The organism is Salinimonas chungwhensis DSM 16280, from assembly GCF_000378185.1.
GTDB lineage: Bacteria > Pseudomonadota > Gammaproteobacteria > Enterobacterales > Alteromonadaceae > Alteromonas > Alteromonas chungwhensis.
This window is the reverse complement of sequence record NZ_KB899379.1, coordinates 1-104,899: the sequence shown is the minus strand read 5'-3', so window position 1 is coordinate 104,899 and position 104,899 is coordinate 1. Positions and strand designations below refer to the sequence as shown.

96 protein-coding genes, 5 tRNA genes and 1 rRNA gene are annotated in these 104,899 nt (G+C 47.7%); 70 read left to right on the top strand and 32 right to left on the bottom strand.

The features are described 5' to 3' along the window. Positions 1-370 precede the first annotated feature (370 nt). Complete coding sequence (gene xseA, locus F458_RS0108800; protein ID WP_018983037.1) at positions 371-1,723, bottom strand: exodeoxyribonuclease VII large subunit; 1,353 nt, start codon at positions 1,721-1,723, stop codon at positions 371-373. A 102-nt stretch (positions 1,724-1,825) separates the two neighbouring features. Between xseA and guaB the strand changes: the two genes are divergently transcribed. From guaB to F458_RS0108775, 5 genes are all read left to right on the top strand, one after another. Next, the gene (guaB, locus tag F458_RS0108795) at positions 1,826-3,295 is read left to right on the top strand and encodes an IMP dehydrogenase (RefSeq protein ID WP_018983036.1); all 1,470 of its coding nucleotides are present in this window, start codon (positions 1,826-1,828) and stop codon (positions 3,293-3,295) included. Positions 3,296-3,360: 65 nt separating this feature from the next. Continuing rightward, positions 3,361-4,938, top strand: coding sequence for a glutamine-hydrolyzing GMP synthase (gene guaA / locus F458_RS0108790; protein ID WP_018983035.1), 1,578 nt, complete (start codon positions 3,361-3,363; stop codon positions 4,936-4,938). A 130-nt stretch (positions 4,939-5,068) separates the two neighbouring features. Beyond that, on the top strand, positions 5,069-6,097 hold the full coding sequence (locus F458_RS0108785; protein WP_018983034.1) for a zinc-binding alcohol dehydrogenase family protein: 1,029 nt from the start codon (positions 5,069-5,071) through the stop codon (positions 6,095-6,097). Positions 6,098-6,235: 138 nt separating this feature from the next. Further along, complete coding sequence (locus F458_RS0108780; RefSeq protein WP_018983033.1) at positions 6,236-7,855, top strand: methyl-accepting chemotaxis protein; 1,620 nt, start codon at positions 6,236-6,238, stop codon at positions 7,853-7,855. Between the two features lie 50 nt (positions 7,856-7,905). Further along, complete coding sequence (locus F458_RS0108775; protein ID WP_018983032.1) at positions 7,906-8,814, top strand: histone deacetylase family protein; 909 nt, start codon at positions 7,906-7,908, stop codon at positions 8,812-8,814. A 10-nt stretch (positions 8,815-8,824) separates the two neighbouring features. On the opposite strand, the gene F458_RS0108770 is transcribed toward F458_RS0108775, so the two are convergent. From F458_RS0108770 to tsaA, 4 genes are all read right to left on the bottom strand, one after another. Then, positions 8,825-9,748, bottom strand: a complete 924-nt coding sequence (locus tag F458_RS0108770; RefSeq protein WP_018983031.1) for a phospholipase A — start codon at positions 9,746-9,748, stop codon at positions 8,825-8,827. 18 nt (positions 9,749-9,766) lie between these two features. After that, a complete protein-coding gene (locus tag F458_RS0108765; RefSeq protein WP_018983030.1) occupies positions 9,767-10,606 on the bottom strand; it encodes an MBL fold metallo-hydrolase in 840 nt (279 codons plus the stop codon). Between the two features lie 62 nt (positions 10,607-10,668). Then, positions 10,669-12,375, bottom strand: coding sequence for a proline--tRNA ligase (locus tag F458_RS0108760; protein WP_018983029.1), 1,707 nt, complete (start codon positions 12,373-12,375; stop codon positions 10,669-10,671). A 91-nt stretch (positions 12,376-12,466) separates the two neighbouring features. Continuing rightward, positions 12,467-13,171 (bottom strand): tRNA (N6-threonylcarbamoyladenosine(37)-N6)-methyltransferase TrmO, encoded by a 705-nt coding sequence (gene tsaA / locus F458_RS0108755; RefSeq protein ID WP_018983028.1) that lies wholly within the window; start codon positions 13,169-13,171, stop codon positions 12,467-12,469. 257 nt (positions 13,172-13,428) lie between these two features. Here tsaA and F458_RS0108750 point away from each other — a divergent pair, with 257 nt between their 5' ends. From F458_RS0108750 to F458_RS0108735, 4 genes are read left to right on the top strand one after another with little or no spacing between them, the layout of a single operon-like run. After that, complete coding sequence (locus F458_RS0108750; protein ID WP_018983027.1) at positions 13,429-14,340, top strand: ABC transporter ATP-binding protein; 912 nt, start codon at positions 13,429-13,431, stop codon at positions 14,338-14,340. 9 nt (positions 14,341-14,349) lie between these two features. Further along, positions 14,350-15,084 carry an ABC transporter permease subunit gene (locus tag F458_RS0108745; RefSeq protein WP_018983026.1) on the top strand — a complete coding sequence of 245 codons (735 nt, stop codon included), beginning with the start codon at positions 14,350-14,352 and terminating at the stop codon, positions 15,082-15,084. A gap of 4 nt (positions 15,085-15,088) precedes the next feature. After that, the gene (locus F458_RS0108740) at positions 15,089-16,933 is read left to right on the top strand and encodes a GldG family protein (protein WP_018983025.1); all 1,845 of its coding nucleotides are present in this window, start codon (positions 15,089-15,091) and stop codon (positions 16,931-16,933) included. A 3-nt stretch (positions 16,934-16,936) separates the two neighbouring features. Beyond that, positions 16,937-17,977 carry a DUF4340 domain-containing protein gene (locus tag F458_RS0108735; protein WP_018983024.1) on the top strand — a complete coding sequence of 347 codons (1,041 nt, stop codon included), beginning with the start codon at positions 16,937-16,939 and terminating at the stop codon, positions 17,975-17,977. 20 nt (positions 17,978-17,997) lie between these two features. Here F458_RS0108735 and F458_RS0108730 read toward each other — a convergent pair whose 3' ends face one another. Together F458_RS0108730 and folD are read right to left on the bottom strand one after the other, a co-directional pair. Beyond that, on the bottom strand, positions 17,998-18,555 hold the full coding sequence (locus tag F458_RS0108730) for a DUF1415 domain-containing protein (RefSeq protein ID WP_018983023.1): 558 nt from the start codon (positions 18,553-18,555) through the stop codon (positions 17,998-18,000). After that, positions 18,552-19,406 (bottom strand): bifunctional methylenetetrahydrofolate dehydrogenase/methenyltetrahydrofolate cyclohydrolase FolD, encoded by an 855-nt coding sequence (folD, locus tag F458_RS0108725; RefSeq protein WP_018983022.1) that lies wholly within the window; start codon positions 19,404-19,406, stop codon positions 18,552-18,554. The genes F458_RS0108730 and folD overlap by 4 nt, the downstream gene beginning before the upstream one ends. 331 nt (positions 19,407-19,737) lie before the next feature. Here folD and F458_RS0108715 point away from each other — a divergent pair. The 12 genes from F458_RS0108715 to F458_RS19295 all read left to right on the top strand — a co-directional run bounded on the left by F458_RS0108715 (position 19,738) and on the right by F458_RS19295 (position 30,289). Then, positions 19,738-19,814, top strand: a tRNA-Pro gene (locus tag F458_RS0108715). 23 nt (positions 19,815-19,837) lie between these two features. Continuing rightward, positions 19,838-19,914, top strand: a tRNA-Arg gene (locus F458_RS0108710). Positions 19,915-20,015: 101 nt separating this feature from the next. Then, positions 20,016-20,091 (top strand) — tRNA-His (locus F458_RS0108705). 7 nt (positions 20,092-20,098) lie between these two features. After that, a tRNA-Leu gene (locus tag F458_RS0108700) sits at positions 20,099-20,183 on the top strand. 26 nt (positions 20,184-20,209) lie between these two features. Next, positions 20,210-20,286: transfer RNA gene (locus F458_RS0108695), tRNA-Pro, on the top strand. A 329-nt stretch (positions 20,287-20,615) separates the two neighbouring features. Beyond that, entirely contained in the window at positions 20,616-21,920 is a 1,305-nt protein-coding gene (tig, locus tag F458_RS0108690; RefSeq protein WP_018983020.1) for a trigger factor, read from the top strand. A gap of 98 nt (positions 21,921-22,018) precedes the next feature. After that, positions 22,019-22,645, top strand: a complete 627-nt coding sequence (clpP, locus tag F458_RS0108685; RefSeq protein ID WP_018983019.1) for an ATP-dependent Clp endopeptidase proteolytic subunit ClpP — start codon at positions 22,019-22,021, stop codon at positions 22,643-22,645. Between the two features lie 70 nt (positions 22,646-22,715). After that, the gene (gene clpX, locus F458_RS0108680) at positions 22,716-23,993 is read left to right on the top strand and encodes an ATP-dependent protease ATP-binding subunit ClpX (protein WP_018983018.1); all 1,278 of its coding nucleotides are present in this window, start codon (positions 22,716-22,718) and stop codon (positions 23,991-23,993) included. A 367-nt stretch (positions 23,994-24,360) separates the two neighbouring features. After that, on the top strand, positions 24,361-26,715 hold the full coding sequence (gene lon / locus F458_RS0108670) for an endopeptidase La (protein ID WP_018983016.1): 2,355 nt from the start codon (positions 24,361-24,363) through the stop codon (positions 26,713-26,715). A gap of 316 nt (positions 26,716-27,031) precedes the next feature. Next, a complete protein-coding gene (hupB, locus tag F458_RS0108665; RefSeq protein ID WP_018983015.1) occupies positions 27,032-27,304 on the top strand; it encodes a nucleoid-associated protein HU-beta in 273 nt (90 codons plus the stop codon). Between the two features lie 262 nt (positions 27,305-27,566). Beyond that, positions 27,567-29,453, top strand: coding sequence for a SurA N-terminal domain-containing protein (locus F458_RS0108660; RefSeq protein WP_018983014.1), 1,887 nt, complete (start codon positions 27,567-27,569; stop codon positions 29,451-29,453). Positions 29,454-29,974: 521 nt separating this feature from the next. Further along, positions 29,975-30,289, top strand: a complete 315-nt coding sequence (locus tag F458_RS19295; RefSeq protein ID WP_018983013.1) for a hypothetical protein — start codon at positions 29,975-29,977, stop codon at positions 30,287-30,289. Positions 30,290-30,474: 185 nt separating this feature from the next. On the opposite strand, the gene F458_RS0108650 is transcribed toward F458_RS19295, so the two are convergent. Next, the gene (locus F458_RS0108650; RefSeq protein WP_018983012.1) at positions 30,475-32,196 is read right to left on the bottom strand and encodes a GNAT family N-acyltransferase; all 1,722 of its coding nucleotides are present in this window, start codon (positions 32,194-32,196) and stop codon (positions 30,475-30,477) included. Between the two features lie 304 nt (positions 32,197-32,500). Further along, positions 32,501-32,761 carry a 30S ribosomal protein S20 gene (gene rpsT, locus F458_RS0108645; protein WP_026294592.1) on the bottom strand — a complete coding sequence of 87 codons (261 nt, stop codon included), beginning with the start codon at positions 32,759-32,761 and terminating at the stop codon, positions 32,501-32,503. 319 nt (positions 32,762-33,080) lie between these two features. On the opposite strand from rpsT, the gene murJ reads away from it, so the two are divergent. From murJ to F458_RS0108590, 11 genes are all read left to right on the top strand, one after another. Further along, a complete protein-coding gene (gene murJ / locus F458_RS0108640; protein ID WP_026294591.1) occupies positions 33,081-34,640 on the top strand; it encodes a murein biosynthesis integral membrane protein MurJ in 1,560 nt (519 codons plus the stop codon). A 96-nt stretch (positions 34,641-34,736) separates the two neighbouring features. Beyond that, complete coding sequence (ribF, locus tag F458_RS0108635; RefSeq protein ID WP_018983009.1) at positions 34,737-35,666, top strand: bifunctional riboflavin kinase/FAD synthetase; 930 nt, start codon at positions 34,737-34,739, stop codon at positions 35,664-35,666. A 73-nt stretch (positions 35,667-35,739) separates the two neighbouring features. Next, positions 35,740-38,565 (top strand): isoleucine--tRNA ligase, encoded by a 2,826-nt coding sequence (gene ileS, locus F458_RS0108630; protein WP_018983008.1) that lies wholly within the window; start codon positions 35,740-35,742, stop codon positions 38,563-38,565. Then, positions 38,558-39,082: a signal peptidase II gene (lspA, locus tag F458_RS0108625; RefSeq protein ID WP_018983007.1), complete on the top strand. Its 525-nt coding sequence runs from the start codon at positions 38,558-38,560 to the stop codon at positions 39,080-39,082. Before ileS ends, lspA begins: the two co-directional genes overlap by 8 nt. Positions 39,083-39,091: 9 nt before the next feature. Beyond that, positions 39,092-39,535 (top strand): FKBP-type peptidyl-prolyl cis-trans isomerase, encoded by a 444-nt coding sequence (gene fkpB, locus F458_RS0108620; RefSeq protein ID WP_018983006.1) that lies wholly within the window; start codon positions 39,092-39,094, stop codon positions 39,533-39,535. 9 nt (positions 39,536-39,544) lie between these two features. Then, positions 39,545-40,489 carry a 4-hydroxy-3-methylbut-2-enyl diphosphate reductase gene (ispH, locus tag F458_RS0108615; RefSeq protein WP_018983005.1) on the top strand — a complete coding sequence of 315 codons (945 nt, stop codon included), beginning with the start codon at positions 39,545-39,547 and terminating at the stop codon, positions 40,487-40,489. Between the two features lie 136 nt (positions 40,490-40,625). Next, a complete protein-coding gene (locus F458_RS0108610; protein ID WP_018983004.1) occupies positions 40,626-41,246 on the top strand; it encodes a prepilin-type N-terminal cleavage/methylation domain-containing protein in 621 nt (206 codons plus the stop codon). Continuing rightward, complete coding sequence (locus tag F458_RS0108605; protein ID WP_018983003.1) at positions 41,243-42,088, top strand: PilW family protein; 846 nt, start codon at positions 41,243-41,245, stop codon at positions 42,086-42,088. The genes F458_RS0108610 and F458_RS0108605 overlap by 4 nt, the downstream gene beginning before the upstream one ends. Further along, entirely contained in the window at positions 42,085-42,651 is a 567-nt protein-coding gene (locus F458_RS0108600) for a PilX N-terminal domain-containing pilus assembly protein (RefSeq protein ID WP_018983002.1), read from the top strand. Before F458_RS0108605 ends, F458_RS0108600 begins: the two co-directional genes overlap by 4 nt. A 15-nt stretch (positions 42,652-42,666) precedes the next feature. Continuing rightward, entirely contained in the window at positions 42,667-46,734 is a 4,068-nt protein-coding gene (locus F458_RS0108595; protein WP_026294589.1) for a PilC/PilY family type IV pilus protein, read from the top strand. A gap of 3 nt (positions 46,735-46,737) precedes the next feature. Next, a complete protein-coding gene (locus tag F458_RS0108590; protein WP_018983000.1) occupies positions 46,738-47,190 on the top strand; it encodes a type IV pilin protein in 453 nt (150 codons plus the stop codon). Here F458_RS0108590 and F458_RS0108585 read toward each other — a convergent pair. From F458_RS0108585 to F458_RS0108570, 4 genes are read right to left on the bottom strand one after another with little or no spacing between them, the layout of a single operon-like run. After that, positions 47,187-47,663 carry a hypothetical protein gene (locus F458_RS0108585; protein WP_156824207.1) on the bottom strand — a complete coding sequence of 159 codons (477 nt, stop codon included), beginning with the start codon at positions 47,661-47,663 and terminating at the stop codon, positions 47,187-47,189. The two genes, F458_RS0108590 and F458_RS0108585, sit on opposite strands and share 4 nt — an antisense overlap. Continuing rightward, positions 47,642-48,553 (bottom strand): hypothetical protein, encoded by a 912-nt coding sequence (locus F458_RS0108580; RefSeq protein WP_018982998.1) that lies wholly within the window; start codon positions 48,551-48,553, stop codon positions 47,642-47,644. Before F458_RS0108580 ends, F458_RS0108585 begins: the two co-directional genes overlap by 22 nt. Before the next feature lies 1 nt (position 48,554). Continuing rightward, complete coding sequence (locus tag F458_RS0108575) at positions 48,555-49,160, bottom strand: hypothetical protein (protein WP_018982997.1); 606 nt, start codon at positions 49,158-49,160, stop codon at positions 48,555-48,557. Further along, positions 49,154-49,678, bottom strand: a complete 525-nt coding sequence (locus tag F458_RS0108570; protein WP_018982996.1) for a GspH/FimT family pseudopilin — start codon at positions 49,676-49,678, stop codon at positions 49,154-49,156. Before F458_RS0108570 ends, F458_RS0108575 begins: the two co-directional genes overlap by 7 nt. 93 nt (positions 49,679-49,771) lie before the next feature. Here F458_RS0108570 and F458_RS0108565 point away from each other — a divergent pair, with 93 nt between their 5' ends. Further along, positions 49,772-50,137 carry a type IV pilin protein gene (locus F458_RS0108565; protein ID WP_018982995.1) on the top strand — a complete coding sequence of 122 codons (366 nt, stop codon included), beginning with the start codon at positions 49,772-49,774 and terminating at the stop codon, positions 50,135-50,137. On the opposite strand, the gene F458_RS0108560 is transcribed toward F458_RS0108565, so the two are convergent. After that, positions 50,134-50,679: a GspH/FimT family pseudopilin gene (locus F458_RS0108560; protein ID WP_018982994.1), complete on the bottom strand. Its 546-nt coding sequence runs from the start codon at positions 50,677-50,679 to the stop codon at positions 50,134-50,136. The two genes, F458_RS0108565 and F458_RS0108560, sit on opposite strands and share 4 nt — an antisense overlap. 200 nt (positions 50,680-50,879) lie before the next feature. Between F458_RS0108560 and nadE the strand changes: the two genes are divergently transcribed. Together nadE and F458_RS0108550 are read left to right on the top strand one after the other, a co-directional pair. Then, positions 50,880-51,716, top strand: a complete 837-nt coding sequence (gene nadE / locus F458_RS0108555) for an ammonia-dependent NAD(+) synthetase (protein WP_018982993.1) — start codon at positions 50,880-50,882, stop codon at positions 51,714-51,716. Between the two features lie 5 nt (positions 51,717-51,721). Then, complete coding sequence (locus F458_RS0108550; RefSeq protein ID WP_018982992.1) at positions 51,722-52,060, top strand: P-II family nitrogen regulator; 339 nt, start codon at positions 51,722-51,724, stop codon at positions 52,058-52,060. A 60-nt stretch (positions 52,061-52,120) separates the two neighbouring features. On the opposite strand, the gene F458_RS0108545 is transcribed toward F458_RS0108550, so the two are convergent. Next, positions 52,121-52,603, bottom strand: a complete 483-nt coding sequence (locus F458_RS0108545) for an FKBP-type peptidyl-prolyl cis-trans isomerase (protein WP_018982991.1) — start codon at positions 52,601-52,603, stop codon at positions 52,121-52,123. A 60-nt stretch (positions 52,604-52,663) separates the two neighbouring features. After that, a complete protein-coding gene (gene ygfZ / locus F458_RS0108540) occupies positions 52,664-53,659 on the bottom strand; it encodes a tRNA-modifying protein YgfZ (RefSeq protein WP_018982990.1) in 996 nt (331 codons plus the stop codon). A 157-nt stretch (positions 53,660-53,816) separates the two neighbouring features. Here ygfZ and F458_RS0108535 point away from each other — a divergent pair, with 157 nt between their 5' ends. From F458_RS0108535 to F458_RS19290, 3 genes are read left to right on the top strand one after another with little or no spacing between them, the layout of a single operon-like run. Then, positions 53,817-54,068 carry an FAD assembly factor SdhE gene (locus F458_RS0108535; RefSeq protein WP_018982989.1) on the top strand — a complete coding sequence of 84 codons (252 nt, stop codon included), beginning with the start codon at positions 53,817-53,819 and terminating at the stop codon, positions 54,066-54,068. Next, entirely contained in the window at positions 53,968-54,510 is a 543-nt protein-coding gene (locus F458_RS0108530) for a protein YgfX (RefSeq protein WP_156824206.1), read from the top strand. Before F458_RS0108535 ends, F458_RS0108530 begins: the two co-directional genes overlap by 101 nt. A gap of 23 nt (positions 54,511-54,533) precedes the next feature. Then, positions 54,534-55,397 carry a MaoC family dehydratase gene (locus F458_RS19290; protein ID WP_018982987.1) on the top strand — a complete coding sequence of 288 codons (864 nt, stop codon included), beginning with the start codon at positions 54,534-54,536 and terminating at the stop codon, positions 55,395-55,397. On the opposite strand, the gene nadB is transcribed toward F458_RS19290, so the two are convergent. Beyond that, the gene (gene nadB / locus F458_RS0108520; RefSeq protein WP_018982986.1) at positions 55,394-57,058 is read right to left on the bottom strand and encodes an L-aspartate oxidase; all 1,665 of its coding nucleotides are present in this window, start codon (positions 57,056-57,058) and stop codon (positions 55,394-55,396) included. The two genes, F458_RS19290 and nadB, sit on opposite strands and share 4 nt — an antisense overlap. Positions 57,059-57,256: 198 nt before the next feature. Here nadB and rpoE point away from each other — a divergent pair, with 198 nt between their 5' ends. From rpoE to F458_RS0108470, 10 genes are all read left to right on the top strand, one after another. Then, a complete protein-coding gene (gene rpoE, locus F458_RS0108515) occupies positions 57,257-57,835 on the top strand; it encodes an RNA polymerase sigma factor RpoE (protein ID WP_018982985.1) in 579 nt (192 codons plus the stop codon). A gap of 76 nt (positions 57,836-57,911) precedes the next feature. Further along, complete coding sequence (locus F458_RS0108510; protein ID WP_018982984.1) at positions 57,912-58,487, top strand: sigma-E factor negative regulatory protein; 576 nt, start codon at positions 57,912-57,914, stop codon at positions 58,485-58,487. A gap of 9 nt (positions 58,488-58,496) precedes the next feature. After that, a complete protein-coding gene (locus F458_RS0108505; protein WP_018982983.1) occupies positions 58,497-59,588 on the top strand; it encodes a MucB/RseB C-terminal domain-containing protein in 1,092 nt (363 codons plus the stop codon). Then, positions 59,588-60,034 carry a SoxR reducing system RseC family protein gene (locus F458_RS0108500; RefSeq protein WP_018982982.1) on the top strand — a complete coding sequence of 149 codons (447 nt, stop codon included), beginning with the start codon at positions 59,588-59,590 and terminating at the stop codon, positions 60,032-60,034. Before F458_RS0108505 ends, F458_RS0108500 begins: the two co-directional genes overlap by 1 nt. 207 nt (positions 60,035-60,241) lie before the next feature. After that, complete coding sequence (gene lepA, locus F458_RS0108495) at positions 60,242-62,038, top strand: translation elongation factor 4 (protein WP_018982981.1); 1,797 nt, start codon at positions 60,242-60,244, stop codon at positions 62,036-62,038. Beyond that, positions 62,038-62,895, top strand: a complete 858-nt coding sequence (gene lepB / locus F458_RS0108490; protein ID WP_018982980.1) for a signal peptidase I — start codon at positions 62,038-62,040, stop codon at positions 62,893-62,895. Before lepA ends, lepB begins: the two co-directional genes overlap by 1 nt. Next, a complete protein-coding gene (gene rnc / locus F458_RS0108485; RefSeq protein ID WP_018982979.1) occupies positions 62,895-63,584 on the top strand; it encodes a ribonuclease III in 690 nt (229 codons plus the stop codon). The genes lepB and rnc overlap by 1 nt, the downstream gene beginning before the upstream one ends. Further along, on the top strand, positions 63,571-64,482 hold the full coding sequence (era, locus tag F458_RS0108480) for a GTPase Era (protein ID WP_018982978.1): 912 nt from the start codon (positions 63,571-63,573) through the stop codon (positions 64,480-64,482). Before rnc ends, era begins: the two co-directional genes overlap by 14 nt. A gap of 15 nt (positions 64,483-64,497) precedes the next feature. After that, entirely contained in the window at positions 64,498-65,136 is a 639-nt protein-coding gene (gene pdxH, locus F458_RS0108475) for a pyridoxamine 5'-phosphate oxidase (RefSeq protein ID WP_018982977.1), read from the top strand. Further along, positions 65,133-65,924 (top strand): TatD family hydrolase, encoded by a 792-nt coding sequence (locus tag F458_RS0108470; RefSeq protein WP_018982976.1) that lies wholly within the window; start codon positions 65,133-65,135, stop codon positions 65,922-65,924. The genes pdxH and F458_RS0108470 overlap by 4 nt, the downstream gene beginning before the upstream one ends. Here the strand turns inward: F458_RS0108470 and F458_RS0108465 are convergent. Next, complete coding sequence (locus F458_RS0108465) at positions 65,870-66,550, bottom strand: AhpA/YtjB family protein (protein ID WP_156824205.1); 681 nt, start codon at positions 66,548-66,550, stop codon at positions 65,870-65,872. The genes F458_RS0108470 and F458_RS0108465 overlap by 55 nt on opposite strands. A gap of 98 nt (positions 66,551-66,648) precedes the next feature. Here F458_RS0108465 and serB point away from each other — a divergent pair, with 98 nt between their 5' ends. Beyond that, positions 66,649-67,662: a phosphoserine phosphatase SerB gene (gene serB, locus F458_RS0108455; protein WP_018982973.1), complete on the top strand. Its 1,014-nt coding sequence runs from the start codon at positions 66,649-66,651 to the stop codon at positions 67,660-67,662. Here serB and F458_RS0108450 read toward each other — a convergent pair. Continuing rightward, the gene (locus F458_RS0108450; protein ID WP_156824204.1) at positions 67,651-70,203 is read right to left on the bottom strand and encodes a PilZ domain-containing protein; all 2,553 of its coding nucleotides are present in this window, start codon (positions 70,201-70,203) and stop codon (positions 67,651-67,653) included. The genes serB and F458_RS0108450 overlap by 12 nt on opposite strands. A 124-nt stretch (positions 70,204-70,327) precedes the next feature. On the opposite strand from F458_RS0108450, the gene radA reads away from it, so the two are divergent. Next, positions 70,328-71,692 (top strand): DNA repair protein RadA, encoded by a 1,365-nt coding sequence (radA, locus tag F458_RS0108440; protein ID WP_018982970.1) that lies wholly within the window; start codon positions 70,328-70,330, stop codon positions 71,690-71,692. Here the strand turns inward: radA and F458_RS0108435 are convergent. Next, entirely contained in the window at positions 71,668-72,081 is a 414-nt protein-coding gene (locus F458_RS0108435) for a PilZ domain-containing protein (protein ID WP_018982969.1), read from the bottom strand. The two genes, radA and F458_RS0108435, sit on opposite strands and share 25 nt — an antisense overlap. Before the next feature lie 111 nt (positions 72,082-72,192). Continuing rightward, positions 72,193-73,863 carry an energy-dependent translational throttle protein EttA gene (ettA, locus tag F458_RS0108430; protein ID WP_018982968.1) on the bottom strand — a complete coding sequence of 557 codons (1,671 nt, stop codon included), beginning with the start codon at positions 73,861-73,863 and terminating at the stop codon, positions 72,193-72,195. Positions 73,864-74,068: 205 nt separating this feature from the next. Between ettA and lpxD the strand changes: the two genes are divergently transcribed. The 10 genes from lpxD to F458_RS0108380 all read left to right on the top strand — a co-directional run bounded on the left by lpxD (position 74,069) and on the right by F458_RS0108380 (position 82,462). Continuing rightward, positions 74,069-75,112, top strand: coding sequence for a UDP-3-O-(3-hydroxymyristoyl)glucosamine N-acyltransferase (lpxD, locus tag F458_RS0108425; RefSeq protein WP_018982967.1), 1,044 nt, complete (start codon positions 74,069-74,071; stop codon positions 75,110-75,112). Between the two features lie 124 nt (positions 75,113-75,236). Beyond that, the gene (gene glyA / locus F458_RS0108420) at positions 75,237-76,493 is read left to right on the top strand and encodes a serine hydroxymethyltransferase (protein ID WP_018982966.1); all 1,257 of its coding nucleotides are present in this window, start codon (positions 75,237-75,239) and stop codon (positions 76,491-76,493) included. Positions 76,494-76,554: 61 nt separating this feature from the next. Continuing rightward, positions 76,555-77,004 (top strand): transcriptional regulator NrdR, encoded by a 450-nt coding sequence (gene nrdR, locus F458_RS0108415; RefSeq protein WP_018982965.1) that lies wholly within the window; start codon positions 76,555-76,557, stop codon positions 77,002-77,004. A 7-nt stretch (positions 77,005-77,011) separates the two neighbouring features. Beyond that, positions 77,012-78,142, top strand: a complete 1,131-nt coding sequence (ribD, locus tag F458_RS0108410) for a bifunctional diaminohydroxyphosphoribosylaminopyrimidine deaminase/5-amino-6-(5-phosphoribosylamino)uracil reductase RibD (RefSeq protein ID WP_018982964.1) — start codon at positions 77,012-77,014, stop codon at positions 78,140-78,142. Between the two features lie 11 nt (positions 78,143-78,153). Next, entirely contained in the window at positions 78,154-78,816 is a 663-nt protein-coding gene (locus F458_RS0108405) for a riboflavin synthase (protein WP_018982963.1), read from the top strand. Positions 78,817-78,842: 26 nt separating this feature from the next. Continuing rightward, positions 78,843-79,949 (top strand): bifunctional 3,4-dihydroxy-2-butanone-4-phosphate synthase/GTP cyclohydrolase II, encoded by a 1,107-nt coding sequence (gene ribBA, locus F458_RS0108400; protein WP_018982962.1) that lies wholly within the window; start codon positions 78,843-78,845, stop codon positions 79,947-79,949. Between the two features lie 95 nt (positions 79,950-80,044). Next, positions 80,045-80,518 (top strand): 6,7-dimethyl-8-ribityllumazine synthase, encoded by a 474-nt coding sequence (gene ribH, locus F458_RS0108395; protein WP_018982961.1) that lies wholly within the window; start codon positions 80,045-80,047, stop codon positions 80,516-80,518. A 10-nt stretch (positions 80,519-80,528) separates the two neighbouring features. After that, positions 80,529-80,951: a transcription antitermination factor NusB gene (gene nusB, locus F458_RS0108390; RefSeq protein WP_018982960.1), complete on the top strand. Its 423-nt coding sequence runs from the start codon at positions 80,529-80,531 to the stop codon at positions 80,949-80,951. A gap of 60 nt (positions 80,952-81,011) precedes the next feature. Then, entirely contained in the window at positions 81,012-81,977 is a 966-nt protein-coding gene (thiL, locus tag F458_RS0108385; protein ID WP_018982959.1) for a thiamine-phosphate kinase, read from the top strand. Beyond that, positions 81,977-82,462: a phosphatidylglycerophosphatase A family protein gene (locus tag F458_RS0108380; RefSeq protein ID WP_018982958.1), complete on the top strand. Its 486-nt coding sequence runs from the start codon at positions 81,977-81,979 to the stop codon at positions 82,460-82,462. Before thiL ends, F458_RS0108380 begins: the two co-directional genes overlap by 1 nt. A gap of 47 nt (positions 82,463-82,509) precedes the next feature. Here F458_RS0108380 and dxs read toward each other — a convergent pair whose 3' ends face one another. From dxs to xseB, 3 genes are read right to left on the bottom strand one after another with little or no spacing between them, the layout of a single operon-like run. Next, entirely contained in the window at positions 82,510-84,375 is a 1,866-nt protein-coding gene (dxs, locus tag F458_RS0108375) for a 1-deoxy-D-xylulose-5-phosphate synthase (protein WP_018982957.1), read from the bottom strand. Between the two features lie 38 nt (positions 84,376-84,413). Continuing rightward, complete coding sequence (locus F458_RS0108370; RefSeq protein ID WP_018982956.1) at positions 84,414-85,301, bottom strand: farnesyl diphosphate synthase; 888 nt, start codon at positions 85,299-85,301, stop codon at positions 84,414-84,416. A gap of 48 nt (positions 85,302-85,349) precedes the next feature. Next, entirely contained in the window at positions 85,350-85,592 is a 243-nt protein-coding gene (gene xseB, locus F458_RS0108365) for an exodeoxyribonuclease VII small subunit (protein WP_018982955.1), read from the bottom strand. A 304-nt stretch (positions 85,593-85,896) separates the two neighbouring features. Between xseB and pomA the strand changes: the two genes are divergently transcribed. After that, positions 85,897-86,658, top strand: coding sequence for a flagellar motor protein PomA (pomA, locus tag F458_RS0108360; RefSeq protein WP_018982954.1), 762 nt, complete (start codon positions 85,897-85,899; stop codon positions 86,656-86,658). 5 nt (positions 86,659-86,663) lie between these two features. Then, complete coding sequence (locus tag F458_RS0108355; protein WP_018982953.1) at positions 86,664-87,596, top strand: flagellar motor protein MotB; 933 nt, start codon at positions 86,664-86,666, stop codon at positions 87,594-87,596. Positions 87,597-87,709: 113 nt separating this feature from the next. Here the strand turns inward: F458_RS0108355 and F458_RS0108350 are convergent, their stop codons facing one another. The 5 genes from F458_RS0108350 to F458_RS0108330 are packed head-to-tail and all read right to left on the bottom strand — an operon-like array spanning position 87,710 to position 92,124. Further along, positions 87,710-88,966 (bottom strand): SAM-dependent methyltransferase, encoded by a 1,257-nt coding sequence (locus tag F458_RS0108350; protein ID WP_026294587.1) that lies wholly within the window; start codon positions 88,964-88,966, stop codon positions 87,710-87,712. Positions 88,967-88,974: 8 nt separating this feature from the next. Beyond that, positions 88,975-89,700, bottom strand: coding sequence for a DUF1365 domain-containing protein (locus tag F458_RS0108345; RefSeq protein WP_018982951.1), 726 nt, complete (start codon positions 89,698-89,700; stop codon positions 88,975-88,977). After that, positions 89,697-90,959, bottom strand: coding sequence for an NAD(P)/FAD-dependent oxidoreductase (locus F458_RS0108340; protein WP_018982950.1), 1,263 nt, complete (start codon positions 90,957-90,959; stop codon positions 89,697-89,699). Before F458_RS0108340 ends, F458_RS0108345 begins: the two co-directional genes overlap by 4 nt. A gap of 20 nt (positions 90,960-90,979) precedes the next feature. Continuing rightward, the gene (locus F458_RS0108335; RefSeq protein WP_018982949.1) at positions 90,980-91,696 is read right to left on the bottom strand and encodes an SDR family NAD(P)-dependent oxidoreductase; all 717 of its coding nucleotides are present in this window, start codon (positions 91,694-91,696) and stop codon (positions 90,980-90,982) included. Continuing rightward, positions 91,693-92,124 (bottom strand): nuclear transport factor 2 family protein, encoded by a 432-nt coding sequence (locus F458_RS0108330; RefSeq protein WP_026294586.1) that lies wholly within the window; start codon positions 92,122-92,124, stop codon positions 91,693-91,695. The genes F458_RS0108335 and F458_RS0108330 overlap by 4 nt, the downstream gene beginning before the upstream one ends. Positions 92,125-92,344: 220 nt before the next feature. Between F458_RS0108330 and F458_RS0108325 the strand changes: the two genes are divergently transcribed. The 3 genes from F458_RS0108325 to F458_RS0108315 all read left to right on the top strand — a co-directional run bounded on the left by F458_RS0108325 (position 92,345) and on the right by F458_RS0108315 (position 94,273). Continuing rightward, a complete protein-coding gene (locus F458_RS0108325) occupies positions 92,345-92,860 on the top strand; it encodes an LON peptidase substrate-binding domain-containing protein (RefSeq protein WP_018982947.1) in 516 nt (171 codons plus the stop codon). Between the two features lie 119 nt (positions 92,861-92,979). After that, positions 92,980-93,591 (top strand): sigma-70 family RNA polymerase sigma factor, encoded by a 612-nt coding sequence (locus F458_RS0108320; RefSeq protein ID WP_018982946.1) that lies wholly within the window; start codon positions 92,980-92,982, stop codon positions 93,589-93,591. Next, positions 93,584-94,273, top strand: coding sequence for a ChrR family anti-sigma-E factor (locus tag F458_RS0108315; protein WP_018982945.1), 690 nt, complete (start codon positions 93,584-93,586; stop codon positions 94,271-94,273). The genes F458_RS0108320 and F458_RS0108315 overlap by 8 nt, the downstream gene beginning before the upstream one ends. A 27-nt stretch (positions 94,274-94,300) precedes the next feature. Here F458_RS0108315 and F458_RS0108310 read toward each other — a convergent pair whose 3' ends face one another. After that, positions 94,301-95,068, bottom strand: a complete 768-nt coding sequence (locus tag F458_RS0108310) for an outer membrane protein assembly factor BamD (protein WP_018982944.1) — start codon at positions 95,066-95,068, stop codon at positions 94,301-94,303. 167 nt (positions 95,069-95,235) lie between these two features. Between F458_RS0108310 and rluD the strand changes: the two genes are divergently transcribed. The 3 genes from rluD (at position 95,236) to clpB (ending at position 99,626) form a co-directional block, all read left to right on the top strand. Then, complete coding sequence (rluD, locus tag F458_RS0108305) at positions 95,236-96,219, top strand: 23S rRNA pseudouridine(1911/1915/1917) synthase RluD (RefSeq protein ID WP_018982943.1); 984 nt, start codon at positions 95,236-95,238, stop codon at positions 96,217-96,219. Beyond that, complete coding sequence (gene pgeF / locus F458_RS0108300; RefSeq protein WP_232362647.1) at positions 96,182-96,937, top strand: peptidoglycan editing factor PgeF; 756 nt, start codon at positions 96,182-96,184, stop codon at positions 96,935-96,937. Before rluD ends, pgeF begins: the two co-directional genes overlap by 38 nt. A gap of 97 nt (positions 96,938-97,034) precedes the next feature. Continuing rightward, a complete protein-coding gene (clpB, locus tag F458_RS0108295) occupies positions 97,035-99,626 on the top strand; it encodes an ATP-dependent chaperone ClpB (protein ID WP_018982941.1) in 2,592 nt (863 codons plus the stop codon). Between the two features lie 35 nt (positions 99,627-99,661). On the opposite strand, the gene F458_RS0108290 is transcribed toward clpB, so the two are convergent. Both F458_RS0108290 and xdp1 read right to left on the bottom strand, forming a co-directional pair. Further along, the gene (locus tag F458_RS0108290) at positions 99,662-102,439 is read right to left on the bottom strand and encodes a tetratricopeptide repeat protein (RefSeq protein ID WP_018982940.1); all 2,778 of its coding nucleotides are present in this window, start codon (positions 102,437-102,439) and stop codon (positions 99,662-99,664) included. Positions 102,440-102,529: 90 nt separating this feature from the next. Then, complete coding sequence (gene xdp1, locus F458_RS20110; RefSeq protein ID WP_018982939.1) at positions 102,530-103,267, bottom strand: exosortase-dependent surface protein XDP1; 738 nt, start codon at positions 103,265-103,267, stop codon at positions 102,530-102,532. A 283-nt stretch (positions 103,268-103,550) separates the two neighbouring features. Here xdp1 and pssA point away from each other — a divergent pair, with 283 nt between their 5' ends. Together pssA and F458_RS0108275 are read left to right on the top strand one after the other, a co-directional pair. Continuing rightward, positions 103,551-104,360 (top strand): CDP-diacylglycerol--serine O-phosphatidyltransferase, encoded by an 810-nt coding sequence (pssA, locus tag F458_RS0108280; RefSeq protein ID WP_018982938.1) that lies wholly within the window; start codon positions 103,551-103,553, stop codon positions 104,358-104,360. A gap of 343 nt (positions 104,361-104,703) precedes the next feature. Beyond that, positions 104,704-104,899, top strand: a 16S ribosomal RNA gene (locus tag F458_RS0108275); the annotation flags it as partial.

Sequence of the window (104,899 nt, the reverse complement as noted above, 5' to 3'; positions counted from 1 at the left end):
AGGGCCATCCGTGGCCCTGTTTGCCCTTGTCTCATCGTCCCTGATGAGACTTGCTTTCCCTTATTCTGTTCAGCGTTGAACCTGAGCTGAAGGGCAGTAAAAAGCGGCCCTATCTTTTTTCAAAGATTTTGCTTTTTCAAGAACTCGATGGTCAAAAAGTCCGCTACCGATAAACCGTATGCAAGTGTGACAGGCGGGCTGGATGCTTTTAGCTCTTGCTCTTTATAGAAAAAGCGAGAAAAGTTGAGAATTGTCTCTAGGTAAGTTAGCCATCAAGGTTATTTAAGCTTTTGCCTAATCGAGCCTCAACCTGTTGAAATACTTCCAACTGAGTTATCCAACTGCGTTATCCAACGCCCGTCACAAACAATCAAACCTTACGCTTGCCGGTCACCTGACTGTAAACTTCCCCATCTGCAACCCGGGTGGTCATCGCCTGCCCCTGATCCACAGATGTAATTGAAGTGATAGGCGTGTCATCGTCAAAGGTGATGCTGTAGCCGCGGGCAAGTGTCGACAGCGGGCTAACAGACTGCAGCAATTGCACTGCACTGGTAAGGCGCTGTCGATCACCGCTTAGCTGTTTTGAGATGGCACCAGCTAAGCGCTGCTGCAGATTTACAGTACGGTCTTGCAAACGGCCCAGCTGTTGTTGTGGGTCGTGTCGCTGCAGACGACTGATTGCTTGCTGCTGGCGCTGCTGAGCATGACTTAAGCGTGTCTGTATCTGATGACTAAGGCGTAGTTGTAAACGATCGATATGCTGTGACTGGGTTTGTAGTTTTACCGAGGGGTGTACCGTCTGCAATTGCTGAACGGCAGCCTGATAGCGGTGTCGGCCTTGTTGCAAAACATTGTGCGTATTGCGAACCAGCGCTTTATACAGCGTAACGATACGTTCTTGCTGCGCTTTAACATCCTGACTGAGTAATTCAGCACCAGCAGAAGGCGTCGGAGCGCGAAGGTCAGCCACGAAGTCGGCGATGGTAACATCGATTTCATGTCCCACCGCGCTGATCACCGGAAGCGAACTTTGGGCAATGGCGTAAGCCAGTTTTTCATCATTAAAACACCATAAATCCTCCAGTGAACCGCCTCCACGGGTAAGCAGGATGACATCTGTTTCATTTCGCTGATTGGCTTTATTGAGAGCTTCAATTAGTTGTGCGCTCGCTGTCTCCCCCTGAACCATACTGGGATAGACAATAACTTCTGTCGCGGGGCTGCGGCGTTTCAGTACGGTCAATACGTCATGCAGGGCAGCACCCGTCGATGATGTGACAATGCCAATTCGCTGGATGTATGAGGGTAACGCCTGTTTTTTTGCGGGGTCGAACAAACCTTCGCTGTGCAATTTTTGTTTTAACGCCTCAAACTGTTGCTTTAGCTGGCCTTCACCGTCGCTTTCAAGGTGTTCAACAATAAGTTGATAGTCACCCCGGGGCTCGTATAAGCCTACCGAGGCTCTGACTAAGATTTTATCGCCTTCTTTGGGACGCTGGCGTATAGCACGGTTAGTATTTTTAAACATGGCGGCACGGACCTGCGCCTTGTTATCTTTTAAAGTGAAATACCAATGACCCGATGCGGCGCAGACAAAGTTTGATACCTCAGCAGAGAGCCAGACCATCCCCACTTCCCCTTCCAGAACGGTCCTGGCAAGGCGATTGAGCTTGGTCACAGTCAGAATCTGACGGCTGGTGGAGGGCGTGGTAAATAACATGAATAAAATTTCTTGTTGATTGATGGCAAATACAGTTTACCTGAAACTTAAAAAACACTACAATTGCGCCGCAATTAACCCTCGACTAATAGGTGTTGTTGCATGCTCCGAATCGTTCAAGAAGCCCTGACTTTCGATGATGTGTTGCTGGTTCCCGGCCACTCAGAAGTCCTTCCCCATACTGCCAATCTGCAGACTAAACTGACGCGTGATATTTCACTGAATATCCCAATGATTTCAGCCGCCATGGATACGGTCACCGAAGCACCACTGGCTATTGCCCTGGCCCAGGAAGGTGGCATGGGCTTCATTCATAAAAGCATGCCGCCAGAAGAGCAGGCCCGCCATGTTCGTGAAGTAAAAAAATACGAAAGTGGTGTCGTCTCCGACCCCGTTACGGTGAGCAAAGATACCCCACTCGGTGAAGTTTTGGCTCTGAGCAAAGAGCTGGGCTATTCAGGTTTTCCGGTTGTGGATGATCAGAACAACCTGATTGGTCTGGTTACCGGCCGTGACATGCGCTTTGAAAAACGCCTTGATCTGCCGGTTCACAAAGTGATGACTGGTAAAGAAAAGTTGGTAACAGTGAAAGAGGGCGAAAGCTCTGAGCAGGTGCTGGAATTGATGCATGAGCATCGTATTGAAAAGATTCTGGTTGTGGATGATGCATTCAAGCTGACGGGTCTTATCACCGTAAAAGATTTCCAGAAGGCAGAAAGTAAACCCAACGCCTGTAAGGATTCGTTAGGCCGTTTGCGCGTAGGCGCAGCGGTTGGTGTAGGTGCCGGTACCGATGAACGGATAGCGCTGCTGGTCGATGCCGGTGTGGATGTGTTGTTGATTGATACCTCTCACGGCCACTCGAAGGGTGTACTCGACCAGGTCAAACAGGTTCGCGACAGATACCCAGATCTACAAATCATTGCGGGCAACGTAGCTACAGCAGCTGGCGCGAAGGCGCTGGTAGATGCTGGTGTAGATGCTGTTAAGGTTGGTATCGGCCCGGGCTCAATTTGTACCACCCGCATTGTAACTGGTGTTGGCGTGCCGCAAATTAGTGCGGTGAGTGATGCTGTGGATGCACTGGAAGGCACTGGCGTCCCAGTTATTGCTGATGGCGGCATTCGCTTTTCCGGCGATATGGCTAAAGCGCTGGCGGCAGGTGCAAGCTGCGTTATGGTGGGTAGCATGCTGGCCGGTACAGAAGAAGCGCCGGGTGAAGTAGAATTGTACCAGGGGCGCTATTTTAAATCCTATCGCGGAATGGGCTCGCTGGGCGCAATGAATCAAAAAAATGGTTCATCAGATCGCTACTTCCAGGACCCTGCAAATGCTGAAAAACTGGTACCAGAAGGCATAGAAGGGCGAGTAGCTTATAAGGGACCGATTGCCAATATCATTCATCAGCAAATGGGCGGTTTGCGCTCTGCGATGGGATTAACCGGTTGTGCAACCATCGATATTCTGCGCAACGAAGCTAAATTCGTCAAAGTTACAGCAGCCGGAATGGGCGAGTCTCACGTGCATGATGTGAGCATTACCAAAGAAGCGCCCAATTACCGTTTGGGCTAACTATACTCTCGCTATCTCTCAGGCTGGTTTTACCAGCCTGATTCATTTTTATTACGGGTAACAGTATGAGCAAAAATATTCATGACCAACGTATTCTGATACTGGACTTCGGGTCGCAGTATACTCAGCTTATAGCGCGCCGCGTGCGGGAGATTGGTGTTTATTGTGAGCTTTGGGCGTGGGACGTTACCGAAGAACAGATTCGTGAATTTAATCCGCAGGGGATCATCCTTTCAGGAGGCCCCGAGTCGGTCACCGAACTGGATTCACCGCGGGCGCCAGAATATGTGTTTAATGCCGGCGTGCCGGTGTTAGGCGTATGTTACGGTATGCAGACGATGGCTGAGCAACTGGGTGGCAGTGTTTTCGGCTCCAACAAGCGCGAATTTGGCTACGCCCAGGTAGAGGTGTTGAAACCCTGTCCATTGATCAAAAAAATCGAAGATCATATCGGTGCCAATGGTAATGCATTGATGGATGTGTGGATGAGCCATGGCGATAAAGTCGAGTCTGTTCCACCGGGCTTTATTACCACTGCCCATACCCCTTCGTGCCCGCATGCTGCGATGTACAATGAGGAAAAGCAGTTTTATGGGGTGCAGTTTCATCCCGAGGTAACCCATACCAGGCAGGGCATGCGCTTACTCACCCATTTCATTATGGATATTTGCAAATGTGAGAAGCTATGGACAGCTGAAGCGATTATCGATGATGCCGTACGCCGTATAAAAGAGAAGGTTGGCACTGACCGGGTTATTCTTGGGCTCTCAGGTGGTGTCGACTCTTCGGTAGTGGCGATGCTGGTGCATCAGGCGGTAGGAGAACAACTTACCTGCGTATTTGTTGATAACGGCTTGTTGCGTCTTAATGAAGGACAGCAGGTCATGGATATGTTCGGTGATCATTTTGGTCTTAACATCATAAAGGTGGACGCTGAAGACCGTTTCTTAGATGCGCTGGAAGGCATTGATGATCCTGAAGCAAAACGTAAGGTTATTGGTAATGAGTTTGTTCGTGTCTTTGATGAAGAAGCCGGTAAGCTGGTAGATGCCAAGTGGCTGGCCCAGGGGACGATTTACCCGGATGTTATAGAATCAGCAGGCTCGGCAACTGGCAAAGCCCATGTAATTAAATCTCATCACAATGTGGGTGGTTTGCCGGACGATATGAAAATGGGATTGGTCGAGCCATTGCGCGAATTATTTAAAGATGAAGTACGTAAGATCGGGCTTGAACTTGGTCTGCCGTACGACATGCTTTATCGCCACCCTTTCCCGGGGCCAGGTCTGGGCGTGCGCGTATTGGGTGAAGTTAAAAAAGAATACTGTGATTTGCTGCGCAAGGCCGACGCAATCTTTATTGAAGAGCTGCATACCGCTGATCTTTATCACAAAGTAAGCCAGGCATTTACTGTATTTTTACCCGTTCGCTCGGTAGGTGTAATGGGCGATGCCCGAAAGTATGACTGGGTGGTGTCATTGCGCGCAGTGGAAACTATCGACTTCATGACCGCTCACTGGGCTCACTTACCCTACGACTTTTTGGGACGGGTTTCCAATCGCATCATCAACGAGATCGATGGGATCTCCCGGGTGGTTTATGATGTATCCGGCAAACCACCGGCCACTATAGAGTGGGAATAGCAAAAAGCGCCTGAATTGAAGGCGCTTTTTTTGTGCAAACTATCTTGCCGTAGTTGCGTAGAAACCGGATATGTAAGCAGATATATCGATAATGACATTACGGTTTAAACGACCCAAAAAGGAGAATAGCATGCTGGCAATAGGCTACAAACAGGCTTCACCTGATTTACATGACGAAGCACTTTCGCTGGTCAATATCGCTAAACCAGCACCGGCTGGCCGCGATCTGCTGGTTAAAATCTCTGCCATTTCTGTCAATCCGGTGGATACTAAAATTCGTCGTACTGCTGAGCCTGACGCCGACGAGTTTAAAATACTGGGCTGGGATGCTGTCGGGATTGTTGAAGCGGTTGGTGAGCATTGCGAATATTTCAAACCTGGTGACCGCGTATTTTATGCAGGTGACATTTCCCGCCCTGGCACCAACGCGGAATTCCAACTGGTGGACGAACGTATTGTGGGAACCGCTCCGGCAAAATTGTCCGATGCAGAAGCTGCTGCCATGCCGTTAACGGCATTGACCGCCTGGGAACTGCTGTTTTCACGTTTACAGTTGCCGGCTGATGCAAGTGGTAAAGACCAGGTCCTGTTGATTATCGGCGGTGCTGGTGGGGTTGGCTCTATCCTGACACAGTTGGCCCGTCAGCTGACTGAATTAACCATAGTCAGCACGGCCTCACGTCCTCAGACTATCGCATGGGCAAAAGAGATGGGCGCGCATCATGTGATTAATCACCATCAGTCACTGCCTCAGCAACTTGAAGAAATTGGCATCAATCAGGTGGATGCAGTTGCCAGTCTGACGCACACAGATAGTCACTTAGATTCACTGGTCGAAATGTTGAAGCCGCAGGGAAAGCTGGGCTTGATTGATGATCCGGAGAGTCTGGACGTTACAGCGTTAAAGAAAAAAAGCATTTCACTGCACTGGGAGTTTATGTACACCCGGTCATTGTTTAACACCGAGGATATGGTCGAGCAGCATCGTATTTTAAACCGTGTGGCTGAGCTGTTGGATAATAAAACACTTAAAACCACCCTGGGCCAGCATCTTGGTCCGGTCAATGTGGCTAACCTGATTCAGGCTCACACGATTTTAGAGTCCAATAAAGCGTGCGGAAAGCTGGTTCTTGAAGGTTTCGAGCAGGCGCGCGGCTAAATAGCGGCTAAACAACTGACAGCTGTTTCGGTTTTTATTGTCCAGCAGAGTGTGGGCTTATAAATTCAATACTGTAAAAAAAGTGACATAAAAATAGTATCTAATATCGGCCTCGCAATTTGTTTGTAGGGAAGTGTTGTGCGATATACCAGTATAAGTCGTCTGGTTATGACACCGGTTCTGTTAGCTCTGCTAGTGCTGGTATTGCTAAATGCCGCATCGATTTTTAAGTCGTTTTCATTGCTGAACCATTTTGAGCGCCTGGATAACACCCTGGTTGCGTCTGAACGGCAGGTTAATACTGCACTAGCAGCGTTTAAGACACAGGTTCAGGAATGGAAGAATGTTTTACTGCGCGGTGCGAAGCGCGAGGATCGTGAGAAGTACTGGGGCAGATTCATGGAGCGTGAGGCGCAAATCACGAAAATCCTTACGGAATTACAGCAAAACAGTGCCGTCAGTGTGCAAGCGAAACGCCATATACAACAGTTTTTGACCGCCCACGCCCAAATGGCTGAGCAATACCGGCGCGGCTACCAGACATTTATTGATGCCGGATACGATGCCCAGATAGGAGATCGCTCAGTCCGCGGGATCGATCGCAAGCCTGCTCAGCTGCTAGCCACCGTGGCGGACGATATCGCCAGCCAGTCGAAAAGTGCTTTTAGCCGCTTAAAAGCTAGTACAACGCAAACACTATGGATGATTCTTACAGGCGCCATCATTTTAAGTCTGGTGTGCATGCTGTACGTAATCTATCGGCTGCGAAAACAGGTTATCAACCCTGTCAGACAAATCGCGCGGTGCTTATCCGCGCTGGCCAGCAGCAACTACAATCATGAACTTACTTACACCAGTAAACATGAGCTGGGTGTGCTGGCTGACTCTGCCCGGTCACTTCAGCATAAACTAACCTCATCAGTGGCTACATTGCAGCAGGCTGAAAGTCAGATGGCCACGGCAATGCTGACCCTCACTGATGTTAGTGAAGGTATAAAGCAGGGCGCCGATGATCAGCAAAATGCAAGTCAATCACTGGAGGGCAGTACAGATAAATTGCGCACTATTGTGCAAAGTCTGGCGACTATCACTAACCAGGTTGCGGTGGCCACTGAAGATTCTCAGCACCATGTCGCTGAATGTTACAGTATCTTTGAAAAAGCCAATGACGGCTTTCACCAACTTGCCACCACCGTCAGTGATTCTGCGGTAGCGGTCAATCAGTTACAAAGCCGCAGCGCTAACATACTTAAGGTCGTTAACGTCATTAATGAAATAGCAGACCAGACCAACCTGCTGGCGCTTAACGCTGCAATTGAAGCTGCGCGAGCAGGTGAACATGGCAGAGGCTTTGCGGTGGTGGCTGACGAAGTCAGGGCGCTGGCCGCCAAGACGCAGCAGTCGACTCGGGAGATCAATGACATTCTTACCGCGTTTGAAGAAGAGTCGCATAAGGCTGTAAATGTTATGGCGCAAGGCAAACAACTGTCAGAATCCAATGCCGCAGAATCCAGTAAGGCGCTTAACACGCTTAATCAGGTCGTAGTCCATATACAGCAGACGGCCAGTGTGGTGGATGAGTTGAATCGAGCGGCGGATGAACAGGAAAGGGTGCTAACTGACGTTGAGCAGGTTATTGCGCAGGTCGTGCATTCATCCCAGCGGTACCAGGCGTTATCACAACGTAACGATATATCTGGTTCCATGCAGTCGATGTCCCGCAATCTGGAAAACGTGGTGGCAGCGTTGACCCGCTAGGCAGATAGTGTCATCGTGGTGGTCAATAACATAGAGTCTATGGAGACGGTTTGGCTGCCACTATCCCGCTTGTTTTTCATCCTGTTTACAGTCAGCTATCACTTCCTGTCAGACATCGTTTCCCCATCGAAAAATACCAGGGTATATACGATGCGCTGCGTGAGCGTGGCATTTCCGATAGTCGCTTCATCATCCCACAGTCGGTAACGCCCAGGGAGTTAAGCCACTTTTTTAGCCCTGAATATGTCCAGGCTCTTGCTAATGGCACACTGGACCCCAAAGCGATGCGCAGAATAGGTTTTCCCTGGTCTGAGCAACTTATCACTCGTACGCTGCGAGCGGTTGGGGGCACTTGTGAAACGGCGAGGCAGGCTCTGGAACATGGTGTTGCGCTGAATCTCACTGGGGGCTATCACCATGCTTTTTTTGATTTTGGTTCCGGTTTTTGTCTGTTCAATGATTTATACATCGCCGCACGCAAGATGCAGCAATCTCGTCACATAGACAATGTACTGATTATTGACTGTGATGTGCACCAGGGGGATGGCACCGCAGCACTGGCTCAAGACGATACATCAATCTTTACGCTCTCTATGCATGGAGAGAAAAACTTTCCCTACCGCAAGCAAATCTCCGATCTGGATATCGGATTACCAAAACATTGCAAGGATGATGAATATTTGAGTACGCTGGAGGAAGCGCTGACCGTGGCATTTCGCTGTTTTAATCCCGATGCGATCATCTATGACGCTGGCGTTGATGTACACGTAAATGACGATTTAGGGCTGTTGGATATTTCTACCGCCGGCGTACTGGCCCGAGACCAGATGGTATTTGAACTTTGTCAAAGTAAAGGATTACCTGTCGCGGCAGTAATTGGCGGGGGCTATCAGCGAGATATTGCCGCGCTGGTTGATGTGCACTTACAACTGTATACCGCTGCCGGGGTGATATCCTGACAAATTATGCTCACAGGAACATCAGCTGAAAGCCAATGCCGATACGCTCCTGGGAGCGGTCATAATCAATAAGCGAGTCACCGTAGCCATTAAAATACTGCACTAACAGCTCATAGCGATCGGTGAGAGGATAGGTAAGATTAAGCTCAATGCTGCCCCGATTAGTGCCAAAATCCAGATTATTGCGCAGCCGGGCCATCATTTTAAAATTACCAAACTGAGTACCATAACCCAGTTCAACACGGCCATAATAATCCTGGATATTCGGGTTGTCGTCGCCAGAGGGGTCGAGCGGCCCGTCCTTCTCATCCTCCGGAATACGATACCAGGTTTTCAGGTAGTAAATATCGTCATAGTCGGAAAACAGCATGGTGGCGTAAATACGGTTCCAGCTTCGTGAACGCAGCCCGCTTTGACCGTTAGACATATGATTAAAACCAACCTGAAAGGCATTGAAATCATAACCTAAGAAAGTAATGTCAGCTTCCTGCTGGTAAAAAATTTCAGGTTCATAATTGGTCTCACGAAATGGCTTAGACACCTCGCTGTTATACAGTTGCCAAAACGAGGTCAGGGTAAAGCCAAGGTACATACCATCCACTGTATCTTCCTGCATATAAATCGGGAGCTTTACACTGACCTGAAACTTGGCTTCATTGTTGTCGACATTTTCCTCAGTAAGTTCTTCATTTCCCAATGAATTGGGATTAGTAACATAGGTGAACGGCATCACAAAGTTGGGATGATATTGGGTTATAACAAAACGCTGATTGAGTGCTTTGCGATCCGCCTTCAGCCGTGTGCTTAACATGCTGGGGCCTTCTTTAGCGCGCTCAATTTCATCTGTAGTGGCAGTTGTTTGTTGCTGGGCGTGTGCAACAAAAACCGGGAGAAGGCTAATAAAAAGGGCAAAAAAACAGGCTGGTTTATGCACAATGATGGTCCTGAGTGGTTACAGTGAAAGTTGCAGTCCTTCTGCTGAAGCCAACAGGTTCACCGATGACTCAGCGGCTTCAATATACGTCTGACAATGGGCGACTACAGCATCAATGTCATCATCAGTTCTCTCGGGATCGTGGCTGTATAGCGCTACAGACTTGGCATTGCAGGCCATAGCCAGCTTCACTGCCTCTTCAGCTACAGAGTGACCCCAGCCAGATTTACCGGGCATATCGGACAACATATACTGGGCATCGTGAATTATCAGATCCGCATCCCGGGCAAACTCTACAAAAGACAAAAAGTCGGTATCCTTTTTATACGGCGGATAAAGCTCGTTATCCGTCATATACACTACTTTCGCGCCATCGGCAGTGATTGAATAGGCGCTGCCTTTGCCCGGATGATTCATTGGCAGGCGACTCAGCATGGCGTCACCGAGTTGCCACGACTCAGTAGTATCAGGCAATACATTAAAGGTAATATTGGATTTGAGCGCGCTGGAAGGGACCGGAAACACCGAGCCTTGCATCTGACGCAAGATCTGATCATGTTCAGGTAATGACGTCTGACCGGGGGTGATAATAATCTCGCGCTCTGGTTGGTAAATGGGCGCGAAGAATGGAAACCCCTGAATGTGATCCCAATGGTTATGGGTAAGCAGCAGGTGCACCGGTGAGGACTTGCCAATCAGTTGGTTACCCAGTTGGCGGATACCGGTACCAGCATCAAGAACAATGTCGGTACCGTCTTGCAGCGCAACATGCACGCAGGCTGTATTCCCGCCATAGCGCACGAAATCTTTTCCTGGTGTGGGAATCGACCCGCGCACACCATAAAAAGTTACCTGCATGTATCCTCCTGCTTGCGCTGCTTAACAGCGGGTGGTTTTATCGCGATTATCTGGCCTGGGCTTTACAGAGCAACTAGGAAATCGGCAGCTGCATCAATATCCAGTAATTGTTTTTCACCAGTACGGCGATGCTTATACTCTATTTGTTGATTGTCCAGGTTTCGTTCGCCAATCACAATACTGTGAGGTATACCAATGAGTTCCATATCATTGAACATAACACCTGGTCGCTCTTTGCGATCATCGAACAAAACGTCTACGCCCATGGCCGTCAATTTTTCATACAGCGCTTCAGCGGTTTCTTTAATCCGCTGAGATTTGTGCATATTCATTGGGATGAGGGCCACTTTAAATGGTGCAATTGAATCCGGCCAGATCACGCCGAACTTATCATGGTTTTGCTCGATAGCGGCGGCTACAATACGCGAAACACCGATACCATAGCAGCCCATGGTCAATAGCTGATGCTTACCTGATTCGCTTAGTACACCACAATTCATCGCTTTAGAATATTTATCGCCCAGCTGAAAAATGTGCCCGACTTCGATGCCGCGTTTGATGTCCAACACGCCTTTGCCATCCGGTGAGGGATCACCTGCAACAACATTGCGAATGTCTGCCTGCTCTGGGGTATTGGCCCAGTTAGCCTGTGTTTTGAGCGTATCAGCAGTACCGGCGCCGGTCACAAAGTCGGCCATGACGGCTGCGCTGTAATCCACGATGGTGGGGACGGGAAGGGCGGTGGCATCAGCAAACCGTAATTCGCAGCCTAATACCGCTTTGGCTTTTTCCGCACTGGCCTTAACCAGTGGTAAGGCAACGTCAGAGAGCTTTTCTGTTTTAACAGCGTTGAGAGAATGATCGGCCCGCAGCACTAATGCGACCCAATGGTCTGCGTCGGACTCTTCATCCGTGGCAGCCTTGACCAGCTCAACCCTGACCATCTGATCCAATTCAACGTTGACAGCCTGAGCCAGTTCCTCGGTGGTAGCCCCGGTTGCATTGAGTGTTTCACCGGTCTGTCCGGAGGGTGTCTGGGAGGCTTGCGGTTTAGCCGCCGGTGCCAGCTCAACGTTTGCGGCATAGTCAGATTCACTGGAAAACGCGATAGCATCTTCACCGGAGGCGGCCAGTACATGAAACTCGTGAGAAACACTACCGCCTATTGCGCCGGAGTCGGCGATAACAGCGCGAAAATCCAGACCCAGCCGGGTGAATATATTACAGTATGCCTGGTACATCTTCTCGTAGGTCTCTGCCAGGCTGGCATCGTCAAGATGGAAGCTGTAGGCATCCTTCATAGTAAATTCGCGGCCTCGCATTATGCCAAACCGGGGGCGTACTTCATCGCGAAATTTTGTCTGAATCTGATAAAGATTAACGGGTAGCTGCTTATAGCTATTAATCTCATTACGAACCAGCGCGGTAATAACTTCTTCATGGGTAGGGCCAAGCACAAAGTCCCGCTCATGGCGGTCTTTTACGCGCAGTAGTTCAGGGCCATATTCATCCCATCGGCCGGACTCTTCCCACAGATCGGCAGGTTGTACCACAGGCATCAAAATTTCAACGCCGCCGGCCTTGTCCATTTCCTCGCGCACAATATTGGCAACTTTATTCAATACCTTTAAACCAGACGGCAGCCAAGTATAGAGTCCTGAAGCAAGCTTTCTTATCATGCCCGCTCTGAGCATAAGCTGGTGACTAATGACTTCGGCTTCGGCCGGTGTTTCTTTTTGTGTGGAAAGCAGGTATTGGCTTGTGCGCATTGTGCAGCATTTCATCCTTTGAGAATTTCTAATCGCGGGTAGTTTAGCAGTATAGAAATAAGCAAAAAAGAAAATTCTGAAGTGACCAGGTTTAAAGCAGTTCCAGGACCTGAACCTCTCCATTGATCACCCGCCAGGCCACGTCCACATCGTATAGCTTCACCTTATATATTTTTGGATCCGTTTCTTGGCTTTGACGATATGCCGGGCGGGGATCCTGACGAAGTACCGCTATGATCAGCGCCTCGATATCCGCAAAGCGTTGCGACACCTGGTGAAGTTGTGCCTGAGCAGTTGCAGTGAAATTAACCTGACGTGACGGGATTGGCGCCAATTCAGCCAGTCCATCTATTGCATCGGGATGGCTGTCGGCATAGCCGATATATGGTTTGATATCGATAATCGGAGTCTGGTCCAGTAAATCTACACCGGATACATTAAGTTGCAGATGACCATTATTTATTGCCGCGCCGGCATTTTTTACCACAGACATACCGATACCGTTAGGACGATGAGTACTGCGCGAGGCAAAAACGCCCAGCGTGCTATTGCCGCCAAGACGCGGGGCTTTCACCGCCGGTTTCCAACCACGATCCAGCGTTTCATGAAAGATAAACAAGAGCCACAAATGACTGTATTTTTCCAGCCCCTTAAGCATCAGCGGGTTATCGAATCCGTCGATGAAGTGAATTTGCCCATTCGCCTCCGCCAGATTCGGCTGACGGGGAATCGCAAACTTCTGCTTATATGGAGTGGTGATAGTAGCAATCGCGGATAGTGGGTAACCAGTCTTCATTGTTTGGTTTATCAATTAGTGTCATTCGTTTTCTTATCAGCATACAATACGTTATAGCCTTGGATCTGCCAATCTTTCAGACATACGTTATCAGGGATAGCGGCTATTCTGCGCGATAAACGCATGCCAGTGCCGGCTGTCTCAGCCCGCCTGTTAAACCACGTGGATAAAATGCTAGGATTGATTTTTTACATTTAAGCATTATTAATAGAGCGCCGCTTTGTTGGAACCGTAATCGCGTTGGTAGCAGGATAACCATGATTTCAGTGAAAAATCTCTCTAAATCGTTTGGCAGCTTTGTTGCTGTAAACGATTTGTCATTTGATGTTAATCCAGGCGATATTGTCGGGTTTCTCGGCCCTAACGGCGCTGGCAAATCGACCACCATGAAAATGCTCACTGGCTTTTTAACACCAACCTCAGGGTACGTGCGCATTGATGGGCGCCGGGTGAATAAACATACAACCCGCTTGCAAAAACAAATCGGTTATCTACCTGAGGGCGCGCCGGCCTACGAAGAAATGACGGTATATCAGTTTTTACATTTTATTGCTGATGTCCGTGGGATGGCTAAGAAAGAAAAAATGGCCGGGTTAACGCAGGTTATCGAGCAGCTTGAGCTTTATGATGTATTAGATCAGTCTATTGAAACCCTATCAAAAGGTTTTAAGCGCCGGGTTGGCCTGGCACAGGCGATCATCCATAATCCGCAAATCCTGATTCTTGATGAGCCCACAGATGGGCTTGATCCCAACCAAAAGCAGCATGTCAGAAACCTAATAACCAGCTTATCCAAAGATAAACTGGTTATTATCTCGACGCATATCCTGGAAGAAGTCAGTGCGGTGTGTAATCGCGCTATGATTATTGCAGACGGCGTTAAAAAATTTGATGGAACGCCGCTTCAGTTGCAGCAGCAATCCCGTTATTACCAGGCCGTTACGCTCAAACTGAGTTACGCGGCTGATATAACTGGTTTGCTGGAAATAGAGGGCGTCGATGACATGCATGTTGATAAAAAAACTGGCGAAGTTACTCTGTTTCCGGCGACCGGGCAGTTTATTCTGGGCCCGGTAACCGAATACATTCATCATTATAAGTTACCAGTAGACAGGCTTCACGTCGACCAGGGGCGGCTTGAGGACGTCTTCATGCAAATTACTTCTTAAGGGGAGAGAGTGAAAACCACATTTTTTATCGCTCGTCGTGAGTTTGCAGCTTTTTTTGCAACACCGATAGCTTACGTATTTATTGCTATATTCTTAATACTCAGCGGAATTTTTACATTTTTTGTCGGTGATTTTTACGAGCGCGGTCAGGCCGATTTATTGCCGTTTTTTAATTACCACCCCTGGTTGTATTTGTTTCTGGTTCCTGCCATTGCCATGCGCAGCTGGTCTGAAGAGCGTCGTTCGGGCACCATTGAGCTGCTTATGACTTTACCAATTACAGCAACGCAGGCCATTGCAGGCAAATTCATCGCTGCCTGGGCGGTGTTGCTGTTAGCATTGCTTTTGACTTTTCCTGTGTGGGTAACTCTCAATTATCTGGGCCAACCGGACAACGGCATTATTCTGGCGGCTTACACCGGCAGCTGGTTGATGTCAGGTGCTTTTTTGGCGATAAGCATGTGCATGTCCGCGCTGACTAAAAATCAGGTTATCGCATTTATTCTGGCCATTCTGGTGTGCTTTTTATTTGTAGTCAGTGGGTCGGGAATTGTGCTCAACGCGTTTGAAAAATGGGCCGCACCCGGCGTACTTGATACCGTCGCTTCCTTTAGTTTTCTTACGCATTTTGAAGCGATGGCCGCAGGCGTGCTGGCGCTAAACGATATTCTTTTCTTTTTATTGGTGACGGCGGTCTGGTTGTATGCAGGCCTGACTGTTATAGAACAGAAAAAGGCGGTGTAGGGATATGAAAAAGCTTACCGCTATTTATACGCTTGGCCTACTTGGCGCACTTTTTATTGCTCTGGTGGTTATTAATAATCAGTTGTTTGATGGTATGCGGGTGGATTTAACTGAAGATAAAGTCTTTACGTTGTCCCAGGGGAGTCATCAAATCATTGATCAAATTGAAGAGCCGCTGACGTTGCATTTTTTCTTTTCTGATGACGCCACAAAAGGCATGACATCGTTGCGCAACTATGCAGATCGCGTAAAAAGTCTGTTGCGTGAGTATGAGCAGGCAGCCAACGGTAACATTAAGCTGAAAATCATCGATCCTGAACCATTTTCTGAAGCAGAGGACAGTGCCGCGCGCTTAGGTCTTACCGGTGCTGCGCTGGGCAATGCAAATGAGACCATTTATTTTGGCCTCGCGGGCACCAATACCTTAGATGATCAGGTTACCATTGGCTTTTTCGATCCCCAAAAAGCCCGCTTTCTGGAGTACGATATCAGTAAGCTTTTACATCAGCTGACAATCGGTAATTCGCCCAAACTGGCGCTTATCACAGATTTACCAGTGCAGGGGGGGCAAAATCCTGTTACCGGTCAGCCCCAGTCACCCATGGTATTTTACGAGCAACTGAAACAGTTGTTCGACGTTCATCTGGTGGCGCCTGACGCCACTGAGTTGCCAGAAGATACCACGGTAGTCATGCTGGCCCATCCACCGGCTATGAGCGAAACGCTAAAATATGCGGTCGATCAGTACGCGATGGGCCAGGGGCAGGTGATTGTATTTGCCGACCCGCATTACGAATCTGATATGCTTAGCATGATGGGAAACCAGCAGCCTAACCGCTCCGATATGTCGTTGTTAGAAGCGTGGGGAATTGCAATTCCTGCCCGGGACATTGTGCTTGACGGTACTCTAGGCCTGGAAATACAAAGTGCTACGGGTGATATCATTAGTCACCCTGGCTATCTTGGGCTGGGGACAGGACAGATTAATCGTGATGATGTCATTACCGCCAACCTGGAATCAGTTAACCTGGCATCAGCCGGCCATCTTTCCTTGCTGCCGTCTTCCACGCTGGACATGGACACGTTACTGGCTACGACCAGTGATAGTTTCATTGTCGATGCTCAGTATTATCTTAATCACCCCGGGCCGGAAGACTTACAACAACAATTAGGCGTAACCGGAGAGACCCGTGTGCTGGCCGCGCATATTTCCGGCACCACGATTTCTGCATTTGGTCAGCCTGTTTCACCAGCAGATAAAGCAAATTTTCGGGCCACCACCGATGATTTAAATGTGCTGGTGGTGGCAGATGCTGATATGCTCGCGGATCGCTTTTGGGTGCAGCAAAATCAGTTTTTTGGTGAGGTTCTCTATACGCCATTTGCCAATAACGGCGACTTTATTATTAACGCGGCAGAAAACCTCTCCGGTAGTAATGCATTAATCGATGTGCGCAGCCGGGGCCAGTTTGCCCGGCCGTTTTCTCGAGTGGAAGCGTTGGAGGAGAAAGCGCAAAAAAAATACCGTGAGCATGAACAGAAACTGCGCGATGAACTGGCCCAGACAGAATTGCAGCTTGCGCGGCTACAGAATCAACAAGGGCAGGGCACCTCTGTGGTGCTTACCGATGAGCAGCAACGTGCAATTGACGCTTTTGTGGAAAAGCGGGTGGTTATTCGAAAAGCGTTACGGGATGTACAGTATGAGCTACGCAGTGATATCGATAAACTGGGCAACTGGCTGAAATTTGTCAATATAGCGGCGGCCCCACTGGTGTTGGTTATGACCTTGTATTTACTAACCCTGTTACTGCGTAAACGAGCAGGAACCAGGTTCAACAGGAACTGAAAAATGAATTTACGCGTTGTTTTACTCAGCGTGCTGGTTGCTGCTTCGACGGCAGCCGCCTGGTATTTGTCCAGCAATGAGCAGAATGCGACTGTTTCTCCTGCCTCAACCCTGCTTGAGGGCTTACCGCAAAACAGTGATGCTATTGAGTACGTCAAAATTGAAAATGCCACCAACGTGGTGTTTGAAGCGAGGCGACAAGAAGGCCAGTGGCGTGCAGTACACCTGGACGATTCGCTGAGCTTTCCGGTGGATACAAAAGCGTTGTCTACCCTGATTCGTCGCATAGCGCATGCCTCGGTGGTGGAGAAGAAAACCGATAATCCAGCGCTGTATTCCAGGCTGGGTGTAGAAGGGTTGGAAGCTGATGCGGCTGAGTCAATGCTGCTGACCCTTGAAGACGGCGATCGTCAGTGGCAAGTTATTTTAGGCAATACTTCAACGCGCCGTCACGGCCAGTTTGTCCGACAGCCAGAGGCGCCGGTCAGTTACCTCATTGATAAAGTGCTCACTGTGCCACTATCCGCAGCAGAGTGGCTTAAGCCTGATATCTTGTCAGTCAGTACAGAAGAACTATCCAGCATACGCTTCTGGCAAGCGGAAAAGCCAGAGCTGTTAATCAGCCGAACCGAAACCGCCGGTACTGCCGAGCCAGCAGCTGATAATCAGCGAGCGTGGCAGGCAGGCATAATTAATGATGAGCAGGTTACACCTGTGAACGACAACGATCTTAACTACCCTGGTGTACTGAGCCAGGCCATTGACGATATATTTGCATTTACCTACTTGCAGGCAACCCCGTTTTCTCAGGCAGCATGGGAAGCCAATGAACTGGCGGGCAAAGTGGATATGACATTAAATGATAACACCCGTGTTTTGGTTGAAATAAGTCAGTCCAACGAACTTGGTCAGTATTATATTCATTTTGAAATGCCCGATAGCCCTTCGAGGGTAAGTGACTGGGTGTTTACGGTCTCAGGCTATCAGGGGCGCGCATTCTTATTATCTGAAAAGTCGATTATTGCCGGTGATAACGCAAGCTAGGCACTGAGCGCCGCGCAGTATCAGTGCTCGGCGCCTGCTTTTTTGCGGCAATGTTGGACCTGCGACTGTAAGTGCTGACAGCCAAGCTGTTCAGCACGCGCGATATTTTTTTCGAAAATACTAGCAGGGTCGTCGTAGTCTTCCAGAGCGCGGGTAATATCGCGTTCGCGAATCAAATGAAATACCGGATAAGGTGCCCGATTTGTATAATTGGATGGCGAATCAACAGGCTCTCCCTCAAACTGATAATCGGGGTGGAAGCTGGCCAATTGATACTCTCCCTCATAATGCCATTGCGACATCATCGTCTGAGCCAGCGCTAAAGTGTCCAGATACTCGTCAAAACACCGCAATGCAGGCAGCATCAATAGCGTGGTAGATATACTGTCATCGTCATCCAGGCGCCGACATTCATCATACAGCGCGACCATAATGTCAGCACTGTCCTGCGCTTCACAGACAGCATAATGAATGGTCTCCGGCTGACGTACAAAACCTGCAAACGGGCAGAAGTTATGTGCGATAACCACATCATCCACCCAGTATCGAACAGCCTCAATGATAGTTTTATTATTCATGAATGAAACTTAACGTAAGCCTCTAAGGTATTTTCAATCAGACTTGCCACCGTCATGGGGCCGACGCCACCGGGAACAGGGGTAATCCATCCAGCGCGCGCTTTGGCGCCTTCAAAGTCAACATCACCTACCAGCGAACCATCTGCATTTCGGTTAATACCCACATCTACCACTATCGCTCCTGGCTTCACCCACTCGCCGGGAATAAAGTTTGATTTACCCACTGCGACAACAAGCAAATCGGCACGGCCAACATGGGTACGCAGATCTTTGGTAAATTTATGGCAGGTTGTCACCGTACAGCCAGCCAGTAATAATTCCAGCGCCATGGGACGACCAACAATGTTTGAAGCACCTACAATAACCGCATCAAGGCCTTTAATGCGGCGTTTTGTGGACTCAATCATCGTCATAATCCCCTTAGGCGTGCAGGGACGTAAAGCCGGGATGCGTTGTGCCAGTCGCCCTATATTGTAGGGATGAAAGCCATCTACATCTTTATGCGGCTGAATACGTTCGAGAATTTCTTCTGAGTTGAGGCCTGCAGGCAACGGTAACTGTACCAGGATACCATCAATTTCATCATCGTCATTGAGCTCATCAATCAATGATTCCAGTGACGCCTGGTCAGTATTGGCCGGCAAATCAAATGAACGCGATACAAAACCAACCTCTTCACACGCTTTGCGTTTGTTTGAAACATACACCTGCGAGGCGGCATCATTACCTACCAGCACCACTGCCAGGCCGGGTTGTCGTTTACCGGATGATTTGAGTGATTCGACATAGGAGGCTACATGCTGACGAACCTGTTTGGCAATAAGCTTGCCATCAATGATATGCGCTGTCATAAACGAAAATGCTCTTAGTAAGTGGTGATAAACTGACAGTGATTATTGTTTCATAAAACAGTATCAGGCTACCAGTAGATCCTTTTACCACTTTACGACTGAAATTTTATAGTCTTCTTAATTGCGCGGTGCGAAGTGCAGCGGACCTTTAATGACGTGCTTTAATGCGGCTAACTGGATGAAAACACCGCGATTTGTTTGATTAATCATCGCGGCTGGCTGGTTTATGAACGGTTAGAATTTTTATTTGAAAAAGTGTTTGACGAGGTAGGGCCAAGTCAGTAATATGCGCAACCCGTAACGGCGAGTAACGAAATCGCCGAAACGGTATCGGTGAGTGGCGCAGTTTGGTAGCGCACTTGGTTTGGGTCCAAGGGGTCGCAGGTTCAAATCCTGTCTCACCGACCATTATGCTAACGATGATTCGTCAGGCGCCCGTAGCTCAGCTGGATAGAGCAACGGCCTTCTAAGCCGTGGGTCGCAGGTTCGAATCCTGCCGGGCGCGCCACTTTTAAGCGGGTCAGGTAATTGGTAAAAAGTAGTATTATGCACTAACAACATGTAGTGTTTAATGATAAACTTACCACGCGTTAGCAAGCACCATCTATGGTGGGCGTAGCTCAGTTGGTAGAGCCCCGGATTGTGATTCCGGTTGTCGTGGGTTCAAGTCCCATCGTCCACCCCACTTTTTCGCGGGAGTGGTGGAATTGGTAGACACGCTGGATTTAGGTTCCAGTGCTTCACGGCGTGAGAGTTCAAGTCTCTCCTTCCGCACCATTCGTTATACATCTTTACTAATATGCCGGTGAGTGGCGCAGTTTGGTAGCGCACTTGGTTTGGGTCCAAGGGGTCGCAGGTTCAAATCCTGTCTCACCGACCATTTTACAATACCCTTTTTTCTTTATACTTATCGCTGTCGCGATGTCATTGTATCTTTTTTTCATGTTACTTTTGCGACGACGTCCCCATTTTGCGCTTTAATTCAGCCAATTCCCACTTTTGTTGCCTCCCCCCCCTCGACTCAGAATATCTCTAGCTGTATACTACCGCGTCTTTTTTTAACCAAACGTGTTTTACCAGCGGTTTAATCAGCGGTTTAACAATCGTTAGTAGAGAACCTCTGACCCGGCGTAATTTTGCCTGCATGGCAGTCAAGGGAAGGGGGCACGAAAACAAAGCGTCAGAGAGACGTACAGTTGAGGTAACATAATGCAAGTTTCAGTCGAGACGACCCAGGGTTTAGAACGCCGTCTTACTATTACCGTACCAGCAGACTCTGTTGATTCTGCGGTAAAGTCACGCCTACAGCAGTTAGCAAAAACTCAGCGTATTAACGGCTTCCGTCCGGGCAAGGTGCCGGTGAGCGTTATTCAGAAGCGCTTTGGTCAGGCTGTTCGTCAGGAAGTGGCTGGCGACGTTATGCAACAGAATTTCTATCAGGCCGTGATGCAGGAAAATATAACCCCTGCAGGTATGCCTAAATTTGAGCTGACTAAAGATGAAAATGGTCAGGATCTAGAATTTGTTGCATCATTTGAAGTCTATCCAGACGTTGAAGTAAAAGGCGTCGATGAGATCGAAATTGAGAAGCCAGTGGTTGAAATCACTGACGAAGACCTCGATAAAATGATGGAGACGTTGCAAAAACAACATGCCACCTGGAAAGAAGTAAAGCGTAAAGCACGTAAAGATGATCGCGTTGTTATTGACTTTGTCGGTAAGATTGATGGCGAAGAATTTGATGGTGGCAAAGCGGAAGACTTCACGCTAGAGCTTGGTCAGGGCCGCATGATTCCAGGGTTTGAAAAACCGCTGGTTGGCGCAAAAGCTGGTGATGATGTAACGGTAGAAGTTACCTTCCCGGAAGATTACCACGCAGAAGCGCTCAAAGGTAAGGATGCAGTATTTGACGTCCAGGTTAAGAAAGTGGAAGGTCAGGAATTACCAGAAGTAAACGATGAATTTGCTAAGCTGTTTGGTGTCGAAGAAGGCGGTGTAGAAGGTCTGAAAGACGAAGTTCGCAAAAATATGCAGCGCGAGCTAGACCAAACGCTAAAAGCTAATGTAAAAGAAGATGTCATTGCAAAGCTTCTTGAGAAAAATGAGATCGATGTGCCGCAGGCGATGGTTGATCAGGAAATTGAAGCGCTGCGTGAGCAAGCGAAACAGCGTTTCAGCCAGCAGGGCGGTGGTCAGAATATGCCTGACCTGCCAGCAGAACTGTTTACTGATAATGCCAAGCGTCGCGTATCCATCGGTTTAATTCTGGGCGAAATTATCAAGTCCAATGAATTAAAGGCAGATGAAGAAAAAGTAAATACTCTGATTGAAACTTCGGCGTCGGCCTATGAAGATCCGCAAGAAGTTATCGAGTATTACAAAAATAACGACGAACTGATGCAACAAATGAAAAATGTTGCATTGGAAGAGCAGGCAATTGAATGGGTATTGGATAAAGCCAAAACTCAGGAAGTTACCAAAGCTTTTGATGAGGTTATGAACAAACAGGCGTAATTTTAAACGCACTGTTTGACTTAGCCTGTCAGCAACTGCTTAAATGCTCGGAGCCTTCCGAGCATTTTTGTTTTTAACGCTAACAAATCAAGGTAGATATGATTAACCCATTAGAACCGCAAAGTGCACTGGTACCTATGGTTGTCGAGCAGACATCCAAGGGTGAACGTTCGTACGATATTTATTCTCGTCTGTTAAAAGAAAACGTTATCTTCCTGGTGGGTCAGGTTGAAGACCACATGGCGAACCTGATTGTAGCTCAGATGCTGTTTCTGGAAGCAGAAAATCCGGAAAAAGACATCTACCTGTATATTAATTCGCCAGGCGGTTCGGTAACTGCCGGGATGGCGATATACGATACTATGAACTTTATCAAACCTGACGTAAGCACCGTATGTGTCGGACAGGCAGCCAGTATGGGCGCCTTCCTTTTATCCGGCGGTGCTAAGGGTAAGCGTTATTGCCTGCCGAACTCCCGCGTCATGATTCACCAGCCCCTTGGCGGTTTCCAGGGACAAGCTTCTGATTTTGAAATTCATGCTAAAGAAATTCTGTCGATTAAAGAGAAGCTGAACCGACTACTGTCCCAGCACACCGGGCAGGATTACGAAAAGGTCGCGCATGATACTGATCGTGATAACTTCTTAAGTGCAACCGAAGCCAAAGAGTACGGCCTGATCGACCAGGTTTTAACAAATCGATCTGACGCCGCTACTACAAAGTAGTATATTATTAAGTAGCCCGGACTCCCGTGATCCTGGTTTTTGAGTCCGGCTAAGGCAGAGGCATAACGTAATGAGCGACAAACAGAACTCAGACGGCGACAACAAATTACTTTACTGTTCGTTTTGCGGCAAAAGCCAGCACGAAGTACGAAAGTTAATTGCCGGGCCGTCCGTTTTTATCTGTGACGAATGTGTTGAATTATGTAACGACATTATTCGCGAAGAAATAAAGGAAATTGCACCGAAGCAAAAGCAGGATGCGTTACCTCGCCCCCATGAGATTCACTCTCACCTGGATGACTACGTCATTGGCCAGGGACATGCTAAACGGGTGCTTTCGGTGGCGGTTTATAACCATTATAAACGCCTTCGGCATGGTGATGTCCATGAAGGGGTCGAACTTGGCAAAAGTAACATTCTTCTGATTGGGCCTACCGGCAGCGGTAAAACTTTGCTGGCAGAAACGCTTGCACGTTTACTGGATGTGCCGTTCACCATGGCAGATGCGACAACCCTGACCGAAGCAGGTTATGTGGGTGAAGATGTAGAAAACATCATTCAGAAGCTGCTGCAAAAGTGTGATTACGATGTAGAAAAAGCCCAGCGCGGTATTGTCTATATCGATGAAATCGACAAGATTTCCAGAAAGTCAGAAAATCCATCTATTACACGGGATGTTTCTGGTGAAGGTGTACAACAGGCATTGTTAAAACTGATTGAAGGAACGGTGGCTTCTGTACCTCCGCAAGGAGGTCGTAAACACCCTCAACAGGAGTTTTTGCAGGTTGATACTTCCAAGATTCTGTTTATCTGTGGTGGCGCGTTTGCTGGGCTGGATAAGGTCATTGAGCAACGTGCAGCGACCGGTAGTGGTATTGGTTTCGGGGCCAAGGTTAAATCAAAAGAAAATCAGATGGCTGTTAGCGATCTGTTTAAGAAGGTAGAACCTGAAGATCTGGTCAAATATGGTCTTATTCCGGAGTTTATCGGACGTCTTCCTGTAGTCACCAGCTTAGAAGAGCTGAACGAGGATGCGCTGATTGAGATTCTGCGTGAACCAAAAAATGCGATTACAAAACAGTATGCCGCATTGTTTGCTTTGGAAGATGTGGAACTGGAATTCCGCGATGATGCGCTAATGGCGATTGCCAAAAAGGCTATGCAGCGTAAGACCGGTGCACGTGGTTTGCGGTCTATTGTTGAAGGCGTGTTGTTGGATACGATGTATGACTTACCGTCTACCGAAGGCGTTAAAAAGGTAGTGATTGATGAAACCGTAATTCGCGGGGAGTCAAAACCAATCCTTATTTACGAAAACTCAGATAACAAGAAAGCAGCGTCTGAGTAAGTAATAAACAACTATAAAAAAACCCGGTTAAAAGCCGGGTTTTTTTGTATTTGACAGACGGTGCGATGATTCATGGAAATGTGACCAGGTTGACCCATCAATATTTTTACATATCAGCATTCTGGTTAAGAGTGATTTATATTTAAACATTTACTCTACATATTTTCCTGATAACCGACAATACTATTGCCATTGTGTTTCAAATAGTTAAAAGTTTATAGGCAGGTTGGGCGCTGGTCTGGAATCGCTCGTTTTATACACATATTTAATGAAAAGCATATTTATTACATGATTGTTACGGATAACGTTTGAACTTTGCAGTACCAGCCCCATATAAATCGACATTAGTAACTAATAGAGTATTCGTATGACAGATGAGCGTGAAAATCGCATTGAGATCCCCGTACTAGCGTTACGGGACGTCGTGGTCTACCCACATATGGTCATACCGTTATTTGTCGGCCGTGAAAAATCCATTCGCTGTCTAGAAGCGGCTATGGAAAATGACAAGCAAATTTTCCTGGTAGCACAAAAAGACGCCAGTGTGGATGAACCGGAAGCGGATGACATTTACAGTGTTGGCACCATCGCCACTATTTTGCAGCTTTTGAAATTACCCGATGGAACCGTCAAGGTGCTTGTCGAAGGTAATGTTCGGGGTGAAATTAACAACTATACGCAGTCTGAACCTTTCTATACAGCCAGCGTTGATAAGATCGCCGATGAGGCAATAGCCGAAAACGAACAGGAAGTGCTCATTCGCTCAGCAGTCTCCCAGTTTGAAGGCTACGTAAAGCTAAACAAAAAAATTCCACCAGAGGTTCTGACCTCATTAAATGGTATTGATGATGCTGCGCGTCTGGCAGACACGATGGCCGCGCACATGCCATTAAAGCTCACTGAAAAGCAAAAAGTGCTGGAAATGAAAGGTGTGAACGAGCGCCTGGAATATCTGATGGCGCTGATGGAAGGTGAGATCGATCTGTTACAGGTAGAAAAGAAAATTCGTACCCGCGTTAAAAAACAGATGGAGAAAAGTCAGCGCGAGTATTATCTGAACGAGCAGATGAAAGCGATTCAAAAAGAGCTGGGCGAGATGGATGATGCGCCCGATGAATTTGAAGCGCTGAGTAATAAAATAACAGAATCCAAAATGCCTAAAGAGGCTGAGGAAAAAGCACGCGCAGAGTTACAGAAGCTGAAGATGATGTCTCCCATGTCGGCTGAGGCAACAGTTGTACGAAGTTACATAGAATGGCTGACCAGTGTGCCGTGGCAAAAACGCAGCCCGGTAAAGCGTGATTTAGAACGTGCAGAAAATGTCCTGAACGAAGACCATTATGGCCTTGAAAAAGTCAAAGAGCGTATCATTGAGTATCTTGCCGTTCAGCAGCGGGTGAAAAAACTGAAAGGGCCTATCCTTTGTCTTGTAGGACCACCAGGGGTAGGAAAAACATCACTGGGTCAGTCAGTGGCCAAAGCCACCGGCCGTAAGTATGTACGGATGGCTCTAGGGGGCGTGCGGGATGAGGCTGAGATTCGCGGTCACCGCAGAACCTATATAGGCTCTATGCCGGGCAAGCTGATTCAGAATATGACCAAGGTGGGGGTAAAAAACCCACTGTTCTTGCTCGATGAAATCGATAAGATGTCGGCTGATATGCGCGGTGATCCATCTTCCGCGTTGCTTGAGGTGCTTGACCCAGAGCAGAATAATAGTTTTTCTGATCATTATCTTGAGCTTGATTATGACCTCTCAGATGTCATGTTTGTTGCGACATCCAACAGTATGAACATTCCCGGTCCGCTATTGGACAGAATGGAGGTTATTCGTCTTTCTGGCTATACCGAAGATGAAAAGCTTAATATAGCTACCGGTCATCTTATTGCAAAACAAATGGAACGTAACGGCCTTAAAAAGGATGAACTGGAGATAACTGAATCGGCCATTATCGGCATTATTCGCTATTATACGCGGGAAGCTGGTGTGCGAAATCTGGAGCGCGAAATCTCTAAGGTCTGTCGTAAAGCCGTTAAAGATATTCTGTTGTCTAAGACCACCGATAAGGTTGTCGTTACACAGGATAATCTAAAAGACTATCTTGGCGTACAGCGCCACGACTACGGTAAAGCAGATAAAGAAAATCAGGTCGGCCAGGTCACTGGTTTAGCATGGACACAGGTTGGCGGCGACTTGCTGACTATTGAAACCAGTACCGTGCCTGGTAAGGGCAAGATGACTTCGACAGGCTCGTTGGGCGACGTGATGCAAGAGTCGGTGAAAGCGGCAATGACCGTAGTAAGAAGCCGCGCGCAGAAGCTGCGTATCAATGAGGACTTTTACGAAAAGCGCGATATTCATGTGCACGTACCTGAAGGTGCAACACCCAAAGATGGACCCAGTGCCGGTATTGCGATGTGTACCGCCCTGGTCTCTTCGCTGACCGGTAACCCTGTTAAATGCGATGTTGCAATGACCGGCGAAATTACATTGCGTGGAGAAGTGCTGGCAATTGGCGGCTTAAAAGAAAAACTGCTGGCTGCACACAGAGGTGGAATCAAGACGGTCGTTATCCCCAAAGAAAACGAAAGGGATTTAGAAGAGATTCCTGACAATGTAAAAGAAGCATTGTCCATTCATCCGGTGAAGTGGATTGATGAAGTCCTGGATATCGCACTCCAGGAGCCTGTGGAATCATTTGAGGTGGTGACGCAAAAATAGCGGTTGCAATGGCTGAAACGCTTGCGGGGCAAGGGAATCAGCCATATTTGTGTCATATTGGATTAAAAAGTGGTCAATATCGGCGAAATCCCTGACTTTTTTTTAAAATAGGGCTTTCAACCTTCATAAGTTGTGTTACCTTTACTTGGTACTCGCTTGAAGCCTTGTCTCTAAAGGGATGTAGCGACTCACTAAAAATTAACTATCTGTAATACAGCGCTTGATATAAATTATCAGGCTTGTTAAAACGTTCGATAATTAATTGGCTAATTGTTTCGGACAAACAGTATAATAACAAACGAAGGGGATCATAATTGTGAACAAGTCTCAACTCATCGACCAAATCGCTGCTGGTGCGGACATCTCTAAGGCGGCTGCTGGTCGCGCTCTTGACGCATTCACTGATGCAGTAACTGCAGCGCTTAAAGACGGTGACCAAGTTGCACTAGTCGGTTTCGGCACATTTGCTGTTCGTGAACGTTCAGCGCGTAGTGGCCGTAACCCTCAAACTGGTGAGACTATTCAGATCGCAGCAGCTAAAGTACCTTCTTTTAAAGCTGGTAAAGCTCTGAAAGATGCATGTAACTAAGCATTAATTATCTTAAAAAGGCGATGGTTTTTACCATCGCCTTTTTTATTTGCGTAAGTAAATCATTCGCTAAATCTGTAAAAGTGTAGATGGAACCAGACGCAATTTACGTCTTTTTTCCCGTAATACTGCAGGGAAAACCATCGCGTTTTCTCCTGTATTCGCGCTATAATCCAGCCATATTTGTTGGCGGTAAGATAAACCGGCGTATTTATGCGCCCATGCTGACATAAGTTGTAAGCAACGGAGTTGAAATCGAATCATGCTAGAAAGAATCAGAGAAGGTTCTCAAAGCCCCTGGGCTATGGTCGTCATTGGCCTGGTGGTACTAAGTTTCGTCTTTGCGGGGGTAGGGAGTTACCTGAGCTCTTCAGGTAGCACCACGGTGGCTACTGTAAATGGCGAAGAAATTAGTCAGAGCGAGCTTGAGCGCGCCTACCAGAATCAGCGAGCGCAGATGGAAAACCAATATGGTGACGATATTGCGGCTATGTTTGCTGATGAAAATTACCTTCAACAATTTCGCCAGAATGTGTTGCAAAGTCTTATTAATAATAAGCTGGTAGAACAACAGGCCAGCGAAATGGGCTTACGTGTAGGCGATGAGCAAATTCGCCAGACTATTCGGGATATGCAAGGGTTCCAGTCAGCCGGACAATTTGATAATGAACGTTATTTGGCTGTGCTGCGTCAAAACGGCTTCACGCCGGCGCAGTTTCGTGACTACCTGCGTGTTGAGCTGACTCGTGAACAATTGTCCCGGGCGTTACAGGCTTCATCGTTTGCCCTGGACGGTGAAACGCAACGCGCCTGGCAGTTACAGTCACAAACCCGTGATGGCCGCTACTTTATTGTCGACGCACAAAAATTTTCTGAGCGCGTAGAGATTTCAGAACAAGATATTCAGAACTACTACGATGCAAACATCACTGCATTTGATACTCAGGAAAAGGTAAATATTGCTTACGTTACGTTGTCAGTTGATGATCTTATGAATGAAGTGGATGTCAGCGAGGATGAGGTCCGGGATTATTATGAGAACAACCAGGATCAGTATCGGACTGAAGAAGAGCGTCGCGTTGCGCATATCCTTATAGAGTTTGGTGACGATAAAGCAGCGGCACAAAAGCAGGCCCAGGAGTTACGTCAATCCATTTCTGATGGTGCTGACTTTGCTACAGTGGCTGAGGAAAGCTCCGACGATACATTTTCAGCAGAAAACGGTGGCGACCTTGATTATATTACCCGCGATATGATGGACCCTGCATTCGAAGAAGCGGCATTCAACCTGCAGTCAGGCGAGGTTTCTCAGGTAGTAGAAACTGATTTTGGGTACCACATCATTAAAGTATCGGATATCAAACCCGAGTCAGTAACTCAGTTTGCCGATGTTAAAGAAGATGTGCGCGAGACATTGCTGAACGATAAAGCAATGGAGCGTTTTTACGAGATTCGAACCCGCATGGATGAAGTCGCCTTCGAAATGCCAGAAACGTTGCAGGATGTGGCAGGAGTGGCCAATCAGCCTATCGAAGAAACCGGCTTTTTCACCCGTAGCCAGGCACCTGAAGCGATGAGCAATCCGGCCGTACTTAATGCTGCGTTTTCAGCTGAGCAGGTTGAAGACAGAATGAACAGCGAAGTTATAGAGCTCACAGAACAAACCGTAATGGTACTTCGGGTCAAAGAATATCAACCACAGCGAACTCAGGAATTGAGTGAGGTCAAACCGGCTATTGAGCAACAGCTTATGGCAGAGCGTTTACAGGCAGCAGCGATGAAGTGGGCTGACGAACTGGTTGACAAAATGCAGGCCGGCGAAGATGTAGAGGGCATGATGGGCGACTATGATGTGCAATGGCAGGATGCCGAAGCAGTCGGTCGTGGTCAGAGTCAGCTTCCGCGCAATCTGGTGCAAACACTTTTCTCTTTGTCTGAAAGAGAAGGCGAGCAAGTGGGCACTGCAGAGCTTGCCTCCGGAAATGTAGGTGTTATTCAGCTACAGGATATTCAGCAGGCAGACGCCCCGGAAGAGGAGTTGGCTGCAACCCTTCGTCAGCGACTGGGCGCGGCATATGGCCAGAGCACCTACCAGAGCTTTATTAACGCTCTGCGCGAAGATGCCGACATCGAAATACTTATTCAGTAAGTGAAAAATAAAAAAAAGGTGTGCTGAAAGCACACCTTTTTTTTATCCATAATTTTGAGGATTTTCAGGTTACAAACAGCATTAGTGAGTAAAATGCCGCTATTACTGTAGATATAACAAAAATGTACAGAAAGCCCTGTTTGCCTTGCTCAAAGGTAAACCCATTCAAACGCAGGTATACAATCCAGAGCAGACTAAGAATTAGCGGTACGAATATAATAATCTTAAGCACAATAGCTGTATGTTCTGTTTAACATTCTAAGATAATGCGAAATTTTTCCCAGTACGTCCAGTGAAGTATGTCTGCTGAGATGTTTAATGTGTGTAAGTTTAGCGACACCTGGCGTCAACGGGCTGGGAATATAGTCCGAATAAAACCAAATAACACCATCATAAAGTTGTATAGATAAAAATTTTAACCATGCAAACATATGCTTAGCCATCTTTTAATTTCGTGGTGTCAATTGGGTACAACAAATGCTTGTATCCCGATGAAGGTTTTCTTAAGGGGCTATAAAATCATGAAGTTATCGGCGTTAATTCTCCCTGCCACTATTAGTCTGTTGTTCTTCGCCGCGCCGTTGCAGGCTGTTGCTGCTGATCGCGGACATTATGCACCACAAAGTATAGACAAGTCCGGGTTACAACAACGCTTACCCGATGGTTGGCGCACTGAACTCTCAAAAGGAAAGGTGTTAAATTATGATGTCTATAAACAGGGGAAAGTGGTTTATCGGGACGCCTCTCAGGGTACGGTAGCGTTGCGACTGGAAAATAAAGTCATACGTCTGGTGGAAAGTACCCGGGAAATTGTCGATATTCTGCATCCTTTTTAGGAATCAGCCGGGCAGAAGATAGTGAGACTGTCGCAACTATAAAACACTGATTAACGCATGGAGAGTAATCACTGTTTGAAGGTCTTTGAAACGATACAGGGCTAAGTGAAATACAGCAACGACTCATCTGGTCAAAAGCAATACCTTTTCAATGAGGTTAATTTGGTCCTGTCTTATTGGTTGACTCAGGCAGTACGTGCTAAATAGTTATCTTCAAGATAACGTTTGCGCTTTTTGGCTGTCAGCTTTGTTAAATCCACAACAATAAGTCCATCAATACAGTCCGCAAAATCTGGGTCGATATTAAAATCCAGAAATCCTGCGCCGCCTATCTCACACACCTCGGTATATTGCTTATAAAGGGTAGGTACATTAACCCCCATATTTGCCAATAAGCTTTTAAGAGTAGTGAATGCCTCTTTATAGGACAGACCAGCAAACTGCTCTATCGCCTTTTGTGGCGTCTGATAGGCAAGCATTGATCTGGCCTTACCAAAACGGGGCGGGAATTGTGTTTTATAAAAGGCAACAAGCAGATCCTGAGCGGGTTTTGGATAAGCATTGCTGATGCTGACTGCACCAAATAAATATCGATATTTTGGGTATCGCTTTAAAAATGCGCCGATCCCAAACCATAAATAGTCCAGGCTTCGTTTACCCCAATATCGTGGCTGAACAAAACTGCGACCCAACTCCAGTCCCTGACTAAATAATGGCTGATTATGTGTTTCGTACTGGAACAGTGTTGCTGAATACAGTCCGGTGGGATGTGCATTTTGGGTTAGTGTTTCGGCATCACCGACGCGGTACGCGCCGGCAATCTCCAGGTCATTTTCATCCCATAAAATCAGGTGGTAGTAGTGTGAGTCGTACGGGTCGATATCTCGCCGGTGATTAGTCCCTTCGCCAACCGCCCGAAATGCAATCTCACGCAGACGTCCTATTTCACGCATAATCGCCGAGGAACCCCGGTGCTGATAGAGATAGATAGCTTTGCCATCTGCAGTGTGGCCGAGATGCTCACATTGCGTGACAATACTACGCGCGAGAATCTGTTTGTTCTCAGGTGCAGCAATCGCAGCCTGGGTGGCCAGCACGCCTTTTCTGCCACTGCCAATTCGATATAGATGCCGCTTGAACAATTTAACTTGTTCCTTAAGTGGCAAGGGCAGGGCCTGATACGTGCTCCTGGGAATAATCTCGCCTATGCGAATGGGGAAATGTTTGCGGCGTTGTTTAAACATCTCCTTGACCAGTAGGGTAGTGGCCAATGGCTTATATACCATGGATACGCCATAAAACAGGGGCGAGTTACGAGCATCAATAAAAACAGGCAGGATCGGAGCGCCCGCATGCTGAGCAATTCTTAAAAAACCATTGTGCCAATAGGTATCTCTGATGCCCTGGGGGCGCAGTCGCGAAACTTCGCCTGCAGGAAAGATCAGCAGCGCCCCTTCGTTTCGCAGATGCTGTTGTATTGCCGCTAAACGTGTTCGCGGCGTACCACCCTGCATATTATTAACAGGCAATAGCATCTCCTGTAAGGGAGAGATTGCCTCTAACATTTGATTAGCCACAACTTTCACATCCGGGCGCACTTCCGCGACGAGTTTAATCAATGCCAGTGCATCCAGCGAACCAACAGGGTGATTGGCAATGATCACTACACGACCTTCACTGGGAATTCTTTCTTTTTCGTTATCTCTGGCAGAATAGCTAACTTTAAAATAAGTCATAACCTGTTCAATAAAGTCAATACCCTGATGATAGGGATAGGTATCGCCAAATTCTTTGAACTCCTTTTCATGCAGCAGATGACGTAAGACGGTGGTGACCGGCCGGGACAACCAGGGATGATTTGCAACCTGGGGATAGTGTTTATGAAGCACTTCATTGACCGTAAACATAATTACCCCCTGCGTAAATCTGGTGCTGTGATGCCATCCATTGGTCGAGTGAGCTGAATGTTACTGTTGGAGTTACCGGGCACCCATCGAACTGGCCGGGGAAGAGGTAAAGTCGACAGGAGGGGGCGTGCAACATGCACATAACTGCGTCCAAGGTGTACTAGATTGGGCCTGATAGTAAAAAGCCCGGGTGACAGCTTGGTGACGCTACCTTGACATTATTGTGACAGCGGAGCAGAAGGGGAAATATAAGCAAAAAAAAAGCGCCCTAAGGCGCCTTTTTACTGCACATCACAAAGATGTCTTACATAGCTTTAATTTTAGCAGCAAGACGGCTCTTATGACGAGCAGCTTTGTTTTTGTGAATCAAACCTTTGGTAGCCATTCTGTCAAGCACAGGAGTCGCAGAGGCCAGTGCTGCTTGAGCACCTTCTTTATCGCCATTAGCGATAGCTGCTACAACTTTTTTGATACTTGTACGAGTCATGGAGCGGCGGCTGGCATTATGCTGACGACGCTTTTCGGCTTGAATTGCACGTTTCTTAGCAGACTTAATGTTAGCCAAGGTGTAACTCCCAAATAAATTCATGTCAAAATCGAGGGTGCGGATTGTGCCTAGCAATCGATTATTTGTCAAACTATTTTAAACAAACATCTGAATGTCTGCCTGAACAGATATGACTGCGACAACTGGCCCTTCCGTATGGCCGCGGATTATACCAGCGCAAGCAATTGAATCCACCTTTTTGACACTATTTATGTAATTTAAATGCTCAACAGGTAACTTGCACACTCTCACTACTAGTCGACGATTTCTTATGCATCCGCATTCGGCTATAGTGAGGCACCTTTTTTATACCCTTTTGTGTGATGTAAGAGGCACCGTGTCAAAAAAATTAATGAAATCCGGGTTGGTCGTGTCAGTGATGACATTAATCTCCCGTGTGCTGGGGCTGGCCAGAGATGTGGTGGTAGCCCGATTGATGGGCGATGGAGCGGCTGCAGACGTTTTTTTCTTTGCTAATAAGATACCCAACTTTTTGCGTCGGTTGTTTGCTGAAGGTGCGTTTGCACAGGCTTTTATTCCGGTTCTCACTGAAGTTCACCATCTGGACGATAAAAAGGCGTTGCGCGAATTTGTCGCCAGGGTGTCCGGGACGCTTGGGGCAATTGTATTTATTGTCTCACTCATTGGCGTGATCGCATCGCCGGTTTTGGCTGCGTTATTTGGCGCAGGGTGGTTTATTGATTATCTCAACGATGAGCCGGCCGGGGACAAATTCACGTTGGCCTCGACAATGCTGAAAATTACTTTCCCGTATCTGGCATTTATATCCCTGACCGGTCTATCTGGCGCTATTCTCAATACACTGAATAAATTCGCTGTGGCAGCTTTTACACCGGTATTGCTCAACGTCTGTATTATCGGGCTGGCTGTTTATCTGGCTCCGGGTATGGAACAACCCGCATTTGCACTAGCCTGGGGAGTGTTTTTAGGCGGCATTGTACAGCTAGGGTTTCAGCTACCTTTTCTCTATCGAGCCGGCTTATTGGTAAAGCCCAAATGGGGGTGGCATGACGACAATGTGGTAAAAGTCAGAAAACTCATGATCCCCGCGCTGTTTGGTGTCTCTGTCGGTCAGCTGAATTTACTTTTTGATACCTTCATCGCCAGTTTCCTGGTCACCGGCTCTATTAGCTGGCTTTATTACTCTGATCGCCTGCTTGAGTTCCCCCTGGGCTTATTCGGTATAGCCATTGCGACTGTAATTTTGCCTACGTTGTCGCGTAATCATGTTACAAAGGATCCGAAGTCCTTTGCTGGCAATATGGATTGGGCGGTGCGCATGGTTTCGGTGCTGGGCTTACCCGCTGCGGTCGGACTGGCATTCATGGCAGAGCCTATTTTAACTGTAATCTTTCAGCGCGGTGCGTTTACCGCTGATACTGCCCGGTTTGCCTCCTATTCGCTAACCGCCTATGCCTTTGGGTTATGGTTTTTTATGCTGGTGAAGGTGTTCGCGCCCGGGTTTTATTCCCGGCAAGACACCAAAACACCGGTAAAATTTGGCATTTGGTGCATGGCTGCCAATATGGTGTTTAATGTAATCTTCGCTATACCCTACGGCTACATCGGCCTTGCCATTGCCACCAGTTTATCCGCCGCGCTCAACGCCGGGCTGTTGTACGGACGCTTACACCAGATTGGCATTTACACATTATCAGGCCAGACATTACTGTTTCTGGGCAGGGTTATTATTGCCTGCAGCGTTATGGCAGCGGTGATTCTTTACTTTGACAAAGGTGATGAGTTTTACACGCTTGATTTACTGCCGCAGATTTACCACGTTGCCCGCACGATTGGGGCCGCCGTACTGGTATTCGCTGTGGTAATGATGGGGTTAGGAACCCGTCCCGGCCATTTCCGGTCAACAGGGAGCTAAAACTCCTCTTAAGAGTCATTGGTATTACGTTGCGGGTCGTTTATAATCGCGTGTTTTGTGTCTGAGTTTTCAACTAAGTAAGGGTACCGGCAAGCTGTGGAATTGATCAGAGGGTTGCATAACCTGCGCGACAGACATCGTGACTGCGTGCTTACCATCGGTAAGTTTGACGGTGTTCATGAAGGACATAAAGCGGTATTGAAAAATGTGCTTGAGAAGGCCAGAGAAATGGCGCTGCCAGCCACGGTGATGGTGTTTGAGCCGCAGCCAGAAGAAGTGTTTGCTCCTGAAAAAGCGCCAGCGCGACTGAGTACGCTGGCGGATAAGTATCGTTTGTTGGAGGCCGAGGGTGTCGACAGGCTACTATGTGTGCAGTTCAATCGAGAATTTGCCAGTCAGAGTGCTGGAACCTTTGTGCAGGACCTGCTGGTCAAAAAACTCGGCGTACGGTTTCTGGTGGTGGGTGACGATTTTCGCTTTGGCAAAGGTCGCCAGGGGGATTTTTCCATGCTAGAGGAAGCCGGGCGAGCAAGCGGCTTCGACGTGGTCAGTACGCAAAGTTTCCGGGTTGATGATCGCCGCATCAGTTCCACGGCCGTACGTCAGGCATTAAGTGACGGCGCATTTGATAAAGCTGAGTCAATGCTCGGCAGGCCTTACTCGATTCGTGGACGTGTGGTACATGGTGAGAAAAATGGGCGGACTATCGGCTTTCCAACTGCCAACGTATTGCTTAAACGCTTTCGCACCCCACTTAAAGGGGTGTTCGCAGTTAAGACAGACTATGCGGGAGTAACCCGTCAGGGGGTCGCTAATGTAGGTTCCAGGCCAACGCTCAATGGGCGTCAGGTACAACTGGAAGTGCATCTGTTTGATGTTGACAGTGACCTCTACGGAAAAACCATAGAAGTGTTTCCCTGCTACAAGATCAGAGATGAGCAAAAGTTCGACTCTTTTGAAGAGTTAAAGCTACAGATACAGCAAGACGCGCAGGTTGCGCGCGACTATTTCGCAATAAATTCGTAGGTTGCCTCTATGGCGCCAATTATTCGGGTACGCAGTATTTGCGTACATTCAGGTGGATGGAAAAAACAAGTTTATGAGTGATTATAAGGCCACATTAAACCTCCCGGAAACGCCGTTTCCGATGCGCGGTAACCTTGCGCAACGCGAACCTAAAATGCTGAAAACCTGGCAGGAAAAAAGCGTTTATAAAAAGATTCGCGAGGCCAGATCAGGCAAAACACCTTTTGTGTTACACGATGGCCCCCCGTATGCCAATGGCAATATCCATATTGGCCATGCGGTAAACAAGATCCTCAAAGACATTATTGTTAAAGCAAAAACTCTGTCTGACTTTGACGCGCCTTATGTGCCAGGCTGGGACTGTCACGGCCTGCCCATCGAATTGATGGTTGAAAAGAAAGTCGGTAAACCGGGTAAGAAAGTCACTGAGGCCGAATTTCGGGAAAAATGCCGCAAGTACGCCGAAAAACAGATTGATGGTCAAAAAGCCGACTTCATCCGTTTGGGGGTTTTTGGTGAGTGGGATAAGCCGTATAAAACCATGGACTATACGTCCGAAGCGGATATTATCCGGGCGCTGAGTAAAATTGTTGATTCTGGCCACCTGGAAAAGGGCTTTAAGCCGGTTCATTGGTGTACAGACTGTGGCTCCGCGCTGGCTGAGGCTGAAGTCGAATATAAAGATAAAGTATCACCGGCCATTGATGTAAAGTTTCCGGTGGCTGACACGGCTGAAATAGCCGCGGCATTTGGCGTTACTGAAGACGATTTAACAGCGCACAACACGGCGGTAGTTATCTGGACAACAACCCCGTGGACGTTGCCAGCCAACCGCGCTATCACATTACATCCTGAATATACTTATTCATTGGTGGAAAATAAGGCCACTGGTGACTGGCTGGTACTGGCCCACGACCTTATCGAAAGCTGCATGCAACGCTATGGCATAGCATCTTTTGAAGAAAAAGCGACCTGTTTGGGTGAAGCGCTGGACAACCTGCGGGTTCACCATCCTTTTATTGAAAATCTGCAAGTGCCGCTGATCAATGGTCTTCATGTTACTACCGATTCGGGAACTGGTTGTGTTCACACCGCACCTGCCCACGGGGTAGACGATTTCAACGTGGGTAAGCAGTACGGTATCGACGTCTACAACCCGGTGGGCAGTAACGGTGTTTACAATGATAATGTTCCGCTTTTTGCCAATCAGTTTGTATTTAAAGCGAACGATGCCATTATCGAGACCGTAGAAGCCCGGGGGAACCTGGTTCTTAATGTAAAATACGAGCACAGCTATCCGCACTGTTGGCGTCACAAAACACCTATCATTTTCCGCGCCACACCGCAGTGGTTTATCAGCATGGATAAGCAAGGACTGCGTGCCCAGTCTATTGAACAAATCAAAAAAACTCAGTGGATTCCTGAATGGGGCGAAAGTCGTATTGAGAAAATGGTTGAAGGGCGTCCGGACTGGTGTATTTCCCGTCAGCGGACCTGGGGGGTGCCTATACCGTTGTACGTTCACAAAATAACCGGCGAAATTCACCCGCAAAGTAGCGCGTTAATGGAAAAGGTTGCTCAGCAAGTCGAGCAGCATGGTATCCAGGCATGGTGGGACATCAGCGATGCTGACATGCTTGGCGATGATGTGGAGCATTATGATAAGGTCACAGATACGCTGGATGTCTGGTTTGATTCGGGCGTAACTCATCATTTCGTCGTTGATCGCCGCGATGACATTCCCGCCAGCGCGGACTTATATCTGGAAGGCTCAGATCAACACCGTGGCTGGTTTATGTCATCATTGATGACGTCCACAGCCATGCATGGCCATGCGCCCTATAAACAAGTGTTAACCCATGGTTTCACAGTGGATGCCCATGGTCGCAAAATGTCGAAATCTGTAGGCAATGTTGTGGCCCCTCAGGAAGTGACCAACAAATTAGGAGCAGATATTCTGCGTTTGTGGGTGGCTTCAACAGATTATCGGGGTGAAATCGCAGTCTCTGATGAAATTTTAAAGCGGGCCGCAGACAGCTATCGTCGCCTGCGCAATACTGCGCGCTTCCTTCTGGCTAATCTCAATGGATTTGATCCTGCCTCTGACTTGGTATCCCCTGAAAATATGGTGGCGCTGGATCGCTGGATTGTAGGTCGGGCACGTCAGCTGCAGGAAGAAATAATCGCTGCTTATGAAAAATATGATTTACTGGTAGTTAGTCAGAAGTTAATGCATTTCTGTTCTATTGAGTTAGGCAGCTTCTACCTGGATATCATTAAAGATCGCCAGTATACAGCCAAAGCAGACAGCAACGCTCGCCGTTCTTGCCAGAGCGCGCTGTATCATATTATTGAAGCACTGGCGCGCTGGATGACACCTATAACGAGCTTTACCGCACAGGAAATCTGGCAGGAAATACCCGGCGAGCGGGAAGAGTTTGTGTTCACTCAAACCTGGTATTCCGGTCTCGACGCATTTACTGATAGTGGTGAATTTGGTAACACATTCTGGCATCAGGTTATGCAGGTTAAGGATGCTGCTAACCAGGCCATGGAACAAGCCCGAAAAGATGGTCGGTTAGGAGGCTCGCTGGAAGCCGAAGTGCATCTGTATGCAGATTCAGATGTCAGACAGATCTTAGAGCAGCTGGAAGATGAGCTACGATTTGTACTGATCACTTCCAAAGTGGTGCTGCATGATGTGAGTGAACGTTCTGACAATGCGACTGACTGCGAGGTCGAAGGGCTGGCTATTGAGGTAGGCAGAACCGACGGCGAAAAATGTGTGCGCTGCTGGCATCATCGCGAAGATGTCGGTGTCAGTGCTACTCACCCTGAGTTATGTCAGCGCTGCGTAACTAATGTGGATGGTGAAGGGGAATCACGTCAGTATGCTTAAGGTTTTTTCCCAAACCGGCTTACGCTTTGTGTGGATCAGCGTGGTAGTATTTGCTTTAGATTTATGGAGCAAATACACCGTGCTGGGAAGCATGCGTCTATTTCAGTCTATCGAAGTTGCACCATTTTTTAATATCACATATGTGCATAATTATGGTGCTGCATTTAGCTTTTTATCTGATGCCGGTGGTTGGCAGAGATGGTTCTTTACCGCAATTGCATTAGTGGTAAGTGGTGTCATTATCGGTTGGCTGTATAAATCTCCCCGCAACGAAAAACGGCTGCCTATTGCATTTTGCTTTATTCTGGGCGGGGCGCTGGGAAATGTGTATGATCGCCTGGTTCATGGTTATGTCATCGATTTTCTGGATTTTTATATCGGTCGATCCCACTGGCCAGCGTTTAACCTAGCAGACAGTGCTATTTTTATCGGCGCTGCACTATTGATTCTGGATATGCTGATGTCAGATAAGCACAAATCCCCTGATAACAACCCTTCACCTTCATCAAAGCAGTAAGGATTTATTATGTCTGAACTTGTTATTGGCCACAGCAGCGAAGTGCTTATGCATTTTGATTTAAAGCTGGAAGATGGTTCTGCCGCTGATAGCACCCGCGTGAGCAAGAAGCCTGCTAAACTGGTGATGGGCGACGGTAGCCTTACGCCAAACTTCGAGGCCTGTTTATTAGGGCTTAAAGCCGGAGATAAAAAATCATTTACGCTGGCGCCTGAGGATGCATTTGGTCAGCCCAATCCTGACAATATGCACCATATGGATCGCACTCGATTCAGCCAGGATGTGGAAGAAGGTATGATTATGGCATTCGCCCAGCCCGACGGCTCAGAAGTCCCGGGTATCATTCGCAGTGTTGTAGGTGATTCTGTAACGGTTGACTTTAATCATCCGCTGGCGGGACAAACTGTTATTTTCGATGTCGAAATTTTACAGGTTAACGAGCCACAAGCCTAAGGAGAAAAAATGCAAATACATTTAGCGAATCCCCGGGGCTTTTGTGCCGGGGTTGACCGCGCAATTACGATTGTAGAGCGGGCTCTGGAAATGTTTAAGCCGCCAATTTATGTACGTCATGAAGTTGTTCATAATAAGTTTGTGGTGGATGGCTTGCGTGAGCGCGGCGCGCTTTTCGTTGATGAACTGCATGAAGTTCCCGACGACAGTATTGTTATTTTTTCGGCACATGGCGTTTCTCAGGCAGTAAGAAGTGAAGCTGAGAGTCGTGGCCTTAAAGTATTCGACGCTACCTGCCCGCTCGTTACCAAAGTTCATATGGAGGTAACCCGCGCCAGCAAAACCGGCACGGAGTGTGTTCTTATCGGGCATGCTGGTCACCCTGAAGTTGAGGGTACAATGGGCCAGTACAACAATCCTGAAGGTGGGATTTATCTGGTCGAATCCACTGCCGATGTGGAAAAACTCACCGTAAAAGATCCTTCCCAATTATATTATTGCAGTCAAACGACCCTATCGGTTGATGACACCGCTGATGTAATCGATGCACTACGGGCACGTTTCCCGGATATCCAGGGACCCAGGAAAGATGATATTTGCTATGCAACGCAAAATCGTCAGGACGCTGTTCGAGATCTTGCTAAAGACTGCCAGGTTCTGCTTGTCGTGGGGGCGCAAAATAGCTCTAATTCAAACCGTTTGCGAGAATTGGCTGAAAAGGTAGGGGCAAGAGCGTACCTTATCGCCGATGCAAACTGTATCCAGCCCGCGTGGCTTGAAGGTATTGAACATATTGGTGTAACTGCAGGCGCCTCAGCGCCGGAAGTGCTGGTTAAAGGCGTCATTGAGCGTTTGCAATCCTGGGGGGCAGAAAAAGCCTCTGAACGGCAGGGCAGGGAAGAGAATGTGGAATTTGCCGTACCCAAAGAATTGCGTATTAAGCAGGTAATATAATGTCATCTGCACCGAGTGTTCAAACCCTCCTTCCGAGAATTTAATTTAATACGCTGGCGCTGCTGTCGATACTTAAACTTTTACAATGCTGATATAGCATAAAGTCGATAAAGTTTAATAAAGGTAACGGCAGCCTATGCGCCCATTCGCGCAACGACGACACCAACGCGGTGTAGGTCTGATTGAAATACTGATCACACTTTTTATCCTGGCAGTAGGGCTGCTGGGCGTCGCGTCGTTACAATTTGTCGGTTCGTTTGCCAATAAAGATGCCATCAGCAGAACACAATCGGAGCTGGTGGCCAAGCAAATTGCTGAACGGCTACGCTCAGCCTCCCGACCAGCCCAGGTGGGCGATGGACTGGTAGTGGATAATGCCTATTTCACACCTGCTCATTATAATTTTGCAAACTTAAGTTGTGCCGAGTCGGATCCCTATGCATGCTATTGTCTTTCCCGACCGGCTGCGATTCCCGACTGCGAATCCGGCCAGTGTAATGAGAGTCAAATGGCTCAATACGACGGTTGGGCACTCTCCTGTGCAGCCGTTCAGACTAACCCGGCTACCGAGATTTCTGTAAATTGTACCGATAGCAACGGGGCTGACGGTGATGACTGCAGTGCCGGGTCACGTATTCATATTCTGCTGCGCTGGCCTGTAAGCACCCAGCCCAACCAAAAATACACCCTGACCGAACGGTGCAACCCCGTTGCAGGAAACGCATTCGCCTGCATATTCAAGGATATTGTTTTATGAACAATGTTCGCGGTTTTTCTCTTATCGAGCTTATGATCTCTCTGGTGCTGGGTACCATCATTACTATTGCCATTATTCAGGTGATGGTTAGCAGCCGCATTACCAATGGACTGAATCAGTCAGTCGCACAGGTCCAGGAGTCCGGGCGCTATATTATGACCAGACTGAGCCGCGATTTACTCGAAGCCGGACGTTATGACCGGGTGGGAACGGTAATGGATACCTCGGTGGACACCAGTGTTGAAGCAGCTTTCGTGCAAAACCATCCCATCGGCCTGGCCGGTGATTTTATCTTATCGCCGGCACTGGGCAGCGAAGAAGGGGCATCAGGGGCTAGTGATAAGCTGGTAATCAATAAGCAGGACAACGTTGATTGCACCGGTTCAACCCATGGCTATACCGACAGCCGTCACTTTCATGTCGTTAATGTTTATGAAATCAAGCAAAGTAAGTTGGTCTGCCGCGGTTACGACGGTCGTCTTTTACGAGGCGTGAAATCGGGTACGTTGACCGGCACAACCGTAACATTAATGGATAATGTTGAAAGTTTTCAGGTTCAGTATGGTATCAGCACCTCTGCAACTACATCTAATGGCTTACCGGTGCGTTACGTAACTGCTGATGCACTCGCTAGCACCCGGGCAGCATTACAACAGACTGTCACATTGAGAATTGGTGTATTGCTCAAAAGTGATAGCAATGAAATCAGTCAGATCCCGGTCAGCGATATTGCTGTTCTCAATGAAGCCCCCGTGACCACTGACGAAAATCACTATTATCAGGTCTTCACCCAAACCATGGCATTACGAAACATGAAAAATTTTGTCAGGAGTGCAAAATGAGAAAACAACAGGGCGTTGTACTGATTATGGCACTACTCATTTTATTATCCCTTACAGTCATCGGTATCAGCGCAGTATCCAGTAGTTTAAGTCAGTCAAAAATGGCGATGTCAATGCAACAGTCAGGACTGGCATTCGATGCTGCTGAAGCTGCCCTGGCAGGCGTGTTTTTTGAAGCTGAGGATGAGATTTTACTGGCCAATGATACGCTCATGGATCCGCTTTCAGCCGCGCGGCAGGGAACCCCTCTTGATCCACAAACCGATGCCCTTAGCTGCTTTGAAAACGCCCAGTGGACCAATCGACAGCTTACAGTGAACGGTTTAACTACTAATACGAATCATACTGAAGCCGGAGACTATCAAAGCGAGATTAGAACTCAAAGCTGGTCGCGAACAGCATTTGTGCGTGAGCAGGCATGTCGCGGCTCATCGAATGTTATCGGCGGTAGTAATATCAGTTGCCATGTTTTTATCGTGCGAGGATGTGGTCAGGTGGAGGGCAAAGCCTCCGTAGTTGCGAATACGGTGTCAGCAGCAGTGCTTGCCCCGGCGTCTAATTAACAGGAGTAGATACAGGTGAAGAACATTCTCAGATGGTGTATGTCGCTCTTACTGTGGCTGTGTATAGGTGCATCAGCCATGGCCGATGATTTGGATATTTACCTGGGCACTGCTGATGCGTCTGTCACCTATAATCCCAACGTTCTGTTCATTATGGATACCTCCGGCAGCATGGGTAATCGCGACGGAACGGACAAATCAAGAATGCTGCGGGTAAAAGAAGCGTTTCGCACAGCCATTTCCTCGGCGACCAATATCAACGCCGGATTGATGCGTTTTTCTGATATAGGCGGGCCGGTATTATTCCCCATCAGAGATATTGATTCTCCCATTAACCCTGAGCTCATTACTTCCACCAGCGGCAGCAATAGTGATGCACATGAGATTGACGGCGCGGTAAACACCACTAGCAATGTAATTCGTCTTACCAATGGTACTCAGACAGTTCACAGCGGGATGCGCTTCACCCAGCTCAATATCCCCCGGGGCGCGACAATTACTCATGCTTACCTGCGCTTTACTTCAGAACAACTTAATACGGCCGACGCGACAATGATTTTTCGCGGCGAGCTCAGTGGAGATAGTGAAGGGTTTTCTTCTTCCAACGACATCACATCAAGGCCGCGCACAATGGCGCAGGTGGTATGGGATAATGACAATGCATTCCCGGTCAGTAATGAAATCTTTTCTTCGCCGGATCTCACCGCCGTCATTCAGGAAATTGTTGACCAGTCGGCCTGGTGTGGCGGGCAGGCGTTGAGCATTTTGGTGGAAGGAAGCAGCAATAGTGCAGGTAGTGCAAGAGTAGTGAATGCTTATGACAGTGGCGTTGATCAATCACCCCAACTGGTTGTGGAGTATGATGAGACAACTGCCACAGGTTGTATCAGTGCTTCGTCCCATTATCAGGTGAATTATCAAAGCGATAATCGCGAAGAAACTCCCTGGGGATATAATGAAACAGCCAATGTTCTGAACATGCGCAGTGATGCAAATGAACACATTGGTGTGCGCTTTCGAAATGTGAATATCCCGCAAGGCGCAGAAATTCAGGAAGCCGTGCTGCAACTTACCGCCAATACATCCTACTATTACTCAGCCAGCACAACTATCAGAGGGTTGGCATATAACAATATTGGCAGGCTGGATAAACTGAACCGCTATGGCTTGCGATATGCCGACAAAACATCCGCCTCGGTCAACTGGAACATGCCCTGGGTGGGCTATGGTAGTCGCTTTGAAAGTGACAATTTAAAACACATCATAGAAGAAATTGTGGCGCGTCCCGGCTGGCAGCCGGGCAACGCACTTGCTTTGGTTATGTCTGACTTTGCGGGTGTGCGCGGTGCTTTCAGCTATCGAGGCTCTGGTGGTAATGCGCCCAAACTCATTGTTAAATATAAAGGCCAGGCAACGCCGGGAACAGTGGCCACGGTAAGAGAGCATTTGTCCAGTAAAGTGGATGAGCTCAACGCCAGTGGTTATACGCCTATCGTTGACACCCTTTACGAAGCCACCAACTATTACGGTGGACGCAGTGTTGATTATGGCCTTCAGCGCGGCGATGGCTCGGTCTCATCCAATGTAAGACGATCTACGCGGGTTAGCCACAGAGCGTCTTATCTGGGCGCTGATGCAATGCGACCATACGGCTGCACCGAAGATAATCTGAGCGATAGTGATTGTATTGGCGAATATATTCCGGCCGGCGCCACGTATATTTCTCCGGTGTCAGACTTACAGTGTCAGACCAATAATCATATTGTTCTGCTATCTGACGGGGAGGCCAACTCTAATCACAGCGTCGGGAAAATTGAAGCATTATTGAATAAGTCCTGCCATGGTTCGGGCGGCGAGCGTTGTGGTCTGGATCTGGTCAGTAACTTAAGCGATAAAGGCGAATCTGTCATCGACCGGCGCATAATGACCCACACCATTGGGTTTGCCGCTAACAGCACGGCCAACAACTTTCTGAATAAGCTTGCTCAGCAGGGCGGTGGCGGTTTTTATAAAGCTGATGACAGCGATGAATTGCTGGACGCCTTTCAGACAATTTTACGCTCAGTAAAAGATATCAATGCTACGTTTGTTTCGCCGGGGGTGGCAGTAAACCAACTGAACCGGCTAACTCACCGGGATGAGTTGTATTTTGCCCTGTTTAAGCCGGCAGAAGGTACCGACTGGCCAGGCAACCTTAAGAAATACAAACTTGATGGCAACACTATTGTAGATAAAAACGGGGTGTCTGCGGTAGATAGTGTCAGTGGTTTCTTCTCCGATACGTCCCATAGTTATTGGTCTATCCTGGCTGATGGCAACAGTGTGCGTAAAGGCGGCGCGGCAAGTCAGCTTTCCGCGAACCGGAATATATATATGTTCGACGGTACCGGCAATATTGTTACCAGCAGCAACCGATTGCATGAAAACAATAGCGCTATTACGGTCGCGGACATGGGGTTAGAAACCGCAAATGACGCAGAAATTATGCGCGATACTGTTTTAAAGTGGGCGCGAGGTGTAGACATCAAAGATGCCGATGGTGACGGTGATGTCAGCGATGTACGGTTGCAAATGGGCGATCCGATTCACTCTCAGCCAGTTATCGTTAATTACGGTCCGGAGGATTCGGCCATTCTGGTTGCTACCAACCAGGGCTTCTTACATTCTTTTGACGCCGAAACAGGACAGGAAAATTTTGCTGTTATTCCTCGGGAACTGTTGGCTAACTTGCCGGAGTTTTACGAGGATAACTCAACGTTTAATCATGTTTATGGTCTTGACGGCGATATGGTGCTGCGTTCGGTAGGTAACAAAACTTATTTGTATGTGGGCATGCGTCGAGGGGGCCATAATTATTATGTTTTCGATATTACGCAGAAAAATAATCCAGAGCTGGTATTTAAAATAGATGGCGATACAGCGGGACTGGAAAAACTGGGGCAAACCTGGTCACGCCCCACCATCACTAAAGTTAAATTAGGTAATGTTACGAAAAATGTCATGATTGTTGGTGGTGGCTACAGCGAGGATCAGGATGTCAAACAAGTTCGTTCCGCTGACGCTGTGGGCAACGCTGTATTTATCTTCGACGCGGACAACGGCGCATTATTATGGCAGGCCAGTAACACTGATGCCGATCTTAATCTGCCCCACATGCAATACAGTATTCCCGGGCGGATCTCAGTTATTGATCGGGATAATGATGGTCTGGCCGACCATATGTACGTGGCCGACATGGGTGGACAGCTGTTTAGACTGGATATCTATAATGGACAGACCGGTGCTGATTTTATAAAAGGCGCTCGCCTGGCTGATTTTGGCGGCGACACTGAAACCAATAACCGACGCTTTTTCTATGGTCCGGATATTTCGGAGGTCGCGCTGGGCAATGAGCATTATTACGCAGTGGCTATTGGTAGTGGCTGGCGGGCATCGCCGCTGGATACAGTAATTGAAGACCGCTTTTACATGCTTAAAGACAAAGGCATCTTTAAACGGGATGAAAACAATAACCATGTTTTTAAAACTGATACTACCGAAGCCACTATGTACAATGCCACTGAGCATCTTCTGACCAGTGATGACGCATCTGCCCGGGAACTGGCGACGTCTATGTTTTCCAATAAAGATGGTTGGTATCTGGAAATGACCACGGGTGGCGAAAAGATACTATCTTCGCCACTAATTATCGATTATAAGATTCTGTTTACCAGCTATATTCCGGCGGAAAGTTCTGAAAGCGCCTGTGCGCCACCCACCGGGAACAGCCGGGCGTATCTGGTCAATCTGGCTAATGGCAACGCGGTGGACGACTTAAATCAGAATAATCAGCTAGATAATAACGATCGCTATGCTGATCTGCGCCAAAGTGGCATCGCACCTGAAACAAAAATTCTTATCGAGGAAATTATCAAGCCGGTGGTGTGTCTGGGTACAGAGTGTGCTTCAGCGGTAATTGAAACCGAAGAAGATGGTGATGAAGTTTCATGTACCTCTGACTTTGCGTGTCTGGTCAGAAATATCTACGGGCGTTTTGAGCGTGTAATTTATGATAGCTGGACCACAGAAACAGAAAGGAATTGAGCCATGGTGCACCATAAGGGATTTACTCTGATAGAGCTGATGATAACCGTAGCCATTGTAGCGATTATCTCAGCCATTGCTTATCCGTCGTATCAGGGCGTCATGAAGGGAAGTTATCGCAGCAACGCCCAGGCCGATCTAATGGCGTTTGCTGCGAGCATGGAGCGTCATTTTAGTGGTGCATTCACCTACAAGGGGGCTGCTATCTCGGGGGATATCGGGGCACCTGCAACCTTTGCCAGCCACTCACCAGCCTCAGAGCCTGTCAGTAACAAACGCTATGATCTAACCATCGTATCGGCGGATGCCACGGGTTTTGTCATTACCGCCACACCGGTTTCTGGTACGACGCAGGACGGCGATGGTGCGCTGTTTTATTATAGTGATGGTCGCAAAGGCTGGGATGCTGATAGCAGTGGTAGCGTTGACGGCAATGAATTTTGCTGGCGATGTTAATCGGCTGACGGCAAAGCCGATAAATAGCGATATAACGAAGGCCGGTACGCGGTCATATGCAAGACTATCGGTTCGCTATTTACCCCCTGAACAACACTGACTGTAAGGTTAATCCGGTCTGAAACGGCTAGAGCACTGTCAACGTAAAGTAGTTCAGCCTCTGCGTGCTGTAAGCGCTGGGGCTGCAAAACTAGTGACTCGACGGGCTGGTTGAGTTGCGCCTGGACTACTGCGGGTACATAGTCAGACAGTGTAGCGTAGTCCGCCGATGTGATTGTTCCAAGATGTGCATGTAATAACTGTTGTTGGGCTGTGGTGCGCGCATACACCGCAACCTCATGGACCCGCCACTGCCACTTCAGGGTTAACGAGCTAAGTGCGATACCCCCGCTAACAAATAGCAGCGTTGCAATAAGGCATTCTACCAGGCCCAAGCCAGACATATCTTTTCTCACAATGGAAAGTCTCGCCATGTACCGGCTACGTCCTGATGTAATTGCATATAGGGAGCATTTTGAAGAGTGGCCAGTACATCAGGTTTGTATGCAATTTTGAGTGCAGAGCCGGTCGTAATCTGATGATTGATTAACAACGCCCCCATTATCTGTGCTGTAGGCGCCATCACAATTGTACGTAATGAAGTATTGTCATCAGCATCGCTGACAACCGTTCCCCAAAGCCGACTGTCTGGCGGCATGTGTAAATCAGCATTTTTAATAACCAAGAATACCGGAGCCTGCGCGGAACCGATAATCTGCAGCGGCGCGAGTTCACAATTACTGTTAATCACATAGACGCCTCGTGCTGTATGATCCAGCCCCGCACAGGTATCGATATGCTTATTTTCGTCTGTGACCACTTTCGGGGCACTAAGCAGCCATAGCATCAAATCTTGAGGTCTCGTAGCAACCCATTCACCCGCCTGTCCAGGTGGCATCTCCACCGTTAAAGTCACCGGAGCTGGTAAATTATTACGGCTAATTATTGGCGCTGGCGGCTGTCGCCTGAGCAGGGGAAAGCGAACAAAGTGTTGTCTGACCATGGCAGGAGCCGGCTGGGTAACAGATATGCTGACATCTGATGTCATAATTTTCATACCATCGACGACATGGGCTTGCTGTTCAGTCACAACAGCAGCGATATTCGCAGGTAAAGGGTCTAAATCATGAGCAGCTCTGTTTAACAATGAACTGATATACGCCAGACGCTGGTCAGCCTCAAAAGCGGCTAAACGGGATTGCCGCAGGCCGACCGCCTGATGCGCAGTTACGCTGAAGTAACGCGCTACATAGGCAGCGCCTACTGCACCAATAACCATGATGATGACCATTGGGACGAGAATACTGCCCTGATGAGATCTCATTTTAATTATTCCGTAATATGACTGGCCATTGCAAAGCAGCGGTCTGTTCCTCGTCATCCTTAAGCGCAGCAGAAATGTGGATCTTTAGTAGCGTGCGCTCGTCTGTTGTTGTGATGAGCTCAATACGAAAAACAGTGATTTTGTAATAGTCGGGCTCACTGACATCATGCCAGCCTGGTTCATGACATTGTTTACCAGCGACTCTGGACTCCAGTGCGCCGTCTTTGAGCCGATAGCCAAAGTGTTCTGAACTCGGATGCGTATCCACTATGCCATTATGGTTTTTGTCAAAGTGAAACAAAATGCAGCTGTCAGCCGGCTCATCGGGGTGAGCGCTGAGTGAATAGGCAGGGAAAAAAGGTGAAACTGAGCGCGGCTGTCCCGCGAGAAAATATTCCATCGCTTTGGCATCATAACCGGCGCGCCGAACCTGCGTTGATACTAAAAAGGCCAGGCGGCTCAGTTGATTAATAAGGTCCAGACGCTGAATAGCACTAAGTTGATGCAATGTGAGCTTCACCACAAAACTTGCCGCTGCACTCAGTAAAATCATGCCAATGGCAAGTGATATTAGCATTCCGGTCAGTGTATACCCGCGCACTAGCATTGCGACACGCCTGGTAAGACGGAATCAATTGCGCAGATTCTTATCCTGCCTAACTGATTGACAATGATTTTCACGGCGTAGTGGGTGGTGCGCAATACAATTGCCCCAGCACTGCCTTCTGCCAGCCCGGTGGAAGATGAGAACCGGGCATAGTCTGTGGCACCGGCAAACGCTGCAGAAACAACCAGGACGGGCTCAGTGATAGTTAGTTGATGGTTTTCGTTAGCCTGGTCACACACCAGGGACATCGCACAAGCGGGGGCATCTGATAATCTGATGATAGATGGTGAAGCGTGATCGAAGACAACAAACACCGGCTTATGACTTACAATCGCAAGATGCTGTGCCCGATGAAGAAACAGAGCCAGTTCTCTGGCCGCACTTTTCAATCTGGTTTGCTGGTACCAGTTAAGGTACGATGGTGAGGCAATTGTGGTGAGGATAACGACCACTGCAACTGACGTTAACAACTCAATAAGTGAAAATCCGTTTCTATCCGAAAATCTGTTCTGTTGCACAGCTTACCCGTCCTGTGAGTCTGGTATCGTAAGCCCTTAGTGTAAAAAAACAACAGTTGACGGGTAAGCTGTACCTAAGACAGGAATTACATCATGGGCAAGCAACGCGGTCTGACTTTTACTGAGGTACTTCTAGTGCTGGCCATCATTGGTATTATCACGGCGCTGGCAGTTCCCAGTTACAAGTATTTTTTGAATGAAGGTGAGTTAAGGACGATTCAGGCAAAGCTGCTGGAGCTTCAAAACGAGCAGGAAGCTTATCGTTTAAAGCATAATCATTATCCAGAGATACCGTCTTTTCAGGTAGTGGAGAATGGTTACACGTATCATATTGAAACAGAAAATGTCTCAGCGGACAGCTTTAAGCTTATTGCTACCCGAGAAGAAGGTAACAACGATTGTCAGACAATGGCGATTGATCATCATTTTTATAAAACGCCAGAGCAATGCTGGCGTTAGGTGCAACTTATGTTGTTACCGTCAGCGTCTTCACGAATACCGTCGTTATTGGCGTCGGTCGCTGCCGCTACTCGACCGTACAAAGAGATTATCAGCGCTGAGGCTAGTTTCTGGTTGCCGGACGCAGGGCAAATAGTCACTGTTGCCTGTTGATTTATCGAACCATCCGGGTTGAATATCAGCGCATCCTGGATACCAGCAATTGTATTGCCCTGCGCCAGTGCATCAGAAGAGGTTATCAAAACTTCACTGGTGTCTCTGCTACCGTTGGTATTGGTGTCAATAAAGACCATTTTAGCCTGCCTCCAGTCTGTAGAACAGTCTGTGTAATCATGGGTTGGACAGACGGTCACCGGAATTTCTTCATCAATGGCAGTAAATCGCGCAACCCGGGCAATTGTGCTGAGATTATTAAGATCGGCTACCACGTTATTTTTTTGCAGTATATTGCCGATACCCGGCGCTCCGATAGTGACCAGGATGGCGGCAATGGCCACAGTAATCATCATCTCAATCAGAGACAGGCCACACTGTTTTCTCATAATAACGTCTGGTTGATTGGTTCAGTGCAAAGGTTACTGCTTTTTAACCACATAATGGGTATAGGATTTTGTTGACCTGTATGGATATTTACAGGGCAGTGCGCAAAAACGTGTAACCAGCGTGGCAAGATATACTGACAGCGTTTTGTGGATAGCGTACACTTAAATGTATCGGTCCAGACGGTAAAAGTGAAATAAAGATGCATAAACAAGCAGTTATCGATGAGATGAGAGTCTCGCCGCAGATTGATGCTGAACTGGAAGTACAACGCCGGGTAGCGTTTATTAAGCAACAGCTGGCCAACTCGGGTTTGCGCTCTTTAGTGTTAGGAATCTCTGGAGGCATAGACTCCTGCTTGCTGGGCAAGCTGGCGCAGATGGCAGTGAACGAGCTCAACGAAACGCAGCGAGGGGGTTTCCAGTTTGTTGCAGTGAGGTTACCTTATCATCAACAGGCTGACGAACAGGATGCTCAAAAGGTTCTGGAATTTATCCAGCCTGACAAGAGTATGACGGTGAATGTTCAGCCGGGTGCAGATGCAATCCATGAGGCTACAGTTAGTGCGCTGGGTGAGCAAAAGTTATTACCCGACAGTGAAACAAAACAGGATTTTGTTAAAGGTAATGTTAAGGCTCGAACCCGCATGGTGATCCAATATGAAATAGCCGGGATGGTTGATGGACTGGTACTTGGCACGGATCATTCAGCTGAAAATATTACTGGGTTTTATACCAAATATGGTGATGGGGCATGTGATCTTGCTCCGCTGTTTGGTCTTAACAAACGTCAGGTGCGTCAGATTGCAAGATACCTGGGGGCACCAGATACTATTATCGATAAAGCGCCCACGGCTGACCTGGAAACACTTTCTCCTCAAAAAGAAGATGAAGCTGCACTTGGGTTAAGTTACGACCAAATTGATGACTTTCTCGAAGGAAAGCAGGTGGATCAGGCAGTGAGCGATAAACTGCTGAAGATCTATCAGCGTACACAACATAAACGGGTTCCTATTCCCACCATATATGATAAAGAGTAAGCGGCATGAAAAAGATTGAAGCAATAATCAAACCTTTCAAGATGGACGATGTAAGAGAGGCGCTTGCAGATGTTGGCATTGCCGGAATGACGGTTACAGAGGTGAAGGGATTTGGGCGCCAGAAAGGCCATACAGAACTATATCGCGGCGCTGAGTATCAGGTGGACTTTCTACCTAAAATTAAAATAGATATCATCATTGATGATGAGCGTGTTGAGCAAGCCGTTGAAGCAATTGAGCAAGCTGCCCGGACAGGCAAAATTGGTGATGGTAAAATCTTTGTTTATAATGTCGAAAGCGCACTACGGATTCGTACCGGAGAGACCAACGAAGACGCGCTGTAAACTGAACACAAAAAAAGGGCGTAAGCCCTTTTTTTATACGTCCTAATTAACCGTAAATGATTAGTGGTCGTTGCCACTGCCCGGACCATGAGCATGACCGTGTTCAACTTCTTCAGGTGTGGGGTCGCGCACTTCAACAACTTCTACATCAAACTTAAGGGGGACACCTGCCAGTGGATGATTTCCATCCACTACAACATGGTCATCAGCAACATCAATAATCATGACGGATTGCTCGCCTTGTTCTGTAGTCGCCCGAAATGACATACCAACTTCAACATCCATGCCTTCAAACATATCTTTTGGTACCTGTTGAACTAACTCGTCCATACGCTGACCATATGCTTTATCCGGATCGATGGCGACATCAAATTTTTCGCCCTGCTCTTTATTTTGTAGCGCTTCTTCAAGCCCCTCAATCAAAAAACGCTGGCCCAGCATCACCGTTAGCGGCTCTTTGCCTTCAGAAGAATCAAGTTGAGTGCCGTCTTCTGCTGAGACTGTGTAATGGATAGATACCACGCTATCGGGTGTAATTGTCATAAATATACCTAATCGTATTTTTTGGCAGCCTTGCTACCGTGAATTTTGCGCGTCACCCGATTAAGAGCGGCCACGCACGTTATTAGTTTCCTGCTCAATCGAGTAGGGGAGTGGCTCGCAGGAAAATGTGGGCAGGGCTTTGCCCTTTACCCTGAATACATCTTCCTCGCTGGTGTCATTATTTAACACTGCCATCAGCCAGGTTTCTTCACTCAGCGTTGCTGAACGAATTATGGCACCACCGCGGCGCCAATTACCGGCAAGTTCTTTTTCCAACAAAGCGTCATCGCTTAGTTGTAATGCTTCTGGTACCCGGAAGATAAACGCTGCACGTTTGTTTTTGCCCAGATACTTGGTTCGGGCCACCACTTCCTGACCCATATAACAGCCTTTGCCAAAATCAATAGCATCAAGCGCCTGAACATTCATCATCTGGGGCACAAATTCATTAATATGATCGTTTCTGACATCCGGAATGCCAGCTTTGATGCAAAGCGCTTCATAAACCGCTTCATCATAAGAAACTACCGATTCTCTGTTAAGCCATTCACGCAAGTGGGCGGTCGCCTCTTCGTTTAATACAAGCTGAAAAGTATTCTCAGCAACGTCTGATCTGATGACACTTCCCAGCGGATTGCTGATACAGCCTAATGGTGCATCGGGTAACCCGGCAAACTTAGTGTTAATCCACGAGCTTACTTTTTCGCCAGCCACAAAGAACTGACAGAATGTCTCACTAGCATCAATAATATCTGTTTTGGAAAACACGCCGTATTTATTCAGCTGGGCCAGCGTCATCGCCAGAGATGACCGGTTTAATGACAGCGCTACCCCGTCAGCATGGCGAAAAACCAGGGGAAGAGACCAGGTCTTGCCTTTGAAGTCACAATGGGCAGCGCGCCGGGCCCGGGATTCGGGCAGGGTTGTCATATCAATCGTAAGCTGACCCTGCAAAAAGGTTGCACTTTCCTGCCCGGTGAGTGACACCAGACCCGTATTAGCCAGTTCTACAAAAAAGTCTGCTTCAAGCGCATTTATGGAAGCTGGTCGTGTCATAGCTACCCTGTATTCATAAAATCAGATGAGAAGTAACGTTGGGTCGCATAATTATTTCCCAAGGGTAAATCTTATAAAATCAGCAAAAAGGTCAGTGATTCCAGCCAATTTCACATGCTATGATGCGGCTTACTCATAACACAGATGTTTATAGTTTATGTTTTCACCAAAAAGATATGCGCGTCTAAAATGGGCTTGCCGCCGTGGTATGCTGGAGCTGGATGTTTTATTTTTGCCGTTCGTGGAGACAGGGTTCCACGAATTAAGCGAAGAGGATAAGGAAACCTTTGAAAAACTGTTGACCTGTGATGACCCCGATTTGTTCGCCTGGTTTATGGGCCATCAATCTTGTCCTGACCCTGAGCAGGCCGCGATGGTTAAGCATATTCTGGGTCGTGTCAAAGTATAGAAGTACCATTCGGTACACCAGATGGCGTAGTATGCAGATGCTGTTGCCGGGCATTGCAATGCTAATTGCCATTGGCGGTTTAAGCGATCAGCTCTGGTCTTATTTGCCGGAGGGTACGCCACACGCTTTTATCGCAATAACGATTCTGGTGATGCTGGTTATATTTGTCCGGGCGTTTCAAAGCACGACAATTCGGCCACCAGGGTGTATTCATATATTGTTCGACAATCAGGGAACATGGTATCAATCATTGATGCCAGAAAACTTGACCCTGGACGCGCCCTGGCAACTTACAACGCAATCCAGAGTTATGCCACTGGGGCTATTTCTGGTTCTCACCGACGGCGCCGGACAGCGTCATCGTCAATGGATTCTTAAAGGCGAACTTCCTGATTCTGACTATCGACGGGTGGTTCGCGCCATCAGCATGGTTCAAAGATAAGGCAGCCTGCACGGATATTTGCTATGAGTTTGTTTAGACTATTTTCTTCTGCCCTTTTTCAGCGAGCCGACCGCGCTCAGCTCACCCAGTTCAAACCACCTGCGTTACCCAGCTGTGAATATTCACAAGAGCTTCAGATCAACAAAAATCATTATCAGCAATACTGTGATCAGGTAGGCTGGGCTATTCAGCGTAATTTACACCCCTGCTACCTACAAACGCTAAGCACCGGCTTACAGATAAAGTGTCTGACTACACCCAACAGCCCATTCCCCCTAATGGGGCTGATTCATAAAACGAATCATATTGTGCAGTCGACAATGCTGGATATAGAAAGTCCGATAACACTCTACGCTCGCTATGGAACAATTCGGGCCCACGCCCGGGGCTGGTTATTTGATATCACAGTAAGAGGACTACAGAACAAGCAGCAGGTGTACCTTGCGCAGGCCACTTATCTGGTTAAAGTCAAAGCGCCGCATGTTGAGCCGCGCAAAAAGCAACGGCCGTTCCAGCCATTTAGCTTACCGGATACTGCCGAAGAACAAGCCCGGTTTTCTGCGCGGGGTGAACAAGGACGCAGGTATGCCAGGGTTGCCGGGGATTATAACCCCATTCACTTAAGCCGGATTACTGCAGCATTCTTCGGATTCAAGCGGGCCATTGCCCATGGTATGTGGACACTGGCAAAGTCGGTGAGTGTGAGTACTCAAATCATGGATGAACCGGCTTCCTATACTGTTGATGCGACCTTCATTCAACCGGTGACACTGCCAGCCAGCTTACGCTGTCTGACAGATGTCGACGAGGATGGCAAAAAGATTTATGTTGTCGGTAAGAACAATACGCCCCATTTGACCGGGCGTATTCAGGCCGTGATATCCTAAAGCCCCATGTCTCCGGGGGCGTGCTGGGTCTGGCTTTTAGACGGTACCAGTATCGTCGGGGTCGGGTTGTTGCTAAGTTGCGGGTGGTCTATATTAAAGTGTAATCCGCGACTTTCTTTTCGTCGCATCGCACAGCGGACAATCAGTTCTGCGACGGTGACCAGGTTACGCAGTTCAAGCAGATTATTAGACACTCTGAAGTGCGCGTAATATTCCTGAATCTCCTGCTCCAGTAGGGTAATCCGACGCAAGGCCCGTTCCAGCCGCTTATCAGTGCGCACGATGCCCACGTAATCCCACATAAATAATCGTAACTCATGCCAGTTGTGTTGGATAATAACTTCTTCATCTGAATTGCTTACCTGGCTTTCATCCCAAGGAGCAATGGGCTCATAACCTGGGTTGTCGTTAAGGCGTTCCAGAATATGTTCTGCAGCCGAGGTTGCATATACCACACACTCGAGCAATGAATTTGAGGCCATACGGTTAGCGCCGTGCAGACCCGTGTAGGCGACCTCACCAATTGCATAAACATTGTCAAGGTCCGTTTTTGCGTTAAAGTCCGTCATCACGCCGCCACAGCTATAGTGGGCGGCAGGTACCACAGGAATTGGTTCGCGGGTGATATCTATACCCAGAGCAAGACAACGTCGATAAATGTTGGGAAAGTGCTTCTCTATAAAGTCCGCAGGCTTATGGCTGATATCAAGATACATGCAATCTTCACCAAGACGCTTCATTTCATAATCGATCGCTCTGGCCACAATATCTCTGGGCGCCAGGTCGCCACGTGTGTCGAAGTTGTGCATAAATCGCGTGCCATCGGCATGACATAGTTGTGCACCTTCTCCTCTCAGCGCTTCGCTGATCAGAAAGTTTCTGGCCTGAGGGTGGTATAAACAGGTTGGATGAAACTGATTAAATTCCATATTAGCAATGCGACATCCAGCTCGCCAGGCCATGGCAATACCATCACCACTGGATACATCAGGATTAGACGTATATTGGTACACCTTACTGCCACCGCCAGTGGCCAACGCTACAAAGCCAGCACGGATAACTTCGACATGCTCTCTTTCCCGGCTCCAGACATAGCAGCCTGTACACCTGTTATCATGGTGCGATGACTTGACCAAATCGATGGCATTGTAACGCTCGAAAAAATGAATGTTGGGATGACGCGACACCGCTTCGTTTAACGTAATTTGCAGCGCCTCACCCGTGGCATCCGCTGCATGAAGTATCCGTCTGTGACTGTGTCCGCCTTCACGGGTCAGGTGAAAGCGTTCTTCGCCTTTATCATTTTGCTCTTTATCAAACGGCACCCCATAGCCAATCAGCCAGGTTAATGCTTCTTTAGCACGTTCCGTGGTAAAGCGCACCGCTGCTTCATCACACAAGCCAGCGCCGGCATTCAGGGTATCAGCTACATGGGCCTCTACAGAGTCCCGTTCGTCAAACACCGCTGCGATACCACCCTGTGCATAACGCGTTGAGCCTTCGTTGCGGTCGCTTTTGCTCAAAACGATTACATTACAATGGTCAGCGAGCCTGAGTGCCAGACTCAGCCCGGCGGCACCACTGCCAATAATAAGTACATCACACTGATGCTCAATTGCCTGAGAATCTGTGGAAGGTAGTGAAGATGTCACTGATTTCATGTATTTTAGCGGGTATTAAAAATGCTAAGGTTTGGCAAGTCTAAAGGATGAGAGGTAAAACACAATGCCTGAATCGCCACAGAAATGGCCAGTAGTGAAAAAAATTGGACAAATAGCCCGAACTTTTAGATACAGCCGCAGTCTACAGTATGCTTGTGTGAGCTATGATGTGGTTGAAGTTAAGGAGAAATGGCTCGGATGAGCGAGCAGATAACCGATCAACAAATTGTGGAGAGAGTACAGAGCGGCGATAAGAACGCTTTTAATCTATTGGTCACCCGTTATCAGCATAAGGTGATGCATCTTGTTTCCCGATACGTAAAGAATTCCGGTGATGTTGCGGATGTAACGCAGGATGCGTTTATAAAAGCTTACCGTGCCTTACCTAATTTTCGGGGGGATAGTGCATTTTACACCTGGCTTTATCGTATCGCGGTAAATAGCGCCAAAAACTATTTGGTCGCCCAGGGCAGAAAGCCTCCAGCCAGTGATGTAGATGCCGAGGAAGCTGATTATTATGAAGGTAGTGATGCGTTAAAAGAGCAGTCTACCCCTGAAGGGAGCCTGCTATCCGGCGAGATTGAAAGTACCTTGTTCAAAGCAGTGGAAAAACTTCCAGATGATTTACGAATGGCCATTACCCTGCGCGAAATTGAGGGAATGAGCTACGAAGAAATAGCCAATGTGATGGAGTGCCCGGTAGGCACGGTACGATCCAGAATATTTCGTGCCCGTGAAGCGATAGATAAAGTAATCAAACCCTTGTTAGAAAATTGAACTTTCGTAAAATAAGTCAGACTAACAAGCTGTGGTAGAGTGTTACTCGATCATCATTTGATCAGGATTTTAAAATATGACGCAACAGCAAGAACAAATGTCAGCCTTTATGGATGGCGAAACGGACAGCAGTGAAGTTCTCGATGCGATTAAAAACGATGCGGAGCTTCAAGGTCGATGGCAGCGTTATCATGTAATTAGAAGCGGGCTTCGAAAGGAAGCTACGGTGGCTCCGCAACTTGACATCACCAGTCAGGTGGCTGCTGCACTGGAGAATGAGCCGACGATTATGGCGCCTAAACGCTCCGGTTGGCGCAAGGTGTTCTCAGGTGGTGTAGCGCCATTTGCTCGTCAGTCCGGTCAGTTGGCTGTAGCAGCGTCGGTAGCTATTGCTGTGATACTGGGTGTGCAACAGCTTAACCAGCCTGAACAGGTGAGTTCGCCGGCAGGTAGTGCGACACCATTAATCGGCACGCCTGGCGGCCTGGCTCCGGTAAGTCTTGAACAATCAAGACCTGTGACTAGGTCTGACATGGCCTCTATGATGGAGAAAAAACGCAAAATTAATGCGTTGATTGCCGACCATGAACAGCAAATCCGGTTAAAGCAGGCTAAGCAGGGCGATGAGCAGGCGAAACGCGACGAACAGTAAAAAGTATCGATGAAAAAGCATTTCAATATAAGGGTAGCTGACTGGCTTTGTCAGCTACCCTTTATTTTTAAGCCTCGTCAGGCAGCAAGCTTAATTGCAGGTGTTGTTCTGGCAACGAGTGTAAACGCTCAGCAGTCAGCTGACACCGATGTTAGCACTCAATCTGAGACGACGCAGTCTGGCGGCCTTAATCAAAAGGACGGCGCTGAGCAAAGTGCGAGTCAATGGCTGGAAAAGCTGGCCGAGACAGTGTCGCAACGTAACTTTCAGGTCTCCTTTGTGCTTAGCCGATTAGGTCAGGAAACCACGCCGTATTTATGGCGGCATGCGGTTCTGGAGGATGGCACGAGAATGGAGCAACTCAATTTGCAAAACGGGCCGGGCCAGGAGCAAATAAGGGTAGGTGACATTGTTAGTGTATTTGAGCCTGATGCCCAACCTTACAGTGTAAGCTCCGGGGCTATTCACGGCCCTATACCTTCGGCGTTGTTGTATCACCCCGATAGCCTCAAAGCCGCTTATAAATTTGTCGCGGTTGGCAGGGCGCGTATTTCAGGTCGTCCGGCTCAGCAGCTTCGCATCATTAGTCGTGATAACACGCGTTTTAGTTATCAGATGTGGCTGGACGAAAAAACCGGTATGTTACTGAAGTTCAACACGCTGGATTTGCAGGGCAGCGTTCTTGAGCAAATACAGGTAACCTCACTGGCTATTTCTGAAACGCCACATCCCTACTTTGCCAAGGTTAATAAAGAAAGTTTACCGCGACCAATGGCGAGCGGAACCAGAGATACACCTTCTCACAACTGGGTACCGGCCTATCTGCCTGAGGGAATGCAGAAAGTGCAGCAGGATGTGCGACGTTTACCCGGTACCGGGCAGGCGGTAGAATATAAGATGTTCAGTGATGGGCTGGTGGATGTGTCAGTATATGTACAAAATGCCAAGCAGGGATTGGGTGGCGACCTTGCTCTGCGTCACGAATTGAACACCTTTTTAAGTATGCGAAATGGTAATGTGCAGGTCACAATAGTTGGCGAGATCCCTTTGCAAACTGCTACGGCAATCGCCCAGTCACTACAAATCAAAAAGCCAGAGTAATGATTACAGAAACAGCCACGGTCGTTGGCGCCGAGGGTGATAAAATTACCCTGGAAGCGGCGATAAAATCAACATGCTCTACCTGTCAGGCACAGTCGGATTGCGGCTCCGGGGTGATTTCCCGCGCGCTGGCGCCGCGCCTGCAGCAGATAACTGTTCATAGCCCGATGCCAGTGAAAGTAGGGGATAAAGTTAAAGTGGGTATTCCTGAAGCCGGCCTGCTTGGTGCTTCGATGTGGCTTTATATGGTGCCTCTTGTGGTACTGCTGGTTTCTGCCGCTGTGCTACATGCGCTCACTGCGAACATGCAGGGTATAGGTGAGCTAATTACTATATTTGGTAGCGGCTTAGTCACGTTTGTTGGCTTTGTGGCTATTTCGCGTCGTCTGAAACGGGTCGACCAGACTAAATTTAAACCTGTATTGCTTGGTGTAGTGAAACCCTGAACGTATAATGTTTACGCGGTTGCCTGTGCTCACCGGGATGGGTTCATGGACTCCGGGGCGACTTATTCGCTTTTCCCCGAATAAATAGGTAAAATCCGCACGCTTTGCGTCTTTCCTCGAATTCAATGAGGCTTCGACGCCCGATCAGTTTTTGCCCCGGCAAAGTATTTATAACGTTTTGACTTATTGCAGGTAACTTCCAGCATTATGCAACATTCGCACATACGTAATTTCAGCATCATCGCCCACATTGACCATGGTAAATCCACGTTATCAGATCGCCTTATTCAGGTTTGCGGAGGGTTGGCGAACCGTGAAATGGCTGAGCAGGTGTTGGACTCAATGGATCTGGAGCGTGAACGTGGTATCACGATTAAAGCGCAAAGTGTCACGCTCAACTACACGGCTAAAGATGGTGAAACATACCAGTTGAACTTCATCGACACCCCAGGGCATGTGGACTTTTCGTACGAAGTTTCCCGATCGTTAAAAGCCTGTGAAGGCGCGTTGCTGGTGGTAGACGCCGGCCAGGGCGTGGAAGCTCAGACGTTGGCGAACTGTTATACCGCCTTTGAGATGGACCTTGAGGTTGTGCCAATTCTTAACAAAATTGATTTACCACAGGCAGAGCCTGACCGGGTGGCAGAAGAGATTGAGGACATCGTGGGGATCGATGCAATAGATGCCGTGCGTTGCTCAGCTAAGACCGGCATAGGTGTGGAAGATGTACTTGAAGAAATTGTAAAGCGTATACCGCCGCCTGTCGGTGATCGTGATAAACCGCTAAAAGCATTGATTGTGGATTCGTGGTTCGACAACTATCAGGGCGTTGTCTCGCTGGTACGTATCATGGAAGGCGAGCTACACACGAAAGAAAAGATTCAGATTATGTCTAACGGGAATACCCACCAGGCAGATAAGGTTGGTATTTTCACGCCTAAACAAACTGAGACGGGTGTACTGCGAGCAGGGGAAGTGGGGTACGTTGTCGCTGGAATCAAAGATATTCTGGGTGCACCGGTAGGTGATACGATAACCATGGCCAAAAATCCTGCTGATAGTATGCTTACCGGCTTTAAAAAAGTTAAACCCCAGGTATACGCGGGAGTGTTTCCGGTAAGTTCTGATGATTATGAAGATTTTCGCGACGCGCTTAGCAAGCTCAGCCTGAATGATGCCTCCTTATTTTTCGAGCCGGAAAGTTCCGCCGCTCTGGGCTTTGGTTTTCGAATTGGCTTTTTAGGCATGTTGCACATGGAAATTGTGCAGGAACGGCTGGAACGCGAGTACGATCTGGATCTGATCACCACAGCGCCAACTGTAATTTATGAAGTGCTGACCACAAAGGGTGAGACCCTGACGGTAGACAGCCCGTCCAAATTACCCGCGGTAAACGATATTGAAGAGATTCGTGAACCCATTGTAGAAGCGAATATATTGGTGCCACAGGAGTACCTGGGCAATGTGATCACGCTGTGTGTAGAGAAACGCGGAATGCAGACGCATATGGCTTATCATGGCAATCAGGTCGCGCTTACCTACGAATTGCCGATGGCGGAAGTGGTACTGGATTTCTTTGACAGACTAAAGTCAACAAGTCGTGGATTTGCCTCTTTGGATTACAACTTCAAACGTTTCCATGCATCAGATATGGTTCGGGTTGATATTCTCATAAATGGCGAAAAAGTGGACGCACTGGCTATCATTACGCACCGCGAAAATAGTCAGGGGCGTGGCCGCCAACTGGTAGAAAAACTGCGTGAGCTGATACCGCGTCAGATGTTTGATATTGCTATCCAGGCGGCGATAGGCAACCACGTAATAGCGCGAAGCACGGTAAAACAAATGCGTAAAAATGTTATCGCAAAGTGTTATGGCGGTGATGTAAGTCGTAAAAAGAAACTGCTGCAAAAACAAAAAGAAGGTAAGAAGCGAATGAAGCAGGTGGGCAATGTGGAACTTCCCCAGGATGCGTTTCTTGCAGTACTGAAGGTTGACAAATAATGGCAAATTATTTCTCGATTCTGTTGGTGATTCTTACGGTCGTCACCGGCATTGTATGGTTACTGGATAAGCTTTTCTGGGCGCCACGCCGTGCCGGTGAAGTTCCCTACTGGGTAGATACCTCTGAGCAGGTCTTTCCGGTAATTGCATTTGTACTGGTGTTACGCACACTGATATACGAACCGTTTCAAATTCCCTCAGGCTCCATGATGCCCACATTGCTGGTGGGTGACTTTATTCTTGTGGAAAAGTTTGCCTATGGGTTGAAAGACCCGGTGTTGAGGCACAAATTTGTCGATACTGGTAAGCCCGAACGCGGCGATATAGTGGTCTTTAAGTATCCCCAAAATCCGAACGTAGATTACATAAAGCGGGTTATTGGGCTGCCTGGTGACACTGTGGTGTACCAAAACAAGCAAGTTTTTATTCGCCCCAAATGTACCGGCAGCAATGAGCAGGTGTGTAAAAAACTGCAACCTGTTCCCCTTGAATTTGAAAGCCGGGGTGAGTTTGTCCAGAATATGGCCCCCCTGCTACGGTATGAAGAAAATCTCGGTAAGGTCTCTCACGATATTCTTCGGCATCCCACACGTAATGAACTGGTCTCGCGATTCTATACACAGCCGGGCACACGCAGCAATGAATGGCTGGTCCCTGAAGATGAATATTTTGTGATGGGCGATAATCGGGATAACAGTCGTGACAGCCGTTACTGGGGCTTCGTGCCAGATGCTAATCTGGTCGGCAAAGCTGTAGCGATTTGGGTAAGCTTTGAGTTTGAACGTAAAGCAGAAGATATTCTGCCTACCTGGATCCCAACTGGCATTCGATTCGAGCGTATCGGTGGGATTCAATAATGCAGGGCATAGACAAATACATGCATTTGTCGCGGGCACTGGGCTATACTTTCAATGATGAAAGCCTGCTCGCGCAGGCACTGACCCACCGCAGTGCGGCGAAAACGCATAATGAACGACTGGAATTCCTGGGCGATGCAGTATTAGGCATGGTGGTTGCCGATGCATTGTATAAAACATTTCCCAGCGTCCCGGAAGGTAAGCTGACACGGATGCGTTCAACCCTGGTAAAAGGCGATACCCTGGCAGAGATGGCAAAAGAAGCCAATGTCGGTGAGTTGCTGCGATTAGGTCAGGGTGAGTTGAAAAGTGGTGGTCACCGCCGCAGCTCAATTCTGGCTGATGCTATGGAAGCTATACTGGGCGCAATTTACCTGGATGCCGGTTTGGAAACAGTTCGCAGGGTTATCCTTTCCCTTTGGGATAGTCGTATTCAGGCGCTTGATCCCAATGAACACCCTAAAGACAATAAAACCCGTCTGCAGGAATTTTTGCAGTCGCGTCGGGTACCGCTGCCTGTCTATGAAGTCGTGAATATCACTGGCAAAGATCATGCCCAGACATTTGAAGTTGGCTGTAGCGTCAGCGAGTTTGATCTTACGGTAACCGCAAGTGGCAACAGTCGGCGCAAAGCTGAACAGCAAGCCGCTAAACTGATGCTGGAGAAGGTAGAAGATGCAGCACGATGAGATAGAAACACGCTGTGGTCTGGTGGCAATAGTCGGCCGGCCAAATGTGGGTAAATCCACGTTGCTCAATCGGTTGCTTGGCCAGAAGGTCAGCATTACTTCGCGCAAGCCGCAAACAACACGTCATCGAATTTTAGGCATTGATACAGAAGACGATTTCCAGGCAATTTATGTTGATACGCCTGGGTTGCACAAAGAAGAGAAGCGCGCTATCAACCGGTTTATGAACCGGGCTGCATCTAGTTCGCTGGCCGAAGTTGGCTTAATATTATTTGTGGTGGAAGGTACGCGCTGGACCGACGATGACGAGATGGTGCTAAACAAGGTGCGCCAGGCAGGATTACCGGTTTTTCTGGTGGTCAATAAAGTCGATAAAGTTGCAGACAAAGAGGCGCTGGTAGCCCAGTTGCGAGTACTTGCCGACAAATTTCAGTTTGAACACATCGTGCCCGTAAGTGCCAAGCAAGGTAAGCAGGTGGATGCCTTGCGGGATTTAGTAAAACAAAGCCTGCCGCCCAGCGAATTTTTCTTTCCTGAAGATTATATTACTGATCGTTCCAGCCGATTTATGGCTGCCGAGATTATCCGTGAAAAGTTAATGCGCTATACAGGTGATGAGTTGCCGTATGCTACTACCGTGGAAATCGAGCAGTTTAAAATGACAGATAATGGTGTTTATCGCATTAACGGTTTGATTCTGGTTGAGCGCGAAAGTCAAAAGCGAATGGTTATCGGAAAAGGCGGCAAGCACTTGAAAACGATTGGCGAACAGGCTCGTATAGATATGGAGCGGTTGTTCGACACCAAAGTGTACTTGGAAATGTGGGTGAAAGTGAAGCAGGGCTGGGCTGACGATGAGCGGGCACTGCGTTCATTGGGCTACTCTGAAGATAATTAAAGGCAGCGGGGGTTCATGGCTATTTCAGATATGCGCAGACAGTACTCAATGGGAAGTCTGACAGAAAAAGACCTGACTGAAGATCCAGTGGATTTATTCAGGCGGTGGCTGGATGATGCAATAAGTGCGGATATTCCTGATCCCACCGCTATGACCGTGGCAACGGTGAATAGTCAGGGCCAGCCTTCTCAGCGTATAGTTTTACTTAAAGAAGTGAGCGCAGAAGGGTTTACTTTCTTTACCAACCTGGGCAGTCGTAAAGCCAAAGAAATAACTGATAATCCCAATGTGTCGTTGCACTTTCCGTGGTTTTTTATGGAAAGACAGGTAAGAATAAATGGTACCGCCCATAAATTAAGTACCAGAGAAAATGCAGAATACTTTTTCAGTCGCCCCAAGGATTCCCAGCTTGCCGCCTATGCGTCGCGCCAGAGCCAACCGCTTTCTTCAAAACAACTTCTGCTGACGCAGTTTAATCAGCTTAAAGAAAAATTTGCCGACAAAAAACTGCCTATTCCGGATTTCTGGGGTGGTTTTCGAATTGAACCTTCACAAATTGAATTCTGGCAAGGCGGTCAGGATCGCCTGCACGATCGGTTTGAATATACCCGACATAGCGAAAATGGCTGGCAGGCTCAGCGCTTAATGCCATGATAGACAGTCATTGTCACCTCGACTTTGATGTATTTGACGACGATTTAACACACGTCATTGAGCGTGCCGGCGAACAAGGTGTTTCACGCTTTTTAGTACCCGGCACAACGCCAAATGGCTGGCAAAAGCAACTTCAAGTGGCGGAGCGATTCGAACATGTGGATATCGCATTTGGTCTGCATCCCTACTTTCCCGACTTCCTTACCAATAGCAATGTAGATAAGTTACAGGTGATGCTTGATACTCACCGCGAATCAGTGTGCGCTGTGGGCGAAATCGGGCTGGATAAAACTGTCGATATGCCCCTTTCGCAACAGGAAGACATTTTTTCCAGACAACTCGAACTTGCGCAAACCTGTGAATTGCCCGTTATTCTGCACCATCGTAAAACCCATCACTTGCTAATAAAACACCTCAAAGCCTGTAATTTTTCATTCGGCGGGGTTATTCATGCCTTTTCCGGCAGTAAGCAGATAGCGCAGGAATATATCGATATGGGCTTTTGTCTGGGAATAGGCGGTACAATTACCTACGAGCGGGCACACAAGACCCGTGAGGCAGTTAAGACATTGCCGTTATCAGCGATGTTATTAGAAACCGATTCGCCAGATATGCCATTGTGTGGCTACCAGGGGCAGCGCAACACCCCTATAAAAATTACCCAGGTGGCAGAATCATTAGCGCATCTGCTTGATACTGATGTCGAAACTGTTGGTCATCAGACCGACGCAAATTATCGGCGTCTGTTTTTATCCAGTGACTCAGGTCGCGATTGCCCCAGCGCGTAATAATGTTCTTTTAACGCTGGTCTTGCCTTGTAAAAAAAGCGCGTCAGATAGACGCCTGATACCAAACCTACAAGCGCTACTGTCAGCATTGTCAGCCACTGCACGAATTGTAGCGACGGGACTGGCGCAAACTGCTCTGAGCTTTGTCGCATGAGAACGCGAACATAACCTAGTACGGAGCCGGCCTCATTGCGTATATCTTTAACATGCGTAACTGCCACGCCGGTTTGAAGCAGTAAAGACCTAAGTGGATCAACGGGCGCTATCTGCACCCCGCGACTATCGAACACACCTGCTTGTAAAACGCGGGGATCCGAGGCCAGAACGTTCAGCGTCTTAGTAATGGCTAAGGTGTCCTCAGCCTGCATTGGTTGCAGAAGTAGCTGAGCATATTGGGCAGTGAGCAGCGAGCCAGGTGTCCTCAGTTGCTCCTGAGCCCATTGCTCCTGTTGTTGTCGATATTCCAAAGCAGTATAAATACTCAGTCCGGCTAATCCCAGACACACCAGAATATGCATGAACCGTTTGACAGCATGGTAGCTGCTGATACTGGCGGGTTGCGCCCGTCGTGTTTCCGAAGCGGAGGGGTGGTTGATAATAATCTTATCCTGGAACAGCTGGAACAAATTTTATTTTAAGCGAATGATTGAAAATTCCAACATTATTTCCCTTCTTATCCGCATAATGTAGGATACCTCAACACTATCTTCTACCAGGAATTTTTGTGAGTAAGCTGGTTATCAACGAATCGCAACGTCATCAACATCGGTTTTTACTGGAAAGTTTCCAGACCCGTACTAGTCTCTCATTCGATAATGGAAGCTGGCACCGAGAGAGTATCTCTTCGACCGAGAATGATAATGAGACAATGACCTTCTGGGGGCAGTCGTTAACCTTCGATCAAATCGAAGGTGTCATTCAAGCGCTCAGTGGTGTCCTGACTGTCAACGCTATCAGACGTCATCCTTTTTGTACGACATTTGGCGAAACGGTGCTCATAGCAGAGATAACACTGAATAAGCCGGACCAACTTACAGCAAAGCTTGACCAGGTATGTAATGTGTTTCATATAGATATTGCCGTGCAGCAATACCAGCCTCGCCTTGACCTGCCAGGTCTGTTGGTGATGGACATGGACAGTACCGCAATACAAATAGAGTGTATTGATGAAATCGCTCGTTTAGCAGGCAGAGGCGAGGAAGTCTCCGCGGTAACGGCCAAAGCGATGCGGGGCGAGCTGGATTTCAATGAAAGTCTAATAAGCCGGGTCGCCTGTCTTGAGGGCGTGCCGGTGGCGCAACTTGAGCAAATAAGAAACGCAATGCCATTGACCTTCGGAATTCAGTTTTTAGTGCGAGAGCTAAAGCTCAGGAACTGGCGGATAGCTGTAGCATCGGGGGGCTTTACCTACTTTGCTGATTATCTTAAAGAGCGACTGGGGCTGGACGCTGCGTTTTCAAATACCCTGGAAACCAGGCAGGGCTGTTTAACCGGCAAGGTCGCTGGTGACATCGTTAATGCAGAGGTGAAAGCACAAAAAGTGGATGAACTGGCCCAGCAATACGCCATTACTAACTCGCAGTGCATTGCCATGGGAGATGGCGCCAATGATCTTGCGATGATGGCCAGGGCCGGCTTTGGTGTTGCCTGCCATGCTAAGCCGCTAGTCAATGAAAAAGCTGATGCCGCCATTCGGTTTAGCGGCTTGCACAGTTTGCTGTATTTGTTAGGACAGTAATTGTGAGTCTGACCGAATCGCATTATTCCGTATACTTTGATGATGGTGGCGGCGATTCTTGCGGATTAATGCTGGTTCAATATTGTAGCGACTGAGCACTTCATCTGTCACATCCACCAGGTGCGCACAGGCAACAATATCCCACATAAACTCCTCCAGCTCTCTGGCCCGGTGGATGGCATACATGCTGACATAATTCATCTCGGCCTGGAGCATTTCCATATCCGGTTTGCCAGTAGTGGTTAACAGTACATGCAAAGCGATGAACTGACCCCGACCGATAGCTTCGTGAATAAATTTTTCCCTGCTCTCGTGCGAGCTGAAGCGGTTATCAAAGCGCGGTAAAATGGCCATACGGCTTAACTTCTGATCAGGGTCAAACGCCACAAAAAGCTCCTGCCGAAGTGGCAACTGCTCCAGTTTGATTTGTTTTATACCATGCTGAATAAACGGTGATTCCAGGTTACGGTCGCGAAACATAAACTCAAAGTTGAGATTATCTGCCGGTGCATAGTGCGCCGCTATTTGGTTAATGCGTTCATCGTGGCGTGCGTCGATGGCTGCCTGAGGCAGATATCGTGCGCCTTCTTTATTCATCGTAAATGCCAGGTTGGGTGTATTTTTAGCATTGATACAACGGAGTGCGTGGCCAATCCCGGGAAGATCTTCTTCCTCTTGATACGTTTTTAAGGACGATTTATTTTTCTTAATTAAATCTTCAAAAAACTTTCTGGCTACTGCCCCTTGTTCACCTTCGACTGCTTTGAGATGCACAATATTTTTTTCACCGTTGCTGGCAACAATGCGATATTGCAAATGCATCAAGTCATATTTATCAGTAAGCGACTGTAGTTTGGGAAAAGCCACCTCTACTGGCGCACCATTTTCACTGTTGAAGGGCTGATTCAATTCTACTCTTAGTCCACGGACGGATATATCCTCACTAACCCCTTTATACACTGTACCGCCATCCGATGCTGTTAATGCGATGGTGGTTCTGACCAGATAGCGTTTTTCCATTCGCTTATCGTGAAAACGGTAGCGGTAAGTTTGAATGGCTGCGGGTGGCCGGTTCCTGGCATGGCCGAAGACACGCAAGTGGGGAAGGTTGGCCCGGTTAAATTTATACTGACTATAATACTCCTGGCCGCTGTCAGAGGTGACATCTGTAATATGAACCACGTGCCTGAGATTTTTTAGTCTGGCCATTAATCGTGCTGATGGTTCCTGATTCAGGCGTTTTATCTTGTCGCTGACATTATCAGGCAGCGATAATGGCGCGTGCGCCTGGTCGGGAGACATCTCACTCATGACAAGTTTAAATACCCGCCAGCTTACTTTTCTGGCGCCAAATCCTAAAAACGCGGTTTTGATAACTTCTTTGGCATCCAGTTCTTTGGAGGACGCGGAATAAAAATAAATTTTATCCTGCTGCAGGTGAGTAAAAGCGTAAACATAGAGTTCACGCTGCGCCGCAGGCCGGTTTACCAACCACTGTAACCGAGAGGCGCTAAGCAAATAACCAAGTCGAAGCTGGCGTTGTTCGTCTGACCAGTAATCGGTGATATCAGTATTGATTTCGTTGAGCATTGCAAAACGCGGGATTAATTTATTTTCTACCTGATCGATAAACACGGGTAAGGATGGGCTGCGCGGAGACAAAAACTGCTCGGCAATTTTATTGTAGACAGCGTCAATCGTATTACTCATATTGACTTTGTAACGCCGTTTATTACCCCGGATAAAATTCTGCAAAAACTGGTCAAACGGAACGTTTGGCACATTTTCGGCGCGTTGCAGCATCAGATACTGATGCTCGTTTTTGTATACCATTTTCAAAATGCGGTAGACCACACCTTGTTTTTTATCCATGGCAAACTCTTCTTCCAGCCCCCGAAAGAAAATTTCTATTTGATCGCTCACCTGCAGTGACGTCTCTTTGCCCAGTTTTATCTGCAAGCCTTCGGTAGAGATATCAACACTATTGCCACGCCACACACTTCCATCCTGAGCGAAGACCTCAATGGATACTGCAAAATTCATGCGTTCCTGATGGCGTCGTGCATAAGACAATAAATTGACCACCGGGACAGTGTATTTTTCCAGTGCCATGGCCTGAGGCTGGTTGCGCTTTTGGCTGACTGTCTCACGCTGCTGCTCTTCTCGTTCACGCATTACCTTGAAGTTATTGTCTGTTTCCATGACCGCTTCGTAAACGCCAAAGGTAAACTGTCCAAAAACAGACAGTTGGTCCTCAAACGTTTCGATGGCCACATCGTCCAGGTAATGCTGGATACCGTTATATTCGTACAGACGGCACTCGCCGTTCACCTGTCCGCGCAGGTCGATGGAACGCATGCATGGCCGCGCCAGACGTTGCATCTCCATTTTGATGAGAAAGCGGCGCTCTTTAGGTAAATGTTCAGTGAGCTCATTTAGCCTGTTATTAAAACCAGATTTGGAAATAACCGGCTTTAGCGCTTCTATTATATTGGCGTATTGGCGCAGGTCTTGATTCATGGGCAGTGACAACAGTGACATCTATCCGTTGATTATCGGCAGCGCCGGAATTTTCTCCAACCAAAAAGCATGTACAGTGGATCAGCATGCAGGCGCCTCGTTATCGGTGTAGAATACTCTGAAATTGTCGTTGTGAAAATAGTTTATGGCAAAACGAAAGACCGCCTACGTCTGTTCCGAGTGCGGAGCTGACTACCCACGCTGGCAGGGACAGTGCAGTGGATGTAAAGAATGGAACACCATTACCGAGTATGTGGTAAGTCCTGCCAAAGCAAGCAGGGCGGGGCATTCTGGCTACGCCGGACAGACTACTGCCCGCATTGAAAAGCTTAACGAAATTGATCTTCAGGCATTACCCAGGGTAAGTTCCGGCTTTAAAGAACTTGATCGTGTTCTGGGCGGGGGAATAGTACCTGGCTCGGCAATGCTGATCGGCGGCTCCCCCGGAGCGGGTAAAAGCACGCTTTTACTGCAGGTGATGTGTAACATGGCTGCCCGGTTTAACGCATTGTATGTCACCGGCGAAGAATCCTTGCAGCAGGTGGCGATGCGCGCCAGCAGACTCAACTTACCTGATGACAAGCTAATGATGCTGGCAGAAACCAATGTCGAAACCATCTGTCAGCTGGCGCTGGAACAGGCGCCGAAAATAATGGTCATTGACTCTATTCAGGTGATGCATGTAGCTGATGTGCAGTCAGCCCCGGGCAGTGTTTCCCAGGTTCGCGAAAGTGCTGCCTACCTGACCCGCTTTGCCAAACAACATCATATTGCCATGTTTATTGTTGGCCACGTCACCAAAGACGGCAACCTGGCGGGTCCGAAAGTTCTTGAGCACTGTATTGATTGCTCCATGATGCTTGAAGGTGAAAGCGACGGCCGTTTCAGAACACTGCGCAGTCACAAGAATCGTTTCGGCGCCGTCAACGAGCTGGGTGTGTTCGGTATGACTGAGCGGGGCCTCAAAGAGGTCAACAATCCATCGGCAATATTTTTAAGCCGTGGCGAGGACCCGGCTCCGGGCTCCAGTGTAATGGTAATCTGGGAAGGGACACGTCCGCTGCTGGTAGAGATTCAGGCATTGGTCGATTATTCGCAAATGGCAAACCCACGTCGCATCGCCGTAGGACTGGACCAGAACCGTTTAGCCATGTTGCTGGCTGTTCTGCACCGTCACGGTAATGTTCAGATGAATGATCAGGATGTGTTCGTCAATGTGGTGGGCGGTGTCAAAGTGTCCGAGACCGGCGCCGACCTTGCGCTACTATTGGCCATGGTTTCAAGTTTCAGAAACCGCATTCTACCCCGCGAGCTTATCGTATTTGGTGAAGTGGGGCTGGCAGGTGAGATCCGACCAGTGCCTAATGGTACCGAACGGATTGCTGAGGCAGCCAAGCACGGATTTAAACGGGCTATTGTACCTAAAGGCAACGCGCCCAAAGCACCTCTTGCAGGAATCGAAATAGTGCCGGTTTCACAGCTTTCTCAGGCACTGGACGCCCTGGAATAAATAGACTCTATTAAATGGTCAAGATCATGCTCTGTGAACTGACTGTCACCGCTGTTTAACTCCAGTAAACGCCGTAATGCCGCGAGCGACTCTACATCAATGTGGTGAACTTTGCAGCCCATGGCGATAGTGGGCTCACGCGTATCAGCGTGCCGGTATAATTGCTCAACAAACATTTCAATGAGAGGGTGATTTTCATGAGCCAGAAACTCGACATGATAAGGCTCATGAGAATCAAAGGGTAGGGCGCCTAGCTCAGCCTCATTGGCTCTTAACCGCAGACCTTGCAGTGAGATATCCTCGATCACTACAGGAGCGGCTGATCCTGAGTGACTCAGGGTGCCATTTACGTTCAGGCTAATGCGTTGATACTGGCGTTGGTCGGACATTGCCCGTCTCCCTTATTGAACTTGCTTCTTTTTAATCCAAATGCGGAGCAAAGATCAATCAAATTTCATTTGCCTGCCATAAAAAAAACCGGGCAGAGCCCGGCTTTTGTCCTATTTTTTCGACATCCGTTTGTATTTGAGTCGATGGGGTTCAACCACATCCTCGCCATAGGTTTCTTTAAGCCAGGTTTCGTAGTCGTTATAGTTGCCTTCGAAGAAATTGATTTTTCCTTCATCGCGGTAATCCAGAATGTGCGTTGCTACGCGGTCCAGAAACCAGCGATCGTGCGAGATAACCATTGCGCAGCCAGGGAATTCCAGTAAGGCATCTTCCAGCGCCCGCAACGTTTCCACATCAAGGTCGTTGGTTGGCTCATCCAGTAACAACACATTCCCGCCGGCTTTTAACAGCTTGGCCAGGTGAACACGGTTGCGTTCACCGCCAGACAGGTCCTTGATATATTTTTGCTGCGTATTGCCCTTGAAATTAAAGCGGCTACAGTAAGCCCGTGCATTAATCTCGAAGTTACCGATACGCACAATATCCTGATCGTCAGAGATTTCTTTGTAAACGGTATTGTTTTCGTTCATGTGGTCACGGAATTGATCCACACTGGCTATTTGTACGGTTTCACCAATATCAATGCTGCCACTGTCTGGTTGTTCCTGACCGTTGAGCATCCGGAACAGGGTGGATTTACCAGCGCCATTAGGGCCAATGATCCCTACGATTGCTCCTTTCGGCACAGAGAAAGACATATCATCAATCAGTACCCGCTCGCCGTAAGATTTACGCAGATTCTCCACATCGATAACTTTGTCGCCTAAACGCTCACCGGGTGGGATAAATAACTCATTTGTCTCATTGCGCTTTTGATAGTCCGCGGTGGAGAGTTCCTCAAAGCGATTCATGCGCGCTTTAGATTTAGCATGACGACCTTTAGGATTGGAGCGAACCCATTCCAGCTCTTGCTTAATCGATTTCTGACGCGCACTCTCTGTACGTTCTTCCTGTTCCAGACGCTTCTCTTTTTGTTCCAGCCAGGAGGAATAGTTACCTTCCCACGGAATACCTTCACCACGGTCCAGTTCTAATATCCAGCCCGCCACGTTATCCAGAAAATAACGATCGTGGGTAATTGCCACAACGGTACCTTCATAATCGTGAAGGAAGCGCTCTAACCAGGCTACCGATTCAGCATCAAGGTGGTTAGTCGGTTCATCCAGCAACAACATATCTGGTTTTTCCAGCAACAACCGGCATAGTGCCACGCGACGGCGCTCGCCACCGGACAATTTGCTTACCTCGGCATCCCAGGGGGGCAGGCGTAAGGCATCGGCGGCCCGTTCCAGTGTATTTTCGATATTATGCCCGTCTTTGGCCTGAATAACGGCTTCCAGCTCACCCTGCTCTTTAGCCAGCGCGTCAAAGTCAGCATCTTCAGCAGCATATTCGGCGTATACTTCATCCAGGCGTTTAAGGGCGTGCGCGACATCCGCGACAGCCTCTTCTATATTGCCACGAACATCTTTCGACTCATCCAGCTGCGGTTCTTGGGGTAAATACCCGATGTTAATTCCCGGCATGGGGCGCGCTTCACCCTCAATATCGGTATCCAGGCCTGCCATAATGCGCAGCAAGGTAGACTTACCCGCACCATTGAGCCCCAGCACACCAATCTTGGCGCCCGGAAAAAAGCTTAAGGAAATATCTTTTAGAATTTGACGGTTAGGCGGTACAACCTTGCCTACCCGGTGCATGGAATAAACGTATTGTGACATGCTTTGTCCTTGCCCTGAAGAAAGGAGGGTATTGTAGCGGTTTTGTGAACATGATCACCAGTAAAGTGCACTCATGAGCTGTAATTGGTGAAGATTTCTTCATTATTCAAACAAACTGGTAATTTTGTGGGTCGACCGGGACGACGAAACCATCGTTTTGCAGTAATATATGCAGATTAATAGTTAACAGGAAACGAGGCGGTAGATGACAGTTGCAGGCAAGAGCCATTACACATTACGTGAGCTGGCAGACCATGTAGGTGCAAATCTGGTAGGGAACGATTCAATCACAATTAACGGCGTATCGACCTTGTCCGCGGCCGGAGAGAATCAGATTTCCTTTTTGACAAATACCAAGTACAAACCACAACTGGTGAATACCCAGGCTGGCGCAGTGATTCTGCATGAAAAAATGCGTCATGATAGCCCGGTCCCTGCATTAATCGTAAATAATCCTCACGCAGCGTTTGCTCTTATTTCTCAGTTATTTGACACCACTCCTGCGGTGGCGACAGATATTGCACAAAGCGCTGTTATTGATGAGAGTGCGACAATTGGCAGCAATGTGGCCTTGGGTCACCATGTAGTTATCGAAGCTGGGGTGGTACTGGAAGATAACGTGGTCATCGGTGCTAACACGGTGGTCGGCAAAAACACCCGCATCGGGAAAGACAGTATTGTTAATCCGAATGTAACCATTTACCACGGTGTTGATATTGGACAGCGGGTTACTATACACAGCCAGACTGTTATTGGTGCGTCCGGTTTTGGTTATGCCAATGATAAGGGGACCTGGATCCCGATCCCGCAAACCGGCGGTGTGCAGATTGGCGATGACAGTCAGATAGGTGCGTCAAGTAGCATCGATCGCGGTGCGATGGAAGACACTGTTATTGGTCAAAATGTCATCATCGATAACCAGGTACAGGTGGGTCACAATTGTATTATCGAAGATCATTCCTGTATCTGCGGTGCCACGGGCATTGCCGGTTCGGTGCATATCGGTAAACATGTGATTATTGGCGGGGGCGTAGGCATTAACGGACATATCCGGATTTGCGATAATGTCCAGGTTACCGGATATACTATGATTGTGCAGGATATTACGGAACCCGGCGTTTATTCATCGGGGCAACCGGCCATGAAAAATCGTGACTGGCGCAGAACTACTGTTCGTCTCAACCAGATTGGTGAATTGTACAACCGAGTCAAACAGCTGGAAAAAGCGCAGAGTGAGGATGCCTCATAGCGTCAACAGACGTTACCATGGCCGAATACGTATGTTCGGCTACAAACCAGTATACATACAGGATAAATTCACTAGAATAGGCGTTCATTTTAATGCCATTTCAAAATGCTGTTAAGGAGCCTCCATGTTACCTCGCGAAATGACAATTGCGGATTTTGATCCCGAACTGGCTGACGCCATGCAAAAAGAGACTGCGCGTCAGGAACATCATATCGAACTGATTGCCTCAGAAAATTACTGCAGCCCGCGGGTTATGGAAGCACAGGGCTCCCAGCTAACAAACAAATACGCAGAAGGTTACCCGGGTAAACGTTACTACGGTGGCTGTGAGCATGTCGATGTCGTTGAGCAACTTGCCATCGATCGCGCCAAAACACTGTTTGGTGCAGACTTTGCCAATGTACAACCGCATTCCGGTTCACAAGCTAATTCGGCAGCCTTTATGGCGCTGCTGGATGCCGGTGATACTGTATTGGGGATGAGCTTGTCTGACGGCGGCCATTTAACTCACGGCTCTCATGTTAATTTTTCCGGCAAAACCTACAATGCTGTCCAATATGGCTTAAACCATGACACTGGCGAGATTGACTATGCTCAGGTTGAGGCACTGGCGGTTGAGCACAAACCTAAAATGATCATTGGCGGGTTTTCTGCCTATTCAGGGATTGTCGACTGGGCGAAGTTTCGTGAAATTGCCGATAAAGTCGGCGCGTATTTGCTGGTTGATATGGCACACGTAGCAGGCCTGGTAGCAGCAGGTATTTATCCTAACCCGCTCCCTCATGCCCACGTGGTTACCACCACCACGCACAAAACTCTGGCCGGCCCACGCAGCGGTCTGATTTTGTCCTCCTGCGGTGATGAAAGTATTTATAAAAAACTCAATAGCTCTGTATTTCCCGGCAATCAGGGCGGGCCTTTGTGCCATGTCATTGCAGCTAAAGCTGTAGCGTTTAAAGAAGCGCTGGAGCCAGAATTCAAAGTGTATCAGCAACAGGTTGTCACCAATGCCAAAGCAATGGTAAGCGTGTTACAGGAGCGCGGCTATAACGTTGTTTCTGGTGGTACAGAAAATCATCTGTTTTTACTTGATCTGATTGATAAAGATATTACTGGTAAAGATGCCGATGCAGCGTTGGGCCGCGCGAACATTACGGTAAATAAAAACTCAGTACCTAACGATCCACGTTCTCCTTTTGTAACCAGCGGTCTGCGCATTGGTAGTCCGGCAATCACCCGTCGTGGATTTAAGGAAGAGCAGGCAAAACAGGTTGCAAACTGGATGTGTGATATTCTTGATAACATGGGAGATGATAGCGTTATCGAGCGTGTTAAATCTGAAGTGACAGAGCTATGCGGTAAATTTCCGGTTTACGCATAATTTTATTCACAGGCGTTGACTCCACTGGTCGGGGCAACGCCTTGGACGAAGAGGACGAGCCATGTTTTGCCCGTTTTGTTCCGAGCAGGAAACAAAAGTTATTGATTCGCGGTTAGTCGCTGAGGGGCATCAGGTTCGTCGTCGTCGTGAATGTATGGTTTGTCATGAGCGGTTTACGACATTTGAAAGCGCCGAACTGGTCATGCCCAGAGTAATTAAGCGTGATGGCTCGCGCGAACCTTTCAACGAAGATAAGCTCAGAGCCGGATTGCAGCGGGCACTTGAAAAACGCCCCGTCAGTACCGAAAAAGTTGAACAGTGTGTGCTGTCGCTAAAATCCAAACTTAGGGCTACCGGAGAACGGGAAGTGTCCAGTGAATTACTGGGCAGTCTCATCATGAATGCGTTGCGCGATCTAGATAAGGTTGCATACGTTCGTTTTGCATCTGTCTACCGTTCTTTTGAAGACATACGAGAATTCGGCGAAGAAATCGCACGACTTGGCGATTAGGTAATTCATGACCACACCTTCTGCACCCTCTGCATCTGTCGAACAGGATTATTTCTGGATGGCGCAGGCTATCAGGCTGGCGCAAAAAGGGGACTTTACCACCTCGCCTAACCCAAGGGTTGGGTGTATCATTTTAAATCACAATGGCGATAAAGTCGGAGAGGGGTGGCATCTGCGAGCCGGTTCGCCTCATGCTGAAGTCTATGCACTGCATCAGGCCGGTGAACAGGCTATTGGAGGTACCGCGTACGTAACCCTGGAACCGTGTAGTCATCATGGACGCACTCCGCCGTGCGCGCAGGCTCTTATTGCCGCTAACGTGCAACGGGTAGTAGTCGCCATGACTGATCCAAATCCCCAGGTCAGTGGCCGGGGCTTGCAAATGCTCCAGCAGGCCGGCATTGAAGTTACCTGCGATATACTGGCCGCGGAGGCTGCCCGTCTCAATCCTGGCTTTATCAAACGGATGATAAAAGCAAAACCCTGGGTGACGGTCAAGCTGGCCATTAGTCTGGATGGCAAAATCGCACTGGCCAATGGTAAGAGCCAATGGATTACAGGGCCGGAGGCGCGCCAGGATGTGCAAAGATACAGGGCGCGCAGTTGTGCAGTTCTCACCGGCAGTGGTACTGCACGAACAGACAACCCCAGTTTGCTCGTGCGCCCGCAGCAGGCCAATATTCCTGATTATCCCCTACCGGATATTCGTCAGCCAGTCAGAGTTGTGCTGGATAACAATAAGGCGCTATCACCTGACCTGCAGTTGTTTACTGACGGCCATATAACCTGGCGTGTTACCGCTAATACACATATTTTGGAAGCAAACGATATACCCGTCGACAGCATAGCCGGTAAGCTGGATATAGGGCAGATGCTTGAAATACTGGCGGCGAAAAATATTAATCAACTTTTTGTTGAGGCCGGACCGGGTCTGGCAGGCGCACTGTTGGAAGCACAAGAAGTAGATGAGCTCGTTATTTATCAGGCGCCGAAAATCTTAGGTCATCACGCACAAAGCATGGTTCGACTAGCAGATTTTTCATCACTGAGCGAAGCAATTGATTTGCGTTTACAAAGCCAACGCATGATAGGAAACGACCTCAAAATGGTTTTTCAGGTCGTATCGACAACAAATTAAGCGAGAATAGTATGTTTACAGGAATAGTAGCAGCACTGGGTACCATCACCAAACTTCATCGCCGTGGTGAAGATATCCGTCTGACAGTTTCTTCCGGTAAGCTGGACATGTCTGATGTGGCGTTGGGAGATAGCATCGCCACCAATGGTGTGTGTCTCACTGTGGTTGAATTTGGAAATGACTATTATTGCGCAGATGTGTCCGCAGAAACTATAAAGTACACCGGTTTTGCGCATTATTCTACCGGATCAAAGGTGAATCTGGAGAAGGCCATGCGGCCCACTGACAGATTTGGCGGACATATCGTTTCGGGACATGTGGATGGAGTGGGTACCATTAACAGTATTACGGATCACGGTGAGTATGTCGAAATCTGGGTCGAGGCACCTGCTGACATTGCAAAATATATCGCTCACAAAGGCAGTATAACGGTCGATGGTGTCAGTCTGACGGTCAATGAAGTGCAGGGCGCTGCATTTATGCTATGGATCATTCCTCACACCCTTCAGGAAACTGTTATAGGCGAATATAAGGCTGGAAGTCAGGTCAATCTTGAAGTGGACGTGGTGGCCCGTTATATCGAACGCCTTATGCAAGGCAAACACGCAGCAGAGCCGACGAACAACGACATTAGCATGGCGTTTCTGGCTGAAAATGGATTCTTAAAAAAATAGTACACCCTACAAAAAAAGCGAAGGTTATGGCACTGAACAATACAAAGGATATCATTGAGGATATCAGGCAGGGTAAAATGGTTATCCTGATGGATGATGAAGATCGCGAGAATGAGGGCGACATCATCATGGCTGCTGAGCACGTGACACCGGAAGCCATAAACTTTATGGTTACTCATGCTCGCGGACTGGTTTGCCTGCCGATGACAGAGCAGCGTTGCCGGCGCTTGAATCTACCCTTGATGGTGGATAAAAATGGTGCGCAGTTTACCACCAATTTTACAGTTTCTATCGAAGCTGCCCGCGGAGTGACCACCGGTATTTCAGCAGCTGATCGGGCGACTACGGTACGGGCTGCTGTAGCGCGCGGAGCAATAGCTGAAGACATCGTGCAACCCGGGCATATTTTTCCCCTAATCGCTAAAGAAGGCGGCGTTTTAAATCGAGCTGGCCATACTGAAGCGGGTGTAGACCTGGCCCGGCTGGCCGGCTGTGAACCAGCGGCGGTGATTGTTGAAATTCTCAATGAAGATGGCACGATGGCTCGTCGCCCGCAGCTTGAAAAGTTCGCTGAAAAGCATGATTTGAAAATTGGCACCATCGCCGATCTTATTGAGTATCGCAATCTTAATGAAACCACCATTGAAAAGGTAGCGCAGTGCCAGCTGCCTACTGCCTATGGCGAATTTGAGTTGCATACCTACAAAGACATTATTGATAATCAGGTGCATTTTGCATTAAAAAATGGCGATATTAATCCTGATTCACCCACGTTGGTCAGGGTACACTTGCATAATACCCTGAGCGATTTACTGGGTTCTACCCGGTCAATTAATCGCTCGCTGACACTTCCAGAAGGTATGCAGCAAATCGCCAACGAAGGTGGTGTTTTGGTAGTACTGGGCAAGGAAGAAGATTTAATTAGTCAGGTACAACGTTTTGCAGCCGAAGACCGTGGCGAGCAGGCCGCAGGAAAAACCTGGGAAGGTTCCTCAAGAACCATTGGTGTAGGCAGTCAGATACTGGCGTCCCTGGGCGTTAAGAAAATGCGCCTGCTTAGTAAGCCGATAAAATATCACGCGCTATCAGGATATGGTCTGGAAGTTGTTGAATATATACATCCTGACGAATAAACCGTGTCAAGGCGGCCATCCGGCTGCATCATTTCATTTTGTTTGTGCGCAGTTGTGCTATACTGCGCGCCGTTTTTAGCAAGGGTAAATAAGCCATGCAGGTAATCGAAGGTAACATCAGAGCAACGGGTAAAAAATTTGCCATTATTGTTTCCCGTTTCAACAGTTTTATAGTGGAAAGTCTTCTTGAAGGGGCGTTGGATACACTTGAACGCAACGGTGAAGTCAGTGACGGTGATATCACACTTGTTCGTGTGCCTGGTGCGTATGAGCTACCTGTAGCGGCTAAGAAACTTGCCGAAAAAGGTAAGTTCGATGCCATCATTGCGCTGGGAGCGGTTATCCGGGGTGGAACACCACATTTTGATTTTGTGGCCGGTGAGTGCAATAAAGGTCTGGCGCAGGTTTCTTTAGAATACGGTATTCCGGTATCTTTTGGTGTCATTACCACTGATTCTATCGAACAGGCAATTGAACGGGCAGGAACCAAAGCGGGTAACAAAGGCGCGGAAGCGGCCATGGGTGCACTGGAAATGGTTAATGTTGTCAGCGCGCTAGAAAGCCTGTAAGGATAATCACGTGAAAGTTTCAGCAAGACGTAAAGCTCGCGAGCTGGCTGTTCAGGGAATATACTCCTGGCAGATGAGCAAAAATGATATCGCTCAGGTTGAGCTTGGGCTGGCTACCAGCAACAATATGCATCAGGTAGATATGGTGTACTTTCAGGCCATACTTCGTGGCGTATCACAGGATGCCGAGCGCCTTGATGGAATCATCAAACCTTACCTGGGCCGCCTGCCCGAAGAGCTTGACCCTATTGAAAAAGCGATTTTGCGCGTAGCCACCTTTGAGTTAGTGGAACGGATTGATGTGCCGTATCGGGTAGTTATCAACGAAGCCATTGAGCTGGCCAAAGTGTTTGGCGCAGAAGAAAGCCATAAGTTTATTAATGGCGCGCTGGATAAGGCGGTCCGAAAACTGCGTGAAGACGAGCGCAAATGATCATCTGCGCAGTACCTGGCGTAGTGTTTTATCATCCAACCCTGCACCCATAAGTATATCGTGAAAGAGTTTGACTTAATTGGCCGTTATTTTGTTGATGGCGGCTATCAGAGAAAAGACGTTGTGGTTGGAATCGGCGATGATTGTGCTGTGACCACCATGGCATCCCATCAACAGCTTGCTATCACAACTGATACCCTGGTAGGCGGGATCCACTTCTTAAAAGAAGCACCGGCAAAGTCCGTGGCGTATAAAGCCGTGGCGGTGAATTTAAGCGATTTAGCGGCCATGGGCGCGGAGCCTGCCTGGATAAGCCTGTCGTTGTCTATTTCAGAAGTTGATGAAGCCTGGATGGCCGACTTTGCAGAAGGAATGTACGAGTTAACCCGTTATTATTCAGTTCAGTTGATTGGCGGTGACACGGTACGCGGCCCCTTGTCTATGACAATCACAGCGCAAGGGTTTATTCCACAGCATAATGAGCTCAGGCGCTCTACAGCTAAACCGGGCGACTGGATCTATGTTACCGGTAGTCTTGGCGATGCAGCAGCAGGGCTGGACATACTGACCCGTAAAATTGAGGCCGGCGATGGCGTGAAGTCCTACTTGGTTGATCGCCATTTGTTTCCCACACCGCGTGTAGCAGTAGGCACCGCATTACGGCGCGTAGCCAGTTCCTGCATTGACGTTTCGGATGGATTTTTATCCGACCTGAACCATATTCTGCGGGCATCATCCTGTGGCGCCTGCATTCAGGTAGATAAATTACCCATATCCAGCCAGCTACGGGATACTGTTGATGTGGAGCAAGCGACACAATATGCACTGACTGGCGGTGATGATTATGAACTGATCTTTACTGTCAACGAAGAGCAGCGTGGTAAGCTTGAAACAGCCCTGGCCAGTACCGGGATCACAACAACATGCGTCGGTCAGATTACCGGACATGAAGGTAAAGTTGATCTTAAGCAAAATAACGAACCCTATCCAATGCCGTCTGTGACCGGCTTCGAGCACCAGTTTTAATGCAGCGTCAGTACCGCGAGCGTGTTTCCATGAAAAACCCTGTACATTTTTGTGCGTTGGGTTTTGGTAGTGGGCTAATTCCGGTGATGCCCGGCACCTTTGGATCGGTAGCGGCGCTACCGCTGCTGGGCGCGACAATCTATGCCTCAGGTGGCGTGTTTGTGGGCCTCACTCTGCTCTTGTCACTTATTGGTATCTATCTGTGCGGCAAGACAGCGGATGATATGCAAGTTCATGATCATGGCTCAATTGTCTGGGATGAAATTGCGGGCATGTTCTGTACTTTTTTATTTATTCCTATAACTCCTCTGCATTTGCTGGCAGGTTTTGTGCTTTTTCGCCTGTTTGATATTTTAAAGCCCTGGCCGATTATTGTTGTGGATAAGCGGATGCATGGCGGGCTTGGTATTATGCTTGATGATCTTCTGGCAGGGATTATGGCGTGTTTAACGCTGCACACGCTGCTGGTGCTCTGGCCATTTTGATACGTTTACAAGAAAAGAAAAAAAACCGGCTTAAAAGCCGGTTTTTTTTATTTTGCCTGAAAAGCTTCTATGCGGGAAATGATCCCCGGTCCATCCAGCCCCAGTGCGGTATACATTTCCTGCTGGGTGCCCTGTTCGATAAAACGGTCCGGCAAACCTAGCTGAAGCAGGTGGACCAGCCGCTTATCCTGTTGCAGGAATTCCGCGACACCGGCACCTGCACCGCCAGCAATACATCCGTCTTCTAATGTTACCAGTAGCTCATGCTCGTCGGCCAGCTGGCGAATTAAGTCTTCATCGAGAGGCTTCACAAAACGCATGTCTGCCAAAGTAGCATCCAGCTGGTCAGCAGCGTCCTCGGCATAGGGCATTAATGTTCCAAAGTTGAGAATTGCAATGGTTTTTCCCTGGCGCGTGACCTGACCTTTACCAATTTTCAATGCCTGCATCGCTGATTCCGGCGCGACGCCTTTACCCGCACCACGGGGATAACGAACTGCCGAAGGATGCTTCGCCATATGTCCGGTGTAGAGCATCTGGCGACATTCATTTTCATCGGATGGGGCCATGATGATCATGTTGGGAATACACCTTAAAAAAGCTAAATCAAATGCTCCCTGATGAGTCTGGCCGTCGGCGCCAACGATGCCCGCCCGATCGATAGCAAAAAGAACGGGCAAATCCTGAATAGCAACGTCGTGAATGAGCTGATCATAGGCGCGCTGCAAAAAGGTTGAGTAAATAGCAACAACAGGATTCATCCCGTCTTTAGCCAGACCGGCTGCATAGGTCACACTGTGCTGCTCTGCAATGGCGACGTCGCTGTATTGGTCTGGATATTTCTGCGAGAAAGTTACCATTCCGGAGCCTTCACGCATGGCCGGCGTGATAGCCATCAGTTTTGGATCCTCGGCTGCCATATCACATAACCACTGACCAAACACTGCAGAAAAGCTTGGTGCGCTTGGTTTGGCAGTAGGCAGCGCATTATCGGCAGGATTAAACTTGGGCACCGCGTGGAATTTTATGGGATCTTTTTCAGCCTGAGGGTAGCCTTTGCCTTTACAGGTAACGACATGAAGTAACTGTGGCCCTTTAAAATTTCGCATGTTGCGAAGGGCATCAACCACCGTATCCACGTCGTGACCATCAATAGGACCAATGTAATTAAAGCCCAGTTCCTCGAAAATCGTGCCGGGAACTACCATACCCTTAAGATGCTCTTCGGCACGGCTGGCAAACTCTTTGATGGGTGGAACATTGCTAAGCAATTTCTTGCCGCCGTCGCGGATTTTGTTAAAGAAGTTTCCGGTCAACAGACGTGCAAGATGAGAGTTCAGTGCGCCAACATTTTCAGAAATCGACATTTCGTTATCGTTTAATACAACGACCATGTCTTTGTTTATGTCACCAGCATGATTCATGGCTTCAAACGCCATGCCTGCTGTCATCGCACCATCGCCGATAACCGATACAACCTTGCGGCCTTTACCTTCTTTATCTGCAGCTACCGCCATACCCAGCCCGGCACTGATTGAAGTGGAGGAATGGCCTACTGCAAAAGTATCGTATTCGCTTTCACCAGGCCAGGGGAAGGGATGCAGCCCGTCCTTCTGACGAATCGTTGACATACGCCCGGCACGACCGGTAACAATTTTGTGAGGATAAGCCTGATGGCCGACATCCCAGATCAAACGATCAAATGGTGTGTTGTAAACATAATGCAATGCAACAGTCAGTTCCACCGTGCCCAGCCCGGATGCAAAATGCCCACTGCTCTGGCTTACACACGTCAGCAAATACTGCCTAAGCTCATCAGCCAGGGTTCTTAATTTTTCCTTGGGCAGCTTGCGCAGCTGCTCGGGAGTCTGGGCTTTAGCCAGTGTTGGATAATGGGTTAAATCTAAACTCATCGGTGATTATTCTGTCTTATTATGAGATACAACATCTACTAATGGCGGCGATTAACCATCAGATCAGTAAATGCTGACAGGTATTCGGTATTGTAGGGTAAGCTGGCAAGCGCCTGCAGCGCCTCTTCATGTAGCCTGGCCAGCTCTTGTTTAGCCTGGTCCATTCCGATTAGCGCAGGGAAGGTATTTTTCCCCAGCGCTTCATCTGAGCCTTGTGGCTTGCCCAGTAATTGAGCATCGCCTTCGACATCCAGAATATCATCCTGTACCTGAAAGGCCAGACCAATAATACGTGAAAATGTAATGAAATGCTGTCTGTCCGAATCTTTTATATCTGCCACTAGGGTGATCATCTCAGCGCAAGCACTTAACAGAGCGCCTGTTTTAAGCTGGTGCAGACGTCTCAGAGTGTTTATGTCGATACTCTGACCGGTTGCCGAGAGATCAATCGCCTGACCTCCACACATACCTTCATAGCCCGACGCCCTGGCCAGAATTGCCACCAGCTTTGCCCGCTGGCCTTCCGCTTGTGCAGAAACAGGGTGCTCGGCCAGAATACTAAACGCCAGGGTCTGCAGCGCATCGCCAGCTAAGATAGCGGTAGCTTCATCAAACTTGATGTGGCATGTAGGCTGACCCCGACGCAGTGCATCATCATCCATCGCAGGTAAGTCATCGTGCACCAGTGAATACGCATGGATACATTCAATAGCCATGCTGATCACCAATTGATCCTGCCGGGGGATATCCAGTGCATTTCCGATTAAATGTGTCAGTAGCGGACGCATTCGCTTGCCACCAACCAGTAAAGCATGCTGCATCGCTTGTTTAAGGCTGGGGGCATGGCTGGGAAGCGAGTCGATAAGTGCCAGTAGGCCCTCATCTGTCTGCTGTTTTACTTGCTGACGAAGCGCGTCAAAGTTCATAATTTTGCCTGCTGTCCGTATTCAATAACAGTACCTTAACAATCGGCGTTAACCGTCGTTTTCGTCTGTCAGTTCCCGGAGTGTGTCCTGGCCCTGCTCGGATAGCAGAATTTTAACCTTTTGTTCAGCTTGCTCAAGTGCTTGCTGACTGATTCGTGACAACCGGATGCCTCGTTCAAACTTTTCCAGTGCCTGATTAAGGGGCAGGTCGCCGTTTTCCATTTCTGTGACAATAGTTTCAAGTTCCGTCAGACTATCTTCAAAAGAGATTGATTTTTCTTTGTCAGTCACTACTCTTTCCGCGATTGGAATTAATACGCGCACATTAACCGACCGGGGAGGGGTGGTCAAATGGTTTGTCCAGTGACATGGCCTGCTTCAGTCACTTTCATATTCTTCTGATTAGGGTTTGACTTTGAATACTTAAGTGAGCCAAATCAAACAGCAATTACTTCAATTTGGTTATAGAATTTTCACGCAATGCCGATAGTATACATGGCGCTATTTTTGCGGCTTTGTAACCTGCTAATTTGCAAGCACGTTTAGAAGTCATGTTTCGTCGCAAATAACGTATTCATAGAGTGAGGATTTACAGGTGGATTTAGCAACCGTCATAGGCATGTTAGGTGGTATTGGTTTCATAGTCATGGCCATGATTTTAGGTGGGGATCTGATGATGTTTATGGATGTCCCTGCGGTGCTAATTGTATTTGGTGGTACGCTCTTTGTCGTACTTTCCCAATTCACGCTCGGCCAGTTTTTCGGAGCAGGAAAAATTGCTGGCAAAGCATTTATGTTCAAAATCGATACGCCTGATGAACTAATCGAGAAAATCGTTGAAATGGCAGATTCAGCACGTAAAGGCGGCTTTCTAGCCTTAGAGGAAGCTGAAATTGGTAACCCGTTTATGCAAAAAGGGGTGGACATGCTGGTGGACGGCCATGATATTGAAGTGGTTAGAGAAACACTGGTGAAAGATATTTCGATGACCACCGAGCGCCACCAGTTTGGCGCATCTATTTTCAAAGGCATGGGCGATGTCGCCCCGGCTATGGGAATGATTGGAACGCTGATTGGTCTGGTGGCGATGCTTTCAAATATGGATGATCCCAAAGCCATAGGACCGGCCATGGCGGTAGCACTTCTAACTACATTGTACGGTGCATTTATGGCCAATGTTATCTGTTTGCCAATTGCCTCTAAGCTGAACAACAGGCTGGAAGAAGAAAAGTTAAATCAAAAGCTCATATTAGACGGTATTGTGGGCATAGCCGATGGTCAGAACCCCCGTGTTATCGAAGGAATTCTAAAGAATTATCTGGCCTCGAGTAAGCGTTCCAACGGCGAGGAGGAGTAGCCTGTATGGCGCAGGAAGAAGAGTGTCCGAAATGCCCGCCGGAAGGTTTGCCTGCCTGGATGGGGACCTTTGCTGATTTAATGTCGCTGCTGATGTGCTTTTTTGTTTTGCTGTTGGCCTTTTCTGAAATGGATGTGCTTAAATTTAAGCAAATTGCCGGTTCAATGAAGTATGCCTTTGGTGTGCAGAATAAAATCGAAGTAAAAGATATCCCTAAAGGGACATCGGTCATCGCCATGGAGTTCAGACCGGGTAAACCTGATCCTACGCCTATTGAAACTATCCAACAACAAACAATAGAAGTCACGCAGCAAATGCTTGAGTTTCAGGCGGGGGATGAAGATTCAGCCGGCGGCCGTCAGAAACAACGTGGTGAGCAGCGTGGCGGACAGGCCCAGAGCACCTCCACAGAGCAATCTTCATCGGCTGAGCAAAGCGCTGAAAAAGAAGAAATCAATGAAATGATGAAAAAGGTTGCCGAGCAGTTGCAGAAAGAAATTCTGGATGGTGCTATTGAACTTGAAAGCCTGGGGCAGCAACTGACTATCCGTATTCGTGAGAATGGTTCATTTTCTGCTGGTTCGGCGTTTCTTCAACCTCAATTTACGCCAGTATTACGGAAAGTAGGCAGGTTACTCGCCGACATGCCCGGCGAGATTGAAATTTCTGGTCATAGTGATGGTCAGCATATCGCCAATGAGCTATACCGATCGAACTGGGATCTATCAGCTCAGCGGGCTGTAGCTGTTGCTGAAGAGGTTCGCCAGGCGCAGGGTTTTGATGAAAGTCGAATGAAAGTGGCGGGGAAAGCTGCCACTGAGCCTCTTGTTAAAGAGCCGCAGAATGACGAGGAGCGGGCCAGGAATCGTCGGGTAGAGATACATATTAATCAGGGTAAGCCTAAGCTATCCAAACCAATTTCTGTATTGGAGGATTAAAGACATCGTCGATATCAGCAAGCCAAACAATTTGCTGATATTAATAAAAAAGGCTTATCCAATACGGGTAAGCCTTTTTATTACCTCAGGTATGAGTTAAAGGGCTAACGATGTTACCCACGAACCAGCGGTGCTTTGCACTGAGGCTTAGTGATTACCAGTTGAACGGCGCTAATGGTGCGCTCCAGAAATCCCCCTTCACAATATTTGAGATAATACGCCCACATCCGGGCGAATCGCTCGTCGTAACCATCAGCCATTAACGCCTCTTTAGCACTGACAAACCCTCGATACCAGTCGTCCAGCGTTTTCGCATAATCCAGCCCGATATCCTGTAAATCACGGATCATAAGGTCACTGTAGCGCTTGAGATGATCATTAATAACCAACTGAGAGGGCAGGAAGCCACCGGGGAAAATATACTTTTGAATAAAATCGACACTGTTAGCGTAACTGTCGAACCGCCTGTCGTCGATAGTGATAGACTGCAACGCCATAATGCCGTCTTCTTTTAAAAGACTACTGCATTTAGCGAAAAAATTACCAAGGTATTTTTTACCTACAGCCTCAATCATTTCAACCGATACCAGCTTATCGTAAGTGCCTGACAAATCACGATAATCCTTTTTTAACAAGGTGACTTGCGCTTGCAAATTTTCTCTGGCTACCCAATCCCGGGCGTACGCATACTGTTCTTCTGAGATCGTAGTAGTCGTGACTTTACAGCCGTAGTGTTTGGCGGCATATATAGCCAAGCCTCCCCAGCCGGTGCCAATTTCCAGCAGATGATCCTGTTCGGTAAGCTGAAGCTTATTACATAATGCTGATAACTTATGATGCTGTGCTTCTCTGAGACTGGAATTGGAATCAGGATAAATAGCGGACGAATACATCATCGTCTCATCCAAAAACCGGGTATATAGCTTGTTACCTAAATCATAGTGGGCTTCAATATTTTTCTTTGCCTGCGCTGCATGATTGCGGCGAGTGAAATGCTGAACTTTGTGTACCGGCAGCGTTAACCACTTAAATTTATTTTCCCACTTATCCAGAAAGGCCAGATTACGAGCGAAAATGCGAATAACTGAAGTCAGGTCGGGAGTTTCCCATAGCCCGTCCATATAAGTTTCTCCGGCAGCAATGCTGCCGCCGAATAATAATTGCCGGTAAGCTGATATTGACTGAATATCAATGGTTGCCTGGAGTGGGTCATCAGGGTTACCGAATTTCGCAATGGTATGTCCTTGCTCGGCAATCTTCATATGTCCTTCTGGCAAGACGGACATCACTTTTAGAAATGCGGTACGGCTCATTCTGTCGACAAGCGACCCTGCTGGCAATATAGTTGCTGCGGATTCTCCGTGTGACATATCAATTCCTAACTATTCGGGTGCGAGTAAACAGGCGTGCGCTTGAGCCATAACTTAAGCGCCTGCCAATAAATTCCAACAACGGTTTTGACCGTCATACTAGGTGTCTTCAAAAGTGCTTTGCGCAAGGTCTTTGAAGTCAGAGGCTCATACTTCATGGCTAAGCCCGCGCTGAAATGTTTTTTATCCTGATAACAGTCCATGCGCAATGTAAAGGCGTCACCAGGCTGCTCGATTTGCCATTTATACTGCATATCCATCGGATTGAAGGGGGATACATGAAATTGCTTTTCGGTATCTCGCTGTTCAGCCAAATTTACAAGATAATAATGACGCTCGTTCCAGGGGGTATTAGACACCTCCGCCAGCATGTGACTAAAATCAGTATTGCCTGCAGGTCTTACAAAATAAAAATTGACCGGACTAAAATATAGCCCGAACATTCTCAACTGTCCTAGCAAGAAAACATCCCCGTTCAACTCTGGCCCGCCCAACTCAGTAATTTTACTCAATACTGACAATTTAACATCCTGACTTTCGTCCCCAACGTAATCTGTTCTACGAAAACGTACAAGCGACCGATGCATTGATGAAAAATGTTTAACGTTTTCATCTAGTTGATTCAGCTCATCCAGAGAGATCCAGAATAAAAAAATTGAGTAGGTAAATCTATGACGGGTAGGCAAAAATCGCTCATGATATACTGTGCCATGATAAATACCGCTGCTAGTCACAAGGTTTCTCCAAACCGGGCAGCAACATCCAGAGCACTATTTACACCATCTTCGTGGAAGCCGTTATACCAATAGGCCCCGCAAAAATGAAGATTGTCTATGCCGCAAATTTCCTGGCGACGTTGTTGAGCAGCAACCATATTGTGACTGTATTGTGGATGCGCATACTGATAGCGCCCCAGGATTTTAGACTCATCAATCGCTGCTGTATTATTCAGAGTCACGCAAAATGTTGTATCGCAATCCAATTGTTGCAAGATATTCATATCATAGGTAACCGTAGCCGGCGCCCGGGCCTCATCGGGAGACTCTGTCAGACGATAATTCCAGCTTGCCCATGCGAGCTTGCGGTCGGGGAGTTGGCTGGTATCAGTATGCATCACCACATCGTTCATTGAATAAGGAATCGAGCCGAGAATCTCGTTGTGTTCAGTGGTTGGGTTTGCCAATATTTTCAGAGCCTGATCACTATGGCAGGCAAAGATGACCTGATCATAATCATCATAACCATCCTGGGTTACAACTCGCCAGCGCTCAGCACTTTTTTCCACCGACAGCACCGGCGTTGATAATTTTATCCGTTCTTTAAAGCTCGCAATGAGTGGTTCAATATAGGAAGAAGAGCCGCCCACTAACGTGTACCATTGAGGGCGGTTCGTAATATTCAATAAGCCATGGTTGCCAAAAAATTGCAGGAAGAAACGTAAAGGGAACTCGCGGGTTTGTTCAATACTGGCTGACCAGATTGCTGCACACATAGGAAGAATATATAAATTAGCAAAATCATCACTTAGCTTTAGCTCGCGGATAAATCCGAAAAGGGTTTTATCTGCGACCTTCGCATCTTCTTTAATAAGTTTTTTACAGGCTTTATTAAATGTAAGAATGTCTTTCACAATTCGCCAAAAGCGCGGTCTTAATATATTGCGACGCTGGGCGAAGAGGGTATTGATGGTGTTACCATTGTATTCAATACCGGATTTTGGCGCGTGTACAGAAAAACTCATCTCAGTGGGCTGACTCTTAATCGATAGCTTTTCCATGAGTTTGATGAAATTCGGGTATGTCCAGTCATTAAATACGATGAACCCGGTATCTATGGCGTAGTGTTTGTCCTTAACAGTAACCTGTTTGGTCGCAGTATGACCGCCAATATAGTCGTTAGACTCATAAACAGTAATATCGTGGCGGTTGTGTAAAAGGTGGGCGCAGGTTAGACCGGAAATTCCTGTTCCGATAATGGCAACCTTCTGATTCATTATTTTGTACTCTTTAGTTACTACTTATTACGCATAGACAAAGATATCTTTCGCTGCAACCCTGTAGGCAGAATGTGCATAAAGCGCATAATCCAGCCAAACAAGGTTGGGAAAAAGATAGACTGGCGATTCTTTTCTATACCATACAACAGATCTTTAGCAGCCCGCTCAACTTTAATCATCATTGGCATGTCAAAATCATTCTGATCGGTTAAGGGGGTTTCAACAAACCCGGGTGAAACTGCCTGAACCTTCACGCCTTTGTCCCACAAGTCAATTTCGAGAGACTTGGTAAAATAGTGGAGGGCAGCTTTTGATGAACCGTAGGCTTCTGTTCTGGTAAATGGGAACAGGCGCGCCATACTATCGACGATGACGAGTTTGTTACCTTTATTAAGGTTCGGTAATAGCCCATTCACACAGTTTACGACACCAAAAAAATTAGCCTCAAAAACCCGACGAAACATATCGGTTTCAAACTGATCTATATCAACATATTCACAGGTGCCCGCATTCAATACTGCAATATCAAATGTACATTGATTTAATGCTTCTGCAGTCTGCTTAGCATCGCTGACATCAAACCGCAGTCCGGTGATATTGGTGTGTTCGCCCAATGTGTCCAGTTTTTCCTGGTTGCGGCCGCATGCAATGACTTCATAGCCATTATCTGCTGCCTTAAGAGCCAGCGCTTCACCTATTCCGGATGTTGCGCCGGTTATTAACATAGTAGTCATTGAGCTAGCTTCCTTTTTACCTTTTTGATTATCCAACCGATAAGGGGAATATGTTCATAGACCATTTCACCCAAATCGTAGTAATCACGATGAAAGTAAAACCCCTGGTCGGTTTTCTTCAGTAATGTCGTACCATCCAGGTGAATTGTCTTTTGCGGCTTTTTCAGCACCAATGTCATATACCACGTAATCAGATAATGAATATCTGCATCGTTGGACTCACAGGTGACAACGTGTTGAATGTCAAACTCGCAAGACGATGCCTGTTCATTAAGCTTTTCAAAATAGTGCGCCACATCGTCAATGCCTTTATGACGCTGAATGGGGTCAATGAATTCTACATCCTGCGTGTAAATAGTCTGCAAATCAGTAGATGAAATTTTTGTAAGGTCCCGATAAATCGAGCAAAATCTTTCTATATGGGTCATGGGCATTATTTTGTAAAATGTATAAAAACATTACCCAAATTTTCATACTCAAGATCATAAGTGGCTAATTGTTGCGCGTCGCACTGTCCTGATATTGTCGATCCAATTACAATTTAAGGGCGTAATCAGCCTCAATCACTCATCTACTTTGCGCAGCTGAATGTCGTATCAATCTGTACCTCTTTTTCCGCTATCTGCTCATCTGATGCCAGAAGGACGGATGTCGCTTCGAATCTTTGAACCCCGCTACACGCGGATGGTAAAGGAGGTTTGTGCACAAGATGCCGGTTTTGTGGTGTGTATGCTGAATGCGGAAGGAGATAAAAAAGATAACAAACATATTTTTCCTGTAGGTACGTTTGCCAAAATTATTGACTTTGAATTGCTCGAAGATGGATTGCTTGGCATAAAGGTTGCTGGTCTTTACAACGTAGAGGTGCGAAACATCGAAACAGAGCCTGACGGATTACGAGTTGGGCAGTATGAAAAGCATGATGCTTGGCAATGTGATGTTTCCCCCCAACAAATTACACCTATGGTGGAAAGGTTAGAGGAAGTATTCGAGCGTTACTCAGAGATTAGTAGTTTGTATGACAACGCTCAGTTTGATGATCCTCGGTGGGTACTTTATCGATGGTTAGAATTACTACCGATAGATGCTAAACAAAAACAGTATTTTCTTACTCAAAAAGATTGTAAGCCGTTGCTAAACTATTTAAGTGCTCTGATGCAATAGACAGTGTGTAAATATTACATTGGCAACCAAGAATAGATTACTGTAAACACCTGGTCATGGATCACATAACTTTTCGCCGTAGATACTCATTACCATACAGGAAAGGCGGACGGAAGCTTATGTTAGTTGGAATCCCATTAGAACAAAGCAACAGTGTAGTTAAACCGAAAGATTGTGCTGGAGAGATGTCAGGCTATATCGTTTCAATAGCAGAAAATCGGTGCAAACGTTCGTTTGCCAGAATTTTTAGTTATTTTGCTCCCCGCCTTCGCTCTTATGCGCTTAAGCAAATGGGTAATGAAGCTCTGGCGATGGAGTTGGTCCAGGATACTATGTCAAATGTGTGGCAGAAAGCGCATTTGTTTAACGCGGAGAAAGGCAGCCCGTCTACGTGGATATTTACAATTGCGAGAAATATTCGTTTCGATATGCTGCGTAAACTTCAAAATCGTAAAGAAGATGTATGTTCTGACGACTTGTGGCCCGTATTATGTGAACAAACAGCCGATGCCAATGAAGCGTCGCTGGATGAACAGATAACACTTGAGCAAATTGGTTTTATGTTCGAATCGCTTCCGGTAAAGCAGAAAGCTGTCATTGAGGCTATTTATATTGATGGTAAATCTCAGCAGGAAGTGGCCGATGAACTGAGTATTCCACTTGGCACAGTAAAGTCGAGAACACGCCTTGCGCTGCAACGTTTGAAGGTTATGCTAAACGACCATGATTAAGTTTCATCCTGACCCTGAACAATTATCGTTGTATGTTCAGGGTGGGCTGACACCTGTCGAATCATTAATGGTCCGGGCACACTGCGATTATTGTGATAGGTGTAGTAAAGTAGTGCATGAGAAAACCGTTTTGCTGGGAGAAAAATTTGCCAGTGAAAATGTATTGGCTGCAGAGACTCGGGCCGTACACACTTCCACCAATTTATCTGCAATTTTCGATGAAATTGTAAAGTCACCCGCATCGAATGCTGTACCCCCTCCCAAAAAAATGCCTACTACTGTTGAGCTTGATGGCAGAAGATTTGTTCTTCCTCGCACATTGAGAAAGTTCATTTCGTCAGTGGGAAATTGGTCAAGTCTCGTGGGAAAGGTGTGGCAGGCGCCTGTTAAATTGGGCGGGGCGCAGATAGCAAATCTGGTTTATATTGGACAGCACGGCGAGATACCAGAACATACGCATAAAGGTGTCGAGACCACCCTGGTGTTAAAAGGAGAATTTAAAGACGGCATTAATGCTTACCAACCAGGCGATTATATTCGCATGAGTGGCACAGATACTCACACCCCCTATACAGACTCCCCCCAGGGATGTCTGATATTCAGTGTTCTCGACCAACCGTTACAGTTCACTTGTGGCATTGCAAAATTCATTAATCCCTTTAGCGCTGTCTATTTTCGCTAAAAAAACCTGCTTGACGCAGGTTTTGTATTAACTGATAAAACTACTATCCGGATAATTAAGCTTTAACGTTTTAATGGCGTTGTCACGCAACTCGGTCAACCCCAGTTCTTCATAACTGGATACCATAATCTCCAGCGCACGCTGCACCTGATCAGAATCCGGAAAATGCTCAATGACATAACGACCCCGGTTAGCAGCAGCTACATAGGCTTCTCGACGCATATAAAATTTTGCAATAGCGATCTCATAGCTTGCCAGACGGTTCTTAATGAACATCATACGCTTGCGCGCATCAGCGGCATACTTGCTATCTGGGTATTGTTGTATCAGACGGCGAAAATCATCAAAAGCCTGTCTGGATTTGGACGGATCCCGGTCTGTGCGATCAATATTTAATAGTTCCTGAAACAGGTTGCTGTCCGCCTCCATATTTACCAGGCCGCGCATGTAAAATGCATAGTCGATGTCCGAATGATTTGGATTCAACCTGATAAAACGATCTATGGTGGCAATGGTTTCGTCGATCTTGCCAGACTTATAATAGCTGTAGATTAGGTCTAACTGAACCTGATGAGACAAAGGACCGAACGGATAGCGAGAATCCAGCGCGCTAAGCGTATTGGATGCTGCGCTAAAATTTCCAGACTGCATACTTTGCTGTGCCTGCTGATACATCTGCTGCGCGCCCATGTTGGCCATCGCTGCCTTTTCTTCTGCGTCGTCAGAGGAGCTACATCCTGCAACAGATACCATGACGCCAACTACCAGCGGCGCCATATAACGGAATGACTTCATATTATTTTCTCGTTCCCCAATTCGTCGTTTTGGTGTGGCTGTTCTGCATTTATATTAGCATTCTAACGTACTCGTTCTGCTAATGACTATAGAATCCTGCAAAGATCATCTCAAGAAATCATAAAGCTTGTTATAATGCGTCTTTTCATCCAACGAATTGGCGCTCTATGTCCCAGTCAGAAAATACCGTGCATCTTGAGGCGGTAACAGAATCCCACCATTTTGGTAACAGGTTAGATCAGGTATTAGCAGATTTGTTCCCTGAATATTCACGGTCAAAGCTAAAAACCTGGATTCTTGATGGTAATGTTACAATTAATGGCCAGGTGTGTGCTACGCCAAAACACAAAGTGGCAATGGAAGAGACGATTAATGTGGTAGCTGTAATGGAGGTTCAGACAAAAAGTGAAGCCCAGGCTATCGATTTAGATATTGTTTATGAAGATGATGCGATTCTAATTATCAATAAACCGGCAGGCCTGGTGGTGCATCCGGGGGCTGGGAATCAGGACGGCACGTTGCTTAACGCGTTGTTAAATCATGTACCGAATATTGATAAGGTTCCCAGGGCGGGCATCGTGCACAGGCTTGATAAAGACACTACCGGCTTGATGGTTGTGGCGAAAACGATACCGGCGCAAACGCACTTAGTGGCGCAATTACAAGAACGTACCATGAGTCGCGAGTACGATGCATTGGCAATAGGTACGATGGTTGGCGGTGGTGAAGTGGATGCACCTATTGGTCGCCATCAGACTAAGCGCACGTTGATGGCGGTAAGAGAAAGCGGCAAACCGGCGGTTACTCATTATCGGGTACGAGAGAAATTTCGCGCACACACATTTATTCGTCTTAAACTGGAATCCGGCCGGACTCATCAGATTCGTGTTCATATGACGCATATAAAGCATCCGTTAGTTGGCGATCCAGTGTATGGTGGACGTCCCCGATTGCCTAAGGGCGCATCGGATGATTTTGTTGAAACGTTACGCCAGTTTAAACGTCAGGCGTTGCACGCTGCAAAATTGTCTTTATTTCATCCTGAAACCAATGAGTGGATGACCTGGCAGGCACCATTGCCGGATGATTTTGTTAACTTGCTGGAAAAGGTGCGTGACGATACGACAACCCATGGCTTCGACGACTATTGATTTACCGCTGATCAAACCTCAGTGGCGCGCTCCCGCGTCGGTGGTCGCTTATACCACCACCCGTGCCGGCGGCGTTAGCATCGGCCGCCACAGTACATTGAATTTAGGTTTGCATGTGCAGGATGACCCCGATTATGTACTGGCAAACCGCGCCAAACTTCCCGGTGCCGATAAATTACAGTGGCTGGATCAGGTTCATGGTAATCGTGCGGTAATGCTACCTGCAAAGGATTCAGAAGCAGACGCCAGCATCAGCAGTGATCCCACGCTGTGGTGTGCAATAATGACAGCTGATTGTGTACCTGTATTACTGTGCAATCGGCAGGGCACTGAGGTGGCTGCAATTCATGCGGGCTGGCAGGGGCTGTATAGCAGGATAATTGCGCGCACCATCCAAACGATGCGGTCGTCGCCAGAAGATATACTTGCCTGGATAGGCCCGGCGATTTGCGGCTTTCACTATCAGGTTGATGAAACACTGGCGAATAAATTTTCCGTGTACAAAGGCGTAGCCGTTCCGGATGAAGCACCCGGTAAATGGCGTCTGGATCTTCCCGGCATCGCCAGATATCAATTACACAACGCTGGTGTCGATGCAGTGACTGATGCTAAGCGATGCACCTATCACCACAATCAAGAATTCTTTTCTCACCGCCGTAGCATGCATGAACACAGCGGTACGCCAGGGCGAATGGTCAGTGTCATTGGTCTTGTTTGATATGCATCAATACATTGACGGTATTTTAATCTGTTAACTTGAATCGGTGGCAAATAGTACCCATAACCTGGTTAGGGTTTTTGCAAGAGATACAGGTATGCGATTAGACAGATTTACCAGCAAATTTCAGATAGCCATTTCGGATGCCCAGTCTTTGGCTTTGGGCAGAGATCACCAGTTTATTGAACCAGTTCATTTAATGACAGCGCTGCTTAATCAGCAGGGCGGGTCAATCCGCCCATTACTCGATCACGCTAGTATCAATATCAATGCACTACGTTCAGCACTGAGTGAAGCCATTGAGCGGCTTCCGCGGGTAGAGGGCGTTGGCGGCGATGTACAGCTCAGTAAAGAATCGGGCATGTTGCTGAATATGTGCGATAAAATTGCGCAACAGCGCAAAGATGAGTACATCACATCGGAAATTTTTGTGTTGGCGGCGCTGGAAGACAAGGGCCGCTTAGGTAGCATATTTAAAGAGCTGAATCTTACCAAAGCGAAAGTCGAAAATGCGATAGATACAATGCGCAATGGCCAGAAGGTGACGGATCCTAATGCTGAGGACGTACGGCAGGCCCTGGAGAAATTTACCACGGATCTTACCGAACGCGCTGAGCAGGGCAAACTGGATCCTGTCATCGGACGAGATGACGAGATTCGGCGAACCATCCAGGTACTGCAGCGGCGGACTAAGAACAATCCGGTTCTTATCGGTGAGCCGGGTGTGGGCAAAACCGCTATTGTGGAAGGACTGGCACAACGTATTATCAACAAAGAAGTACCCGAAGGCTTGAAGGACAAACGAGTATTGTCTCTGGATATGGGAGCGCTGGTGGCCGGTGCAAAATATCGTGGGGAATTTGAGGAACGTCTTAAAGCAGTACTGACAGAGCTGGCCAAAGAAGAGGGCCGCGTCATATTATTTATTGATGAATTGCATACTATGGTTGGCGCTGGCAAAGCTGACGGTGCGATGGATGCAGGAAATATGCTCAAACCTGCGTTAGCCCGGGGAGAGCTGCATTGCGTAGGGGCAACTACACTGGACGAGTATCGCCAGTATATTGAAAAAGATGCTGCGTTGGAGCGTCGTTTCCAGAAAGTGCTGGTGGATGAGCCCTCAGTGGAAGATACCATCGCGATTTTACGCGGTCTCAAAGAAAGATATGAGTTGCATCACTCGGTAGACATTACCGATCCGGCTATTGTCGCCGCTGCGAGTTTGTCTCACCGGTACATCAGTGACCGCCAGCTACCCGATAAAGCGATTGATTTAATTGATGAAGCAGCGTCGAGCATTCGCCTGCAAATTGATTCAAAGCCAGAAGATATGGACCGTCTGGAGCGACGTATAATCCAACTTAAGCTGGAAGAGCAGGCGCTGGCTAAGGAAACCGATGACGCCAGTCATAAGCGCCTTGAAATGATAGAGCTTGAGCGAGAGCAGGCTGAACAGAAATATGCAGAACTTGAGTCTATCTGGACTGATGAAAAGAATGCTATGCAAGGCACCCAGACGATCAAGTCTGAACTTGAACAGGCCAAGTTAGATCTGGAAATTGCCCGCCGTGCCTCAGATCTCAACCGTATGTCAGAACTTCAGTATGGCCGTATACCCGAGCTAGAAATGAAACTTGAACGTGCTTCAGAAGGCGAAGCTCAGGAAACTATGCTACTTAAAAACAAGGTCACTGATAGTGAGATAGCGGAGGTGTTATCACGCTGGACAGGGATCCCTGTGGCTAAGATGCTTGAAGGCGAGCGAGAAAAGCTTTTGCGTATGGAAGATGCGCTACATAAAAGGGTAGTGGGGCAAAGTGAGGCAGTCACCGCAGTATCTAACGCAATCCGGCGTTCCCGAGCGGGATTGGCAGATCCCAACAGACCCATAGGATCTTTTTTGTTTCTCGGCCCCACGGGCGTAGGCAAAACCGAGCTGTGTAAAGCCTTGGCAGGTTTTATGTTTGATACAGAAAATGCCATGGTGCGCATTGATATGTCGGAGTTTATGGAGAAGCATTCGGTGTCTCGACTGGTGGGCGCGCCTCCCGGCTATGTAGGTTATGAAGAGGGCGGATATCTGACCGAAGCAGTTCGCCGCAAACCTTATTCTGTAATTCTGCTGGATGAAGTAGAGAAAGCCCATCCGGATGTATTTAACATTTTGCTTCAGGTGCTTGATGACGGCCGTCTGACCGATGGACAGGGCAGAACCGTCGACTTCAAGAATGCAGTGATTATCATGACCTCCAACCTGGGTTCAGATATAATTCAGGATAAACATTCCCAGAGCCAGTATGAGGAAATGAAGTCCATGGTAATGGGCGTAGTGGGGCAGCATTTCAGGCCGGAGTTTATCAACCGGGTGGATGACATAGTTGTGTTCCATCCGCTAGGCAAAGAAGAGATAAAATCTATCGCCAAAATCCAGCTGGCTTCTCTTCGCGCAAGGTTGGCAGAGAAAGGTTTCAAACTGGAATTGTCCGGGGCTGCGATGGACAAGCTCTCTGAAGCAGGCTTTGACCCGATCTTTGGCGCGAGGCCACTTAAACGGGCTATACAACATCAGATTGAAAACCCTCTGGCCCAAGAGCTTTTGTCAGGCAATATTGTCCCTGATTCAACCATAAGAATTGATCAGGAAGACGGGCAAATTGTAATCGTAAAACCGGATCCCATAAGGCACTAGGATACGGATAAAAAAGGAGGCACAGCCTCCTTTTTTCATATGGACTGCATAAGAATCTTGGCGTCTTCCCGCTCGCGAAACGTCTCATTGAGCGTTTGATGTTTGGTTAATATTGCCCTGGCTTCATCACTACGGCCCAGCTGCTTCAGAGCATAGGCGATGTGATACTGCACTGCAGGATCAGACGCATCCAGGGTATAAGCCTTGCGTAATATTTCTAACCCGCTTTGATAATCTTTCGATAGTGTAATAAGCCAACCTTTTGTATCCATCAGTGCTGCTGAACGAGGTTGTAAAGCAAGTGCTTCATCGATCAGACGCAACGCTTTTTGTGGTTGCGCTGTCGCATAAATATTTGCAAGATTGTTAAGCACAAACGCCCTGTTTGGCAGGGAGTCGTCGGCAAGTAAATTCAGATAGATTTTTTCCGCATGCTCATGCCTGTTATCTACATAGTACAAATCAGCTAACAGGTGTTGACGAAAACGCGTGTTTTGCGCTTCGTTATTTTGCAAATATTCTATAAGTGAGTTGCGTTTTGTACCTGTTCGGGCCAGCTCAAAGGCTTTAATCAAGGGCAGTTGAAATGACCCAGACCGGTCCAGAGATACCATATACGCGTCAAACGCCGCGTCATTGTCACCTTTTGCAGCTGCAAGATCGCCACGCAACAGCGCCAGATTCGCTGTTTTGCCAAACTGATTAGCAAAGATGCTCAGACGCTCTGATGCATCATCAAAGCGTTTTTGGCTAATTAAAAATGAAGCATACTCCAGATGAGGCTGCTGTGTTTTTGCTGCCAGCTTAATAGCCGCCAGGTAGGATTTTTCAGCGCCTGTCGAATCGTTGGACGCCAGCTGGTGCTGGGCCAGTAATAGTAATTTAAACGGTTGTTCAGACCACAGCGCATATACCATATTAAGCTGGGAGCGCGCCGCAGACATATCGCCAATCTCGTTCAGTACCGCGGCTTTTTGTAAGTGATAATCAGCCGATAAGCGGTCAATGCTTATAAGCGCGTTAATTTCACTCAGAGCTGCCTGTAAATCGCCTTCTCCTTGATACACTTCAATTAAAAACTGACGCGCCTCAACATTTTTATTATCCAGGGTTTTGGCCGCAAGCAAATGGTCAACAGCTTCATCGGTACGATCCTGAGCAAGATAAATCTGAGCCGCGAGGATTCGGGCCGCAACATTGGTTTTATCCTGTTTTATAGCCGCTTCAATAGCTGCGCTGGATGTTGCCCATGCCTTTTCCTGAAAGGCTACCCGCGCTCTTGCAATTAATCCGGCTACATTGTCTGCATCGGCGTCAAGCAGAACTTCGATGGAGCGCTTCGCCTCATCCAGACTATTGGTTCTTATTAGCAGATCTGTCAGTATAGCCCGGTGCCCAAGACTATCGGGCTGACGGTCAAGCAGTTTCTGAGTGAGTGTGAGCGCCTCGCGATAATTTTCCTGCTGGCTGAGTAGAGCAATTTTAAGACGGATAACTTCTTCATTTTCGGAGCTGGCCAAATCTGTATTAAGCATTCTTCGGGCTTGCTCGATGTCGTCCTTATGAAGTAAAAGTTTAACCTTAAGAATAGAATAGTTTTCTTTGCCTTCGTATCGGGCGTTTAGTTCAGGAAGTATTTGATCGCATTTAAAAGATCGCTTAAGGGCAAGGTTCAGCTCACAATACAAGCGAGCTAAGGGCAAGTGAGCGATTACCTTGTTTTCATATTTATCCAGTAAGTTTGATGCGTCTTTGAAGTTACTGGTCTTAATCATTGCGTCTGCCAGCATACTTAACTGCTCGGGGGAGGCGTCACGTTTACCTACGTAGCGATATAACTCAGTACTGGCGAGACTGTAGTTCTTGTTTAAATACGCTACAATCCCGGTAATCAGGCTAAGCTCGATTCGCTCATTAAGTTGTTTTTCGGTGAGCAAACTCAATTTATCCGCCAGGGACTTTAAAATTTTATCGGCCTCAAACTGCTGTTGAGTAAGTGCCAGAATACGTGCCTTGATCAGCTGGTTCTGCACATCTCCCGGTGTCTGCTCTTCAATCTTTGCAATGATTTCAGATGCCATTCCAAACTGTTCATTTTCGGCCAGGGCACTGGCATAAGCGCGCATGGTTGCAGGGTTGTCAGGGGCTGTCTCATACGCTTTTTTATAAACTGCCAGCGAAGACTCGCCCTGCATGTCTTTCAACTTACCCAATGTGATGAGCGTAAACGGTTCGTTAGGCTTTATGTTTAGAGATCGTGCTACCAACACTTCTGCTTTGCTAATCTCATCAATGTCCAGCATTAGATTTGCCTGAGCATTAATAAGAGCAACCTCATTTGGGTAGTCATCTAATGCATTTTCGTATAGTACCTGGGCCTGGGCGAGTTGATTGAGCCTAATGTGTGCAGTGCCTACTACCAACGTAACTGAAAGCTTAGCCTCGTTCTGCAAAGTATTTCGTTTTAAAAGCGTGAAGACTTTATCGTACTGACCGTCCAGCAGGTAAGCTCTCGACAAGGGCGGCAAAACAAGATTTTTATCGCCACCGGCCAGCAGCACTTCCTCAAATTCGTCGATAGCTTCTTTAATATAACCGTCCAGCAGCAATATCCGCCCCATCAACAGCTTGGCGGGCAAGTGCTCCGGCGAGGATTTCAAAACGTGTTTAAGCAGCAGATAAGAGTCTTGTACGCTGCCCTGATTAAATGCCACGAGCGCATCATCATAAGAAGCCGATTTATTGTTGGCATAGGTTGCAGCGCTGCTTAACAACATAGTACTTAAAATACTGGCCTTAATTACGGTGTTCACTGATATCTCACTTTTCTTTACAGCAACGTCATGATTGTAGTCTACATAAAAAAGCCCCTTTAATAAGGGGCTTCTCTGTATACATTAGTATTATTTTCGGCGTCTGAGTACCAACATTCCCAGGGCGCCAAAGAGGAGGGCTGTGGCAGGTGCAGGGACATCGACCCTCGGTGAAAAATGAGTTGTGAGGCTTACAAGCTTGAAATAGTCTTTTTCACCAGTCCAAAAAGTGTTGCCACCGAAGTTTGTGTTATATGCGCCGATCAGCCAGTACTTAGCTTCTGTGACAATATTTGAAAAACTCAGCGTATTACTGTGACTGAAGTCTGCATTAGAGTAGCTTTCCTTAAATACTGCCTGATTAGCAATATTTTCCCAACTCCTTCCGGCCAGTATTGGCATTGAACTAAAGGCTGCAATAGACAAGTCTCTATCATTGTAGACAGCGCCGAGACGTAAGCCACTGACACTGACTGAATTTTCAAATGAAAAAAGCAACATATCGCTACTCTGTTCATTGTCAATGTAATGACCGTCATTGTATTCGCCTTTACTATGTCCCTGACCCGTATTAGTCGCGAGTAAACCCCATTCATTGGCGCCGATAATAGCGCTTTTTACACGTTTACTTTCTTTCCCTGACCAAGCTGTTACCTCTAGTGATTGGCCATTTTGGAAGGTACTTAGTGTATTGCCTGCCCGCTTATTATCTATATTCAAATGAGCTTGAGAGCTGTTAAAATTCCAAACTGTATCTGCAGCAAGCGCTGATAGTGAGATAAAAGGTAATGCACAAAGTATGGCAATGCCTGATGTAAACTTTTTCATTATGTTTTCCTAGATACAACTTTTTATGTAATTTTTTACTAGCAAAACTTCGGCCATATTTAAATCGTTTAAAAATCAATCATATGGCGCGCGGATAGCTATAAGTGTAAAAATAACTGACAGTACTTTGCGTATAATAGACGCTGGTGTGACCTATTACAGCCAATTGGGAGTATGCAAACTAATACGTCGTTATAACTGGGTGGGCCGGAGTTTCTGCTATCCTGGCAGCCCTCTTATATGAAATACTATATATAACTGTTTTTTGAATAAATGAGGAAATATGTCCCAAAGCAAACGTAAGGGAATTTATCTGCTTCCCAATCTTCTAACTACCGCGGGTTTGTTTTCCGGCTTTTTCGCCGTTGTCTCCTCCATGAACGGACGTTTTGAGGCCGCGGCGATTGCTATCTTTGTCGCGATGGTTTTTGATGGATTAGACGGGCGCGTTGCCCGAATGACCAATACCCAAAGCGATTTTGGCGCAGAGTATGACTCTATGGCTGACATGGTTTCCTTCGGTATGGCGCCAGCGTTAGTGGCTTACAACTGGGGCCTCAGTGAAATGGGTAAGCTTGGCTGGCTGGCAGCGTTCATATATGTCGCTGGCGCAGCCTTACGTCTGGCCCGATTCAATACTCAGGTTGGGATTGCGGATAAACGGTTTTTCCAAGGGTTAGCCAGTCCGTCTGCAGCGGCGCTTGTATCTGGTTTAGTATGGGTAGGCGTGGAATATGGCGCAAACGGAAATGACTATGGACTTGTGGTTGCGTTTATAACCTCTGCTGCTGGCTTGCTTATGGTGAGTAACTTTAAATATAATTCGTTTAAAGAAGTTAACTGGCACGGCAAGGTGCCATTTGTTGCTATCCTTATCATTCTCATGATTTTTGTGATTGTAGCGACCGAGCCTGCTTTGGTGCTATTTATTGTATTTGCGCTTTACGCACTTGCTGGTCCAATCAATACATTCAGAACGGTAGACAAAATGACGCTGGATGATGTGGTCGGGGATCATGAAGAAGCGGATGCTGATTTTACCGAAGATGAGCGAGAAGACGCAGGTGCTGAAACAACGGATAAAAAGAGTTAGCTAAGCAGATTTTTTTAAAGTTGATTAAAAGGTGTCCGGGTGGACACCTTTTTTTATTTTTTTACAAAAAGTGCTTGCGTTTAAATCTGGTGTTTGTAGAATGCGCGCCTCTTCAACGAACAGGCGACAATGTTCAATGTGAGTTAGAAGAGAGTCATAAATTTTCAAAAAAATAAAAGAAAATGATTGACAAAAAATTGATGCGAAGTATCATACGCATCCCGTTTGAGGCAAGGCTTACAGCCACTTCAAACAATGTTCTTTAACAATTTATAACAAGACAATCTGTGTGGGCACTCGTTAAGAGTGTCAACCGACGATTCATAGATAGATTTTCGATTTTTAATTGAAGAGTTTGATCATGGCTCAGATTGAACGCTGGCGGCAGGCCTAACACATGCAAGTCGAGCGGTAGCATTTCTAGCTTGCTAGAAGATGACGAGCGGCGGACGGGTGAGTAATGCTTGGGAACTTGCCTTTGCGAGGGGGATAACCACTGGAAACGGTGGCTAATACCGCATAATGTCTACGGACCAAAG

Excerpts from the sequence above, each read along its gene's own strand:
- xseA (WP_018983037.1), bottom strand. The coding sequence starts at position 1,723 with ATGTTATTTACCACGCCCTCCACCAGCCGTCAGATTCTGACTGTGACC.
- guaB (WP_018983036.1), top strand. The coding sequence starts at position 1,826 with ATGCTCCGAATCGTTCAAGAAGCCCTGACTTTCGATGATGTGTTGCTG.
- guaA (WP_018983035.1), top strand. The coding sequence starts at position 3,361 with ATGAGCAAAAATATTCATGACCAACGTATTCTGATACTGGACTTCGGG.
- F458_RS0108785 (WP_018983034.1), top strand. The coding sequence starts at position 5,069 with ATGCTGGCAATAGGCTACAAACAGGCTTCACCTGATTTACATGACGAA.
- F458_RS0108765 (WP_018983030.1), bottom strand. The coding sequence starts at position 10,606 with ATGCAGGTAACTTTTTATGGTGTGCGCGGGTCGATTCCCACACCAGGA.
- F458_RS0108760 (WP_018983029.1), bottom strand. The coding sequence starts at position 12,375 with ATGCGCACAAGCCAATACCTGCTTTCCACACAAAAAGAAACACCGGCC.
- tsaA (WP_018983028.1), bottom strand. The coding sequence starts at position 13,171 with ATGAAGACTGGTTACCCACTATCCGCGATTGCTACTATCACCACTCCA.
- F458_RS0108750 (WP_018983027.1), top strand. The coding sequence starts at position 13,429 with ATGATTTCAGTGAAAAATCTCTCTAAATCGTTTGGCAGCTTTGTTGCT.
- F458_RS0108740 (WP_018983025.1), top strand. The coding sequence starts at position 15,089 with ATGAAAAAGCTTACCGCTATTTATACGCTTGGCCTACTTGGCGCACTT.
- F458_RS0108735 (WP_018983024.1), top strand. The coding sequence starts at position 16,937 with ATGAATTTACGCGTTGTTTTACTCAGCGTGCTGGTTGCTGCTTCGACG.
- F458_RS0108730 (WP_018983023.1), bottom strand. The coding sequence starts at position 18,555 with ATGAATAATAAAACTATCATTGAGGCTGTTCGATACTGGGTGGATGAT.
- folD (WP_018983022.1), bottom strand. The coding sequence starts at position 19,406 with ATGACAGCGCATATCATTGATGGCAAGCTTATTGCCAAACAGGTTCGT.
- tig (WP_018983020.1), top strand. The coding sequence starts at position 20,616 with ATGCAAGTTTCAGTCGAGACGACCCAGGGTTTAGAACGCCGTCTTACT.
- clpP (WP_018983019.1), top strand. The coding sequence starts at position 22,019 with ATGATTAACCCATTAGAACCGCAAAGTGCACTGGTACCTATGGTTGTC.
- clpX (WP_018983018.1), top strand. The coding sequence starts at position 22,716 with ATGAGCGACAAACAGAACTCAGACGGCGACAACAAATTACTTTACTGT.
- lon (WP_018983016.1), top strand. The coding sequence starts at position 24,361 with ATGACAGATGAGCGTGAAAATCGCATTGAGATCCCCGTACTAGCGTTA.
- F458_RS0108660 (WP_018983014.1), top strand. The coding sequence starts at position 27,567 with ATGCTAGAAAGAATCAGAGAAGGTTCTCAAAGCCCCTGGGCTATGGTC.
- F458_RS19295 (WP_018983013.1), top strand. The coding sequence starts at position 29,975 with ATGAAGTTATCGGCGTTAATTCTCCCTGCCACTATTAGTCTGTTGTTC.
- F458_RS0108650 (WP_018983012.1), bottom strand. The coding sequence starts at position 32,196 with ATGTTTACGGTCAATGAAGTGCTTCATAAACACTATCCCCAGGTTGCA.
- ileS (WP_018983008.1), top strand. The coding sequence starts at position 35,740 with ATGAGTGATTATAAGGCCACATTAAACCTCCCGGAAACGCCGTTTCCG.
- lspA (WP_018983007.1), top strand. The coding sequence starts at position 38,558 with ATGCTTAAGGTTTTTTCCCAAACCGGCTTACGCTTTGTGTGGATCAGC.
- fkpB (WP_018983006.1), top strand. The coding sequence starts at position 39,092 with ATGTCTGAACTTGTTATTGGCCACAGCAGCGAAGTGCTTATGCATTTT.
- ispH (WP_018983005.1), top strand. The coding sequence starts at position 39,545 with ATGCAAATACATTTAGCGAATCCCCGGGGCTTTTGTGCCGGGGTTGAC.
- F458_RS0108610 (WP_018983004.1), top strand. The coding sequence starts at position 40,626 with ATGCGCCCATTCGCGCAACGACGACACCAACGCGGTGTAGGTCTGATT.
- F458_RS0108605 (WP_018983003.1), top strand. The coding sequence starts at position 41,243 with ATGAACAATGTTCGCGGTTTTTCTCTTATCGAGCTTATGATCTCTCTG.
- F458_RS0108600 (WP_018983002.1), top strand. The coding sequence starts at position 42,085 with ATGAGAAAACAACAGGGCGTTGTACTGATTATGGCACTACTCATTTTA.
- F458_RS0108590 (WP_018983000.1), top strand. The coding sequence starts at position 46,738 with ATGGTGCACCATAAGGGATTTACTCTGATAGAGCTGATGATAACCGTA.
- F458_RS0108585 (WP_156824207.1), bottom strand. The coding sequence starts at position 47,663 with ATGGCGAGACTTTCCATTGTGAGAAAAGATATGTCTGGCTTGGGCCTG.
- F458_RS0108580 (WP_018982998.1), bottom strand. The coding sequence starts at position 48,553 with ATGAGATCTCATCAGGGCAGTATTCTCGTCCCAATGGTCATCATCATG.
- F458_RS0108575 (WP_018982997.1), bottom strand. The coding sequence starts at position 49,160 with ATGCTAGTGCGCGGGTATACACTGACCGGAATGCTAATATCACTTGCC.
- F458_RS0108565 (WP_018982995.1), top strand. The coding sequence starts at position 49,772 with ATGGGCAAGCAACGCGGTCTGACTTTTACTGAGGTACTTCTAGTGCTG.
- F458_RS0108560 (WP_018982994.1), bottom strand. The coding sequence starts at position 50,679 with ATGAGAAAACAGTGTGGCCTGTCTCTGATTGAGATGATGATTACTGTG.
- nadE (WP_018982993.1), top strand. The coding sequence starts at position 50,880 with ATGCATAAACAAGCAGTTATCGATGAGATGAGAGTCTCGCCGCAGATT.
- F458_RS0108550 (WP_018982992.1), top strand. The coding sequence starts at position 51,722 with ATGAAAAAGATTGAAGCAATAATCAAACCTTTCAAGATGGACGATGTA.
- F458_RS0108545 (WP_018982991.1), bottom strand. The coding sequence starts at position 52,603 with ATGACAATTACACCCGATAGCGTGGTATCTATCCATTACACAGTCTCA.
- ygfZ (WP_018982990.1), bottom strand. The coding sequence starts at position 53,659 with ATGACACGACCAGCTTCCATAAATGCGCTTGAAGCAGACTTTTTTGTA.
- F458_RS0108535 (WP_018982989.1), top strand. The coding sequence starts at position 53,817 with ATGTTTTCACCAAAAAGATATGCGCGTCTAAAATGGGCTTGCCGCCGT.
- F458_RS0108530 (WP_156824206.1), top strand. The coding sequence starts at position 53,968 with ATGACCCCGATTTGTTCGCCTGGTTTATGGGCCATCAATCTTGTCCTG.
- F458_RS19290 (WP_018982987.1), top strand. The coding sequence starts at position 54,534 with ATGAGTTTGTTTAGACTATTTTCTTCTGCCCTTTTTCAGCGAGCCGAC.
- nadB (WP_018982986.1), bottom strand. The coding sequence starts at position 57,058 with ATGAAATCAGTGACATCTTCACTACCTTCCACAGATTCTCAGGCAATT.
- rpoE (WP_018982985.1), top strand. The coding sequence starts at position 57,257 with ATGAGCGAGCAGATAACCGATCAACAAATTGTGGAGAGAGTACAGAGC.
- F458_RS0108510 (WP_018982984.1), top strand. The coding sequence starts at position 57,912 with ATGACGCAACAGCAAGAACAAATGTCAGCCTTTATGGATGGCGAAACG.
- F458_RS0108505 (WP_018982983.1), top strand. The coding sequence starts at position 58,497 with ATGAAAAAGCATTTCAATATAAGGGTAGCTGACTGGCTTTGTCAGCTA.
- F458_RS0108500 (WP_018982982.1), top strand. The coding sequence starts at position 59,588 with ATGATTACAGAAACAGCCACGGTCGTTGGCGCCGAGGGTGATAAAATT.
- lepA (WP_018982981.1), top strand. The coding sequence starts at position 60,242 with ATGCAACATTCGCACATACGTAATTTCAGCATCATCGCCCACATTGAC.
- lepB (WP_018982980.1), top strand. The coding sequence starts at position 62,038 with ATGGCAAATTATTTCTCGATTCTGTTGGTGATTCTTACGGTCGTCACC.
- rnc (WP_018982979.1), top strand. The coding sequence starts at position 62,895 with ATGCAGGGCATAGACAAATACATGCATTTGTCGCGGGCACTGGGCTAT.
- era (WP_018982978.1), top strand. The coding sequence starts at position 63,571 with ATGCAGCACGATGAGATAGAAACACGCTGTGGTCTGGTGGCAATAGTC.
- pdxH (WP_018982977.1), top strand. The coding sequence starts at position 64,498 with ATGGCTATTTCAGATATGCGCAGACAGTACTCAATGGGAAGTCTGACA.
- F458_RS0108470 (WP_018982976.1), top strand. The coding sequence starts at position 65,133 with ATGATAGACAGTCATTGTCACCTCGACTTTGATGTATTTGACGACGAT.
- F458_RS0108450 (WP_156824204.1), bottom strand. The coding sequence starts at position 70,203 with ATGTCACTGTTGTCACTGCCCATGAATCAAGACCTGCGCCAATACGCC.
- radA (WP_018982970.1), top strand. The coding sequence starts at position 70,328 with ATGGCAAAACGAAAGACCGCCTACGTCTGTTCCGAGTGCGGAGCTGAC.
- F458_RS0108435 (WP_018982969.1), bottom strand. The coding sequence starts at position 72,081 with ATGTCCGACCAACGCCAGTATCAACGCATTAGCCTGAACGTAAATGGC.
- ettA (WP_018982968.1), bottom strand. The coding sequence starts at position 73,863 with ATGTCACAATACGTTTATTCCATGCACCGGGTAGGCAAGGTTGTACCG.
- lpxD (WP_018982967.1), top strand. The coding sequence starts at position 74,069 with ATGACAGTTGCAGGCAAGAGCCATTACACATTACGTGAGCTGGCAGAC.
- glyA (WP_018982966.1), top strand. The coding sequence starts at position 75,237 with ATGTTACCTCGCGAAATGACAATTGCGGATTTTGATCCCGAACTGGCT.
- nrdR (WP_018982965.1), top strand. The coding sequence starts at position 76,555 with ATGTTTTGCCCGTTTTGTTCCGAGCAGGAAACAAAAGTTATTGATTCG.
- ribD (WP_018982964.1), top strand. The coding sequence starts at position 77,012 with ATGACCACACCTTCTGCACCCTCTGCATCTGTCGAACAGGATTATTTC.
- F458_RS0108405 (WP_018982963.1), top strand. The coding sequence starts at position 78,154 with ATGTTTACAGGAATAGTAGCAGCACTGGGTACCATCACCAAACTTCAT.
- ribBA (WP_018982962.1), top strand. The coding sequence starts at position 78,843 with ATGGCACTGAACAATACAAAGGATATCATTGAGGATATCAGGCAGGGT.
- ribH (WP_018982961.1), top strand. The coding sequence starts at position 80,045 with ATGCAGGTAATCGAAGGTAACATCAGAGCAACGGGTAAAAAATTTGCC.
- F458_RS0108380 (WP_018982958.1), top strand. The coding sequence starts at position 81,977 with ATGCAGCGTCAGTACCGCGAGCGTGTTTCCATGAAAAACCCTGTACAT.
- dxs (WP_018982957.1), bottom strand. The coding sequence starts at position 84,375 with ATGAGTTTAGATTTAACCCATTATCCAACACTGGCTAAAGCCCAGACT.
- F458_RS0108370 (WP_018982956.1), bottom strand. The coding sequence starts at position 85,301 with ATGAACTTTGACGCGCTTCGTCAGCAAGTAAAACAGCAGACAGATGAG.
- F458_RS0108355 (WP_018982953.1), top strand. The coding sequence starts at position 86,664 with ATGGCGCAGGAAGAAGAGTGTCCGAAATGCCCGCCGGAAGGTTTGCCT.
- F458_RS0108350 (WP_026294587.1), bottom strand. The coding sequence starts at position 88,966 with ATGTCACACGGAGAATCCGCAGCAACTATATTGCCAGCAGGGTCGCTT.
- F458_RS0108340 (WP_018982950.1), bottom strand. The coding sequence starts at position 90,959 with ATGAATCAGAAGGTTGCCATTATCGGAACAGGAATTTCCGGTCTAACC.
- F458_RS0108335 (WP_018982949.1), bottom strand. The coding sequence starts at position 91,696 with ATGACTACTATGTTAATAACCGGCGCAACATCCGGAATAGGTGAAGCG.
- F458_RS0108330 (WP_026294586.1), bottom strand. The coding sequence starts at position 92,124 with ATGACCCATATAGAAAGATTTTGCTCGATTTATCGGGACCTTACAAAA.
- F458_RS0108325 (WP_018982947.1), top strand. The coding sequence starts at position 92,345 with ATGTCGCTTCGAATCTTTGAACCCCGCTACACGCGGATGGTAAAGGAG.
- F458_RS0108320 (WP_018982946.1), top strand. The coding sequence starts at position 92,980 with ATGTTAGTTGGAATCCCATTAGAACAAAGCAACAGTGTAGTTAAACCG.
- F458_RS0108315 (WP_018982945.1), top strand. The coding sequence starts at position 93,584 with ATGATTAAGTTTCATCCTGACCCTGAACAATTATCGTTGTATGTTCAG.
- F458_RS0108310 (WP_018982944.1), bottom strand. The coding sequence starts at position 95,068 with ATGAAGTCATTCCGTTATATGGCGCCGCTGGTAGTTGGCGTCATGGTA.
- rluD (WP_018982943.1), top strand. The coding sequence starts at position 95,236 with ATGTCCCAGTCAGAAAATACCGTGCATCTTGAGGCGGTAACAGAATCC.
- clpB (WP_018982941.1), top strand. The coding sequence starts at position 97,035 with ATGCGATTAGACAGATTTACCAGCAAATTTCAGATAGCCATTTCGGAT.
- xdp1 (WP_018982939.1), bottom strand. The coding sequence starts at position 103,267 with ATGAAAAAGTTTACATCAGGCATTGCCATACTTTGTGCATTACCTTTT.
- pssA (WP_018982938.1), top strand. The coding sequence starts at position 103,551 with ATGTCCCAAAGCAAACGTAAGGGAATTTATCTGCTTCCCAATCTTCTA.